The following is a 111944-nucleotide window of genomic DNA, read 5'->3' as shown; positions in this document are numbered from 1 at the left end:
CACCAGCCAGGCGATCTCCGACAGGCTCTTGCCGGAACTGAGCAGGCGCAGGATCTCCATCTCGCGCGACGTCAGCTTGGACAGCGGATTCTGCGCAAAGCCCGGCCGCGCAAAGGCGACATTACGTGCGATCGCTGGCGGCAAATAGACGCCTCCATTGCCGACCTCGCGCACCGCCTCCACCAGATCGTTGGGATCGCCGGTCTTCGAGACGTAGCCCTTGGCGCCGATATCGATGGCGCGGGCGGCGAACACCGGGTCGTCGTTCATGCTGAACATGATGAGGCGCGCCGACGCATCGTGCGACAGGATGCGGCGCGCCAACTCGAAGCCGGAGACCGTCGGCAGGTTGATGTCGATCACGCAGAGATCGGGCTTTTCAGCGACGAAAGCCCGTTCGCCGCTCTCGGCATCGGCCGCTTCCAGCAGGATGATCTCGGGATCGTCGGCGAACACGGTGCGACAACCCGACGCGACGATGGGATGATCATCAACAATCAGAATGCGCATGGCGTTGTTCCGCGACCTGCCTTGATTCACTCATCATCACATCGGTTTGCACCAGGACACGTCGGTTCCGACCGCTTGTGCACCTCGCGCGAGATTGCGATAGGCTGCGATTAGATAGCCGGGCAAATTTGGCTGTCAACGATCCTCTCGGAGGAGGGATCGCGGGTCGGGGGCAACGTCATGTGGCAAAAGCTATCCTTGCGCGCACGGATCAACCTGCTGTTGGCGCTGATACTGGCGCTTGGACTGGGCATCAATATTGCGCGGCTCGTACTGGAAGCGGGGCCGCGTGTCCAGGCCGAGGACCAGAGCGTGATCCGGCTGGCGCGCGAGTTTGTCGCGACGATCGTGGCTGGTCTCGACGAGGCGCCCGATCCCGATGCGCGGCTCGATCAGATCGTCGAGGATTTGAGCCGGCTGCGCCATGTCAGCATCTCGCGGCAGGATGACGCGACCGCAAAGCCGGCGGAGCGGGCGGAGGAGGCCGGCGACCCGCGCGCCCCGCCCGAGTGGTTCGTGGCGCTGGTGCATCCCGAGCAGACCTCGGTGCGGGTGCCGATCTCGGTTCACGGCAAGCCGCAATCGCTGGTCATCACCTCGCATCCGGACGACGAAATGGCCGAGATCTGGGATGGCATCGTCACCCAGCTCGAGGTCGGCTCTGCGATCGCGGTGGCGCTGCTTCTGGTGACCATGCTGGTGGTCGGCCGCGCATTGGCGCCGCTGGAGGCGCTGTCGCAGGCCATGACCGGCATCGAAGCAGGGGATTACGATGCGCGCGTCGAGCCCGGCGGATCGCCGGAATTGGCCGCAATCTGTGCCAAACTGAACCATTTGGCGGCAACCCTTGGCGACGCCGTGGACAGCAAGCGGCAGCTCGCCGAACGCGCGGTGTCGCTGCAGGATTCCGAGCGCAAGGAGATCGCGCGCGAACTGCACGACGAGTTCGGGCCGTATTTGTTTGCGCTGCGCGCGCATGCCGGCGCGCTGAACCGGCTGTCGGAGGTCGAAAAGCCCGATCCCTCGGCGCTGCGCAAGCACGGCAACGCCATCCTCGAGCAGGTCAATGCGCTTCAGCAGTTCACCCGCCGCATCCTGGAGCGCTTGCGGCCGGTCGGACTGGCCGAGCTCGGGCTTGCGGAAGCGCTTGGAGCGCTGGTGCGGATGTGGGGTGAGTCGCACCCCGAGGTGGAGATCGATAGCCGCATCTCGCCCGATCTCGGCGAGACCGGCGAGATGGCCGAGTTGACGATCTATCGCATTGTCCAGGAGGCGCTCACCAACGTGTTTCGCCACGCCGGCGCAACTGAAGTCGACATCGTGATTGAGCCTGCGGAGCGGCAGGCAGGCCCGCGCGGCAGTCGTGGCTGCGCGCTGGTGCGGGTTCGCGACAACGGCCGCGGAATGCTCGGGGATCACCGGCTTGGGCGCGGTTTATCCGGCATGCGGGAGCGAATCCTCGCGCTTGGAGGCACGCTCAATATCACTTCAGGCGATGACGGCGTGACGGTCGAGGCGCTGGTGCCGAAGGCCGCACGCGCCTAGGGCTTCGGTCCTGATTGAATCAGAACCGAAGCTCGAGATTCTTGTTTTGACTTCGTTTTCTTCACGCGAACCGGCCTCCACTTCGCTCGAAAACGCTCTAGGAGGCGGATCGCGGCCAGTATGCGAAGGTCGCCCAGACAAGCGCCAGTGCGCCGGCGATCCAGAGCACGATGATCGCGATCATGCCGGCCCGGCTGGTCGGACGCTGCAGTATGGTGCTGGCCCTGGCGCGGCATTCCACCATCACCTCGTCGGGAACGAGCGCGATCGCAAGCCAGATGCCGAGCGGCAGCAGGATCAGGTCGTCGAGATAGCCGATGACAGGGATGAAATCGGGAATCAAATCGATCGGCGACAGTGCGTAGGCGGCCACCGCGACCGCAACGGCCTTGGCGTACCAGGGCACGCGCGGATCGCGCGCTGCGAGATACAGCGCGACGCTGTCCCGTTTGAGGTTGCGCGCCCAGGTTTTGAGTGAATGCTTGATCGAGGAAATTTTGGTCGCGGACAGCATGGCGTGACGCCTGCACGCCAGGCGGAAACGCTATTCCAGCACCACGTCGGCCGGCATGCCGCCGTGCAGGCCCTTGTGGACGGAGGAGGGCGCGATGCCAAAATACTTCCGGAACACGCGGCTGAAATGCGAGGAGCTCGAGAAGCCCCAGGAGAACGCAACATCGGTGATGGTCTTGCCGTTCTGTGATTCCAGCTCCTGCCGGCAATTCTGCAACCGGGCCTTCCAGATGTAATCACTGACCGTCATACCGCGATCGCTGAACAGCATGTGCAGATAGCGCTTCGAACAGCCGAGCGCCGCGGAAATGCGGTCGATGCAGAGATCAGGATCGCGCAGATGCTCGCGGATGAAGCCCTGGGCCCGCACATAGGTCGCCTCCGCGCTGCCGCGGTCGAACATGGCGCCGGTCTCGCGCAGCGGCAGCAGCAGCAGGTCGATCAGCGCATCGGCGACGCCGACCGCGTTGACCGGGGTCAGCGTCGGGGCCTCGCCGAACGCGGCATGGACGAAATCATAGGCGATGCGGCCGGTGCCGTTGCGCGCCGACAGCTTGCACGGCGCCATCTTGGAGAGCTGGAAGCCGCGCTCCTTCAGCAGGTCCTTCGGCACGATGACAACCTCGTGACGGGTCAGGGACGGGCTGATGATCGTATGCGGGCAGGACACATCGTAGGCGAAGCAGTCGCCCGGCATGATGTCGAAGTGCAGGCCGTCCTGCTCGAAATGCGAGACGCCGTGGGTCTGGAACACGATCTTGATGTAGGGGTGCTCGCTCAGCTTGATGCGCGAGATGGTGTGCGCGATCCGGTGCTGGCTTGCCTCGATCTGGCACAGCTTCAATCGTGAGACCGTCGTGAAATTGATCCGGCCCTCGAGCGAGGATCCCTCGAGCGCATCGACATCGAACTGACCGCAGAGGTCAGTGAGCGCATCCGACCAGCGCTGGATTTGACGCTTGGGCGTCAAACCGTTCGTGCTGAGTGAATGGACTGTATCGGACATCTTTCCAGCCACCGATTCGATCCCCAACGTGACTGCTCACCGAGCTTAGTTCTGGCCCGGGACGATGCGCCTTCTCCCTGATTCTGAACAGCTTAGGGAGGCGGCGGGATTTCTTCCCGGTTAATGTCGGGTGATCCTCCGACTTAGTTCTGGGCGCGTCAAGCGCAACCTTGGGCCGCTTCCATCTGACGCTGGAACGGCACCGAGGGCGTTTGATGCCCTGCAACATGAGGCGGCCTTTCCTGCCAACTGGGGCCCGACCGCAAAAATCTTACAAAGTTTCGCTTCTGAGCAAACGGCGCTTCGCTGCTGGGCAAGTCAGCGCGGTTCGATCGGACTACGACTGGGACACCAAAATGGAAGAAGTGGGGCCGTTTCGGCGGAAACCCTTGAGCTCTTGAACCCTGGGAGGAAATCCACGATGCGCAAGCTGCTTTACGCGACCAGCCTTGGGGCAATGGCGGTGTTCGCCGCCGGTGCTGCCAATGCCAATGACGAACTCAACAAGATGGCGCAGAACCCGAAGGATTGGGTGATGCCCACTGGAGACTACGCGAATACGCGTTACTCCAAGCTGAATCAGATCAACGCCTCGAACGTCGGAAAGTTGCAGGTCGCCTGGACATTTTCGACTGGCGTGCTGCGCGGCCACGAGGGCGGCCCGCTGATCATCGGCAACATGATGTACGTGCACACCCCGTTCCCGAACAAGGTCTACGCTATTGACCTTTCGCAGGACAACAAGATCGTCTGGAAGTACGAGCCGAAGCAGGATCCGAACGTCATTCCGGTGATGTGCTGCGACACGGTCAACCGCGGCGTTGCCTATGGCGACGGCAAGATCTTCCTGCACCAGGCCGACACCACGCTGGTGGCGCTCGATGCCAAGACCGGCAAGGTGGAATGGTCGGTGAAGAACGGCGATCCCGCCAAGGGTGCGACCGGCACCTCCGCACCGATCGTGGTCAAGGACAAGGTCCTGATCGGCATCTCGGGCGGCGAGTTCGGCGTTCAGGCACACATGACCGCCTACGACATCAAGACTGGCAAGCTGGTCTGGCGCGGCTTCTCGGAAGGTCCGGATGACCAGATCTTGGTCGACGACAAGACCACCGAGCTCGGCAAGCCGGTCGGCAAGGATTCGAGCCTGAAGACCTGGCAGGGCGATCAGTGGAAGATCGGCGGCGGCGCGACCTGGGGCTGGATCTCCTACGATCCCGAACTGAACCTCGTCTATTATGGGTCGGGCAACCCCTCGACCTGGAATCCGAAGCAGCGTCCCGGCGACAACAAGTGGTCGATGACGATCTGGGCACGCAACCCGGATACCGGCGTCGCCAAGTGGGTCTACCAGATGACGCCCCATGACGAATGGGACTATGACGGCATCAACGAGATGATCCTCTCGGATCAATCGATCAACGGCACGCCGCGCAAGCTCTTGACGCATTTCGATCGTAACGGCCTCGGCTACACGCTCGATCGCGCCACCGGCGAACTGCTGGTCGCCGAGAAGTACGATCCGAAGGTGAACTGGACCTCCGGCGTCGACATGAACAAGAGCTCGCCGACCTATGGCCGGCCGAAGGTTCTTGACGCGGCTTCGACCGACAAGGCCGGTGAGGACGTCAACGTCAAGGGCATCTGCCCGGCGGCGCTTGGCACGAAGGACCAGCAGCCGGCAGCCTACTCGCCGGAGACGCAACTGTTCTACGTGCCGACCAACCACGTCTGCATGGACTACGAGCCGTTCAAGGTGAGCTACACCGCGGGTCAGCCCTATGTCGGCGCGACGCTGTCGATGTATCCGCCTCCCGGCGAGACCAACATGGGCAACTTCATCGCCTGGGATGGCAAGGCCGGCAAGATCGTGTGGTCGAACAAGGAGCAGTTCTCGGTCTGGTCGGGAGCGCTCGCAACGGCCGGCAACGTGGTGTTCTACGGCACGCTGGAAGGCTATCTGAAGGCGGTCGACGCCAAGACGGGTAAGGAGCTTTACAAGTTCAAGACTCCGTCCGGCATCATCGGCAACGTCACCACCTACGAGAACGGCGGCAAGCAGTACGTCGCCGTGCTGTCGGGTGTTGGCGGTTGGGCGGGCATCGGCCTTGCGGCTGGTCTGACCGATCCGACGGCCGGTCTCGGCGCAGTCGGCGGCTATGCCGCGCTGAGCAACTACACCGCACTTGGCGGAACGCTCACGGTGTTCGCGCTGCCGCAGCAGTGAGCTGAGCAACGCTCGTTCCGGCGCATGGGGCAATCTCATGCGCCGGACCGTCTTCAATCCGCACGCGAGGATAGGCTTTTGCGTAAGATCTGGTTTGTGACTGCTGCGATCGCTGTCGTGGCAATGGGAGGAGTTGCCTCCGCCGAGGACGCGGGTGATCCGACCGCCGTCAAGTCCGAAGACGGCAAGTATCTCGACAAGGATGGAGACCCGACGTTCAAGGTCGCGCCCGACGGCACGGTGGACTGGTACACCTACTCCGGATACCGCCGCTATCACTCGGAGTGCCACGTCTGCCACGGCCCTGACGGGATGGGATCGACGTATGCGCCGGCGCTGGCGACTTCGCTGAAGACCATGAGTTACGCCGACTTCATGGGCGTGGTCGCGAGCGGCCGCAAGAATGTCTCGACGTCGCAGGAGAACGTGATGCCGGCATTCGGCGATAACCCGAACGTTGCCTGCTACATGGACGACCTCTATGTGTACCTGCGCGCCCGAGCCAATGATGCGGTCGGGCGTGTTCGGCCGGCCAAGCACGAAGACAAATCGGAAGCCTACAACAAGGCGGAAGACGCCTGCATGGGCAACAAGAAGTGAGCGTGTCCGGCGCGAACGGCAACCTGTTTAATATTTGTTGGAGACCAAGATGAAGACCCGCGCCGCAGTCGCATTCGAAGCAAAGAAGCCGCTTGAGATCGTCGAGCTCGACCTGGAAGGCCCCAAGGCCGGCGAGGTCCTTGTCGAGATCAAGGCGACGGGTATCTGTCATACCGATGCCTACACGCTCGACGGCTTCGACAGCGAAGGCATCTTCCCGTCGGTCCTCGGGCACGAAGGCGCCGGCATCGTTCGCGAGGTCGGCGCCGGCGTGACATCGGTGAAGCCGGGCGATCACGTGATCCCGCTCTACACGCCGGAATGCCGGCAGTGCAAAAGCTGTCTCAGCCAGAAGACCAATCTCTGCACCGCGATCCGCGCCACCCAGGGCAAGGGCGTGATGCCCGACGGCACCTCGCGCTTCAGCTACAAGGGCAAGCCGGTTTTCCACTACATGGGCTGCTCGACCTTCTCGAACTTCACCGTGCTGCCCGAGATCGCGGTGGCCAAGATTCGCGAGGACGCGCCGTTCGACAAGAGCTGCTACATCGGCTGCGGCGTCACCACCGGCGTCGGTGCGGTGGTCAACACCGCCAAGGTGACGCCAGGCTCCAACGTCGTCGTGTTCGGCCTCGGCGGCATCGGCCTCAACGTGATCCAGGGCGCCAAGATGGTCGGCGCCGACAAGATCATCGGCGTCGACATCAACGACTCCAAGGACAATTGGGGCCGCCAGTTCGGCATGACGCATTTCGTCAACCCGACCAAGGTAAGCGGCGACATCGTCCAGCACCTGGTTGGCCTGACCGACGGCGGCGCCGACTACACCTTCGACTGCACCGGCAACACCAACGTGATGCGCCAGGCGCTGGAAGCCGGCCACCGCGGCTGGGGCGTCTCGGTGGTGATCGGCGTCGCGGAATCCGGCAAGGAAATCGCGACCCGGCCGTTCCAGCTCGTCACCGGACGGGTCTGGAAGGGCACCGCCTTCGGCGGCGCGCGCGGTCGCACCGACGTGCCGAAGATCGTCGACTGGTACATGAACGGAAAGATCCAGATCGATCCGATGATCACCCACGTGCTGAAGCTCGAGGAAATCAACAAGGGCTTCGACTTGATGCACGAGGGCAAGTCGATCCGTTCGGTCGTCGTATTCTGAAATCAAAACACCAAGCACTAGGAGGATAGGTCAATGACTGTTCATATCCACCCGTCAATCGACAACGGCGTCAAGCAAGGCTCCGGCAGTTTCGCCGGCGGCACGCTTGTCTGCAAATGCGCGGACAAGAAGGTCAAGGTCGGGGTCAAGGGCGACGTCGCCCATAACCACGCCTGCGGCTGCACCAAGTGCTGGAAGCCTTCGGGCGCCACCTTCTCGGTGGTCGCGGTGGTGCCGCGAGAGAACGTCACCGTGCTGGAAAACGGCGACAAGCTGAAGATCGTCGATACGGCGGCGGTGATTCAGCGCCACGCCTGCTCGGGCTGCGGCACTCACATGTACGGCCGGATCGAGAACAAGGGCCATCCGTTCTTTGGCCTCGACTTCATCCATCCCGAGCTGTTCCAGGAGTCCGGCTCGGCGGCTCCGGGATTTGCCGCTTTCGTGTCGTCGGTGATCGAGTCAGGCGTCAAGCCGGCCGACATGGCCGGGATCCGGTCGCGGCTGAAGGAGCTTGGGCTCGAGCCCTATGACTGCCTGTCGCCGCCACTGATGGACGCAATCGCCACCCACGTGGCGAACTCCAAGGCAGCCTGATAGAGGCGGCTTAAGGCAGCCTCATAGAGGCGGCCTGACGGGGGCGGCCGAACGGTCGGGCCTGACGAGATTCTGCGCCGGCAGAGGGCTGCCGGTGTCGGATATGCTGGTAGTACCCGTGACCTTGAACCTTGCATGCCCTGCGGGCGACCACAGGGCATGCATTTTATTTTCCGCCTTGCCCTCGCGCTTTCCCCGATCCTGGTCCTTTCGCACGCCCACGCGGCGTCGCCGGAAGACCGCTACATTGCCGCGCGTGACGCGGCGATCGCCAAATTCGCCAAGCAGGCGAACGACGGCAAGACCGGCGAGGCCGTCGACAAGGCCGAGGCGGCGGCGCGCGATGAGCTGAAGACGCAGCTCGCCGCCATCCTGTCCGAGCCCGCCCGGCCGGGCTTTGCACCCGCCCAGCTCAACCTCGACACTCTCTATAAGGGCGATATGGGGTTTGGCATGCTGGACGGCCTGCGCTTTGATGCCGACAAGGGCAGGGACGGCGGCAAGATCGGCGAGCAGCGCCCAGACGGGAGCTTCGTCGAGCCGAAGGCCCATATCATCGTCACCACCGAAGCCCTGTTCACCCGCTGGCTGCACGAGCACAAGGCCTGGTGGGACAAGGGCAGCAAGAACGTGCCGCAGCAGATCGAAGCGGCCCTGAAGTTCGAAGGCCTCTACACCCAGGCGATCTCGACCGATGCCGCAGTGATCAATTTCGACGAGCTCCCGGTCGCCAAGCCGGCCTCGGCCACCCTGACTTACGGCTTCCTGGCCGGCCGCACCCAGGATTCGACCCCCGAGGCCGGCGATGAGGTGTTCGTCGCGGCGCTTGCTGGCGGCAGAATGTATATCGCCTATGGCGAGATCGAGCCCGCCGTGAAAGTGCCAGCCTGCGCCACCATCCGCGCCGACTACAACAAGAAGGCCGACGCGGCGGCCGAGAAGCTCGATCGCAAAGAGATCACGAAGAAGGCCTATGACAAGCTCGGCGACCTGCGGCAGCAGGGCGAGGACGCCTTCAAGCGCTGCTTCACCGAGCGGGCGCCGCAACAGCCGGCATTCGCAGAGGCCACCAAACAGGCCCAGGCGCTGCTTGAGACGGCAATCGGCAGGTAATTTGACCGATCTATTCCCACTCGCCAAACAGAAGACACATCCACACGACCTGGAAGATCGGCCAGGCGGCGAATGCGCTACATAGCAGTCCATTGCCGAGCGGTGCTCTCCGTCGGCGTACGCGCACGAGGGAGATGATTGCGAATGGAAGCAGCAGAAGAAATGTCGGTGCGAAAATCGCGCCGTATAAAATGACGAGCTCCGCGTGAGCGGCAATGCCTTCCTGCATGACGGATTGCAGCAGCAAGAAGTACATGACGAGGAGTACAGGGGCAAACAGGGCCGACGACGCTGCCGGCGAAAAGCCTGACGAATCGATGCCAGACCTGCTCACCCATGTCCTGATGATGATCCACCCCGACAAGAACATGATGACAAGCGGCACGCCCAGCTTCAACAGAACGTCCTGGGCGTTCATGATGCTCGTCAAATAGAGTGCCACATCAGCTCCATGCGCTGCGCCACGCGTGCTTCGATCGTCCGCGATTGATGTCGATCGATCGCAGCCCCCGTCTTAACAACACGGCGACGCCGATGATGGATTTTGTCGTGCAGAATTCGCGGTTTGTCGTGCAGGGTTCATGCAGAGGACGGCTAGGGTCGCGGCAATTGGCGCGGCGCGGGTTTGATCGGCGGCCCGCGCGCGCCTATCTTCCCCGGAAAGCTGCATCCCGGGGAGACGCCATGACGACCGCCATCAGCCCGTTTCGCATTGCCGTCACTGACGACGTCCTCGAGGATCTGCACACCCGGCTGCGGCGGACCCGCTGGCCGGAGGCCGAGCTGGTCGACGACTGGAGCCAGGGCGCGCCGCTGCAATGGATCAGGGATGTCTGCCACTATTGGGCGGAGACCTATGATTGGCGGCAGCGCGAGGCGCGGCTCAATCGATTCAGCCAGTTCACGACCGAAATCGACGGGCTCGACATCCACTTCATCCATGTCCGCTCGAAGCATCCGGAGGCCCGGCCGCTGATCATCACCCATGGCTGGCCGGGTTCGGTGGTCGAATTCCACAAGGTGATCGAGCCGCTGACCGATCCGACCGCGCATGGTGGTGTCGCGGCCGATGCCTTCCATGTGGTGTGCCCGTCATTGCCGGGCTTCGGCTTCTCCGCCAAGCCGGCCACGACAGGCTGGGGCGTCGACCGGATCGCCAGGGCCTGGGCCGTCCTGATGGAACAGCTCGGCTACACCAGCTATTTCGCGCAAGGCGGCGATTGGGGCTCCGCGGTCACGACCGCGATCGGCGGTCAGGACGCGGCGCACTGCGCCGGCATCCACATCACGCTCGCGATGTCGACCCGGCCCAATGTCGAGGGCCAGCCGACGCCGGAGGAGACCCGCGCGCTCAACGGCATCAAATACTATGCCGACTGGGATTCCGGTTATTCCAAACAGCAGTCCACCCGGCCGCAGACGCTTGGCTATGGCCTGACGGATTCGCCGAGCGGGCAGGCGGCCTGGATCCTGGAGAAGTTCTGGGCCTGGACCGACTGCGACGGGCATCCGGAAAACATCCTCAGCCGCGACGAGCTGCTCGACAACGTTATGCTGTACTGGGTCACCGCGACGGCCGCGTCGTCGGCGCGGCTCTACTGGGAAAGCTTTGGGCCGGGCAAGCGAACCGTGCACAGAGTGAGCGTGCCGACCGGCGTTGCGGTGTTCCCCAAGGAGATCGTCACGCCGGTCCGCAAATGGATGGAGACGAGCTTCGCCAACATCCAGCACTGGAGCGAGATGCCGAAGGGTGGCCATTTCTCGGCGTTCGAGCAGCCTGAACTGTTTGTCGGTGAGGTCCGGGAGTTTTTCGGCAAGCTGCGCCGACGATAGGCTAGCCGTGCACGATGGGTGGAACGCAGCGATACCCATCGTTCGCGCCGCGAATCTGAGTTGATGGGTATCGCTGCGCTCCACCCATCCCACGGAGGGACGTCAGCGTGCTGCTTGACCCCCGCGACGGTGACTTCGAGGACGATGCCGCCAGCCCCGAACAGCGTTCGTTGTTCGCGATCGTGGGCAGCCTTCTGGTTGAGATCAGTCCGGCGAAGCTGTTATTCGCCTGGACGGTTTCGCTTCTGCTTCCGGGCGTGCTGCTCGGCCTTGCGCCGCTGGTCGCGTCCGCCTGGATTTCGGGCCTTTCCCAACACGTTCTTGCACTGTCCGAAGCGGGCGCCGTGTTGGCGCTCATTGTGATCGCGGCGTTAGGATGGCTCGGCGGGCGACCGCTATTTCAAATCGTGGAAACCAGCTTCTGGTCACTTAACGCGCTCGCGGTCCAGCCGAGTTACGCGTTCGCGCGCGAGGCGCTGGGCCATCTGGCCGAGTTGTTCTGGCGCACCGGCGCAACTCCTGCCTCTCGCATGCGGCTGCGCCGCAGTTGCTCCGTCGGCGCCGGCCTGCTGCTCTCGGCAGGTGCCGCATTGATCGCGGTTATGGTCTGGCCTGCCTCGCAATGGAAAGCGACCATCAATGACCTTGTTCTGATCCATCATCTTGTGGTGCCGACATTCGCGAACGCCGTGGTGCTGGTGTCCTGCTATCTCGCAGTCGCATCACTGGCCTGGAGTGTGGCCGACGCCAGCATGGATCAACCGGCCGACCTTGCCGCGTTTGACGCGACGCCGTCAGGAGGCCGTGTCTGGCGCGTTGCACATCTGTCTGATCTTCACGTGGTCAGCGAGCGATACGGCTTCCGCATCGAAAGCGGGACGGCCGGTCCGCGGGGAAACGAACGCTTCAATCGCGTGCTGGCTCGGCTTGCCGAAATTCACGCCGTTGATCCGCTCGACCATGTGTTGATCAGCGGCGATATGACCGATGCCGGCCGGCCGGGCGAATGGGCGGAATTTCTCGATGCATTGGCAGGTCATCCGGACCTTGCTGCACGCATCATCATGCTTCCGGGGAATCATGACGTTAACGTCGTGGATCGCGCCAACCCCGCGCGCCTCGACCTGCCGTTCAGCCCAGGCAAGCGGCTGCGGCAGATGCGTACCCTATCGGCGATCGCGGCCGTCCAGGGCGATCGCGTGCGCGTCATCGATGGTTCCGGCAAACCATCGGCGACGCTGAACCAGGCGCTGGCGCCCTCCCATGATCGGATAACGCAATTTGCGCAGCACGGGGGCGTGCGCCGCGCAGCGGCGCTCCGCGGCCTGTTCGATGATCAGTTTCCGATGATCGTGCCGCCGGACGGGGACGGCGGCCTCGGGATCGCCGTTCTCAACTCCAACGCCGAAACCCACTTCTCCTTCACCAACGCGCTCGGTTTGGTTTCGGAGGCGCAAACGCGGCGATTGGAGGCTGCGATCCGTCATTTCCCGACGGCGTACTGGACCATCGCCCTACACCATCACCTGATGGAATATCCCATGCCGGTGAAGACGTTCGCCGAGCGCATCGGGACGGCGTTGATCAACGGCAGTTGGTTTGTACGCAGGTTGCAGAGGTTTTCCGATCGCTCGGTTGTGATGCACGGTCACCGTCATATCGATTGGATCGGTACATGTGGTGCGTCGAAGATCGTCTCGGCCCCGTCGCCGGTGATGGGGGCCGATGATGCAGTCAGCTATTTCTACATCCACAGAATGATGGTCGGGCCGGACCGGAAGCTCTGCCTCGCCGAGCCCGAGCGGGTGGAGATTGCCAAAAGCTAGAGCGTTTTCGAGCGAAGTGGATACCGGTTCGCGTGAAGAAAACGCGTCAAAACAAGAATCTAGAGCCGTTCCGGTTCCGTCGGAACGGCTCTAGGCCGTTTTCGGCTTGTCTTCGTGTGATCCGCCGAAGAGATCGGCGATCCAGGCGGCCGGGGGATACTCGGCGCAGAAGGTCAGAATAGCGAGTGTGATCGGCACGCCGATGAAGGTCCCGAACAGGCCCCAAAGCGAGCTCCAGAAGAAGATCGCAAACAGCACCAGGAAGGGCGAGATCGACAACGTCGAGCCGGCCACCCGCGGTTCGATGTAGCTGCCGACCACGAACTGGATGACGTTGAGACAGGCGAACACACCAAACACCGCGGGCCAACTGTCGAACTGCGTCATGGCCAGCAGGGTGGGGAACAGCGTCGCGATGAAAGGGCCGATGAAAGGAATGTAGTTGAGAACAAAGGCGATCACGCCCCATTCGAACGCGAACGGCAATCCGGTCGCGGCAGCGAACAGGCCGACCAGCAGACCCGTGACCGCGCTCATTTGCGTCCGCACCAGCATATATTTGCGGAACTTCGCGGCCGTGGCTTTGCTGCCCTTGAGCAAGACGCGCGCAGCTGTGCGATTCTCCAGCCGCCCAATTCGTCGACCAGCGTCCTCGACCTCGAGAAGTCCCAGCACGACATAGACCAGCGCGATGAGCCAGAAACTCAACGTGGTGTTGATGCGGCCCGTGACATATTGCATGGTGCGCAGCAGCCAGCCGACATTGAAATGCTCGGCCCAAAGGCCGGCGAACGAGACGCCGTGGCCGTCCAGCCACATCACTGCGGCGTCGTAGAAGGCCTGATACCGCGCCGCGTCCGCCATCAAATTGCGCCCGACGCGGCCGAATCCCCACGCCGCCAGCGAGGCAAACGCGGCGCAGGTTGCAGCCGTAACAACGACGGTAATGGCGAGCGCGAGGAGTTTCGGCAGCCACGACTGAAGCCGCTCCTGAATGGGCCAGACGATCGCAATGATGAACAGCGCGGCCGCAAGCGGGGCGAGCACACTGCGCGCCTGGGCCACCGCCGCTGTGACCAGCACCGCGGCGATGATGCCGGTCGTGATCTTCAACCCGCCACCCATCCTTGGATTCTCCCAGAACACAAAGATTGTCAGTCTGTCTCGCAGTGCGACGAGACCGGCGCCTCCGTCAAGCTGACAGAGACCTCGCGAAAGGTACGATCCATCGCAAGTGTGCCATGTTCCAACGTACGTTGCCAGATGCGCAGGACCGCAGTGATCGCCAGGCGTGTGCAATTGAAATCAGAAGGGAAGATCAAACATTCAACGGTCGGCGCGCGGTGCGGATCGTCGGTCAGTGCTGCGGCTGCCCTGACAACACTACTCCGCGAGGTCGCCGACGAACTGCCTGACGTTGTCAAGCACCGCTTGCCCATCGCCGGCGAAAGCCCAGTGATCGGCGCCGTCGAGCTCGACGAATCGCGCGTGTGGGATGTTGTCGGCGAGATGTCTCCCGGCACCGATGCGGACGGCTCGGTCGGCGCGGCGGTGCAGCACCAGGGTCGGAACGGCAACCCGCCCCAGAAGATGTCGCACATCCGTGTCGCGCAGCGTCTCCAGCACGCCCCTGATGGCGCCAGGACTTGAGGCCGCACGAAGCAGGCCGGCCCACCAGGCCCTCGCCTTGGCATCGCCGGCCAGACTCGGCGCAAAAGTTTCGATACCGGCAGGGCCGCCCCAGGCCGAAACGAGCTGCTGCAGCCACGCATCATACTGCTCGGCGTGCAACGCATGCGGATAGTCGGGCGCGGCACTTCCCTTCGCGAGCGAAGCGAACAGGATCAGTCCGGCGACGCGGTCGGGATGATCGGCGGCGAACCTGATGCAGGCCGGTCCGCCTTCGGATGCACCGAACAGCACGACCCGGCGCGAGCCTGTGGCATCAAGCACGGTGCGGATATCCTGCGCAGTTGCCTCGGCGTTGGGGGTGAACCCGACCCGGTCAGACAGGCCGACGCCACGGCGATCAAGCAGGACGAGACGGCCCATCGCCGCAAGCGAGGAAAGGAAGGCCCGGCACCTTGCGTCCTCCCAGACCCGTTCGACATGAGACACGAAGCCGGTCAACATCAGAACGTCGGTAGGCCCTTTGCCATAGGTCTGGAATGCGAGATGCACGTTGCCTCCGCTGACATATTGCGTCGTCGGTGGCTCCGCGGCGCCGGCCTCGAGCAGCGCGCTGGTCTCGGCTTCGGGCGCCACGTCGAGTTCGTTGCGCAGACGCTGCGTCAGCGCCTTGAGCTGGCGCTCGGCCGCGGCCCGGTCGCCTCCCAGCAGGAGATTGCGGATGAAGTGGCGGGAATAGATTTCGCTGAGCGGATCGAGTGCCACCAGACGGCCGGCATGCGCGGCGGCGGAGGCGTAGTCGCCCGCCGCGTGCTTCTCCTGCACAACCCGCTCGAGCGCCTGGATCGCGCGGCCACGCAAGGCCTCCCTTCGAAAGAACGCCCATTCGTCGAATTGCGGACAATCGCCGGGTGAGAAGCCGTCGAGGAAATCGGCTTGATAGAGACCGCAGGCGCGCTCGAACTCGCCGCGATCACAAGCCTGTTCAAACAGGCGTGAATCGACATCCAGTTTGATCCCCGCCGATAATCGAACTGTGGATCTGTCGGATGCGATGACATCGCCGAGCGCGAGCTGCAGGCGATGCAACAGCCGACGCAGCCGGGCTCTTACCACCTCGGCGGGGCTTTCCGGCCACAACATCGTCGCAATCGCATCGCGTCCGGCCGGGCCCTTCGCCTCAGCCAGATAGACCAGCAGTGCAAGTCCCTTGCGCAGCGCCAACGGGCGCAGGCGGTCATCACAACGAACCTCCGGAAATCCGAGCGTCCGGACGCTGAACGAAGCCATACCGATGCGATCTTCGATGAAGGCGTCCGGGGACGCTCAAGGGACGCCGCGATGCTAGCACCGGGGGCATTGCGCCGCCACCTTCTGGAGAAACGTCATGACCGGACGCGCCGCCGCCCTGATCTATGGTCTCGCGAGTTACCTCGTCTTCTCGGTTTCATTTGCCTATGCGTCGGCCTTTATCGGCAATTTTGTTGTCCCGAAGACGATCGATGTCGGACCGGACAGCGGGTTAGCGCAAGCGCTCGCGATCGACGCGATTTTGCTCGGGATATTCGCGATCCAGCACAGCGTCATGGCGCGTCAGGGCTTCAAGCGCTGGTGGACGCGCATCGTCCCGGCTTCCTGTGAGCGCAGCACCTATGTGCTGATATCGAGCCTTCTGTTGATCCTGATCTTCTGGCAGTGGCGTCCGATCGTCGCGACAGTCTGGCGCGTCGAGGGTTGGCCGGAAGTGATGCTGACATCAATCTTCTGGATGGGCTGGCTGATCGCGCTGATGTCGACATTCCAGATCGATCATTTCGAGCTGTTTGGATTACGCCAGGTCGTCGACGTGCTACGCGGAGCAGCCGATAGCATGCCAGCGTTCAAGACGCCGCTATTGTACCGGCTGGTCCGTCACCCGCTGATGCTGGGTCTGCTGATCGCCTTTTGGGCGACGCCGCACATGACCGCCGGGCATCTGTTGTTTGCCGCCGCGACCACCGGCTACATCCTTATCGGCGTCAGGCTCGAGGAACGGGACCTGGTTGCAGCATTCGGCGCCAGCTACGAGCAGTATCGCCAACGCGTTCCGATGCTGCTGCCGCGTCTTCCTGGCGGTGCCCCGATCGCTCCAGAAACCCGCCACGGAGGCTGATATGCGCGCCATTGTTTGCAACGCCTTCAAAGGTATCGAAGACCTGAGCTTCACCGAGATCGCCGAACCGCGCCCGGCAGCAAACGAGGTTCTCGTCGATGTCCATGCCGCGTCCGTCAGCTACATGGATTATCTGATGAGTTGCGGCGGCTATCAGATGCGGCCGGCGCTTCCCTACGTACCGGGAACGGACGCTGCCGGAATCGTGCTGGCTTGTGGTGACCGGGTCACGCGCTTCCGGCCCGGCGACCGTGTCAGTTGCGGAAATTGGTTCGGTGCATTTGCGGAGCGGATGGTTGCCAGGGAGAGCAGCGTCGCATTGCTGCCGGCCAACGTTGATTTCACCGTGGGGTCAACAGTGCTGCACACCTATCTCACGGCCTGGTACACCCTGATCGAGCGGGCGCGTCTGCAGGCGGGCGAGACGGTGCTCGTGACGGGCGCTGCCGGCGGAGTCGGCCTCGCCTGCGTCGAGATGGCGCATTTGATGGGCGCGCGGGTCATTGCCGTCGTGGGCAGTGCTGCGAAGGCGGCCATGGTGCGCGCGCATGGCGCTGCCGAGATCGTCGACCATTCGCGCGAAGATGTGCGTGAACGTGTGAAGGCTCTTGCGGGGGACAAGGGCCTCGACATTTGCGTCGACAATGTCGGCGGTGCGCTGTTCGCCACCCTTGCAAGGTTTATGGGCTGGAACGGTCGGCTGCTCCCAATCGGATTCACCAGCGGCGAAATCCCGTCGCTCGCGATGAATCTGCCTCTGCTCAAGAACTATTCGGTCGTCGGCGTCTTTGTCGGCGCCTGGATGGAGCGTTGTCCGGAACAAGCGGCCCGTGCGGCGGAAGCCGTCATGGCATGGGTCGGCGAGGGCAAACTGCGCCCGCAGGTTGACCGGGTGCTTCCGCTCCAATGTGCCGGTGAGGCGATGAGCCTGGTTGCGAACCGGCGCGCGATGGGGCGAATTGTGCTGCAGGTCAGACAAGACCTTTGACCGATCTCAGCGCGAACTTCGTAGAATGGGTGGCGCGCAGCGCTACCCACCAGGCCGCATCGGAGGCGGGAACGACGGGTATCGCTTCGCTCCCCATCCGGGCTGCGCGGCGCGTGGTGCTGATCGCCGGTCACCGCTGCGATTTCCGCTGTTGCTTGTTCGAGGTCCTGGCTTCACGCGCAATCGCCCAAAAATACCCGCCGCAGAACGCAACGATCGCGACGATCACACTAGCGGCGATAATCTCTTGCATGTCTGCGGTTCTCCAAGTACACGTAACACGTCTACGTGGGAAATATACCCACGTAAGGCCGAAATCGGTTTCGAGATGTATCGTGCTGGAGCGAATGCATGGTGAGAGTAAGTGCAGCGGGCGGGCGTCTTCGGGCGATCGTCGCTCTCGTCGTCCTTGCCGGCATCGGTTCGGCACAAGCCGCCCGGACTGCCGATAAATCGGATGCCAGCGGGGGCACCGTCTCCATTCCGACCGAGACGCGGAGCCAGACCTCCGCGGCGGATGGCGTGGTCCGCCCCGTCCAGCTTCCCAAGGGTGCTTCCGCAATCAGCGAGACCTATGGAGACTGGATCGTCAAATGCCAAGCTCGATGGCGCTGCAAAGCTGTGCCCCCTGGGTCAGACACAGCTCTCCAAGGAGACCAATCAGCAAATCTTCGCCATCGAACTGATTCACAGGGACGGGAAAGCCGAAGGCAACATATTGATGCCGTTTGGGCTGAGGCTCGACACCGGGGCCGTCGTCAAGCTTGACGGCAGGGATCTGGAGCAGACGCGCTTCTCCACATGCACGGCGCAAGGCTGTTTGCTTCCGGTATCATTTCCAACAGTGGTTACCGACACCATCAGCAAGGCCAAGGCGCTCACAATTGCCGCGCAGAACATCAATGGCGGGCAGGCTGTCGTCTTCAATGTCCCCCTCAACGGCTTCGCCGCGGCGCTGGAGCGCACCATTCAACTTGGAAGCTGATCGACGCGCGCGCTGCGCGCAGGCGCAGCTACAGCAGTCCCCGATAGATTCCCGGCGCGGAGCCTTCGATGGCCACCGCGCCGACGGCCTTCGCATAGAATTCCGCCGGGCCGACGCCGCCGATGATGGCGTAGCCAAAGCCCTGGTGTTTCATGTCCTCGAGACACGCGAACAGCAGCGCCTTGCCGATTCCGCTGTGCTGCGCCTTCGGCGCGACACCGGTCGGACCGAAGAAGTTGCGACAGGCCGCGTCGTGGCAGGCGAATCCCACGATCTTCTTTTGCTGGATCGCGATGAAGCAGGAGACCGGTTGGCAGCTGAACGCGACCTCGGTTTCGCTGGCCCATGCCTCGCTGAATGTCTCCCGCACCCAGGCCACGACCTGGTGCTTTTCGGGGGCAAGCGCACGGCGCATCACAATTCCGGCCTTAAGCAATCGATCGTAGGCGGGCCGGGAATCGGGCAGGGCATAGAGCTTGACGAGCATGTCCATCCGGCGACCTTAGTTGAAAACGCGCCCCGCAGGCAAATCACGCGAGGACGTCGGGCGGGTTGGCGATGGCGTAACCGGTCCTGCGACAAATCAACCCGACGGGCAAATCGGCGCTTCCGTCGTCGGGCAACTCAGTGGTCCAATTCCGCCCGTCTCACCCGATCGAGGGGCGCTTCGCGGTCGTCACGAACGCGGTGTGAGATGCGGTGGACGCCGAGTGCGCAGTCGACGAATGCGCATGAAGCGGACGGCGAAGTCGTGTGGTCCTGACGCCCTAGCGGCCGGTGTCCTCTCGTAGAACGCGCAGCGTTCTTACGAAGGCGGTGACAAAAAAGCCCAGTCTCGCCGGGGAGAGCACGAAGTAAGCCGTAACCCATCGCGCAGGGAAAGCCGGATTGTTCGGTTACACCTGTGGTCCTACCCCCGAGCTTTCTACCCATCGCTCGGGGCCCATGGGTGCAATCGGCACCCGACTTTCCCTGCGCCCTCTGTTCAAGGAGAGGGCGGAACGAGATGAAAAACTCGGACGATTCATGTCGCGAGAACGCGAAGTTGCGTCCCCACCCTCACTGTCATCGCCCGGCTCGCCGCCTTCGCTAAAGCTTCGGCGTGCCAGGGATTCGTGGCCTCGTCGAAGCCTTGGCGTAGACGGGACCGGGCGATCCAGTACGCCGCGGCCTCTCGGCTCACGCACAGGCGTCTCTGGAATACTGGATCACCCGCATGCGCGGGTGATGACACCGAACAAGCTGTTTGACAGTAGAATCAAAAAGCCAATTCCGTCATCCTGAGGTGCGAGCTCTTGCGAGCCTCGAAGGATGCACGGCCACCGGCCGGGCCGCGCATCCTTCGAGGCTCGCTACGCGAGCACCTCAGGATGACGGTGAGGAGCTGTGTCCGCGCGGCGGACGATCCTTCCAACCCCTAAAGATACCAGGCCAGCACGGCCTTGAGCCGGGCGCTCTCGATCACCGGCAGCGCCACCACCTGGTTCATGCCGGAGGTGCGCGCCAGTGCGGCCGCAATCGATGGATCCTGCTTCAGATGTTCGGTGAGCGCGGGCATGCCGGTTGCCCATACGCCGCCGATAGAGCCTTCGCCGCGGCCGATCGTCTTTGCCGCATAGAGCGCGGCGAGGTCGGACTGCTCGCTGCAATCGCCGGAGTGGAACACCAGCGCCGACCGCGCTTCGTTCGGCACCCAGATCTCGAACCGGCGTGCGATCGGCGTCGCCTGGGCCGACAGGAATGTCACCACCCAGGTCTGGTCGCCGGTCGTGTAGGGGATGCCGACGCCGCAATTGATGCCGATCTCGGATGCGTCCTCCCAGCGCAGGAATCCCTTGGCATTGTGCAGGTCATTGATGATCAGCGGCATGCCGGCCTTCCAGGTCCGGCCAGGCAGGCCGAAGCCGCGCGGGAATTTGGTGTGGCGCGAGTTGAACTCGAACATGTCGGCGGTGCCGTAGTAGCCGTCGACCAGCGCCATCTCGTGGGATCGGTCGGGATCGTTGTGCCAGAGTTCGATCGCGCCGACATGCTTCCTGTCGTCACCGCAGAGCAGCACCATCACCGCCATCAGGAATTCGCCGGCAAACACCGGAAGCGCGACGCCGCAGGTCAGGCCGGCTTCGCGCGCCTCGTCGGTTCGCTTGAAATAGGAGTTGGCGAACTCGGTCAGGATGACCGGATGGCCGCTCGCCCAGGCCTTGCCGGGAAGGCCCTCGTCATAGGCGAACAGCGCGTTCTCGCTGACCTCGTTGAACTCCGTGAACTCGCCGCTGTGGAGGCTGCCGCCGAATTCCAGCCGCGTCCGGGTTTGATCGGGCACCCACAGTTCAACAACGCGAATGAAGGTTTTCATCGCACGCACCTGCCGCCTCGCCGACGGCTAGCATCGGCGATCTCGCGACAAAGCGTGCGCTCAAATAGCGGGCAAGCGACGCCCAAAGTTGATGCGAAGGCGCGATTTCGCCTCAGTCCCGATACGACGGATCGGCGCGGTCGAGCTTGCGCAGCAAAGCGGGCCAGGCGAGCTCACCGTTGCGCGCGGCGCGGCCGGGGTTCGGCTGCATCCGCTCATAGGTGTCTTCGAGGATATTTTGCGGCGGATAGATCAGCTTGGTGTTGCAGGACAGCGCCATCACCTGGGTCTGGCAGGCGCGCTCCAGCCGGAACAGCACGTTGAAGGCGGCGGGCACAGTGCGGCCGACGACCAGCAGGCCATGGTTGCGCAGGATCATCGCCTCGTGGTCGCCGAGGTCGCGGACCAGCCGCTCGCGCTCGTCGACATTGTCCGCGATGCCTTCGAAGTCGTGGTAGGCGATGTGCAGGAAGCGCATCGAGGTCTGCGCGAGCGGCAGCAGGCCGCATTCCATCGCCGAGACGGCCATGCCGGCCGGGGTGTGGGTGTGCGCGACGCAGTCCATGTCGTGCTTGGCCATGTGGATGGCGCTGTGAATGACGAAGCCGGCGACGTTGACGTCATAGTCGGTGGCGTTGAGCAGCGTGTTGCCCTCGACGTCGACCTTGATCAGGCTGGAGGCGTCGATCTCCTCATAGAGCATGCCGTAGGCATTGATCAGGAACTGGTCGGTGGTGCCGGGCACGCGGCAGGAGATGTGGTTCGCGATCATCTCGGTCATCCCGTACATCGCCGTCAGCCGATAGCAGGCGGCGAGATCGACACGGGCCTGCCACTCCTCGGCGCTCACCTGCTCGCGAACCGATTTGACGACCTTGATCGCGGGCGAGCTGACGGGGGGATTCATGGCGTTCTCTCCTTGAGACATCTACGGACCCGCGGCCCGATTGTTGGCGTGGACCATAGCAGAATCGGCGCGGCGGCAAGCTGTGCCGCGTCTGCGTATTTGCAGGGCTGGCGGGCAAAAACCGAATGCGGCATTGGCGCGCCGCGCCTTCGATGTCAGGATACGGAAAAACAGCCGAGGCGCACAAAATGAGCGAACGCAAGATACGTATCGCCGTCCTGCATTTCTCCCACGAAACCGTCTCGTTCCTGCCGAACGAGACCACGCTCGACGACTTCATCTATCCGGGCTCGCCGGCCAGGGGCGAGGCGCTGCTGCAGTTCGATCCCAGGAACTACATGGGCGGCTTCGTGCAGGTGGCGCGCGAGTTCTCCGAGGTCGAGCTGGTCGGCATCGAATCCCCGCTGTGGCCGAAGACCGGGACTGGATCGGGCTGGATCACCGAGGGCGCCTATCGCAGCTTCGTCGGCAAGATGATCGCGGGACTGAAGGATGAGGGGCCGTTCGACGGTGTCTATCTGTGTCTGCACGGCGCCATGGCCGTGCGTGGCGTGCCGCGGCCGGAGGCCGATCTGGCGCGGCAGGTGCGCGAGGTGGTCGGCCGCTCCGCCTTCATCGCGGCAACTTTCGACCTTCACGGCAATGAGGACGAGGCGTTCCTCGAACCGGCGGACATGGCGTTCACCGTCAAATACTTCCCGCACTATGACGCCCATCTGCAGGGTGAACGGGCCGCGCGCATGCTGGTGCGGGCGATCCGCGGTGACTACAAGCCAACGCACCGGACCATCAAGGTTCCCGTGATCTCACCCACCGTGCTGCAATGGACCGGGGCGCGGCCGTGGATGGATCTGGTGCAGCGCGCGCTGGTCTGGGAGGCCCGCGAGGTCGACGTCTATGTCAACATCTTCTTCGGCTTCCCGTTCGCCGATGTTCCCGATGTCGGCATGACCGTGCAGGTGCTGACCAACGACAATCCAAAACTCGCCGAACAGGTCGCGCGGGATCTCGCCGGCACGATCTGGCGGCTGCGCGAGGCGCTGCTGCAATCGACCAAACTCCACAGCATCGCCGAGGGCGTCGCGCTGTCAAAGCAGGCCGTCGCTGATGGCAACACGCCGGTGGTGCTGGCCGATCACAGCGATCGCTCGGGATCGGCGACCTGGCTGCTGCGCGAGATCATCGCGCAGGACCTCGCCAACACGGTGATCGCGACCATAGCGGATGGCAGGGCGACTGCAGCGCTGAAGGCCGCCGGCGCCAAGGCCGGCGATGCCTTCGACATGGAGATCGGTGGTCGTGCCGACGAGTCGGCGGGCGATCCGGTTCGCATTCAGGGCACCATCTCGGCTGCGGGTGAGGCGTACGGGCAGTTCTGGGCCTGCGTGCGCTTCGGCCGCAACAATGCGCTGATCCTCTCCACCTACCTGGTGCAGGTCATGGAGCCGTTCTCGCTGAAGGCACTGGTGCCCGACATCGGCACCTTCGATGTGATGGCGATCAAGTCGCGGGTCCACTTCCGGCGCGGCTTCGACAACGGTTTTGCCAAGACGATCCTGCTGGTCGAGCCTGACGAGCCTTTCCTTGGCACGACGCGTCTCGACAAGCTGCCTTACAAGAATGTTGATCTCACGCGGTTCTATCCGTACGGCAATCCGGCATTTTCGGAGTTGTCGTCATGACCGAGGGGCGCTATCGCCTGATCGGATCGACGGCGTCGCCCTATGCGATCAAGCTGCGCGCGCTGCTGCGCTACCGGCGGATTCCGCACGACTGGGTGATCATGACCAAGGCCCTGCGCGCGGCGACCGCGCATCTGAAGCCGTTGTTGATCCCGGTGCTGCAATATCCCGACGGCAGCTATCGCGGCGAGACCACGACGCTCGCCTATGATCTGGAAGCGCGCCATCAGGGGCGCTCGGTCATCCCCGAGGACAAGGCCGTCGCGTTCGTCTGCGACCTGCTTGAGGACCTCGCCGACGAATGGGCGGTAAAGCCGCTGTTTCTCTATCGCTGGTGGGATCCGGAAGATCAGGCCTATGTGTCGCGCTGGGCCGGCGAGGAATGGTCGACGTCGGACGCTAAGACCGGCAGCCGCGAGGAGATCGAGGAGTTCCGGCAGCGGCAGATTTCACGCATGGTCATTCTCGGCGCGACCGAGGAGAACAGGCCGCTGCTGGAGCAGAGTTATCGCCGGACGCTTGCGGCGTTCGAGCCGCATGTCGGCATGACGAATTATCTGTTCGGCAGCCGGCCGTCGCTGGCGGATTTTGCCTGGTTCGGCCAGCTCAGCGAGATGGCGACCGATCCGACCCCGATGCGGATCATGCGCGAGCGGGCACCGTTCACCGATCACTGGGTGCGGCGGCTCGATGACGCGTCCGGCGTCGAGGGCAAATGGTATCCGCGGGAGCAGGCGCTCGGCGGGTTCGCCGAGGCGCTGCTGCGGATCGCGGGCGAGCTCTATCTGCCGTTCCTTGCCGCCAATGCGGATGCGTTCGCGAAAGGCCTCGAGCGGCTCGAGATCAACGTCTTGGGGCTGCCTTACGCGCTGGCGCCCTTCAAATACCAGGTCAAATGCCTGCAGCAGCTGCGCGAAAAGTTTGCCGCGCTCGATGCCGGCGATCGCACCGCATTGAAGCCCGTGCTGGAACGCACGGGATGTTGGGCCGTCCTGGATGGAGGCTGATCGATCAGGAGACAGATTCGAAGTAGCGGATGCCTAGGTCCGGTGCCTGCTCCCAAGCGCAACCGCGATCGTCTCCGGCCGCTTGATTCTTTCGATCAGCATGTCGATGCGGTCGCCGCCCCAGAACAGCTCGCCGTTGAACACCATGCTGGGCACGCCGAACACGCCGAGCGCTTCCGCCTCGTCGATGATGCGATCGTGCTCCGCACGGGCAGGGCCGCGAACATAGGCCTCGAACGCCTCAGCGGAGCCGCCGACCGCGGCAATCACGCCGGAAATCTCCGACAGCTCGTCGATCTCCAACTCGTGGTTCCAGAACCTCTGGAACACCGTGTCATGATAGGGCCGGAACAGCCCATGGCGCTGCGCGAACAGCATCCCGGCGCTGGCGTAGAACGCGTCGTAGATTCGGCGCGGGCCCTTCATGGTGAGCCCCTGCGCATTGGCGAACCGCCGCGCATCCATGTAGGCGTAGCGCACCTTGCGCCAGAAGTGCGGTGTGCGCGCCTCGACCGTGCCCATGAATTCGGGAATGCGCAGCGTGTAGGGCAGCCATTCCAGTTCGACGCCGCAGCTCTCCTCGAGTTCGAACAGCCGCTTGTTGGCGACATAGGCGTAGGGAGACTTGTAGTCGGTGTAGACTCGCACACGCGGCTTTTCCATCAGCGTTCCTCATCGCGTCACGACAATTGTTCCCGATCCAGGGCCGCGGCGCAATGCGGTGCGACGAAGGGGAGGTGGCGGGCAAACGAATGGGCCCCGGTGCATTCAAGCATCGCGGGGCCCTGCTACTTCGTTTTAGCGAAGGATCTCTGGTGTAGACCAGTGGTGATTCTGGACCTAAAAGCGCTTGGCCTTTGCGCTCTCGTCCTGCGGATATGTTCAGATTGTCGGCGGCACACGCGGCTAGCAGCTGCTGTTCGCCTCACGTGCACCGAGACCTTGCCGAGCAAGGTCGCTGGCTTTCGCCGGTGGCGTCATGCTCCTCTCCAAGGGTGGGCCGACGGACATCTGTCCGCTTCTGCTGCCTGGCGGCCGATCCCGTAATCGTCCGTCAATTCCTGCGACGCGAGGAGCAGGCGCTCCAGCACTCCAACAGGTGCAGTCAGCGAAATGCTGCGGCAGTTATGGCCACATGTCAAGTTAACGAGAGGGGTAATTCAGGTCAGGCGTCCTGTCGCGCCTTGGTCTGGCGATACTGCGTGAAGTCCGGATCGTGCGTCATTTTCCAGTAGTCGACGAACCGCCACGGCATCGCCGAGAACACGCGGCCGCTTCTGTTGCGGTAGTAGGTCGTCATGCCCGGATGTGTCCAGATCAACTGCTCATGCTCGGCATCGACCTCGCGGATGTATTGATCATGGGCTTCGGGATGCACGTCGATCGCAGCGATGTCGTTCTCGATCATCTCGACGAGGCAGGCGGAGATGTAGCGGCTCTGACATTCGGACTGGAAGATCACGCTGCCGCCATGCGCAGGTCCCGAATTGGGCCCGAGCATCAGGAAGAGGTTGGGGAAGTCCGGCACGGTGAGACCGAGATACGCAGTCGGATTGTCGTGGTCCCACGCCTGCCTGAGAGTCTTGCCGTCGCGTCCCGTGATGTTGAGACGCGCCGCCATCTCGGAGACCTTGAAGCCGGTCGAGATCACGATGACGTCGTGCTGCCGCGATTTGCCGTCAGCCGTGACGATTCCTTCTGCAGCGAAATGGTCGATCTTGTCGGTGACCAGCTCGACATTCGGCCTGGTCAGGGTCTTGAACCAGTTGTTGTCGAGCAGGATGCGCTTGCCGTAGGGCGGATAGGTCGGCATGCATTTCTCGATCAAATCAGGGCGATCCTTCAGCTCGGACAGGATGAAGTCGGCCAGCTCCTGGCGATGGCGGTCATTGCCCTTGTTGACAGCGCGGTCCGGATGCGGCCAGGCCGGGTCCTTGCGCAGGAACGGCAGCAACCCGTCGCCGTAGCGCCAGAACATGTTGAAGCGATACCACTGCACATAGAACGGCAGATGCGCGAGCAGCCACTGCGCGCCTTCGGTGATCGGATCGGAATAGCCCTTCACCGGACGTGCCCATTGCGCGGTGCGCTGGTAGACGGTCACCGAGGCGACGCGGTCGGCGATCGACGGCACCAACTGCATCGCGGTTGCGCCGGTGCCGATCACGGCGACATGCTTGCCGTCGAGCTTGATGTCGTCGGACCACAACGCCGAATGAACCTTCAACCCGGTGAAATTCTCGTCTCCCTCAAAGCGGGCGGGCAAGGGATCGTTGAGCTGGCCGATCGCGCTGACCAGCGCGGTGGACTCGAAGGTCTCTTCGCCGTTCGCGGTCTTCAGGGTCGATATCCAGCGACGCCTGGCTTCGTCCCAGTAGGAGGCAACGAGTTCGGTAGAGAGGCGGACGTGCTTGCGGATGTCGTGTTCGCGCACGACCTTGAGCAGGTAGTCGAGCAATTCCTGGCGTTGCGCGAAATAGCGGGTCCACGGATTGCGGGCGCCGAACGAGAACGAATAGGAGTGGTTCGGCGTATCGACGCCGCAACCGGGATAGCGGTTGACGTACCAGGTGCCGCCGATCTCGTCCTGCTTCTCGACGATCGTATAGGGAATGCCGAGCCGGCCGAGCGCAACGCCAAGCGCGATCGCGCACACGCCGGCACCGACGATCAGCACATGCTGCTGCGCCAGCCGCTCGCCGGAGGGGCGCTCGCGCCAGCGCGCATCGCGCGGGGTGAAGGCCATCTCTTCGCGCATCAGCGGGGCGTATTCCGCTGCGACGTTCTCACCGAGCGTCGCGCGCATCATCCGCAGCATCAGCTCGTTGCCGGGATCGGTGATGACGGGCTTCGGCGTGCCGTTCGCGAACAGGTTGAGGACGGCGGCGCGAATCTCGTCCTGGATCTCCTTCGGCACGCCGGCATCCGGATCGGGGATCAGGCGGACGTCGCGCTTCGGCTTGTAGGGCGGCTCCAGCCATTTCTCGTCGCCGGTCAGGTGCACCAGCACCATCAGCAGCACGCGGATGTCGCCCTCGGCGATGGCGGAGGACAGATCGAGGTGTTTGCGCGGAAGCTCGATGTTCATGCGTTGTCCTCAGCTGGCCGGCGCGTCCGGCAGACCGCCATAGGCGGCCCAGGTGGTGCCCACGATGTAGCCAGCATCGACCGGGAGGTTGATGCCGGTGATGCCGCTGCTTTGCGGCGAGAGCAGCCAGGCGATCGCCTGCGCGACCTCCATCGGCTCGACCAGCCGGTTCATCGCGGTCGGGCGCGCCAGCAACTCCCTGTTCAGGGCGCCCGACGCGATGCCGGCCTCGAGCGCCGCTGTGCGGGTGAAGCCGGGCGACACCGCGTTGACGCGCACGCCGGAACGGCCCCATTCGGCGGCGAGCGTCTGCGTGATCTGGATGACGCCGGCCTTCGCCGCGGTGTAGGCGTGGATCGGACCCGACGTCATGCCGGCCACCGAGGCGACATTGACGATCGCGCCATGCCGCCGCTTCGCCATTCCAAGGCCGACGCTGCGCGCGACCAGGAAGGTGCCGCGCAGGTCGATGTTCACCTCGCGGTCCCATTGCTCCATCCGCACCCGCTCGATCGTGTGCATCTTGCCGAACACGCCGGCCGCGTTGACGAGGCCGGAGATCGGGCCGTGCGCCTTCTCGATATCGGCAATGCCCGTGACCACGGCGGCTTCGCTCGCGACGTCGAACGGCACCGGCCAAAGGATGGCGTCGGTTCCAACCAGCGGCTCGGGCGCGATATCGACGATGACGACGCGGTGGCCATGATCGGTAAGCAGCGTTGCGGTCGCCGCGCCGATGCCGCGGCTGCCGCCGGTGACGAGGATGGTGCCGTCGGCGCTCATGACTTTCTTCCCTTGTCGCTCGTGGTGAACAGGCCGCGCGTAACCAGCTTCTGGTAGGCAGTGATGACGTAATCGGGGACGGCGGTGACGCCTTGCTCGGAGTAGGAATAGCGGCGGCTGAGATAGCCGCGGGCGCCCATCAGCACCTGGACGATCGCCTCGAATTCCTCGTCGCTGAATGTGTTGGTAGCTCCCGCGGCGCGCGCGCGCTGCAGGATCCGCACATAGGCGCTCGAGATGTTGTCGAAATGCTTCTGGTAGCCGATCGGTGCGAAGAACTCGGCCTCGTTGAGGATGCGCAGGAATTCCGGTACCTCGCGGATGAAATCGAAGAAGGCGCTGAAGCGTTCGATCTCCTGACGGGCCTCGCTGGCGGTGCCGGTGCGCGCATGGATGAAACGGACCATGTCGAGGCCGATCTTCGGCAATAGCTGGTCGAGCAATTCCTGGCGGTTCTCGAAATGGTTGTAGAAAGTGCCCTGCGCGACGCCGGCAGCCTCGGTGATGCGGGCGACGGAGGCTTCGGCATAGCCGTATTTGCCGACGATCTTGGTCGCGGCATCAAAGATCTTCTGCTTGGTCCAGGCGTTACGCTCGACCCGGTTGAGCTTGGTCACCTTGGCGGAAGTCGCTTGTGTCATGCGATGGCCTCGAGTTCGGCGCGGAGCACGCGTTTGAGCACCTTGCCGGATGGATTGCGCGGCAGGCTGTCGCGGATGATCAACTGCCGCGGCACCTTGAAGCCGGCGAGCCGCGGACGGCAGAAATCGGTGAGATCGGGCAGGTCGAGCTTTGCGTTATCGGCCAGCACCACGATGGCGACCGGTTTTTCGCCCCAGCGCCCGTCCGGCAGGCCGATCACCGCGACCTCGCGCACCTCAGGCATTTCGTAGATGACGCGCTCGACCTCGGAGGAGGCGATGTTCTCGCCGCCGGAGATGATCATGTCCTTCTTGCGGTCGGTCAGATAGAGGAAGCCGTCCTCGTCGAGATAGCCGACGTCGCCTGTGCGAAACCAGTCGCCGAAGAACGCGGATGCGGTCTTCTCCGGGTCCTTCCAGTAGCCTTGCGTGACCTTCGGACCGCGCAGGCAGATCTCGCCGTTCTGGCCGGCGGGCAGGCGCTGGCCGGCATCATCGCGGATCTCGATCTCGACATGGGCGATGGCGCGGCCGGTCGAGCCGATCTTCTCGATCTCGCGGCCTGCCTCCATGAAGGTGTCGCCGCCGCAGCTTTCGGTCAGGCCGTAGGCATCGATGTAGCGCGCATTCCCAAAATAATCCGAGAAGGCGCGGATGCGGAGCTCCGGCGTCTTCTCGCCGCCGCCGATCGCCCATCGCAGGCTGGAGACATCGTAGCGGTCGCGGTTCGGGCAGGTGAGGAGGGCCGTGGTCATCACCGGCGCGAACCACGCGGCGTTCAGCTTCTCCCGCTCGATCGCGGCCAGCGCCGGCTCCGGTTCGAAGATGCGGTGAATGCACAGCATGCCGCCGTGCCAAAGCACCGAGATGCCGGGCAGGTCGAGCCCGCCGACATGATAGAGCGGGCCGACGACGAGCAGCCGCGTGTCGGCGTTGAGCCCGAGCACCAGCGTCTGGTCGGCGGATTTCCAGTAGATGTTCTCGTAGGTGAGCATCACCCCCTTGGGGCGGTCGGTCGTCCCCGAGGTGTACATCAGCCGCATCAGGTCGCGTGGCTGGCGTACATGGATCGGCGCCGGCGCGGTGTCGGGCGCGAGATTGGTGATGCTGGACTGCGCGCCTTCATCGAGCAGCACGATGGGTGCATCGCCGGCTGCGATCGCGGCAAATTCCTCGTCGGCGACGAGCAGGCGCGCGCCGGAATTGCCGACGATGTAGCCGACCTCATCGGCCGACAGGCGATAATTGATCGGCAGGAACACCGCGCCGATATGGCTGGTCGCGAACACCAGCTCGAGAAAAGCCGAGCTGTTCTTCATCAGCACCGCGACGACATCGCCGGGCGCGATCCCGCGGGCCGCGAGCCAGCCGCCGACCTGGCGGATGCGTAGATCAAAGTCGGCATAGGAGACATCTTCGCCGCGATATTTCAGCGCACAGCGGTCCGGAGTCCGCTTGGCGTGAAATGCGATGAAGCTGGAAAGATTGATCATTTGCCGCCTGTCGGGCCGATTTCCGGCGCCGTTTCTCCCTAGATGAATTATGAGTCGTAATTCATCTTTGGCTTGACGTCACCCCCCCTGCTCTGAAAACATTGCGGTCACGGAGACGGAACGATCTCCGACAGGGATTTTGGGAACGCCAACACCCGACAGGGAGGGGAATATGAAGAGGACCCGGAAACCGGGCATCACCCGGCGCTCGACGCTTGCGTTGATGGGTGCCGGCGCGGCGAGCCTTGCCGCACCGTGGGTGGCGCGCGCCCAGGCCAAGACGATCAAGATCGGCATGCCGACCATTCTCTCGGGCCGCGTCGCGCAGCTCGGAACCTCCTCGCGCAATGCGGTGATGCTGGAGGTCGAGAAGGTCAATGCCGCCGGCGGGCTCGCCGGGCGGCAGATCGAGATGGTGATCCGCGATTCCAAGGGACAGCCGCAGGAAGCCGCCCGCATCGCGCGCGAGCTCGTCAACACCGACGGCTGCGAGATGCTGCTCGACGGCGAGGCGTCGTCGGGATCGTTCGCGGTTCACGAGGTGGCGCGCGATCTCGGCGTGCTCTGCATCCACACCTGCTCGGAGGCGTCGTCGCTGACCGCCGATCCCAAGCAACACATCCCGAACGCCTTCCGCTGCGTACGGCAGGGCATTCATGACTCGATCGTCGGCGCCGGCTACGCCGCAGGGATCGCCAAGGCCAAGGGCCTGAAGAAATGGGCGACCTGTTCGCCCGATTATGCCTATGGCCGCGACACCACGGGCGAATTCGTGCTGTATCTGAAGAAGTTCGCGCCCGATGTCGAGATCATCAGCGAGTCCTGGCCGAAGCTGTTCCAGCCCGACTACACCGAGGTGGTGACCAAGATCCTGCAGGCCAAGCCGCAGGCGCTGTATTCCTGCCTGTGGGGCGGCGATCTCACCTCCTACATCGACCAGGCCAACATCTATGCGATGTTCACCCAGATGGAGGTGTTCGCGGTCAACATGGCCGACTACACCGCGCTCACGGTGGTGAAGAACCTGCCCAAGGGCATCCACTCCGGCGACCGCTACATCAAGACGTTCCCGCCGACCCCGGAGAATGCCGCCTGGGGCGACGCCTACAAGGCGAAGTACAACGAATATCCGACCAACTGGTCCTGGCAGAACGCAACGGCGGTGATGTTCCTCAACGAGGCCGTCAAGAAGGCGAACTCGACGGACGGCAAGAAGGTCGCGGAGGCCCTCACCGGGCTCACCATCAAGTGCCCGTTCGGCGCCGACGGCACCGTCACCATGCGGGCCGACGATCACACGCTGGTCGGCTACGCGATCGGCTGGGGCACCACGATCCCGCAGGAGCCCTACGTGCCCGACGTGAAGGCCGGCGACTGGAAGACCATCTTCGAGCTCGAAGCCGAGTGGAAGAAGAGCAAGGGCTACACCTGATCCGCATGCGGGGCGGAGGCAGCAGCGTGCTGTCTCCGCCTTTCATCTGAAGTTTGTCGCGCGCCGGCCCTGCGGCTCGCCGTAATGGATGATTTCCCGTGGACCTCGACGCGCTCGCCAGTTGCCTCGCCAGTCCTGCATGCCTGGTGACGCAGACCACCAGCGGCCTGATCATCGGCATGCTGCTGTTTCTCGTTGCCGTCGGGCTGACGCTGATCTTCGGCGTCCTCAAGGTGGTCAATTTCAGCCACGGCGCCTTCTATATGTTCGGCGCCTATTTCGCGATGACGGCCTATCAGTTCACCGGCAGCTTTGCGCTGGCGATACTGAGCGGCGCCGTCGGCACCGCGATCCTCGGCCTGATCTTCGAGCGCGTCTTCATGAGCCGCGTCTACGGCCGCGACGTGCTGATGCAGCTTCTGGTCTGCTATGCCTTCGTGCTGATCTTCGACGACGTCGTCCGCATGATCTGGGGGCCCGAATTCAGGTCCATGGGCATGCCGGCCGCATTCCAGGTGCCGCCGCTGTTCATCGCCGGCGGCGTGGTGCCGCCATATTACCTGCTGCTGATCGGCGTGGCGCTCGCTGCGGCCGTGGTTCTCGGGCTGGCGCTGGCGCGCTCCAGGATCGGCAAGGTGATCCGTGCGGCTGCGCATAATCCCGGAATGGTGTCGGCGCTCGGCATCAACACCGGGCTGATCTATGGTGGCGTGTTTGCGCTCGGCGGCATGTTGGCGGGGCTGGCAGGAGCGCTAGCCGCGCCGGTGCGCTCGCTGACGCCGGGCATGGGGTTCTCGGTACTGATCGAGTCCTTCATCGTCACCGTGATCGGCGGCATGGGCTCGATCCTGGGTGCGCTGATCGGCGCGCTCCTGATCGGCCTGATCCGCTCGTTCGGATCGCTCGGCTTCCCGCTGTTCACCGAGGGGCTGATGTATCTCTTCATGGTGATCGTGCTGGTGTCGCGCCCGACCGGGCTGTTCGGCAAGGAGGTCGCATGACCGAGTTGCAGGCCGGGCAGAGCGCGCAGCCGCTCGAGGTTCCCCGGATCGATGCCAGACCGCAGCGCTATCGCGATGTGCTGATCGCGTTCGCGGCGTTTGCCGTGCTCGCGCTGCTGCCGATGCTGTTTGGCAGCAAGCAGCTGCTCGACTTCGTGATCCGCTGCGCGGCCTACGGGCTTTTCGCGACGTCGCTCAACCTTCTGGTCGGCTACACCGGGCTGATCTCGTTCGGGCATGGCATGTTCTTCGGCCTCGGCGCCTATGGTTTCGGCCTCATGATGCAGAAGACCGGCGTGCCGATCCCGGTGGCCTTCGTCGGCACGTTGGCGATGACGCTGGTCGTCGCCGTCGTCATCGGAGCGATCTGCGTGCGGCTGAAAGAGATCTACTTCGCCTTCGTCACCCTGGCGTTCCAGATGCTGATCCACTCGACCATCCTGTCGTGGCAGTCGCTGACCGGCGGCGACCAGGGCCTGCGCGGCGGCATTCCACGGCCGCCGTTCCTCGGCATCGACCTCTCGAACCATCTGCATCTCTACATCGCGAGCTGCGCGCTGCTGGTGATCGGGCTGCTGTTGATGCGACAGATCGCACAGTCGCCGTTCGGCTACACGCTGCGCATGATCCGCGACAACGCCACGCGGGCGAGCTTCATCGGAATCGACGTCTGGCGCGCCAAGCTGACAATCTTCGTGCTGGCGGCGCTGTTCGCCGCGACCGGTGGCATGATCATGGCGCTGTTCGTCTCCGGCGCCTATCCGGAATTCGCCTATTGGACGATTTCCGGCGAGGGCATCTTCATCAACATGCTCGGCGGCGTGACAACGTTCCTCGGGCCAATGGTCGGCGCCATGCTGTTCCTGATCCTGAATGATACCGTCACCCGCCTGACCGAGTATCACGGCATCGTGCTCGGCATCGTGATCCTGTTCTTTGCGATCGGCCTGCGAAAGGGCCTGATGGACTTTGTCGTCGAATGGTTCGCGCAGCGTCGCGGAGCTGCCGGGGAGCGCGCGCCATGAGTGCCAAAGGACGGATCAGCGTCGTCACCGGCGGCGCCAGCGGCATCGGCGCGGCCTGCGTCCGCGAGCTGGCGGCGGCGGGCGATCTCGTAGCGGTCGTCGACCGCGACCTCGTCAAGGCGCAGACGGTTGCAGCGGAAGTCGGCGGCAAGGCGTTTGCCGCCGATGTCGCAGACGAGCGCAGCGTTGAGGCCTGCGCCGGGGCGATCGAGCGGGACTGCGGCCCCGTCGATGTGCTCGTCAACAGCGCCGGCATCATCCAGGTGCCGGTCCGGCCGCAAGATCTGCCGATGTCCTCCTGGGACGACGTGGTGCGGGTCGACCAGCGCGGCACCTATGTCGCCTGCGTCGCCTTTGCGCGGCAGATGATCGCGCGCAAGCGCGGCAGCATCGTCAACATCGCCTCGATTGCCGGCATGCGCTCGATGCCGCTACACGCCTATGCGCCTGCCAAGGCCGCGGTGATCGCCATCACTGAGTGCCTGGCGGCGGAGTGGGGACCGTCCGGAATCCGCGTCAACGCCGTGTCGCCCGGCTACACGCTGACGCCGGCGTTGAAGAATGCCATCGATCGCGGCGAGCGGGATGTCTCCGCGCTGGCTGCCAACGCAGCGCTTCGCCGTCTCGTCGATCCCTCGGAGATCGGCCGCGTGGTCGCGTTCCTGGCGTCCGATGCGGCCTCCGCGATGACCGGCGCCAATGTGCCGGTCGATTGCGGATGGCTCGTCGCCACGTCGTGGAACAGCTATGGCGGCCTGCGGGAGGCGAGCGGTTAGCCATGCTGGAGATTCGCGCCCTCTCGAAATCCTTTGGCGGGGTCAAGGCGACCGACAATGTCTCGCTCGACTTTGCCGATGGTTCGCTCACCGCCGTGATCGGTCCCAACGGCGCCGGCAAGAGCACCTTCTTCAATCTGATCACGGGCGCGCTGCGGCCGGACGCAGGCCAAATCCTGCTCAACGGCGTCGACATGGCGGGCAAGACGCCGCCCGAGATCGTCCGTCACGGCATCGGCCGCGCCTTCCAGGTCGCGAGCATCTTCCCGTCGCTGACGGTCGAGGAGACGATGCTGGCAGCGGTCTGCGCCGACCAGCGCCGCGCCGGCGTGATGCATCGCCGTTTTCCACTGGCCGAGACGCGCGACCGCGCCGAGCACGCGATGGAGCTGCTCGGCCTCGCCAGCAAGCGCAACAGGACCGCGGCGACGCTGTCGCATGGCGACCAGAAGCTGCTCGATATCGCGCTCGCGCTGGTGCTCGAACCCAAGGTGCTGCTGCTGGACGAGCCGACCGCGGGCATGGGCACCGAGGAGCGCTGGCGCATGATCGACAAGGTGCGCGAGCTTTGGGAAAAGCAGAAGATCACCGTCGTATTCATCGAGCACGACATGGATATCGTGTTCAAGATCGCGCCGCAGATCGTCGTGCTGTGCTACGGCCGGATCCTTGCGACCGGGACGCCGGACGCGATCCGGCGAAACGATGCCGTGATCGAAGCCTATCTCGGCAGCGACGACCACGCGGGAGCGGTGGCATGAGCGCGCAGCCCGTGGTGCAGGTCGAGGACCTCGACGTCTACTACGGCACCAGCCAGATCCTGTTCGGTGTCGGCCTTTCGGTGCGGCAGGGCGAGACCATGGCGCTGCTCGGCCGCAACGGTGCCGGCAAGTCGACCACCATGAAGGCGATCATGGGGCTGGCGCCGGCGCGCCGCGGCAAGGTGACCTTGCGCGGCCGCGTGGTGTCCGGGATGAGGCCGCATCACATCGCGCGGGCCGGGCTCGGCTTCGTGCCCGAGGACCGCCAGATTTTTCCCGAGCATTCCGTCGAGGACAATCTCGTCATCGGCCAGAAGAAGGGGCCTGATGGCGAGGATGAGTGGTCGATCCGTCGCGTCTATGACGTGTTCCCGCTGCTGGAGCCGCTGCGGCACCGGATCGCCGGAAGGCTCTCCGGCGGTGAGCAGCAGATGCTGGCGATCGCCCGCACGCTGATGGGCAATCCGGTGCTGCTGCTACTGGATGAGCCGAGCGAGGGGCTGGCGCCGATCATCGTGCAGCGCATCGGCGAGCTGCTGAGGCAGCTCCGCGGCACCGGTGCCACAGTGTTGATCGCCGAGCAGAACATGCATTTTTGCCTTGGCCTTGCGAGCCACGCGACGGTTATCGACAAGGGACGGATCGTCTACACATCCTCCATCGAAGAGCTGAAGGCCAACGACAACATCCGGCAGCGCTATCTGGCGCTCTAGGGCCCTTCGAAAGTCATGGGAGGACTAATGACGGGCGAACGCAGGCTGACGCCGACGCACGAGGCGCCGTATCGCGGGCTGAAAGTGCTCGATTTCGGGCAGGGGATCGCCTCGCCCTATTGCGCGATGCTGCTCGGGGTCTATGGCGCCGACGTCATCAAGGTCGAGCCGCCGGAAGGCGACTGGTCGCGCTATCTCGGCACCACCTACGGCAATCACACGACGTTGTCGGCGGTCTACAACCGCGGTAAGCGCAGCCTGTGCCTCGACATGAAGCACAAGGATGGGATTGCGATCGCGCAGCTTCTGGCGCGCGAGGCCGACGTGCTGATCGAAGGATTTCGCCCTGGTGTCGCCGAGCGGCTCGGGCTCGGCTATGAGAGCCTGTCGCGGGACAATCCCGGCCTGGTCTATCTGTCGGTCAGCGGCTTTGGGCAGAGCGGGCCATACTCGAAGCGGCCCGGCTCGGATTCGGTCGCGCAGGCGTTCTCTGGCCTGGTCTCGGTCAATGTCGGGACCGATGGTGTGCCGCATCGGGTCGGCACCACCATCTCCGACGTCGTCACCGGCGTGTATGCGTTCCAGGCGATCGCGACGACGCTGTTCGCGCGCGCGACGGTCGGCACCGGCCGCTGGATCGACGTCAATCTCTGCCAGTCGACGTCGGCGCTGCTCGGCCACAAGGTCGCGGAGTTCATCCTCGAGGGCGGTGCGCCGCGCGCGCTCAACGTGCCGGCTGGCACCTACCAGACCCAGGACGGCTGGATGATGGTGACCTTGGTGAACGAGCCGCAGTACAAGCGGCTGTGCACCGTGATCGGCCGCGAGGATCTCGCCAGCGATCCGCGCTTCGCCGATTTCGCCCGGCGCGCCGATGCGGCCGACACGCTGATCCCGCAGCTGTGCGAGGTGTTCCTGACCCAGCCGGCTGACGCCTGGCTGACGCGACTGCACGCCGGCGATATCATCGCCGAGCGGATCCTCAGTCCCGGCGAATGGCTGCGCAACGCCCATGTCGAGGCGACCAGGGCGTCGGTGCGACACGATACGCCGGGTGTCGGTGCGGTCTACACCCCACGCACGCCGGGGATCGCGACCCTCTCCGAGGATCACCTCTGTCCCGCGCCTGATGTTGGACAGGACAGCCGCGCCGTGCTGATAGAGGCTGGTTTCGGTTCCGCAGAGATCGACGGCCTGCTGCTGTCAGGCGCGGTGCGGCAAGCCAAGCGATAATTGGAGGCAATACATCATGAGCACGGACCTCGTTCGTTACTCGGTCGCTGATCAGATCGCGGAGATCGTTCTGGATCGCGCGCCGGTCAATGCGCTCAGCATCCCCCTGATCGACGCGCTGCTGGCGGCGCTGGCAAAAGCGCGCGATGATCAGGGCGTGCGCGCCGTCATCATCAGCAGCGCCCACAAGGTGTTTTGCGCCGGCCTCGACCTCGACATCGTCAGGGGCAAGCCCGCCATCGAGACCAAGACATTCCTCGAGCGGCTGTATTTCGCACTGAACGATACCCAATATCGCATGGGCAAGCCGACGATTGCGGCGATCGATGGCGCGGTGCGGGCCGGCGGCATGACGATCGCGATTTCCTGTGACATGATCATTGCGGGCGACGGTTCGACCTTCGGCTATCCCGAGATCGATGTCGGCCTGATCCCGGCGATCCACTTCGTGCAGCTGCCGCGGCTGGTCGGAAAACACCAGGCGTTCGGCCCGTTGTTCCTCGGCGAGCCCTTCGATGCGGCGACCGCCCATCGCATGGGGCTGCTCAGCGAAGTGGTGCCGAAGGGCACTGCGCTGGAGCGAGCGCGCGAGATCGCGCGGAAGTTTGCGGCGAAGTCGCCGATCGTGATGAAGATCGGCCGCGACGCCTTCATGCGCGCAGTCGATGCTGATTTCCGACGTTCGGTCGAGAATACGGCGGAGAGCTTTGTGGTGGTGGCGTCGACGGAAGACTGCCAGGAAGGGCTGAATGCGTTCGTCGAGAAGCGGACGCCCAACTACAAGGGACGGTAAATGGCTGGATTGTATTTCGAAGAGTTCGAGGTCGGGCAGGAATTCCATCACGAGTTCAGCCGGACCGTGACGGAGATGGACAACACCCTATTCAGCCTCCTGACCATGAACCCGCAGCCGCTGCATCTCGATGCGCATTTTGCCGAGAAGACCGAGTTCGGCCAGCGGCTGTTCAACAGCCTCTATACGCTCGGCATCATGATCGGCATGAGCGTGTACGACACGACGCTGGGGACCACGGTCGGCAATCTCGGCATGACCGACGTCAAGTTTCCAAAGCCGGTGTTCCATGGCGACACCCTGAAGGCGCACACCAGGATCATCGGCAAGCGCGCCAGCAAGTCGCGGCCGACCCAGGGCATCGTCGAATTCGAGCACACCATGACCAATCAGCGCGGCGAGGTGGTGGCGAGCTGCCGCCGCACCGGCCTGATGCACTGCAAGCCGAAGGCATAGACAATGCGATCGTTCCTGTTCGTTCCCGGCGACAGCACCCGTAAATATGAGAGCGCGAAGAAGACCGCGGCCGATGCGCTGATCCTCGATCTCGAGGATTCCATCGCACCGGACCAGAAGGTCGTCGCGCGGGGCATCACGCGCGAGATGCTCGATGCGCGCAATCCGGACCAGAAGCTCTATGTCCGCGTCAATGCGCTGGACACCGATTTGACGCTCGGCGATCTCGCCGCCGTGATGCCCGGCAAGCCCGACGGCATCGTGCTGCCGAAATGCGCCGGCGCCGCCGATGTCAACAAGCTCGCGCTGTATCTCGACGCGTTCGAGGCCGCTTCTGATATCGCGCAGGGGTCTACGCGGATCGTCACGGTCGCGACCGAGACGGCGCGGGCGGTGTTGAAAATCCTCGACTTCGAGAATATGAGCCCGCGTCTCTGGGGCATGATGTGGGGCGCCGAGGATCTCGCGGCCTCGCTCGGGGCAACGCGCAACCGGACCGACGGCCGCTATCATTCCCCCTTCATCCTGGCCCGCGATCTCTGCCTGATCGGCGCGGCCGCCGCCGGGGTGGTCGCGATCGATACCATTGCCACCGACATCAACGATCTCGATGCGTTGAAGGCGGAGGCCATTGCCGCGCGGCAGGACGGCTTCCTGGCCAAAGCCGTGATCCATCCCAAGCATGTCGACGTCGTCAACGCGGCCTTCATGCCGACGGATGAGGAGATCGCGTGGTCGGAGCGGGTGGTTGCCGCGTTCGCCGGCAATCCGTCCGGGGTCGCCAAAATGGACGGCAAGATGCTAGACAAGCCGCACCTTCGCGCCGCCGAGAAGATTTTGGCGTCGCGCAGGAAATAGTCGGGAAGTTGGCTCGATCGGCGCGCCCTCGGCGATGAGGGCGGCGATCATCATCAAGCGGTTCTGACCGGTCAGACGGCGGGAAACTGCAACTCGAAGGCTGCACCCCGGCTCGAGGGCAGGAGACGGATCGAACCGCCATGGCTCACCATGACGGCTTGCGCGATCGCCAGCCCCATGCCGGTGCCGCCGCTGTCGCGGCGCGTGGTGAAGAAAGCGTCGAAGATCTTGTCGCGGTTGGCGTCGGAGATTGGGGCGCCATCATTGCTCATCGTCACTCTGACGCTGGAGGCGTCACCGGTCGCTTCGATCTCCACCGACTTGGCATTGTGACGGAACGCGTTGTCGGCCAGATGCGCCAGCACGATCAGCGCCTTCTCGCCGGACATGCCGATTGAACGGTCGAGGCAGCCGCTGGCCGCAATGGTACGGCCTGCAAAGCGGCCCTTCAGGTTTTCGATGACGGGAGAGAGCGGGGTCTGCTCGTTCTGTGGGGCGCCCTCCGCACGGGCCAGTTCGCGCAGCCGCTGGCTCATCGCATCGAGCCGCTCGACGTCGCCAAGGATGTTCGAGATGAAGCTTTGTTGCTCGGAGCGGGTCAGCGTACCCGATTTGCTCTGAAGCGAATCCTGCAGCAGCTCGGCTGCGCCCCTGATCGATGTCAGCGGCGATTTCAACTCGTGCGTCAGGTGTGCCGAGAAGGTGGCGATATAGTCGGACCGCCGCGACAGTTGCTGGGCCATGTCGAGGAAACTGTCTGAGAGCTGGGCGAGCTCACGGGTGCCATAGTGCTGCAGCGGTTGGAACGCGTTGCGGTCGCCACGGCCGATCCGCACGGCTCGATCGACGAGCTCGCGCATGGGGCGCGTGACGGTGCGTGAGAACATCAACCCGATCGCAATCGTCGCCAGCAGCACGGCCAATGTGGCGAGCAGGAACTTGCCACGCTCCTGATAGAGATGGTCGAAGATGTTGCTCGGCGTCCGCGACGTGTAGATCACGCCGGCAACGTGGTCGTTGACGATCACGGGCATCGCGGAGAAGACGTGAACACCGACGCCGCGGCTGATCGAATAGATCGGTGGTGGGGGCTTGTCGGGCATGCGGATGCGCAATGCGGCGCTATACTGGCCGTGCAACGCCGCGGCCACCTCCTCGATATGGGAAAGCGACTGTCCGACCTCCTGGCGTCCGGCGATCACCACGCCCTGCGGATCGAGAATCCGGAAGCCCGCAAGCGTCACCTTCTGGGTCTCCAGGATGATGGGCATCAGCCTGCTGCCGATCTCGACATAGGCCGGATCCGCGGGCCTGGCCGCCGGCAGCGCGTCGGGCCGTCGCCGCAGCAGGTCGTTGCCGGCGAGGTCGAGCGCGGGCCGGATCGGCGTCACCTGGTCGCCGGGATCAGGCAGCGCCTCCGGGGGGACCGCGGCGCCGAGCGGGATGCCATTGCCCAATCGTGCCTTCACTTCTTCGGCGTAGATCGCGGCAAGGACGCGGCTTTGCGCGATCAGCTCGGCCTGGGTCTGGTGAATCAGCTGGTTGTCGTAGAGGCGGAAGAAGAACAGACCCACCAGCGGCAGCAGCGCGACCAGGGCAAGCACTGTGAAGATGACCAGACCAAGCGACGGTCGCCACTTCTGGCGGGCGCGGAACGATGTCATGCCTGCAGCTCGCAGCGACCGAGCTTGAAGCCGACGCCGTGAACGGTCTCGATAACGTTGTCGCAGTTCACGGCTGCGAGCTTGGCTCTGATGTTGCGGATGTGGCTGTCGATGGTGCGGTCGGAGACCTGGATGTTGAGCTGGTAGGCCGCGCTCATGATCTGTTCGCGGTTGAACACCACCGTCGGTCGCGTCAGGAAGGCGCGCAGAATTCCGAACTCGATTGCGGTCAGGCGCAGCGGCACGCCCGCGAACGTCGCGATGTGCTGCTCGGGATCGATCGAGAGCTGCCCCCGCGAGAGCACGGCGGCCTCAGTCCTTGCCGCCGCTATCCGTGGGGTCAGCCGCCGCAGGATGACATTCACCCGCGCGACGAGCTCGCGCGGGCTGAATGGCTTGGTTACGTAGTCGTCACCGCCGATCTCGAGGCCGAGGACGCGGTCGATCTCGTCGTCGCGGGCAGAGAGGAACAGGATCGGCACATCCGATGATTTGCGGATCTCGCGGCAGACATCGAGGCCGTCGAATTCCGGCATGCCGATGTCGAGCACGATCAGGTCCGGCCGCTCGCCGGCAAACCGGGTCAGCGCCTCCTTTCCGTCGCGGGCCTCGGCCACGCTCATGCCGGCTTTCTTGAGGGCGACGCGGATGACCTCGCGGATATGCAGGTCGTCGTCGACGATGAGGATGCGGTGCGTCACGAGTCGTCTCCGAAAACCGGCGCTTCGACTATCCCGGCGCATTGGTCTGCTGCCTGTCCAGGAAACGCTGAAGCCGCCAGCCGCGAAAGCCCCAGCTGCGCCATGAGGCCATCTGCTGGCGTTGCTGTTCTACAAGGCTATTGCGGCGCGAGACAAGGACCGGGTTGGCGTAGCGGAGCTGGATCGCCCGGTCGATGGCCGGAAGGGCTTGGGGGCCGAGCTGGATCAAGTAGTCCATATCCAGATTGACGCCACTGCCCGAGGCTTCGCGACTGTGGCTGACATTGTAGTCGGCGATGACGGCGGCGAAATTAACCAGGGAGCAGACATAGAGCACGATGGTCAGTACCGACAGGTTGGTGCCGACCAGCCATTCATTCGATGCCCGCAGGACGATGCGCACCAGAATCAGGATCAGCCCGACGGCGACGAGCAGCATCCAGACGAATGCCGCGACCCGCCAGTAGGTGAGCAGGTAGGTTTGGACGTAGAGATCAAGCCGGAGCATCGAGGAGATCACCAGCAAGACATTCTGTCCGACCCAGACGTAGACGAGCGGTCGGATCACTCGCGATTGTTCGGCCGGACCGCCCGGCCGCATCGCGAGCAGAACGAAGGCCGCGGCCAGAAGCGCCGTGACGATCAACGGATAGGCGCCACGATGGGCGTAGGACGCGTAGGTGATGGCGGCAGGAAGCGTCGCGTTGCCCCAGAGATAGATCGCATCGAGAATGGTCTGAATCGAAAACAGCAGGTTGAACAGGATCAGGGAGCGCAGGATGGAGCCTGCGCCGAACAAGTCGATGAAATGATCGGGTTCGGCCGGATCCTTCGCGGAAGATCGAGGTCCGTTGGGCACGACGTTGGTGTAGTGCCGCCATTTGACATGGATGAAGGGCCAGAGCAGCGCCAATGCGAGAATCCAGAACAGCGTGCGACCGAGGCTGAGGCTGGCGGCGGGATTGCCCGGGTTCAGCTGGCTGATCCATATTTCCAGCACTGGATTGGCGGCGACGAACAGAGAGACAAACACGGTTCCGAGCAGCAATGGTACGAACCATAGGATGAAACCCCTGGTCAGGCCCGGCAGGCTGAATGCGCTGACGACATCCCGGAACAACCTGAAAGGGCTGACCAGAAAGAGGTCCACCAGCGAGGCAGCTCCCTTGGCCACACTGTCGAGACAGGGATTGGTCGTGAGAGTGAGCGCGGTGCCGAGCGTAAGAACGGCGAAGGCCAGCGAGGCTGCGTTGAACTCCTCCAGGGCAGGGAGCAACCCGGCCACAACGATCGCGCCGGCCATCAGCAGCCTGCGGCGAGCGAGGTGACCAAAGTTGGCGGCCAGTGACACGCCGGCCAGCGCGACTGCGAACAGGACCACCGAGAGTCCGGCATTCTGATCATAGAACAACCAATCGGCCAGCGCGGCGAGAGTAAGCGCGGCGGCGGCCTTGGCCGGCGGCAAGCCGTTGGCAATCGATTGGGTCTCGGTTTCCGGTGACTCAAGGCTTGTCATTGTGACCTCAGGATTGAAGGACGTTTGGACTCCGGCGGTCGCGCTGACGTCATCGACAGGTGTGCGAACGCGATCCCGGCTGCGGCATGGCGAACCTTGGGTTGGCTGCGTGCAGACAGCGGAAAGGCGATCAGCAGGAGTTCAGGATTCTTATGCAGATTGCGTGCAGAGGGGTCTTATCCGCTCGCTGCGGCGAATCCGGTCTGATACGGACGACACGTTCGGTTTGTTCACCCCCTCGTCTCCATGCAAATCATCAAGCGAGTCGGCATTGCCATGGCCTGGATCGTCGGGCTCGCATTCGTCTTTGCCGGCGTCAACCACAACGATCCCTATCTGGTCCCGCTACGCGGGACGGGCAACCTGCTGCTCGTGGTCGCAAGCGTCGCCGTCGTGCTCGTGCTGGTCTGCCGCGGCGCCCGGCGGGCATGGGCCGGGAGGCTTCTGGTCATCCTGTGGTGCCTGCCGCCACTGGCGATGCTGGCCGCGCATGGTGTGTTCGAGGTCCGCATGCACCGCATAATGCAGACTGAGCCGCTTCTTGCGCGGTCCCTTGGGCAGCATTTCATCGTCGGCTACCGGTCGTTCGACGAGGTGGCGCCGCTGGCGGAGAGCGGGTTGATTGCGGGTATCTATGTCACCGGGCGCAATGTCGCCGGCAGGGCGGTCGATGCACTGAAGGCCGAGATCGCTGCGCTCCAGGCGAAGCGGCGCGCGGCCGGGCTGCCGCCGCTGCTAGTCGCGACGGATCAGGAGGGCGGCATCGTTTCGCACCTCGCGCCGCCGCTGACGAGGCTGCCCGCGCTTGCCTCGCTGGCCGAATTGGCGCCGGAGGAGCGAACGGCAAAGGCCGAGGAGTTCGGGCGCATCCATGGACGCGAACTGGCGTCGCTCGGCGTCAACCTCAATCTAGCTCCGGTGCTCGACCTTCGGCCCGAGGCGACGCGCAACCGATTCGATTTCAATACGCTGACCAATCAGCGCGCGATCTCAGACGACCCCGCCAAGGTGAGCGCGATCGCGGGCGCCTACATCCACGGCCTCGAGTCCGCGGGCGTCAACGCCACCGTGAAGCACTTTCCCGGATTGGGCCGCGTGCGCGCCGACACGCATCATTTCAACGCCGATCTCGATACGCCGGTCGGCGAACTGGAGGCGACCGACTGGCGTCCGTTCCGCGATGTGCTGTCGACCACCGGTGCGCGCCTGATGGTCGGGCATGTGGCGGTCAGCGCTCTCGACCCGGCGCGGCCTGCCTCGCATTCGAAGGCCGTCATCGATGGGCTGATCCGGAAAAGCTGGAACTACCAGGGCCTCGTCATGACGGACGATCTGGTGATGGGCGCGATCTATCAGCACGATGTCTGCACCGCCGTCGTGGAGGCATTGAACGCGGGCGTCGATCTCTTGCTGGTCGCCTATGATGGCGCCCAATTCTACCGCCTGTTCGCCTGTGCAAGCGATGCAGCCGGTCGGGATGCGCTCGACGCCGCGATGTTGCACGACAGCGAGACGCGGCTTAAGCGGTCGCTGGCGATCGATTAGATCACCGGATTCACGAATGGGCTCCGACAGCCGATTTATGATCCTGCTGCTTCGACCACGAGACGTAGTAGGCGACTGCAATCATCGCCGCGATGCCAGCGATGCTGACCGCAGCTTGCCTCGCCACCGAGTTCGGGCCGGTGATCAGGATAAGGTGCGCGGCAAAGGAGAGGAAAACGCCCGCGCAGAATACCGCGAGCCACTCCTCGCCGCATTTGATGATCGGCTGCAAGGCGTGTGATCGCAGGTATCCCCAGTCGCGCGGCACCAGCAAGGTGAACAGGAACGTCAGGGCCAGGAAATGCAGGATGCGATGGGGTGCAACGTCCTCCTGATCGCTTGGCAGGAGCATATCGCTCAGTCCATCCGGCATCATCTGGGCGAGGGCCGGGATATCGCCAACTGAGACGATCGTCAGCGCGAGCACCAGATACGACAGGGCCGCGGCGCGCAGCGCGGGAGTGGCCTGCAGCGAGCGGATCTCTGAAGCGTACCGCCTGCCGACGAGCGCGAGCCAGCCGCCCATCACAAACAGCAATTGCCAACAGAACGGGTTCAGATACCAGTGTCCTTCCGGGTATGATGACAGATTCCAGTCGAGTACGCGGGCGGTCGCATAAAGCGCAACGGACCCGGCGAGCGTCGCGTTCGGCACATAGAGCAATCCGCACACGATAATGGGCTGGAAGGCCATCAAGGCGATAATGAGTTGCAGCACATCGAGATTGAGCGGCTTGGCTTGCAGGAACAGGCCGTAGATCAGCGTTCGGATACCGTGGTCGATGAAGCCGGTGATGTTGAACTCGCTGATGATCTCGGGCGCCGCGGTCCGGGCTGCGACATAGCTGATCAGCTCGACATAGATCACGAACAGGACGATGTAGGCAGCATAGAGCTGCCACACACGCCTGAAGATGCGGGTGGCCGCCACCAGAATTCCGCGCTCCACCGCCATCCCACTGTAGATCAGCGTCGTTGCGTAGCCGCCGACGAATACAAACAAGTCGGTGGCGCCGCTGAAGCCGAAGTTGCGCATGGTCAGCGTGTTGACGACGTTGTGCGGAATATGATCGAGGAATAGAAACCAGTTCGCGATGCCGAGCAGCAGCGCAATCCTGAGATCGCCATCGCCTGCCGCGATCCCGGCATTTTTTGTCGGAGTCATTTGAAGCAGAAATCTACCGGCCCGAGAAACGAATCGCTAATCTAAAGGGAACCCACGCCCGGTCCGAATAGACTTTGCGTGAACCCTATCTAGTCCGTTTCCGGTTCCGGCCAAGTGGCCGGCTCAAGAAAGATCACGTTTTCGAAATCACCACGTGAGCGATCTCGACGTCAGACCGTCTCGTGCTTGCGCAAGTCGCTGATGTGATCGAGCGTATTGGCTTGCATATCGGCGGCGGTGAGGGGGACCTCCGGCAGGGCCGCCTCGGCGAGGATGTCGTTCGTGACATCCTCGACCGAGCACTCGGCGATCTCGTGGATGAAGCTGATGTTGGTATATTCACCCGACGCGATGCGCGAGACGACCTCCCGCCGGGTCATTTCGGGGTCGACGATCGCTTCCCGGCCGCGGCGGCCATAGTCGATCATCACGACAAAATACTGCATGCCTGATAGTTCGATGCCTTGACTGTCATCGGTCATTATTTCCGATAATCGGAACCATGTCAAGATAAATTGCCGATAACCCGAATTCCGACGCCGCTGGTCCGGCCGATTCGGTCTGGAGGTATCCGAATCGGCCTGGTCGGCCCTGAAGTCGCGCCGCTATTTCTCCGATCGCCCCTGCGTCCGGGCAGATTTGCGGCCCTTCGCCGTCTTGCCGCGCAGCCGCTCGATCTGGCTGCGGGGCAGGGTGACGCAGATTTCCCCGATCCATTCGAGCTTTACGCCGTTAATCGGCTTGGCATTGAAGCTCTTGAGGTTGACCAGGCCGGAAGAGCTGCCGCGTTCGATCGTCTTCAGGTAACGCTCGCCGCTCTTCAGCCGGACCGCAGCTTCCTCTCCGTAGAAGCTCGACAGCGGATGGCGCTGCTCGCGATAGACCACGATGACGTCGCCGTTCTCGTATTTGGGCAGCATCGAATCGCCTGAGACCTCGAAAGCGATGGTCTCCTCGTTCATCGGAAACGGAAGTTCGACCTCGCCGAGACCCTCCGGCGGGACCTGCTCGAGTTCCGGCTCGATCGAGGCGCCGGCGCCGACCCGGCCCATGATCGGCACCGAGTTCAGCTCCAAATATTCGATGATCGGGGCGATCTCCGATGCCTTGATCAACCGTATCCCCGACAGAATCTCGGATACCGCCCCGGCCCGTACCCCCATTGCGCGGGCAAGCCCGCCCTTGCTCTTGCCTGTCTTTTCCAATGCTCGTTCGATCAGTGCCGCGTCCAGCATGTTTCATCCTCTCCAAACCCTGCTGTATCCATACCGTTACGATTATCAGAATTCAAGCTTGACTTTTCCTTCGGAATATCGGAAGTTATGCAAGGCGCCGGCGGAATGACAAAAATGGGAATCTGGAATGGAAATGACGAACTGGCTGCCGGAGCATTCGGCAGCCCTGCAGGACCTGCGCGCCCGCGGCTTGTCCTACTCGGAGATCGCTGACACCATCAACGCAACCTTCAACACGGCCTACACACGCTACGCGGCCCTCAGCCGGGCCCAGCGCATGGGGTTGGTGGGCCTCGAACGGCTAGAGCCGTCGCTGCCGGGGGGCCTCGACCCGCCGAAACCGTCCCTGCCGAAGCTCCCGGGCATCGGGCGCCTGCGGGAGGGGCGGGCCGAGCTGAAGCCCGATCTGCTTCGCTGGCCAAAGATCTTCGCCGAAGCGGTGGAGATGCCCCAACTTCGTTGCGCGGCGGTCGTGCCGCGGCACCTTTCACTGCTCGACCTGAAACGCGGCGACTGCCGCTATCCCTATGGCGGGGATGCCGAGGGCGAGACGGTCACCTTCTGCGGTCATCCGTGCCGGCCGGGTACGAGCTACTGTGCACCGCATTTTCACCTGAGCCGCGATCCGGAGGCCTCGGCGAGGCCGGTATTGAACGACGCCTGGCTTCAGGCCGTCGGAGCCATCTGAGGCGATTCACCTCCCGACCGCCGGACTTCGGTCCGCAACCGCAATCGCGCGGATGACTCCGCGCGCTCATCACCAGACATTTTGGCGACCAGCAATGCCGCGAGCCAAACGACGGAAACCGTACGATCCCGCCGGAGCGCACGATCGACGCTCCCAGGATCTGCCCTTCAATGCCGAGGTGGCGACGGTCGAGATCGACGACCCCCTTGCGCTCGAGCCGGGCGACAAGATCGTTGCGTTCCGCTCGATAAGCAACGATCCGCTCGGCCGGTTGCACGCGCATCGACAGATCGACGATACGCAGTATCGGAGCGGCAGGGCCTTCCAAAACGATTGGGAGAAGGCCGAGCGTGGCCCTCGCGCGGTGGACACGACGCGCGAATACGTCGACGGCGGTCAGCAACGCGAGCCGATCACGGAGGGGCAGCGTCAGGCGACCCTGCGGTTGAATCGTGCCGAGCATGAGCTCGGCGCCGACGGCTCGGCGCTGGTGCACGACGTCCTGATCCTCGGCATGACCATGGAGCAGGTTGGGCAGCGGCGCGGGCTGCGCACGCAGCGCTGGCAGGACTATTTTGCGCGGCGTCTCAAGGAATGCCTGGATCGGCTGGCGCTGATGTACGGGCTTGCCACGCCGAACAGGGTTCCCGTGAAGGACCATCGATGCTGATTTGAAGTGAGGTTGCTTACGTGCCGGTTGCGACGCAGGCGTCCGGCACGGCAGCGCGTCATCACATTGCAGGACTGTGCCTGGCCTCACATTGCGCACCATCCTTCGTGTATGATGGGCGTCGTATTCGGCCAGGCCGTGAAGAAGGTCGACAGCGGCGCGGACTCTCATGTAACTTCGCCCACGCCTATGACCTGCCTGCATTCGAGCGAAGTGTGATGGCCTCGGGTGCCGGCAATGGGTCTGGCGCGTCACCTCAAGGGAGTTCGCAGCGGCTACGCCTCTCCATATCTTCCTCCTGCATCACGAACATCACGAGCAACGCAACGTGGGTCGATGCCGGCGCGGAGCCCCAATCAAATTCACCCAAGGAGAACCGACCGATGAATCACACTGGAAACTGCTTTTGCGGCACCGTCGAACTCAAGGTCACGGGAGAGCCCGAGGCGATGGGCTACTGCCACTGCCGCTCGTGCCGTTCCTGGTCCGGCGGTCCGGTGAATGCGTTCAGCCTCTGGAAACCTGAGGCGGTTGAGGTCACCAAGGGCGCCGACCATATCGGGACATTCGAGAAGACGGCGATGAGCCAACGCAAATATTGCAGCAAGTGCGGCGGTCACCTGATGACCAACCATCCGACGCTTGGGCTCGTCGACGTCTTCACGGCAACGATCCCGACGCTGAAATTCAGCCCTGGCGTGCACGTCAACTATGCCGAGGCGGTGCTGCCGATACGCGATGGTCTGCCGAAGTTGAAGGATTTTCCGGCCGAGTTCGGCGGGTCCGGCGAAATGATTGCCGAATAGCACGATGGTTCTCGATGACGAAAGCGGGTGGCGGCCGGACGCCGCCACCCGCTCATCTACATTCCGTCACTGCCAGGCGCCCTGACAAATCCGGTATCCGGCAGGTTTCCTTGACATTCGAGTCGTCCGACCGTGTCGGCACTGCCGGCACCGCGGCAATCCTCGTGGCCGATGACAGCCATGTCAGGCGAAGGTCCCGCCCTGCAAAATCCGGGTTTGGTTTTGGTGACGGGCTTCCGCTAAAAAGGCGCGCAGCGCCGGTCCTGGGAGGGCCGTCGTATTTCGCCTGACAAAATAACAGAGGAAGCGTCAGATCATGACCGGACCAGAATTGCCAGGGCGCGCGCCGCGCGGGGAGGGAGTTCCGACGGCGCTCGATGGGCTGCTGGTTGTCGATTTCACCCGCGTTGTCGCCGGTCCGGCCTGCACGCAAACGTTGGCAGACTTCGGGGCCGAGGTCATCAAGATCGAGAACCCGGACGGCGGAGACGATACGCGCGCTTACGAGCACGCCGAAATCGGCGGAGAGAGCGCAGCTTATCTGAGCCTCAATCGCAACAAGCGCGGCATTGCGCTCGATTTCAACAATCCGTCCGCGCTCGAAGTCGCACGTGCGTTGATCGCCAAGGCCGACGTCGTGGTGGAGAATTTCTCCGGCGGCGTGATGAAGAAATTCGGGCTCGACTATGCGTCGGTGGCGCCGACCAATGCGCGGCTGATCTATTGCTCGATCTCCGCTTACGGCCGCAAAGGCGATTTCGCGCTACGTCCAGGTTTTGACCCGATCACCCAGGCCGAAAGCGGCTTCATGTCGCTCAACGGCTTTCCGGATGGCGAGCCGGTGCGCACCGGGCCGCCGATCGTGGACATGGCAACGGGCATGTCGGCCTGCAACGCGATCCTGCTGGCGCTGATCGCGCGCGATCGGCTCGGACGCGGTCAGCAGGTCGAGGTTGCGTTGATCGACACCGCGGTCTCAATGACCGGCTTCTACGGCATGGCCTATCTCATCAACGGCAACAACCCCGGCCGTTTCGGCAATTCTCCGAACGGTTCGCCGACCGTCGGCGTCTATCGCGCGTCCGATGGTCCGCTTTACATGGCCTGCGCCAATGACCGGCTCTATCGCCGGTTGGTCACCGACGTGCTGGAGCGTCCGGATCTCGTCACTGACCCCGAATTTGCTCACCGCAAGGCCCGGACGGCCAACAAGGAGAAGCTTCGCGCCATCATTGCCAGCGTGTTCGCGAGCGACACGCTCGAGCATTGGATGGCGAAGATGAAGAAGGCCAACATTCCGGTCGGCTATCTGCGGACGGTCGAGGAAGGGTTCAACGCACCCGAGGTGCGCGATCGGCATCGTCTGAGCAGAATCGCGCATCCGACTGCCGGTTCGGTTCCGAACATCGAGTCGCCGGTCAATATGAGCCTGACGCCGGCGGTTGATCCTGTTGCGGCCCCGCTGCTCGGTCAGCACACGCGGGACGTGTTGAGCAAGACGCTTGGCTATGACGACCGGCGCATGGCCGCCTTAGCCGAGGCGGGCGCGTTCGGCAACGCCGGGAATACCGGCTAGCGTGATTGGCCTGCACCGAAGATCGAACATTCGCAAAGCAACCTGAGCGCAGGCGAGAGGCAAGCCTCTCGCCTCGCAGGACGTCGTTCAGACGTCACAGGCTTCCGGCGCATGCCGGCGGCCTCGGAGCCGGAACCGGTCCGTTTCGCGAGTTCAGTTCGGCTTGCTACGCAAGTTGTTCCTTGGCATACTTTCAACTTCCTCGGGCTCCGCCCGATCAATCTCGAGGCGGGCCATCCGGAGTATGAGGGTTGCCGTGGTCAGGCCGAGGCGTTCAGCCTCTTGCGCTGCGGTGTCGACCTTCTGGGCCAAGCCTTCACGTTTACCTGGGTATGCCATTCGTAATCCTCACTTAAGGTGCGAGATGAAAAATCCCACATATGTTGCAGAGCTGCAGAACAAGCTCGGAGCTCCATCGAGCGAAACACTGGAAAGCCTGCGACTGTTGAAGGCTTTCCTTCGGCTTGCGCCCGACCAGCGTTCCGAGGTCATCGAGCTGGTCGAACGTTTGGCGGTTGAACCGCCGCGCGATCCTTCACTTTCCTGAGGTGTTCGCGTTTTCCCTGGATGTCAGTTGTTCATTGGCTTGGCCGGCGGCTGCGTCGCGATCACGTAGATCGCGCCGCCCTCGAGCGCCTCGGATTGATGTCGGGTGCCGGCAGGCAGCAGGATGGTGTCGCCGGCGCCGACGACCCGTTCGCCGCCATCCCAGATGAAGTTCAGCCGGCCGCTGATAATCATCAGGATTTCATCGACCGGATGGGTATGGAAGTGATGGACCTTGCCGGTCGCATCATGCTGCAGCTCGACGGAGCCCTGCGCCGGGAGCAGGTTCAGGATCTCCGGATCGATGGCAAATTCGGTCTTCGCGCCTGCGATGATCTGGGTCATGCTGCCTGTTCCTTGTTCGCGATCGGTGGCGTCTTGTTCTGTGCGAGCTTGGCGAAGGGGCAGCCGGCGCTCGCATTGTTGTCGTCGTCCAGGAAGTACTGCAGGTACTCGCGGCCGTCGGACGCGCCGTAGCGGCCAAGCAGCGGCGAGGGGCTCGCGCTGTCGTAAGGGATCAGGCGCTTGCGCACTTCGGCGAACGCGGCGTTCGCCGCCTTCTCCGTCCCGAGAATCTTCTCGAACACCCAGCGCGGCTGGAAGGTGAGCATGAAGGCGCTGGACCGGCGGCTCTGGCGCATCACATGCGCGGGCGTCGTGCACACGACGAAGATCGGCTCGCCCGCAAACGAGAACTCCCACATCGGATGGTCGATCTGCTCGGGAATCTCTGATGGCCAGGGGTTCTTGTCCAGCCGCGCAAGCTGGTCGAGCGTCAGCCACATCTTGCGATAATAGGCGTCGATCGTCTGCACCGGGCGGGGCCGCGTGAAGACGATCAATGAGGTGTTGGGGCCGAACGAGCGCGCCTCCGAGACATATTGTCCGAGCTGTTCGCCAAGCACCGCCACATCATACGGATCGAGGAAGAGGTAGCGGAGCTGGTCCTGGCGATGTCCGGTCACCCCGAACACGCAAGGGAACGGCCTCGCCTCGCTGCTCATCTGCGCTTCAAACTCGGAAAACATCACGCTTTGCCAGCTGCTGACCGGAAAGTTTGACGCGACTTCGCCTTTTCTCAAAAACAAGCGCTCCATAACACCCCCTCGACTCCTAACGACACTAACGAGCTATCAACTTGCTTCTCATCAGCAGCGGCCCGGCAATGCCCGGCAGCGACATGAGAAGCAGAATGGCAATCAAGGCGCTGTAGCCGCCATCACCGATCACGGCCGTGTTGTGCACGGCGTCGGTCCCGGAGGCGCTGCTGGCCGCAAGCATCGCGAAGCCGATGATGGGCTGCGCGACGCCGGCGAAGATGCCGGCAGCCGTGGTATTCACGGAGGCGCCGACACCGATCAGGTCCGCCGTGTACAATTTCTTGACGCATTTCAGCACCAGCGGAACCGTGCCGCCGGCGACGAGGCCCAATGCCGTGAACACGACGGTGACGTAGGCAAGACCAAACGTTTGGGCGATCGGCGGCAGCAGCATCGCAATCAGGAGCATGCGCAGCGCGCAAATGCCGATCAGCGCGCGGTCGAGTACCGCGGCGGCACGGTCGGCGGCATGACCGAGGAAGATCGATCCGAGCGCATTGCCGATCATGAAGGCCAGCAGCGGCGTGCCGGCGGCCGTCGGTGAGATATGGAAGAAGTGCGCGACCATCGGAATGCCCCAGACGCCGGACAGCGTCGTCACGACCGCGAAGTGCGAGGCAAACGTCATCGCGCAACCCCAGTTCGCGACATGGGCCAGCGCTTGCCGTGCCGCAATGGCAACGCCCTTCAGCGTCTTGTTGCTGTGCGAGACCGGATCCGGCTTGAGCGCAAGCTTGGCGAAAGCGAGATTGGCAAGTCCGATGCAGGCGATGAACAGGAAGCAGGACCGCCAGCCAAAGCCCGAGACCGCGGCCGCAAGCGGCGTGGTCGCGATCACGCCGCCGACATAGCCGGACACCTGCGAAATGCCGGACATCATGCCGAACCGCTCGTCGGCGAAGCTCTGCGCGACGAGCTTCAGCAGTGCGGTGAAGACCAGCGCGTCGCCGCAGGCGACGATCAGCCGAGCGGCAAAAACGTCGAGCAGGTTCGGTGCGAGCGCGAATGCGGCGCTGCCGAGCGACGAGGCGATCATGCTGGCCAGGACCACGCGCTTGACGCCGAAACGGTCGACCAGAAGGCCGGCCGGAATCTGCATCAAGGTGTAGCCCCAGAAATAGCTCGAGGCGAGCATCGCAACACCGGCCGCGTCGGTGTCGAAGTCGTGCATGAAGCTGAGGCTCATCGATTGCGGCGACACGCGTTGCAGGAAGGCGATGGCATAGGCGATCGCCACCGCCGTCCAGGCGAGATAGGCGCGATCGGTGAAGCGCGACGTCGGGACGTATACCGCCTGTTGTCCGAGCATCGACATCAAACCCTCGCGTAACCGACAGAGAAAAGGGCATCCGCTGAATTCGGAATCTTGCGCGACATCGCGGCGTCGACCAGCGATGCGGTGCCATGGTAGGTCTGCCGATGGTGCTTAATGTGGCCGTAGGCGCCGCGCATGATCATGTCGGGAAGTTCGAGCGGCTTGCCCGGATAGAGCGAGGTGCACATCTCGACACAGGCCGCCTGCAACGCGGGATCCTGTGCATCGTCGAGCAATGATGGAGACACTTTTTCGCAAATCTTAGCGTTCGCTGCCCACACGATCGGATTGCGGGTCCGCCAGCCGTAGAGGACGTTGCCGTCGGCTCTCGCAGCGGCGCCCGAACATTTCAGGACTTCCGACGTGAAGAAGCCGTACAAGCCGCGACCCTGGTGCGCCGGCAGCACTTCCGTGCCGCTGCGGTAGATTCCCAGTCCTGCCGACATCTGCAGGATGCGGTAAACCGAGAAGGCCACGAGGCTCGAGCCGTCATACACGAGGATCAGGCTGTACCTCTTGTCGAAGGGCGAGGAGGTTGCGGTCCAGTGCGGCTCGCGGGCTTGCCAGTTGATGGCAATGATGCCGTTCATGGCGTCCATCAGCGGCTGACGGTCGCAGGCTTCGATCCGCGAGGCGTCGGGTAGATTGTAGATCGCGTAATCCGCCCAAGGCGATTTGATCGCCTCGTATCCGCTGCCCAGATTTCGCGACATGGCAGAACTCCAGAATTCCATCGCGACCTATACAGGGCAGCCTCGAATGGCTTAAAGGACAATATGCCCTCGAAAGCTGCCAAAGCGCCCCGGCCGGAGCCGCGCGACACGAAAGCCACGCGGCGGATCGCAATCGTCGCCTTTCCGGGCGTGACCTTGCTCGACATCTCCGGGCCCGCCCAGGTATTCGCGGAGTTGGAGGCGATCGAGCTGCCCGGGCCGGACTACTCGCTGTCCTACCTGTCGGCGTCCGGTGGGTTGGTGCCGACCGATGTCGGCATGATGATCGACACGGCGCCGATCGACAGTGTTGCGCCCGCCGAGGTCGATACGCTGGTGATCCCTGGTGGGCCGGGCATCTGGAAGCTCCGCAACGACGCCAAGTTGATGAACTGGATTGCGGAGGCGCTGCCGAAGGCGCGCCGTATCGCATCGGTATGCCTCGGCGCGTTTGCGCTGGCCTGGACCGGAATCCTGGACGGCAAGCGTGCTGCAACGCACTGGCGGTATTGCCCGCGCTTGCAGGACAGCTTCCCCAACATCCGTGTCGAGCCCAACGCGATTTTCGTCAAGGATGGGCGGGTCTGGTCATCAGCCGGCGTCAGCGCCGGTATCGACCTCGCGCTCGCCATGATCGAAGAGGATTTCGGCCACACCACCGCGCTCGATGTCGCACGCCGGCTTGTTGTGTTTCTCAAGAGGCCGGGCGGTCAGAGCCAGTTCTCGACTGTGCTCGCGGCCCAGGCGTCGGACGTCGAGGGGCGCTTCAGCGCGCTGCACGCCTGGATCATCGAGAACATCACTGACGACCTCAAGGTCGAGACCCTCGCGGAAAAGGCCGGGATGACGCCACGCACCTTTGCCAGGACCTATGTCAGCCGCACCGGCATGACGCCCGCAAGCGGCGTCGAGGCGCTGCGCGTGGAGACCGCGCGCCTGCTGCTCGAAAGCCGCCAGATCGGCGGCGTGGTCGAAGTCGCCAAGCGCGCGGGATTCGGCGATGACGAACGAATGCGGCGGGCCTTCCTGCGCCACCTCGGCGTGTCACCGACCGAGTACCGAAACCGGTTTTCGGGCAGCTAACTCGCCTCCGACTGGCTCAGTCCGGACGCCGGGCGCTTGGTGTCGAAATTGATCTATCTCACGAGCGAATAGCTGGCCTTCGCTGGCCGGAGTCGATGTTCAAGGTGGTAGCTTTTCCGGTTTGTCTGCGGCTAATGTGCCGGCCAAAATCGGGAGAAGAAACACCATGAATGACGGGACCCCCATTCGACAGACGCGCAATGTCGAGCTCGGCGCCAGCGGCGAGGAATTCCAGAACCTGCACGAATTCGCGCAGAAGGCCCGCGCCAAGCTGAACCAGAACGCCTGGGATTATATCGTCGGCGCCTCGGAGACCGAGACCACGATGCGCCGCAACAGAATGGCCCTCGACGAGATCGCGTTCCGGCCGCGCGTCCTGCGCAACGTCATCGATGTCGATCCTTCGGTTGAGGTATTCGGACGCAAGCTCCGGCTTCCCGTGATGATCGCCCCGGTCGGCGCGCTCGAGATCTTCGATCCCGATGCGGGCGCAGCCGTTGCGCGCGGAGCTGGAACGTTCGGCGCGGCGCATATGCTGAGCTCGGTGTCGGAGCCGGGTCTGGAGAACACGGCCACGGCCGCGCCTGACGCCTTGCGCATCTTCCAGCTCTATGTTCGTGGCGACGACGCATTCGTCGAGGACACGGTCAGCCGTAGCATCGACAACGGTTATGCCGCGTTCTGCCTCACCGTGGACACCGCCCATTACAGCCGGCGCGAGCGCGACATCGCCAAGCGCTACGTCCGTGAAAGCCGCATCCGCGCAACCGGCGGCGATTTCCAGAAGGGTCTGGAATGGCGGACCGTGAAGTTGATCAAGGACAAGTTCAAGATTCCGCTGATCCTCAAGGGCATCGCCACCGCCGAAGATGCAAGGATCGCCCTCGATCACGGGGTCGACTGGATCTACGTCTCAAATCACGGCGGACGGCAGCTCGACCACGGCCGCGGCTCCATGCATGTGCTGCCTGAGATCGTCCAGGCCGTCGCGGGGCGAGCCAAGATCATGGTCGACGGCTCGTTCTGCCGCGGCACCGACATCGTGAAGGCCATCATCTCGGGCGCCGACCTTGTCGGGATCGGTCGCCTGCAGTGCTGGGCGCTCGCCGCGGCCGGCGAGGCGGGCATTGTCCGGATGCTTGAATTGCTGGAGGATGAGGTGATCCGGTGCCTCGGGCTGCTCGGCGTCACCAGCTTTGCCGAACTGGACAAATCCTATCTTCACCCGGCGCTGCCGACCAATCTGCCGAGCGTGTTCAGCGCATTCCCACTGCTTGACATCGATCCCTACCGCTACTGAACCACCGCGAGGGACGTACGAAGCGATAGCGCGATTGGGGCCCACGGGCGCCTCGGTCGCGCCAGGTGTCATCAATCTGTGGTGTCCATGAAGCCGCCGCGGCAAAGACAAAGTCTGATCCAAATGCCGCACTAGTCGAGGCGGATGGCAGATAATCCATTCGCTGAGTTTTCACTTGAACGCGCGATCGGCTTGCGCTGGACCCTGCGGGATATCCAGGCCCGCCGGCTCGGACTGTCCCCGATCAGCGACGAGGATTTGCGTGTCCTGACCGAGCTTGGTCTGGTCGAACTGCATGACGACGAGCCCGTGCTGACGCCGACGGGAGCTGCGGTGTTGAGCGACTGAACGGGTAGCCGCGTAGCGCCTTATCCCTTCCGATGGAATCGGAACGGGGCTCTAGATTCTTATTGTGACGCGGTTTCTTCACGCGAACCGGTATCCACTTCGCGTGAAAACGCTTTATCGCGCGTTCAGGAAGCTTTCCCCGGAATTGCAGGGCGTGCACTGATAGGTCAGCACGTCGTAGACTTGGTCGCGCGGCTCGATCAAGGTCAGCCGCATTTGCGTGCCGCATTTCATGCACGGCATCTCGATACTGGTCTTGAATCGGGTGCAGGTCGGTGTCGGACGAACGGCGCGCAGCATCGGATCCCCTTATTCCCCAAGAGACGCGGACGCGACCAACGAAGAAAGTCGAATCACTATGCCACAGTGCTGACATGATTGGAATCGGCTACGTATGCGTCTGGCCCCGGCTAGGTAAATTTTCCTCGGAGGCTGGAACGAGCGGGCCTGTCATGGCTGGCGATCCGGCGCTGACGCCGTCACAAACTATGCTAACCTTGCCCCACGCTTATTTCAGGGGGCGCGATCATGATTGAGCCGAAGCTTGAAGTTCCCGCCGAGTTGCGCGATCTCGCGGAAAAGACCATCGACCAGGCCGAAAAGGCCTTCAGCCTGTTCTTTGACGCCGCGAGCAAGTCGATGACGGCGATGCCGGGCACCGGTACCGAGATTTCCAAACAGGCGCTGTCGTTCACCGAGCAGAACATGAAGGCGGCGTTCGAGCATGCGCGCAAGCTCGTGCACGCGACCGATCTGCAGGAAGCGATGCGGATCCAGTCGGAGTTCCTGCGCAGCCAGTTTACCAACGCAGGCGAACATATGCGGCAGATCAGCGGAAGCGTCATGTCCGCAACCAAGGACGCCACCAAAGGCAAGTTCTAGGGCGGCTTTCGCGGCGCATCGAGCCTATTGCTTTGACGCGTTTTCTTCACGCGAACCGGCATCCACTTCGCTCGAAAACGCTCTAGCGCCGGCGCGCGACGGCAACGCCGAGCAGAAACGCGACGAACAGGCTGGCGAGCGGCGCTTCGCGCGTGACCGCGCTCACCGTGGCAAGGGCTCCGCCTGGCCGGCGTGAGCTTGCGATCGCATCGCTGAGCCGATCTGCAGCCGCTCGCAGTCCGTCCGACACCTCCGTGATGGTGCGCGAAACGTCCGTCGCGGTGTCGATCGCTCGCTCACCAAGCGTGGGCTGCAGCGGGGACTCGGGTGTCTCGGAGCTCATGTGCGGTGCCGCGATCTCACTAAAGGTCAGGTGGCCGCCACCTCTTCTATCCGCGCGTGCGCATGTTTTGAACAGCGGGTCGATGACCTCGGGCTATCCGCGACAGGCGCCGTTTTGAATTGCGGGTGGCAGCCGCACATCGTGCAAATGCCACAGCCGTGGATTGGTTCCACCGACATGCCGTCCTTTCACGTCAGGGAACCGGAAACTTACGCGCGGGTCGCGGCTTGTCTCCGGGGAGGAGACGATGATGACAATGCAAGCGCACGGCATAATGGAAGGTGGTTCGCTCAGGCATCGCAATCGGCACGGCGGTATGCCGCTGGTGGTTGCAGCCGTGGTTGCGATCCTTGGCGTGTTGGGGATGCTGATCGTCGACCACGGTCCATGGAATAAGCCGAAGGTGCAGCCGGCCGCCTCCGCCAACTACTCGACGACCGGCGAGGCGGCGCGTGCGGCCGGCGCAACGGTCGTGCCGACCGAGCCGAAGGCGCCGATTGAGCCCGTTCCACCTGGCCCCAAGCCAGCGCAACCGGCAAACCCTATCCCGCCGCAATAGAAGCGGCGTTCGTGGATATGCGTCCGATGACGCGGAGCGCAGAAATTGACTCGTCGGGCAACTCAGCGGCACAAGAACACTGTCGGCAGTATCAACCGATGATCAGCGAACGCTGACGAGCATGCCCCACGCCGCGGCGAACCCGGCGCCGACGAGAACCAGCACCGGAGTGTCGCAAAAGAAACCGCCATACTGGCACATGGTGGTACCGAGCGAACCGATCTGATGATGGCCTGCGGCATAGAACAGGCCGGACAGGACCGCGAGCACGGCAGCAACGAAATACATCGACGCTTCCTCCCTGCAATCAACATGCGGCGCGGGCCGGTTCGACCGGCGCGAGCCGAAAACCGCAATTGATGTCGGTCCAAATATGAACCGCTTGTCCCTCTTGACGCGTCGGGCAACTCAGCGGCACACTGACATCATCGCAACAAGCATACGGCCGATCGACGCCAGCTCATGTTGCGATTCCCGATCATGCGCAAACTTTCGATCAAGGCGGTTTCCCACCGTCGAAGCCGACGCGTTGCATTTTACCAATCGCATTCAGCTCGTAAAAAGGTTTGACACGTCGGGCAACTCAGCTGCATAATTCAAAAATTCCGAAATTGTTGAGCCCGCGCGGAGCAATCCGCGGCGGGCTTTTTCTTTGCCGTTTCACCAATCGGACGGCGGCCGCAACGTCACGACGCCACATCCTCCCGCCCATCGCCTGAGCGTCGTCAGCGCGCGCCGCCGTCCGAACCCTTGAAGCGAGCACGAAATTGGCCGGTGCGCGCGAACGCGCCGGTCCTGCGGCGCGGCGCAAGCCGGCGCCGCCCGCGGCCCCATTCGTCAGGGATAAGGTTCGCGCCCCAAACGGTCGCAGCATTTTGCGCGACCTGCCGCATCTTTAATTCGATGGCCGCACCGCGCGCTTCCGGCCGATCAATGAGGTTTGCAATGACCGCCTATCTGATCTCGCTCGCACTCGCGGGCCTGGTTGCCCTCGCTCTGTGGGAGGCCACATGAGCGCCGAGATCATCCAGTTCATTCCGCGACCGCGTCGTGAGTGTGAGCGAACGGATTTTCCCACGATCGCATTTCGCTCGGTGCTGCCCGATCCCGACACGGATCACTCCGACACGGCTCCGAGCGAGTATCTCCCGTCCGATTGGGAGGAGAAATAGGTTTGGCGAAGTCGATCACCCAGATCCGTTCACTCGCGCGGAGTCATACGCGAAGCGCGATCAATTGTTTCTCTGCCAATAACTTTATCCGGCAGGGATATCGGCTCTTCGAACCTGTCTCGCCCTGGGCATGGCAGCACACACTGTATTGGCGAAAGGGGCTCGTCTAGATCCTGCAAGGCGGTTCGGGCGGTTGCCAACAATTCGACGACCTAGAGCGCCGCCCGGTGGCCGAATGGCTACCGGGCTTTTTTGCGTTTCCGCACCGTTGGTGGTGCCTTCGGTAAGCAGCGGTCGCTAGCCGGGAACCAGACCACATCTCGAATCTTGGCGGGAAAATGCTAGAGTGGCCTGGCCCGAGCGGACGGGGCATTGTTGGAAGCGTTCCCTCAATAGGCCCCGCCGCAGTCGTTAGTCCTGGGCGTTGAATTCGCGGGACGTAGGGTTGCGCGGCTTGATCTCTGGTGATCGATCGATAAACTAAGTCGTACGGCTCGATCGCACGTGCAGATGTCTTGGAGATCGAACGAAGGAAGAGACCATGGTTGAGGTTGACCGCGGGCTCGACGCGAAGGTGCCGCCAGGCCCAGATATAGACCGCTATTCGGTCATGGTCGCACGAGCCAGGGCGCTTGTGCCGGCCTTGCGTGAGCGGGCTCAACGGACCGAAGAGCTGCGCCGATTGCCGCCGGAGACCGAACGGGATCTGCACGATCATGGGCTTTTTCGGATCCTGCAGCCCAAGCGCGTCGGGGGAAGCGAACTCGACTATGTTGCACTGGTCGATTGCGCCGATGCCCTGGGGCAGGGCGACGCCTCGGTCTCCTGGAATTTTGCCAATCTTGCCAGTCACCACTGGATGCTCGGCATGTTCGCGCCCGAGGCGCAGAGCGCGGTGTGGGGCAAGGATCCGGATACGCTGATCGCGTCTTCCTTTGTTTTCCCGGCAGGCCGTGCAAGGAAGACAAGTGGCGGATATGTGCTGAATGGTCATTGGCCGTTCTCGTCCGGGGTGGAAGCGTGCGGGTGGAACATGCTCGCGAGCGTGGTTGCCTCTGACGATGAAGCCGATGGCGTCGAATATCGGTTGTTCCTGCTGAACAGGCGGGACTACTGCATCGACGATACTTGGAATGCGGCTGGTTTGCGCGGAACGGGATCAAACGACGTTCGGGTAACTGACGCGTTCGTCCCCGAGCATATGACGGTTGCCGTCAGCGATCTCGCGGGCGGTGCGACGCCGGGCAGTGTTGTCAATCCGAATGCGCTCTACATGCTTCCGGTCTTCTCGTTGTTTCCTTATGTATTGTCAGGGGTCGGCTTGGGGAATGCGCAGGCTTGCCTTGATGATTATGTCGAGATCGCGCGACACCGCGCATCGACATACAACCGGGCCAAGATCGGGGACCTGCAGAGCACACAGATCAAGATCGCTGAGGCGTCGGCGAAGATAGATGCCGCGCGTCTGATCATGCGCACGAACAGTGTTGAAGTGTTAGCGGAAGTTCGGCGTGGCGACATCCCGAGCATTGCCGCGAAGACGAAGCTCCGACGTGACGGCGCGTTTGCGGTCAATCTGTGCACCGAAGCGGTGTCTCTTCTGTTCGCGGCGAGCGGGGCGCGCAGCCTGTTCACCTCGGGCGCGTTGCAGCGCCAATTCCGCGATGCGCATGCGGTGAACTCGCACCTCGCCTTCAATTTCGATGCGGCGGGTACCAATTACGGGCGGGTGGCCCTCGGGCTTCCGTCTGAAAACCTGACGCTTTGAGGCCGATCGGATGTCTGACTTACCCAAACATCCGCCGGATCCGGCCAGTGAGTTCGCAAGCGACAGTTCGACGATCGACCCCCGTGACTTCCGCAACGCGCTCGGCACGTTTGCGACCGGCGTGACGATCGTGACCGCGATGTCTGCCGAAGGGCGGCCGTACGGAATTACCTGCAATTCCTTCGCGTCGGTGTCGCTCAATCCGCCGCTGGTGCTGTGGAGCCTGGGCATGTTTTCGCAGGGGCTGCCGATCTTCCAGAATGCCAGCCATTTCACGGTCAACGTTCTTGATGCGTCGCAGCGGGCGTTGGCGCTGCAGTTCGCCAGGTCATCAGGCGATAAGTTCGCAGGTGTGAGCTGGACGCCAGGTCTCGGTCAAGCTCCCGTGCTTGCCGACGTGGTTGCAAATTTTCAATGCCGTGCTGCCAACCGCTACTACGGCGGAGATCACGTCATTTTTCTAGGGGCGGTGGAAGCCTACGCTTATAACCGGAACAATCCGTTGCTGTTCGCGCGGGGAGGTTTTGGCCGATTCCAGCCTGACGATGGTGACAGGACATCATGAATCGAAAGACGCCCGTCAAGCGAGCTCGTACCAAGCAGAGGCGACTATCAGCTGACGACCGGCGCAGCGAATTCGTCACCAAGGCGACTGAGCTTTTTGCGGAAGAGGGATTCGGCGGCGGTACACGTACCCTCGCGCGCAAGCTCGGCGTAACCCAGCCGCTGCTTTACCGCTACTTTCCGAGCAAGGATGATCTCATCAAGGAGGTCTACCGCAAGGTATATCTCGAACCCCTTGAAATCGGCTGGGAGAAGTTGCTCGCGGATCGCTCGCGTCCGCTTCGCGTGCGCCTGCAGGAGTTTTACGAAGTCTACACGGATGCGATCTTCAACCGCAAATGGCTGCGGATCTATCTCTACTCCGGCCTGAAGGGCCTCGACATCAATCGCTGGTATGTCGGCATGGTCAAGGACAAGATCCTGACCCGAATTCTCAGGGAATGCCGCCACGACGCCGGCCTCGCGACGCAAAGCAGGCCCAGCGCCGCCGAACTGGAATTGGCCTGGGTGTTTCACGGCGGCATCTTCTACTATGGTGTGCGGAAGTACATCTACGAAGCGCCGGTCCTCGAGGACAAGGCACGAATGATCAGCGATGCGCTGGATATCTTTCTCGCAGGATTCGAGAGGATGGCGGAGAGCGCGACCGATCGTCGACGGGTACCGATCAAGGTTGTGGGCTGAACCGCACTACTTTGTCGCCATCTGACCTCGATACCAATCTCCGATCTCACTCGCCGTCATCAAGGCCACGCCGTCATGACCAATGACGTAATCGAGCAGGACCTCGAGGTACTTGATTCGGTGTGGCACCCCCGTGATGTAGGGATGCACCGAGATCGCCATGATCCGCGCATTCTCTGCGCCTTCAAGATAAAGCCGATCGAACTGGTCGGTGCAGCGCGTCAGGAACTGTTCTGACGGAAGGTGCTGCAGCGCGTGGATAACGATGTCGTTGGTCTCGACGGAATAGGGAATTGTTGTCACCGTCCCGTGCGGCGTGGCGATGTCCTGCGGGAGATCGTCGATCACCCAGTCGGCCACGTATTCGATGCCGTTGAGGCGCAGGAGATCGAGCGTCTCCTCGGTCTCGGTCAGGCCCGGGCTTTCCCACGATCGCGGCGGCTTGCCGGTAAATCCAGCAATGGTATCGACCGCGCGTTTGATCGCGTCCGCCTGGTTCTCGACCTTGTGCATCGGTCCCTGGACAAATCCGTGTCCCATGAATTCGAAGCCCGCCTCAAGCGCTGCCGACGCCACCCGCGGATAGGTGTTGCAGACGTTGGCATTCACGGCCAGCGTCACTGGGATATTTCGGTCGGTGAGGGCCTTGAATTGCCGCCAGAAGCCGGCGCGCATGCCGTATTCATGCCACGACCAGTTCGGCACGTCGGGCAGCAGGGGCTGGCCCATCGGTGGGCTCAGCACGGTACGCGGCATCGCGTTCCCGATCCGCCATTCCTCGACATTGAGGATCACCCACACGGCAAGTTTCTTGCCGCCCGGCAATGTCAGCTTCGGGCGATCGACCTGGGCCTGGTACGGAATGCGATCAGTGAAGGCCATGTCGAAACTCCTTGATCACGCCGATGATCCGGCAGCGGTGGCATTGATCCGCGGCAAGACCTTCTCGGCCATCAGGATCATCGATTGCCGGCCAAGCTCGCGATCCTTCCAGTCCTTGCCGGCGTACAGCAAGGTTCCGAAAGTGCCGATCTCCGCCTGGAACGTCAGCAGTTGATCGGCCACGCTTTCGGGCGTGCCGTAGATGATGAGCTTGTCGCAGATCTCTTCCAATGTAACCTCGGCGTCAGGTTGATCCCGCCGCGTCTTGAACAGTTCGAGCCGGCCGCTGCGCTTCAGCTTCGTGAACAGCTGGTGATAGTAGTACACGTAGGGACTGTCGGGGGACGTGGCATAGGCTTTCGCGGTTGCAGCGTCCTTTGCCACGAACACGCTCTTGGCGACACGCCAATTGGCGCTGTCGATCGCCCGGTTTGCGCGCTCGCAGCCCTCGACATATTTGGGCCAATGGCTCTTCACCCAGGCTGGCATCAGGAAGTTTGCCGAGATCGGGTCCCAGCCGCGTGCCGCGGCTTCCGTGACGCCTTTTGAGAACGGCGCGACCGCAGTCACCACGATCGGCGGATGAGGGGTCTGCAAGGGGCGCGCGACGATGCCTTGGCCAATATCCTCAATCAGAGTTCGTTTGACCGAGACATTCCAATATTTGCCCTGCAGATCATAGGGCGGCTTGCCGGCCCAGATGTCGAGAACCTGATTGATCGCTTCCAGGAACATCGCATTGCGGTCGGCATCGAGATTACCGAAGACTTCCGCATCGGACAGCAACCCGCCCGGGCTGATTCCGAATATGAAGCGGCCATCAAGCATGTGGTCGAGCATGGCGACAGATGCGGCGACCGCAGCCGGATGGGTGTTCGGCATGTTGATGGTGCCGGTTCCAAGCCTGATCTGCTTGGTCGCGGCCGCGAGCCAGGCAATGAACGCGATGCTGGAAGTGATGTTCTCGGCCTTGTCGGTGACATGCTCGCCGACATAGGCTTCGGTGAAGCCGAGCTCGTCCGCAAGCAGGAAAGCCTCCCGATCCTCCCGGAGCGATTGCCGCCAATCCTTGTCGAGAGGATGGATCGGCATCGTAAAGAATCCGAGCTTCATGATCCGCCTCCCCTGCGAGTAGAACTTTAGTTGGCGAGGAACCTGCGGCCTTCCTGCGACGAAGACAAGCCCCGCCGCACAAATAATCACTCGATAAACAAGCTTGACCTTTGAAGAGGGCGGCCCTCTAATCGGACAAACCAAAATTGGGCCCGGGAGGCCACGCCCACATGAAAGCTGCGGCTTTCGCCTATGCCCGCGCGACCAGCGTCGTGAATGCGCTGGAATTGCTCGCTGCGCATGGCGATAAGGCGAAGGTTTTGTCGGGTGGTCAAAGCCTGATGCCGGCGATGAACCTGAGGCTCCTATCTCCGGACATCGTGGTCGATATCGGCGGCCTCGCCGAGTTGCGCGGCTTCGCGGTGAAGGGAGATGTGCTGGTCATTGGTGCGTTGACCCGGCATGTCGACCTGCTCGGTTCGCCGGAGGTTGCTCTGCACGCGCCGTTGTTGCGCGATGCCGTTGCCCATGTTGCTCATCCCGCAATTCGCAATCGCGGAACGATTGGCGGTAGCCTCGCCCATGCCGATCCTGCGTCGGAACTGCCCGCCTGCGTCGTAGCACTTGACGCCACGATTATCGTTCGCGGCCCGGCCGGCGAGCGCCGGATTGCTGCGACCAGGTTTTTCAAGGGAATCTACGAAACGGCACTATCTCCAGACGAGTTGCTTGTCGCAGTCGAGGTGCCTGTCGCGGGCCAAGGCTCGACGTTTTTCTTTCAGGAATACGCCCGGCGGCATGGCGACTATGCCATCGTTGGCCTCGCCGCTCGCGCTGTTGTGGCGGGCGGCAGGTTCACGGATTTTCGGCTCGGCTTCTTTGCTGTTGGCGACCGGCCTCTGCTCGCGACTGCCGCCGACAAGCTGATCAATGCATCTGTGACCGCCGTCTTGCTCGCAGAGGCTGCGACCGCGTTGGCCGATGAACTCGATCCACAGGAGGATCAGCAGGCGAGCCCAGCCATGCGCCGACATCTCGCCGCAGTCTTGCTCCGGCGCTGTGTGGCCGCGTTACTCGCGCGACCTGAACTGGAAGCGGGAGCAACCAGGTGAGCGTTCCGGTATCGATCTCGCTTCTGGTCAACGGCGAACCTATCGATGCCTTTGTCTTGCCGCGGCTCAACCTCGCTGATTTCCTTCGAGAGAATCTGAAGCTGACCGGCACTCACGTCGGTTGTGAGCACGGCGTCTGTGGCGCCTGTACTGTCCGGGTCGATGGCGAGATCGTTCGCTCCTGTCTGATGTTGGCGGTCCAGGCGCAGGGCGCGTCGGTCGAGACAATCGAGGGGCTGTCCGACAGCGGAGAAGTCGCCGATCTCCAAGCAGCGTTTCGCGAACGCAATGCATTGCAGTGCGGCTATTGCACGCCTGGGATGCTGATAACGGCGCAGGATCTACTCAAGCAGGTGTCCATGCCCGATCGGCAAGCGATCCGCGAACATCTTTCTGGCAACTATTGCCGCTGCACGGGCTATCAGGCCATCCTGGATGCTGTGGAGGCGACAGCCAAGACGCGCGCGGAGCGCCGCGCATGACAGCGACCCATGCGCCAGCCGACACACTTTCGGTGCTCGATCGCCCGAATTCCTACATCGGCAAATCGGTGCCGCGTCCGAATCTCGACAGGCTGTTGCAGGGGCGCGGACAATATGTCAGCGACCTGGAATTGCCGCGTATGGCGCACGTGGTCTTTCTGCGGTCGCCATATGCGCACGCCAAGATCGTGGCGATCGATGCCGCCGCGGCAAGGCGTATGTCGGGCGTCATTTCCATCGTCACCGGGCGTGAGCTTGAGGACGTGATTACGCCTTGGGTCGGTGTGCTCTCGCATCTGAAGGGATTGAAGTCTGCGCCGCAGCACGCGATCGCGGTCGACCGGGTCTGCTGGCAGGGTGAGGCGGTGGCGGCGGTTGTGGCAACCAGCCGTGCGGCCGCTGAAGATGCCATGGAGCACATTACCGTCGACTACGAGGAGCTCGAGGCGGTCACGGACATGCGCGCGGCACTCGATCCGGCCACTCCCGTCATCCACGCCGCGCTCGGTGACAATCTCGCCTTTGAACGGACCATCAACGCCGGAGATGTCGACCTCGCATTGTCGGAGTCCGAGGTGGTCGAAGCCGACTTCGTGTTCGGGCGCCACACCGGCGTGACGCTTGAACCGCGGGCCGTCGTTGCCGACTGGAACGCAGCCGAGGCGCGGCTCACGATCTATCAGGGCACGCAGGCGCCCCACATGGTGCAGAACATCGCGGCGCTCCATCTCGGGCTGAGGGAAGCGCAGGTCCGGGTGGTCTGCAAGGATGTCGGCGGCTCGTTCGGCATCAAGGTCCACATCTACGCCGACGAAATGGCGACCTATGCGCTGTCCAAGCTGCTGCGGCGGCCGGTCAAGTTCGTGGCTGACCGCGTCGAGAGTTTCAACACGGACATTCACGCCCGCGATCATCGATGCAGGGGACGGATCGGCGTCCTAAAGGACGGCACGATTACGGCATTCGAGATCGATGACCTGACGGGAATCGGCCCCTATTCGATGTATCCGCGCACCAGCGCCATCGAGGCAAATCAGGTGGTCAATCTGGTCGGAGGGCCATATGTCACCCCGAACTATCGGGCGCGGGCGCGGGTCGTGTTCCAGAACAAGAACGTGATGTGCCAGTACCGGGCGGTCGGACACCCGATCGCCTGTTCGGTTACCGAGGGCTTGGTCGATCTGGCCGCGGCGAAGATCGGCATGGACCCCGTCGAAATCCGCCGGCGTAATCTGATCGCCGACGACGCCTATCCCTGCGCATCACCCTCGGGCATGAAGTTTGAGCAGCTTTCGCATCACGCCTCGCTGACCAAGCTGCTTCAGATGATGGACTACGACGCATTGCGTGCTGAGCAAGCCGCCTTGCGTACCAGAAACGTTCACCGAGGCATCGGGATCGCCAGCTTCATAGAAGTGACCAATCCCAGCGCCGCCTTCTACGGCGTCGGCGGCGCGCGGATCTCGTCGCAGGACGGCGTCGCGGTTCGGCTCGACGCCCAGGGCTCGGTGATCTGCCAGACCAGCATCACGGAGCAGGGGCAAGGGTCGGAATCGCTGACGGCGCAGATCGTCGGCAGCGTGCTTGGCGTTTCGATGGAGCGGGTCCGCGTGATCCTGGGGGATACCGACAACACGCCCTATGGCGGCGGTACGTGGGCCTCTCGCGGCGCCGGCATCGGCGGCGAAGCCGCGCTGCAAGCCGCCAAGGCCCTGCGCAAGAATATTCTCGACGTTGCTGCAGCCATCCTGCAATCGACGCCGACCGGGCTCGATATCGTCAACAACAGCATCGTCAATGCCGACGACGGTGCGCCGCGCATCGAGCTGAATGAGCTGGCGCGGATCGTCTATTTTCGACCAGACACCCTCCCGCCAGGCATCCAGCCCGAGTTGATGGCCACCCGGCATTTCGTTCCACGCCAGTATCCCTTTGCGTTCACCAACGGCGTTCAGGCCTCGTGGCTTGAGGTCGATACCGAGACCGGGTTCGTTACGCTGCTCAAGCATTGGGTTGTCGAAGATTGCGGCACCATCATCAACCCGCAACTGGTCGACGAGCAGATCCGGGGCGGCGTCGTGCAGGGGCTCGGCGCGGCGCTGTTCGAGAAGTGCATTTATGATGAACGCGGTCAGCTGACCAACGCCAATATGGCGGACTACCTGGTCCCGATGTCCGGCGAGATGCCCGATATCGAGATCGGCCACGTGGTCTCTCCGACGTTAGAATCGGAGCTGGGCGCCAAGGGGGCGGGCGAGGCGGGGACAGCCGGTGCGGCAGCTGCGGTCGCCAACGCGGTCAATGACGCGCTCCGGCAGTTCGGCGCAATAATTACCGAGATTCCGCTGACGCCTCAGGTTATCCTGACGGCCCTGGGACGAATCTGAGGTGGAGACGTTCCGGGCAAAGACAATACGATAAGCAAAACACAGACAGTTCTTGGGGAGGAATGGTCATGACGAACAAGGTCACCAAAGCTGGATCGATATCGCGGCGTCGTCTGCTGACGACGGCAAGCGCCGGCGCCGCTCTCGCCGTCTCGCCGTTTCGCATCAATCTGCTGCAGGCCGAGGAAGCGCCGATCAAGATCGGCTTCCCGGTTCCCTTGACCGGCCCCTATGGCGCGGAGGCCCAGGACCAGGTGCGGGCGGGGCAGCTGGCCGTCGCCCAATTCAATGATGCCGGCGGCCTCAACGGCCGCAAGGCCGAGCTCGTTGTGCGCGATGACAAGCTCAATCCCGGCGAGGCGGCGACACGGACATTGGAGCTGGTCGAGAAGGAGAAGGTGAATTTCGTCGTCGGAAGTCTCTCGGCGGCGGTTCAGCTCGCGATCAACAACGTCACCAAGGAGCGCGGCGTCATCTTCAATTCGATCAGCCAGTCCGACGCCATCAACGAGGCGGCAGATTTCAGCAAATACACATTCCACGAAGCGCTGAACCCGCACATGACATCAGGTGCGGTCGGCCGCTACGCCTTCACCAAATTCGGCAAGAAGGTTGCGTTTCTCACGGCGGATTATGCCTACGGTCACGAAATGGTTCGCGGCTTCCTCGAGGTCGGCAAGGAGTTCAACATCGAGAACCTCGGCGACATCCGCCATCCGCTGGGAACGACCGATTTCTCGACCCTGCTGCCGCGTCTCCAGTCGCTGAAGCCCGATATTTTGTGCATCAGCAATTTCGGGCGGGACCAGCAAATCGCGCTGAAGCAGGCGACGGACTTTGGCATCAAGAAATCGATCCAGATCATCGCGCCGCTGCTGTCGCATGCCAGTCGCGTCGCGGCGGGCCCGCAGGCATTCGAAGGCGTCGTCGGCGGCTGCTCGTTCTACTGGGGTATCGATGACAAGTTCGCCTCGACCAAGGCGTTCAACGATGCTTTCCGCAAGATGTATGATGGCAAGCTGCCCACCGATTACGGCGCGCTCGGCTATGGCGGTGTTCGGACCGTGCTCGAGGCGGTCAAGGGCGCGGGCAGCGTGGAGACCGACAAGGTCGTCACCGCATTGGAGGCTCTGAAGTACGACTACTACAAGGGACCGCAATATTATCGCAAATGCGATCACCAGTCGGTGCAGTCGGTGCTCGTGATCAAGTCGAAATCCAAGGACATGAAGAACGAGTCCGATGTGTTCGAGGTTCTGTCGACCGAAGAACCCAACGAAAAGAACCTGCGTACCTGCGAAGCGCTCGGTCACAAGAGCTGAGCTCGTGCGATGGCGCGCGGCGTGGAACGGTGCGCGCCACATTGGGGTGATGAGATGGCCGGCCTGAGCTTTGACCTGATTGCGCTGCAACTGTTCGCCGGGCTGGCGCTCGGCGCGATCTACGTGCTGTTTGCGATCGGCCTCTCGCTGATCTTCGGGATGTTGACCGTCGTCAACTTCGCCCATGGCGCCTTCTACATGGTCGGCGCCTATGTCGGCCTTTACCTGATCTCGATCGGCGGCAATTTCTGGATCTGCCTGGTGGCGGTGCCCCTCCTGATCGGACTGTTCGGCCTTGGGGTCGAGCGCGTGCTGATCCGGCCGCTCTACGGTCGCGGCATCGACTATCCGCTGCTGCTCACCTTCGGGCTGAGTTACGTGATGGTCGAATGCGTGCGCATTTTCTTTGGCAAGACCGGTTATCCCTTTGACACGCCCGAGATCCTGCAGGGGGCGGTCAACATCGGTGTCGGCTATTTCCCGCTCTACCGCCTGTTTGTCATCGCAGCGACGGCCGTCGTCCTGCTGGCGCTCTGGTTGTTTCTGGAGAAGACCAGCTTCGGCCTCATTATCCGCGCCGGCGCGCGCGATCCACAGATCGTCCGCGTCCTTGGGGTCGATGTTTCCAGGGTCTGGTTGATCGTGTTCGGGATAGGTACCGCGATTGCGGGCTTGGCCGGGCTGTTGGCGGCCCCGCTGCAGGGCGTCATCCCGGAGATGGGCGGCACGATTCTCGCCGAAGCGTTCGTGGTGACCGTCGTCGGCGGAATGGGGTCGATCGGCGGCGCCATATTGGCAGGCCTGCTGGTCGGTGTGGTGGTCGGCATGACCTCGCTGTTTGCACCAGAGATGGCCAAGGTTTCGATCTTTGCCCTGATGGCGATCGTGCTGATTGTTCGTCCCCAGGGCTTTTTCGGCCGCGCCGGATTGATGAGCTGAGCCAGGCATGACCGACGCCACCGAATCCATCAAACAGCCCGATACCACGACGGCCAGCTGGTACGAGTTTGCAACGAAGCATCGCGCCAGCATCGTGGCCGTGGTGATCCTGGTTTTTCCGCTGGTGATGCCGTTCACGGCGCTCGCCGTGAACATCCTGATCTATGGCCTGTACGCCCTCGGCTTCAACCTTGTGTTTGGCTATCTGGGCCTGCTCTCATTCGGTCATGCTGCGCTGCTTGGAACTGGTGCCTATGTCTGTGGCATCGCCATCGTGCACTTTGGCTGGTCATGGTATGCGGCCATTGCGGCGGGCCTCGCCGGCGGCCTGTTGATGGCGCTGGTGATTGGCGTACTCGCGATCAGGACCCGCGGCATCTACTTCGCCATGGTGACGATGGCGCTGTCGCAATGCGTCTACTACCTTTTCTATCAGGCGGTTGACCTGACCGGCGGCGAAAACGGCCTGCGCGGCATCAACGTCCGCACCATCGATCTGTTCGGCCTGCGGATTGATTTCATCAACCCAATGGTCCGGTACTACGTCATTGCGGCCTTCGTGATCGCTGCATTCTTCGTGATGTCGCGCATTCTCGCGTCGCCATTTGGGGCCGTCATTGAGGCCGTGCGCGAGAATGAGATGCGGGCCCGCGCGTCGGGCTATGACGTGACCCTGACCCGGTTGCTGACCTTCGTTTTGTCGGGCGGCTTCTGCGGCCTCGCGGGTGCCTTGCAGGCCCTGCATCTGTCGATCGTGCCGATCGAGATCTTGCACTACGAGACCTCGGGCCTCGTCGTGATGATTGCTCTGCTGGGCGGTATGGGGACATTCTTCGGGCCGATGATCGGCGCCGCGGTCTTCCTGGTGCTGGAGAACATCGTCTCCGTCTGGACCGTGCACTGGCAACTGATCGTTGGTGCCATCTTCATTGCATGCGTGCTGTTCTTCCCTGCCGGCATCTGGGGCACGCTGATCGCGCGGGGCAGGCGATGACCGCGGCGGCAGACCAGGCGGGAGAAATCATTCTGCGCACCAGGGGCGTCGGCAAGACGTTCGGCAAGTTTGTCGCGCTCAACAACATCTCGGCCGAGTTTGCCAGGGGTGCGATCACCTCCATCATCGGTCCGAACGGCGCCGGAAAGAGCACCTATTTCAATCTGCTGTGCGGCGCCTTTCCGCCTTCGAATGGCAGCGTTGAGTTCGAGGGCAAGGATGTCACCGGTCTGCCGCAGCACCGCTTTGCGCACATGGGTATCGCAAAGTCGTTCCAGATCACCAGCGTGTTTCCGCAGCTCACGACGCGTGAGAACATCCGCGTCGGTCTGCAGGCCTTGGTGTCGAGATACGACATCTGGCGCCCACGCGCGCGGCTGACCGAACTGGTCGAGCGGGCGGACGCGCTGCTTGCCCTGGTCGGGTTGTGGGAGTCCCGCGAACGCGCCGCCAAAACGCTGGCTCATGGCGAGCAGCGGGCGCTGGAAATCGGCATGGCGCTTGCCAGTCAGCCTCGCTTGCTGCTGCTGGACGAGCCGACGGCCGGCATGAGCCCGGAAGAAACCCGGACCATGATGGATCTCATCGTGAAGCTCGCAAAGGAGCGCACGGTCATCCTCGTCGAGCACAAGATGAAGCTCGTGCTCGGGATCAGCGATCGCATCCTCGTGCTGCACCATGGCGAGCTCCTTGCCGAGGGAACACCGCAGGAGGTCCGGCAGAACGAGGCCGTGAAGCGTGTCTATCTCGGCCAGCGGGAGCATTGAGGTGATGCTGCAGATCAGCAAGCTCAATGCCTGGTACGGCGCAAGCCACGCGTTGCAGGACATCAGTCTCGAGGTGAGCAGAGGCGAAATCGTCTGTCTGATCGGCCGCAATGGGGCCGGCAAGACGACGACGCTGAAATCGATCATGGGCTTGATGGGGCGGACGCGCGGCTCGGTCACCTTCAAGGGTGAAGAGCTGCTGCGCCAGCCGGCGCACGTTCGGTTCGCGCTGGGGCTTGCCTATGTTCCCGAAGAGCGGCGGATCGTGCAGGGGCTGTCCGTGCGGGAGAATTTGCGGCTCGGCCTGGTCGCGTCGAAGCAGAAGAAGCGGGAGGCCGAGCTGATCGAAGAGATCGCCGTGATATTCCCACGACTGGCCGAGCGCATGGATCAGGAGGCGGTCACGATGTCCGGCGGCGAGCAGCAGATGCTGGCGATCGCGCGGGCGATGATCGCAAAGCCTGACCTGATCATGCTCGATGAGCCGTCCGAAGGCATCATGCCAGTCCTGGTCGACGAGATGTTCGAGCTATTCCGCAGCATGAAGGCGCAGGGAACGACGGTGCTGCTGGTCGAGCAGAACGTCGAGCTCGCGCTGGGTATCGCGGATCGTGCCTATGTGCTGGATCAAGGATCCGTGGTGCATCAGGCATCTGCGCAGGCACTGCTGGCCGACAATGAGATCAAGGAGCGATATTGTTCGGTGTGAGCAGGCCCCCAAGCCGGCGCAGTTGCAACCGGCGCGGTCGCCATCTTACTCCGCGGCGCTCGCGATCTTTTCGGCTCTACGATTGGTCACGACGACCTTGATCGCGTCGTCGACGCGATCCCGCGCATATCTGAGCGCCGTCGGCAGATCTGCCAGCGGAAAGGTGTGCGTGTGAATCCTGGTCGCGTCGAACCGCTTCGCTGCCATCAGTTCCATGGCGCGGTGGGTGGCGCTGCGGCCCTCGCCGCGGATGCCGTAGGCGTAGATGTTGTTTCGCACGAGATGCGCAATGTCCAGCGTTGCAGCCTCGTGCGGGAAGGCGGCCAGACAAATCCTGCCACCACGGTTGGTCATGTGAATCGCCTGGTTGAGTGTCGCTTCGGTGCCGGCACATTCGACGACATAGTCAGCGTCGATCCCCCCTGTTAGTTGCCGCACAACCTCAACGGCGTCCTCATCGTTGATGTTGATGACCCGATCGGCCCCCAATTCCCCGCCGATCGAGAGCCGCTTGTTGCGTGTTCCGGTCAGGATGACCGGGCTTGCACCAAGCGCTTTGGCCACCGCCACCGCGAGCAGTCCGATCGGCCCGGGGCCGATCACCACGACGCTCTCACCGGCAACCAATCCCCCCAATTCCGTCAGGCCATACATCGACGTACCGGCAGTCACGACAAGCGTCGCTTCCGCGTCGCTCATCGCATCAGGTACGCGCGCCAGCGTGTTGATGTGATTCACCGCGTATTCGGCGAATCCGCCATCGGTCGTAAAGCCGTTGGCGCGGTGGCCCTTCTCGGGTTTTCCATAGTTGAGACAGGACGTGTACATGCCCTGGCGGCAGCGTTTGCATTGGCCGCAACCGGCGTGAATCTCCACGCTGACCCGCTCACCGATCCTGAATTCGTCAACGTCCGGGCCGAGCGCGGCGACCGTGCCCATGTATTCATGGCCGGGCGTAAAGTTCTTGTTGAAGGGCAGGCCGCCCTGAATGTTCGCCGGCGACCCGGCATGGATGATCTCGAGATCCGTGGCGCAGATCGCAATCGCATCGATGCGGACCAGCACCTCGGCACGCGATGGGACAGGCGTCGGCTTCTCGCCCAGCAGGAGCTGATCGGGGTCGCCAAGGACCCAGGCTTTCATGCGGTCGGGGACGGGAAGGTCGGGCGATGTCTTGACGCCGGGCGGCTGGTACATGGTCGCCTCCTCTTTTGGTTGGCAGCCTAGCGCAAAACGGCCGGCGGCCGCGAGCAGCCGATGGTTGGCATCTCGGCTCCGCCATTTGCTGCACAGCAGCGGGCGCGTCGCAAAACCTTCATACGCGGACTATACTTGATCGCCCGGTTGATGTTGAAATCCTCATCGCATCCCGCCAAACCGGAGCCTCCCATGAAGACCGTCCGCCTTGTCCTCGCGTTGCTGGCGCTGACGCTGATCGCGCCGTGGCAATCGGCCAGGGCGGCCGACGTGATCTGCTACAATTGCCCGCCGGAATGGGCGGATTGGGCCTCGATGCTGAAGGCGATCAAGGCCGATCTCAACTACGACATCCCGCACGACAACAAGAATTCCGGCCAGGCGCTGGCTCAGATCCTGGCCGAGAAGGCCAATCCCGTTGGCGATATCGGCTATTTCGGCGTCACCTTCGGCATGAAGGCCAAGGCTCAGGACGCGCTCGAACCCTACAAGCCGGCGCATTGGGATCAGGTCCCCGCCGGCCTCAAGGATCCGGACGGCTATTGGACCACGATCCACTCCGGCACGCTCGGCCTGTTCGTGAACAAGGATGCGCTCGGCGGCAAGCCGGTGCCGGCCTGCTGGAAGGACTTGTTGAAGCCCGACTACAAGGGGATGGTCGGCTACCTCGATCCGTCGTCGGCGGCCGTTGGCTATGTCGGTGCAGTCGCCGTCAATCTGGCGCTGGGCGGCTCGCCCACTAATTTCGATCCGGCGATCGGCTTCTTCAAGGAGCTGCGCAAGAACGATCCGATCGTGCCGAAGCAGACGTCCTATGCCCGCGTCGTCTCCGGTGAGATGCCGATTCTGTTCGACTATGACTTCAACGCCTACCGCGCGAAATATTCGGAAAAGGGCAACTTCGAGTTTGTGATTCCCTGCGAGGGCTCGGTGGTGTTCCCCTATGTCGTCGGTCTCGTGAAGAACGCGCCCGACAAGGAGAAGGCCAAGAAGGTCATGGACTATCTGCTGTCCGACAAGGGCCAGGCGATCTGGACCAATGCCTATCTGCGTCCGGCTCGCCCGATCGAGCTGCCGGCTGCCGTGAAGGGCAAATTCCTCCCCGACAGCGACTACGCGCGCGCCAAAAGCGTCGACTGGGGCGAGATGGAAAACGTGCAAAAAGCTTTCGTCGACCGCTATCTCGCCGAGGTCCGCTGAGGCAATATGGTGCCCTTCGCCAGGGCACCAATCTTCCGATGTCGCAAAAGTCCTTTGTTTGGCTCTGTCTGCTGCCGCTTGCGGTCGTGACGACGGCATTCTTCCTGTTGCCGATGGCACGGCTGGTGATCGCAGGTGCCGAAGGGCCGCACGGGCTCGCCGGATATCTCGCGATCCTTGCGGAAGGCCGCTATCGCGCGACGTTGATCAACACCGTGCTTCTCGCGGCGGCAACCACGGTCGTGACGCTGATCGTGGCGACGATCGCCGGAATGTTTCTGCAGCGGCACCGCTTTCCCGGGCGGGCCGTGCTGATCGCAATGCTGACCTTTCCGCTGGCGTTTCCCGGCGTGGTCGTCGGCTTCATGATCATTCTGTTGGCCGGACGACAGGGGCTGATCGGCGATCTCTCGAACAGGATCTTCGGCGAGAAGATTGTTTTCGCCTATTCGATCTACGGGCTTTTCCTGGGTTATCTCTATTTCTCGATCCCGCGCGTGATCCTCACCATCATGGCGGCCGTACAGAAGCTCGATGTCGGTCTGGAGGAGGCCGCACGGTCGCTCGGCGCCAGCCCATGGGCGGTGCAGCGTGACGTCGTGTTGCCCGCGCTGGCGCCGGCTTTCGTCGCTTCCGGTGCGATCGCCTTTGCCACCGCGATGGGAGCGTTCGGAACCGCTTTCACGCTGGCGACGAACATCGACGTGCTGCCGATGCTGATCTACACCGAGTTCACGCTGGCCGCCAATTTCGCGACTTCGGCAGCGTTGTCGGTGGGGCTTGGCCTGATCACCTGGCTCATCCTTGCGCTCGCCCGCACGTTCAGCGGCAGCGCGGTCGCGGCGGCCGGGTGAACGCATGCGCGACCGCCTGATCTTCGCCGGCCAGTTCATCTTCACGCTGCTCGTTGCGGCATTCCTGGTGGTGCCCGCGGGGCTTTCCATCTCTGCGGGCGTTACCGTCAATTACTTCCGAGGCATCCAATCCGGCGTGACCCTGCAATGGGTGGCGCAGGTCTGGGAGCTCTATGCCGGCACCATCCTGCTCTCCTTTGTGATCGCCTTCGCGACCCTTGCGGTCACGCTGGTCGCCGGCGTCCCCGCCGCCTATGCGCTGCATGCGCGCGGCGGCCGGCTCGCGCGCATCGTCGAGGAGACCATCACGTTGCCGCTGGCGATCCCCGGACTTGCGATCGCGCTTGCACTGCTGCTCTCCTATGGGAGCTTTGGCGGCTTTCGCCGTTCCTGGCTGTTCATCCTGGTCGGCCACGTGATCTTCACCATGCCGTTCATGGTGCGGTCGGTCATGGCGGTGTTTGCCACCGTGGACATCAAGACGCTCGATGAAGGTGCCGCCTCGCTCGGCGCATCGCCATGGCGGCGATTTTGCGATGTCATCGTGCCGAATGCGTTGCCGGGAATTCTGGCCGGCGCATTGATGGTGGTCACGCTGTCGCTCGGCGAATTCAACCTGACCTGGATGCTGCATTACGCCGTTGACGAAGACGTTGCCGATCGGGCTCGCCGACAGCTACGCCTCGATGCGGCTCGAAGTGGCGTCGGCCTACACCCTGATCTTCTTCGTGATGATCATTCCGCTCCTGGTTGCGATGCAGCTGCTGGCCGACAGGGATCACAAGCGATGAATACGGCCGGACACGGCGCAGCGGTGCGGATTGAGGCGTGCGGCAAGACGTTTGCCGACGGTACCCGAGCCCTCGATCCCGCGACGCTCGACATTGCGCGCGGCGAGACGCTGGTGCTGCTCGGGCCATCCGGCTGCGGCAAGACCACGATGCTGCGGATCATTGCGGGCCTCGAGCTGCCCGATGCCGGCGGCAAGGTCCTGTTCGACGGCAAGGATATGACCTCGGTCCCGATCGAGCGGCGCAATGTCGGAATGGTGTTTCAGTCCTACGCCTTGTTCCCCAACATGACGGTGGCGGACAATATCGCCTACGGCCTGAAGGTCCGCGGTGTCGCCAGGAGCGAGCGGACCGCGCGCGTCGCCGAGCTGGTGACGCTGACGAACATCACGGGATTGGAGAACCGCCGCATCGACCAGCTTTCGGGCGGCCAGCGTCAGCGCGTCGCATTGGCGCGCGCGGTTGCGATCCGGCCCGGCATCTTGCTGCTCGACGAGCCCCTGACCGCGCTTGATGCCGCCTTGCGGGACCGCCTGCGTAGCGAACTCAACCGGCTGCTGCGCGCGCTCGGAATCACGACGATCTATGTCACGCATGACCAGGCCGAAGCCATGGAACTGGGTGACCGCATCGTGGTGATGCGGAAGGGTGCGATTGCCCAGATCGGCACGCCGCGCGAGGTCTACTTCGCGCCGAAGGATCGGTTTGTGGCGGAGTTCATCGGCGCGGCGAACATTGTGGAAGCTCCGATCCAGAACGGTGTATTGCTGCTGCCCGGCGGGCGATTGCCGATCGACGGTGGCGCGACGATTGCGAATGCAACTGTGATGATCCGCCCCGAGACCATCCGCGTGACGGAGACCGGCGCGGGCGCGGGGGTGCTCTCGGGCATCGTCGATTCCGTCAGCTTCATCGGCGACCGGCAGCGGATCGTCGTGAGTGGTGCATCGGGCAAGCCGCTCAATGTCGATGCGCCGAACACGATTCAAGCCAAAGCCGGCGACCGGATCGGACTTTCGATCGCGCCCGATGCCCTTCGTGTCCTGCCCTCCGAACCCTGAGCTCCATCGATGCCGTCGAAACCGGTCCTCATCGCCCAGATCTCCGACCTCCACATCAAGCCGCCCGGCGCGCTGGCCTATGGCCGCGTCGATACCGCCAGGGCGCTTGAACGCTGCGTGGCGGCGCTCGGCGCATTCGAGCCGGCGCCGGATTTCGTCGTCATCTCGGGCGACCTTGTGGATACGCCTTCCGTCGAAGAATACGACTATCTCAAGCGATTGCTCGCGCCGCTCCGCCTGCCGCTTGCCGGCATTCCTGGGAATCACGACTCGCGGGAGTGGATGCGCGCAGCATTTCCCGCAGCGCCTTATGCTCACGCAACGGGACCACTCGACCAGAAGATCGAGGTGAACGGCCTCGATCTCCTGCTGCTTGATTCAAGCGTTGCCGGGAAGCCGCATGGCCTGCTCGAAGCGTCGACGCTGCAATGGCTGGATGCGACGCTGGCGACGGCGGCCGACCGGCCGGCGCTGCTTTTCCTGCATCACCCGCCGTTCAAGGGCGGGATCTGGCACATCGACCGCCAGGACCTCTTCAATGCCGAGGAACTGGCCGCAATCGTCAGGCGCCACCCGCGTGCGCAGTTGATCGCGTGCGGGCACGATCACCGGGCCATGCTGACCACCCTTGCCGGCATTCCCGTGACAATATGTCCTGCGCCGAACCATGCGGTCGACCTGGATCTCGGACAGCTCCGAGAACCGTCGTTCAAGGTGGAACCGCCTGCGTTTCATCTGCACGCGTGGTTTCCCGGGCAGGGTTTTGGGCAGTTGGTCACGCATCAGGTCCCAATCGGTCAGTTCGACGGGCCGCATCCGTTCTTTGGGCCTGACGGCAAGCTGCTGTGAGCCGGGCCGGGCGCCGGCCGGCACAGAGGCGTTTCGCCACGCGGGATTTGCGTTGCCGGACCGGGTTTCCGGATCGGGTGCCGCTGTCGGGTACAATTGAGCGTTGCAACTAGGTGTTTATTTATTCCAAATTGTACTTTGAATCCCTTGCACGGACCTTTGTTGCTGTAGGTCCCCGGCGGGGTTATAATCCCCTCCGCTTTCATTGATCGATGGCTTTGTCGGCGTCCGCTCTGGCGGCCGATTAAACGCAACACAATCAGTCTGGATGACAATGACCGGTGCGTCGCCCATAGAACGAATTGCCGGTGCGCCGTCGTTTCCGAACAACAAGCTTTCGGTGCTGCGCAAGCATCCCTATTTCTCCGATCTGGAGCCCGAGGCGTTCGATCAGCTCTGCCGTTACGCCAAGCACACCACGCTGAAGCGTGGGACGACGATCTTTTCCAAGGGCGATCCCGGCACGAGTTTGATTGCGGTGATTTCGGGCACGGTGAAGATCAGTATCTCATCGCCGGATGGTCGTAACGCTATCCTGAACCTGATCGAGGCAGGAGAGATATTCGGGGAGATCGCGCTGCTCGACGGCTTGTCGCGGACGGCCGATGCCACCGCCAACAGCAATTGTGAGCTGTTCGTCATCGACCGGCGCGAGTTCATTCCCTTCGTGCGCAGCCAGCCGACGCTCGCGATGAAGTTCATCGAACTGCTTTGCGAACGATTGCGCCGGACCAGTGACCAGGTCGAGCAGGTGATCCTGCAGGACTTGCCCGGTCGCTTGGCCAGCGCGCTGCTGCGCCTCAGTGACAAGCACAAGCGCGAGCCGCAGGGGCGCACCATCTCAATCACCCAGCAGGAGATCAGCGAGATGGTCGGCATGACGCGCGAGAGCATCAACAAGCAGCTCCGCGCGTGGGCGATACGCGGTTGGGTCAGGCTTGAGCATGGCGCGATCGTCGTGCTGAAGCCCGAGACGCTTCAAGCGTTGGTCGAGGCCGGAGCTGATGACGGCGAGTAGTCGCTGCGGCGGCCGACCAGTCAGGCATGTCACGAAACGGTGAATTTGGTAGGCCCTGTGAAATCAATCACATCGGCCTTGCATGCGTTGCGGTAAGTGACGCTTCGGGGAGCACACTATGGAGGAATCCATGCAGGGCTCTTTCGACAAGCGACGGCAGGACCCGCAGAGCAACTACCGGAGCTTCAGCATCAAGCTGATCGCTCTACCGGTGCTCGTCATCGTTGCCTTGATCGGGATGCTGGTCAGTCGCCCGGCGGCGGTCAAATGGATATCGGACGCGGCGCAAGCCGAGTTCGCTGGAACTAATGCCATCGACGCCGATCCGGTGCCCAGCATCGCGCAGCCGGCGCCAGCGGCCCGGTCGGGCAACGAAATACGGACAGTGAAAGCCTACTGATCGTTGACGCCGTCGTCGCGTGCCAAGCTCGCGTGCTAAGGCGCGCGCCAAGGTTCGCGTGCCAAGGCGCGACGTCGGCAATTCAGATCGTCCAACGCTCCGCAGCCATCCTCACGCGGCAACACCGAGCAGCTTTGCTGCGGTCTGGCCGAGAATATTGGCCTTGTCGTCGTCGCTCAGCGACGCGCACGCGAAGATGTGGTCGACCGGTGCCAGTTGCCAGGGATAGGGATAGTCGCTTCCCAGCACGATCTGACCGGCGCCCACCTGGGCGGCGAGGTGCCGGATGGCCTCAGGCGTGAAGATCAAGGAGTCGAAATAGATCTGCTTGAGATATTCCGTCGGCGCTTTCTGGAGCTTGACGTCCGGGCTGCATCCCTTGGGTCCGACCAGGCAGGGATGGTCCGAGCGGTCGGCATAGGATGGGAGGTAGCCGCCGCCGTGCGCGGCGATGACCTTCAATCCCGGGAAGCGATCGAGCGTACCCTCGAAGATCAGGTGAGAGAGCGCGATTCGTGGTCTCGAGCGGATTGCCGATCGTGTTGCCGAGCCAGCCATTGCCGGAGAGCCGCTTGTTGAGCTCGGGCACGCCCTGCGGATGGATGAACAGGGGGACGCCGAGTTCCTCGGCCTTGGCCCACACCGGATGAAACCTGGAATCGGAGAATTCGACGCCGTTGACGACGCCGCCGATCGCCGCACCCTTCAGGCCCTGCTTCCTGACCGCCGTCTCCAGCTCCTGCACGGCGAGATCAGGCGCCTGCAGCGTCAGCGAGGCGAAGGCCGCAAACCGCTCGGGCTTTGAAGCGCAGAGTTCGGCGAGCTTTTCATTCTGGATTTTCACGATCTGCCCGGCAAGCTCGCGATCGCGGTCGTACCAGTATGGGTTGATCGACAGCACCTCCATATCGACCGCTTGCGCGTCCATCGCAGCCAGGCGCTTGTCGATCTCGACGAAGGCCTCAATGGCGCCGTTGACCGGCGGCACTTGCAGTTTCCCGGCGTCGGCGCCAAGCAGGGCTCCCGCCTCGCGGAAGTGGCAATGCGAATGAATGTCGATCGTCTTGACGCGTTTGCCGTTGACGGAGACCGGCAATTTCTGGCGCGATTGCTGTGCGCTCGCGTTGTGCACGAGCCCGCAGCCGCAGAACACGATGCCGGCCGCCGCCGTTGCTCCCGCCTTCAGGAAATCCCGCCTTGTAGCCATGACGATCGCCTCCCAAGTGTTGTTTTGTTATGGAGGGCCACCGTAAGGATGCACCTTGGCGGTCGCAAGGCCACACGCTGTGCGTGTCGCGCAATGTTGATCTGCTCAGACCGGCTTGATCCCGGCCTTTGCGATGATGTCGCGCCATTTCGGCACTTCGTCCGCAATTCGCCTGCGCATGCCGTCGGGGCCGTTTGCCAGCACTTCGAAACCGTCATTGCGCAGCTGTTCGGAGATATTCGGTGTCTTCAGGATCGCGATCGATTTCGTCGACAGCAGTGCGACGATGGGGGAGGGCGTGTTTGCGGGCGCGAGAAACCCCTGGAAGGTGTCGGAGACGAAATCCTTGTAGCCGAGCTCGATCATGGTCGGCACGTCAGGCAAATCGAACCATCGATGGGTTCCGGTGACAGCCAGCGCCCTTAACGCGCCCGACTCGATGTGCGGGTGGGCTGGTGGCAGTGCCGCAAACGCGACCTGGGTCGTTCCGCTCAGGATCGCCTGGATGGCGGGACCGGCACCCGAGAACGGCACATGAGTGATCTGGATATTGCCTATGATCTTGAACAGCTCTCCGGCGAGATGCGGCGTCGTCCCGAGGCCTGGGCTCGCATAGTTCAGTTCGTCCGGGTTGGCCCTGGCACGCGCGACCAGGTCGGCGACCGAATTGATCCCGAGCTTCGGATTGACCAGGATCACGTTGGGCGAGGTACCAAGCTCGGCAATCGGTGCAAAGTCTTTCGCCGGATCGTACGGGATTTTGGCGTAGAGGCCGGGATTGACGACATAGGCACTCGACGTGATCAGCAGGGTGTAGCCGTCTGCGTCGGCATGTGCCGCTATGCCGATCCCGATATTGCCTCCGCCGCCCGGCCGGTTCTCGACTACGATGGTGCCGCCGAGTGCTTCGCCGAGGTGAGTACCGAGGATGCGGGCCATGATGTCGGTGGGGCCGCCCGGCGCGAACGGCACGATGACCTTGATCGGGCGTTCCGGATAGCCGGCCGCCCTGGCTTCCCCGGCGAGACCCGCGACCGCGAGCACGCCACCGGCCTTCAAGATGGCACGACGCGAGGGCGAGGCTGGCCTGCTGCCCGTCATCGGATATGCCTCACCCGCATCACGACTGCTGCAGGCCGAACACCGCCACCGCGCGGATCGGCGACGCCGTCCCGTCGCGCCATTTCATCGGCAGGCCGATGAAGGTGAACTGCCCCTGGCCAAGCAGGGCCTCGAGATTGCACAGGCTTTCGATGTGGGTGATGTCGAGGTCGAGGCAGGCCTTGTGAACCAGCAGGTTCTCGTCGCTATCGGGACCCGGGCGCATCGAATCGATGCCGAAATGCACGATGCCTTGCTTCGCAAGCCACTCGGTGGCGGCGACATTCACGCCTGAATTGTCGGTCGCATATTCCTTGCGCGGAAAGGTTCGCGCATGGTGCCCGGTGCAGAGCAGGACGGTGCCGCCGTTCGGGATCGGCCGCCCGGCCGCCTTCACGGCGGCGGCGAGGTCGGATGGGGTGATCTCGGCACGCGGCGCAATATGGCGCAGGTCGAGACAGATGCCCGGCACGATGCACTTTTCGAGCGGATATTCGTTGATCGGGATGCCGCTCGGGCCGAAATGCCGGGGCGCATCGATATGGGTTCCGCCATGGTCCGGCATCGAAATGAACATCGATGCCAACCCATAGACATTTCGCGAATCCGCAAGGGCTTCCGCGTGGTTCTTCCACATCCCGTGGATGATTGGCGGATGACCGGGATAGCTCGGCGTGCGGTGATAGAGCTCTCGGCTCAGGTCGACGATCCTCACGACGGGTGCCCTTTCTTGACGGAGCTGGCGCAGGCGCGCTTCTACCCACAATGCTGACGCGTTTGTCGCGCTTGCGCAAGATGCGGCTTGCCCTCAGTGCAGAACCTGACGCAAATCGGGAAAGTGTTACATTCCGGCCTGCGTTGCCGAAGGGAGGGTTCGCGTGACCGACTATCGCAAACTATTTGATCTCACCGGCAAGACGGCCGTGGTGTTGGGGGCCGCCTCAGGGATCGGCAAATCCTCGGCCGAAGCGCTGGCGTCGCTCGGCGCGCGCGTGCTGTGTGCCGATCGCACGGTGGAAGGTGCGGAAGCAACCGCCGCGGCGATCCGGCAACAGGGTGGATCAGCAACGGCTGCCAGCTGCGACGCGGCTGATCGGGCTGATGTCGAGGTGCTGGCGGCGAAGGCGCTCGCGGAATTTCAGCGCATCGATATCGCGGTGACGACGCCGGGGCTGAACATCCGCAAGACCATCCTCGACTACACCGGGGAGGACCTCGACCGGGTCATCAACCTCAACATCAAGGGCACGGTCTGGTTCTTCCAGGCGTTCGGCCGCATCATGGTCAAGCAGCAAGGCGGCAGCCTGATTGCCTGCTCGTCGGTGCGCGCGGTGACCATCGAGCCGGGGCTTGCGGTCTATGGATCGACCAAGGCTGCGATCGGGCTGCTGGTCAAGGGCTTCGCGTCCGAGGTCGGCCGATCTGGCGTCCGGGTCAACGCGATCGCGCCGAGCATCGCGGAGACCGCGCTGACCGGCCCGTTCAAGCAGCGGCCCGACATCTACAATCTCTACGCCGGCCACACCGTGTTCAATCGCTGGAGCAGTGCCGATGAGGTCGCGACCGCCGTCGCTTACCTCGCATCGGATGCGGCGAGCTATGTCAGCGGCAGCACGCTGTTCGTCGACGGTGGCTGGACCGCGGTCGACGGGCCACCGACGGGCCTCACGCAGTTGGCGCGCTAAGGGATCAGACTAAGTCGAATAGCACGGGCGGTGCGCTCCCTCGCCCCGTTCTTACGGGGAGAGGGTTGGGGTGAGGGGTCGCCTCCGCGTAAACGGCGATAGCTGCGTTCGCGGAGACTCCCCCTCACCCGGAACGCATCTGACGATGCGTTCCGACCTCTCCCCGCACGCGGGGCGAGGTGAGGCGGAGGCGCCGCTCGATTCGAAGTAAGGTCATCTCGCGCAAGGTCGAGCCATCTACGACGTCACGTCGGAGACGAAGCCCGCTTTGCTGCGCAGCTCCGATGCATCCGACGACGTCAGCAAGGCGATCAGGCGTAGCGCCTGCGGTGCAGAGGCTGCCTGCGTCGGAACGGCGGCCGTATACATGGTCGCAAGGTCGCATCCCGGCGGCAAGATGCCCGATAGCACGACGCCCTGGGTGCTGATGATCTCGGTCGATTGCGTGCAGCCGAGCGGCCGCCGGTCATTGGTGGCAGCCAGATGCCGCATCGCGGTCGCGCCGTTTGGAAAGATCTTCAGCCGGCCGGCAACATCGTCTGCAATGCCGAGCTCTGCGAGGACCTTGGCGACGTGAATTCCGGCCGTCGAGGCCTTGATATCCGGCACGAAGATCGCGTCCGCAGCGAGCAGCACCGCGCGCAGGCTCGTCGTATCCTTTGCGCTCACCGGCGGATCGCCCGCCCGGACCGCAAGTGCCGTCTCAACGCGGCCGATGTCGGCAATCGAACTGCGCAAGACCAGCCCGTCGTCGGCAAGCTTCGTGATCAGCGCGGCGGTGAGGATGACGATGTCGGCCGGAACGCCGGTGCGCAATTTGTCGGCCATGGCGCCGACCGCGCCAAAATCGCCGGCAATACTGAGACCGGTTTCGGCTTCAAACGCCGGCGCGATGCTGTGCACCAGGCCCTGCGCGGCGCCACCGCTCAGGATGTTCAACGTCTTCATTCGCACTGTTCCTTCGCCGCGGTCTTTTCCGGTACGTGCCTATTGGGTCTTGTCCAGTCTTTTGACGACGTCTGCCCACTTCACGATATCGTCGCGCAGGAATTTGTCGAACCGCTCCGGCGTCATCGTCATCGGTACCGCGCCCTGCGCGGCCCAGAGCTTCTCGACCTCCGGCCGCCTGGTCGCGGCATTCACGGCCGTGTTGAGTTTGTCGATGATCGGCTTCGGCGTACCCGCCGGCGCCATCAGGCCAAGCCAGATCGTCGCCTCATAGCCGGCGACACCGGCCTCGATCACCGTCGGAACGTTGGGCAGCACCGCTGAGCGAATCTTGCCGCTTGTCGCGAGCGCACGCACCTGGTTTTCGGCAACATTTGGCGCCATCGCCGGCACGGCGTCGATCATCATCTGGACCTGGCCGCCGATGACGCCGCTACGGGCTTCGCCACTGTTGCGATAGGGCACGTGCACGACGTCGATCCCGGCCATGGCTTTGAACAACTCGCCCGCCATGTGATAGGGCGTGCCCTGACCCGACGAGGCGTAGTTCAGCTTTCCGGGCTGGGCTTTCGCGAGTGCAATGAACTCCTGCAGCGTCTTCGCTTGCACAGAAGGGTGGACCACGATCACGAGGTCGGAAGTGTTCAGGGACGCGATCGGCACGAGGTCGCGCATCAGCTCATATTTGCGCTGCGGCACCAGCGATTCATTCGCGGTCTGGGTGTTCGACATCATCAGCAGGGTGTAGCCGTCGGCCGTCGCCTTGGCGACCTCGAGCGTGCCGATCACGCCGCCGGCGCCGGTGCGGTTCTCCACCACGAACGGCTGGCCGAGGTTTTCCTGCAAGATGCTGCCGATCTGTCGCGCGACGACGTCGGCCGGGCCGCCGGGACCGAAGGGAACGATGATCCTGACCGGCCGTGCAGGGTAGTCTTCGGCGTTAGCACGTGAGCCCGGCATCGACCCGGTCAGCAGCGCCGCGACAAGCACCAAGGCGTACCGTAAGCCCGCCATTGATCCTCTCCCCCAACTTTAGTCTTGTTTCTTGGTTAGAAGTCTAGCTGCAACCTGAAGCATCTGTCGACGACAGACTCCGTCCTTGCGCATCGGAATATCAGCGGGTGGACGGTGTATCAACTTCGCCATCGCGTGCGGGGAATCATATGAGGAAACATCCTGGGCTATCGCGCCGCGCTATGCTGAAGGGCTCGGGCGCAGTGCTGGCAGGGGCCGCTCTTTCGACGCGCGTGGTGGCCGCCGCGCCACCTGCCGAACCGGTCACGCCGACGCTGATCGAGGCGGCGAGGAAGGAGGGCCAGGTCGTCTACTACACCTCGACCGATCTGCCGGTCGCGGAAAAGCTGGCAAGGGCGTTTGAAGCGAAATATCCGGGGATCACCGTGCGTGTCGAACGCACCGGCGCGGAGCGCGTGTTCCAGCGGGTCGGCCAGGAATATTCCAGCAACATTCATGCGGTCGACGTCGTCAACTCCTCCGACGCCGCACATTTCATCGTATGGAAGCGCGACGGCATTCTGGCGCCCTATGTTCCGGAGGAGGTCGCAAGATACTATCCCGACGAGCATCGCGATCCCGACGGCCAGTTCGCAAGCTTCCGGGTCTGGCTTTCGATCATTGCCTACAACACCAATCTGGTGAAGGCCGAGGAGGCGCCGAAGAGCTTTGCCGATCTGCTCGATCCGAAATGGAAGGGCAAGATCGTCAAGGCGCATCCCGGCTATAGCGGCACCATCATGACCGCGACCTATCAGATGCAGCGCGACCTCGGCTGGAGCTTTTTCGAGCAGCTCGCAAAGCAGAACATCATGCAGGTGCAGTCCTCGACCGATCCGCCGAAGAAGCTCGATCTCGGCGAGCGCGCCGTGATGGCTGACGGCAACGAGTACAACATCTTCCAGATGAAGGAGGCCAGCCGCCCGGTCGAGCCGGTCTACGCCACCGAAGGGTCGCCGCTGATTGTCGGCCCGAACGGGATCTTCAAGGATTGCCCGCATCCGAACGCCGCAAGGCTGTTTCAATCGTTCGCGCTCGGGCGCGAGGGGCAGCAGCTCAACATCGAGATCGGCGGCCTGCGCTCGGTCCACGCGCAGGCCCAGGAGAAGGCGGGCCGCAAGCCGCTGAAGGACATCAAGACGATGAAGGACGATCCTGCGGCGGTGGAGCGGGAAGGGGAATCGATCAAATCGCGCTACACCCGCATCTTTCGCGTTTGACTGACGCCGTGGGCTCGATCGCCGAGCATTTGGGCGCCAGCCGCATGGCATATGCGCGGTTTTCGCCGAGACTGGGTCAATAATGCCCCTCGGCGGAGGGGGCATTTGATGTTACCAATTTGGCCATGAACCAGCATGCCAAGGTCGACATCCGTCATTCCACCTGTCCGCACGACTGCCCCTCGGCATGTGCGCTCGACGTCGAGGTGATCGACGGACGTTCGATCGGCAGGGTACGCGGCTCCAAGCAGCAGACCTATACGGCCGGCGTGGTCTGCGCCAAGGTCGCGCGTTATGCCGAGCGGATTCATCATGCCGAACGGTTGATGTATCCGCTGCGCCGGACCGGTCCGAAAGGCTCCGGCCAATTCGCGCGGATCTCCTGGGATGAGGCGCTGGACGAGATCGCCGCACGTTTCGATGCTGCCGAGCGGGAGTTCGGCGCCCAGTCGGTCTGGCCTTACTATTACGCGGGCACCATGGGGCTCGTGATGCGCGACGGCCTCAACCGTCTGTCGCATGTGAAGAAGTATTCGCGCTTCTACGGCACGATCTGCGCAACCATCGCGCGCATCGGCTTTGCGGCCGGGACCGGCAAGATCGCCGGCGTCGATCCCCGCGAGATGGGCGTCTCCGACCTCGTCGTGATCTGGGGCACCAATCCGGTCAACACCCAGGTCAACGTGATGACGCATGCATCGCGGGCGCGGAAGGAGCGTGGCGCGAAGATTGCGGCGGTCGACGTTTACAACAACGAGACCATGAAGCAGGCCGACATCAAGATTCTGCTGCGGCCGGGAACCGATGGCGCCTTCGCCTGCGCCGTGATGCACGTGCTGTTCCGCGAGGGATTTGCCGATCGCGATTATCTTGCGCGCTATACCGATTGCCCCGACGAGCTGGAAGCGCATCTCAAGACCCGCACGCCGGAATGGGCGTCGGCGATCTCGGGCGTGCCGGTCGAGGAGATCGAGGCATTCGCGCGGCTGGTCGGGACCACCAAGCGCTCCTTCTTCCGTCTTGGCTACGGTTTCACCCGCAGCCGCAATGGCGCTGCGCAGATGCACGCCGCGACGTGCATTCCCGCGGTCACCGGCGCCTGGCAATATGAGGGCGGCGGCGCCTTCTTCAACAATGCCGGCATTTGGCGCTTCGACGAGTCGATCATCGAAGGCCACGACGCGATCGATCCCTCTACGCGCGTGCTCGATCAATCGAAGATCGGCCGTATCCTCACCGGCGATGCCGAGGCGCTGCGCGGCGGCGGGCCGGTCAAGGCGATGCTGATCCAGAACACCAATCCGATGACGGTCGCGCCCGAGCAGGCGCTGGTGCGCCAGGGCTTTGCCCGCGAGGATCTGTTCGTCGCGGTGCACGAGCAGTTCATGACCGAGACCGCCCAGATGGCCGATATCGTGCTGCCGGCGACGATGTTCATGGAGCACGATGATCTCTATTACGGTGGCGGCCATCAGCACATTTCGGTCGGTCCCAAGCTGATCGACCCGCCCGGCGAGTGCCGCTCCAATCACGAGGTGATGCAGGGGCTCGGCCGCCGGCTCAATGCCGTGCATCCCGGCTTCGACATGACGCCGCGCCAGCTGATAGACGCAACTTTGAAGAAGAGCGGGCACGGCGATATCGAGGCGCTGGAAGCCGATTTGTGGCGCGATCTGCAGCCGGATTTCCGCACCTCGCATTATCTCGATGGATTTGCCCATGCCGACAAGAAGTTCCACTTCAAGGTCGATTGGGGCAAGGTCCCGGTCGGGACCGGCGGGCTGATGGGGGCGTGGGACAAGATGCCCTCGCTGCCCGACCATTGGAGGATCATCGAGGAGGCGGACGCGCAGCACCCGTTCCGTCTCGCGACATCACCGTCGCGCAGCTTCCTCAACACCAGCTTCAACGAAACGCCGTCGTCGCAGGCCCGAGAGGGCGCGCCGACCGTGATGATTCACCCCGACGATGCGGCTGCGCTGTCGATCGCCGACGGGGAAGCCGTCACGCTCGGCAACATGCGCGGCGAGACCACGCTGACCGCGAAGCTGTTCGATGGCGTTCGCCGCGGCGTGCTGATTGCCGAATCGATCCACCCGAACAAGTCCCACATCGGTGGCCGCGGCATCAACATGCTGACCGGGGCCGAGGCCGTCGCACCGCTTGGTGGCGCCGCGTTCCACGACAACAAGGTCTGGATCAGGAAGGCGTCGGCCGCCGGCTAAATCCTGCTTGCAGTCGGCGCCGATCCTGCCGCAAATGTGGGCTGACGACAGCACACGGGCAGGAAAGCAGGCAGGAAACATGACCGACAACAGCGTTCTTCTCGAGAAGCGCGGGCAGGCGTTCTGGATCACCATCAATCGCCCGGACAAGCGAAACGCGCTCAATGCCGGGGTGATCGCCGGCATCGCCAAGGGCTACCGCGATGCGCATGACGACAAGGACGTGCGCGTCATCGTGCTGACGGGCGCAGGCGACAAGGCGTTCTGCGCCGGCGCCGATTTGCAGAACAGCGGCGCGGCGTTCTCGATGGATTTTTCGCGCCCCAATGTCGACTATGCCGACCTGTTGCGGCTGTCGCAGAACGCGACCAAGCCTGCGATCGCGCGGGTCGGCGGTGTCTGCATGGCCGGCGGCATGGGGCTGTTGTGCATGACCGACATGGCGGTCGCCGCCGATCAGGTGATCTTCGGCCTGCCCGAGGTGAAGGTCGGGGTGTTTCCGATGCAGGTGCTGAGCCTGCTGCAGTCGATCGCCCCGCCGCGCCTTGTCAACGAATGGGCGCTGACCGGCGAGCCGTTCGACGCGAGGACTGCGCAGGCTGCCGGCCTTCTCAACTATGTCGTGCCCGCGGCCGAGCTCGACGCCAAGGTCGATTGGCTGATCGGCCGCATCGTCGACAAGTCGCCGACCGCGATCCGTCGCGGCAAATACGCCATGCGCGCGATCGCTTCGATGTCGTTCGACGAAAGCATCGCCTACACCGAAAGCCAGATTGCGCTGCTCGCGATGACCGAGGACGCCAAGGAAGGCCTCAAGGCCTTCGGCGAGAAGCGCAAGCCGACATGGACCGGGCGCTAGAGCCGCGCACCGCGCCGCTGACAAAGCGCGCGGTGCGCGATAACTAGCCCGCGTTGGCCTTCAGGCCGGCGGCCTCGATGCCGGCCACGGCGCAGATCTCGTCATTGTCTGACGTGTCGCCGCTGACGCCGACGGCGCCGAGCAGGGTCGAGCCGTCCATGATCAACACGCCGCCGGGGACCGGCACCATGCGGCCTTGCGCCAGCGTGTTCACCGCGTCGACGAAATAGGCCTGCTCCTGCGCGCGCTGAAACAGCGCGCGCGATCCCATTCCCAATGCCAGCGCGCCATGGCCTTGCCATGGGCGATCTCGGCCCGCATCAGGCTGGTGCCGTCCTGCGCGGCTGTCACCTTCACCGCGCCGCGGGCGTCGAGGATGGTGACGACCAGCGGCTTGAATTTCTTCTCGACCCCCTTGGTCAGCGCGGAATCCAGAATCTTGCGGGCAGTGTCGAGAGTGAGATCAGCCATGGGCCTCTTCCTTTATCGATTGAGCTGAACCGGATTTCGCACACTTCAGGCTCATCGCCAATACGCTGGCGACATGCAGCGGCGTCCGCCCGCTGCCGTCCTTGATCTGGTGCCGGCATGAGGTGCCGTCGGCCACGATCAGCGTGTGCTGATCGGCGCTCCTGATCGCCGGCAGCAGCGACAGCTCGGCCATCTCAATCGAGGCCTGATAGGTCTCCGCGCTATAGCCGAACGCGCCGGCCATGCCGCAGCAGCTCGACTCGATGGTCTTGACCTCGAGGCCCGGCACCAGGCGCAGCACCTTCTCCACCGGCTTGAACGCACCGAAGGATTTCTGGTGGCAGTGACCGTGCACGACGGCCTTGCCGGCGACCGTGCCGAGCGGCAAAGCGAGCCGCCCGGCCTCGGCCTCGCGCACCAGAAACTCCTCGAACAGCAAAGCGTGCGCGCTGACGGTCTTTGCGGTGTCATCCGAACGCAGCGACAGCAGCTCGTCACGCAGGGTCAGCAGGCAGCTCGGCTCGAGACCGATGATCGGCACGCCGCGGGCCGCGAACGGCGCGTAGGTCGCAACCAGCCGGTCGAGCTCGGCCCGGGCCTGCTCGACCAGTCCGGCCGACAGGAATGTCCGCCCGCAGCACGGCGGCCGGCCGCCGTCCGACGGCCTTGGCAGATGGACGCGATAGCCGCCCGCGACCAGCACCTCGATCGCCGCGTCGAGATTTTCCCGCTCGTAACCGCGGTTGAACGTGTCAGCGAACAGCACCACTTCGCGGCCGTCAGGCAGACCGAGCACCTCGGCGTCAGGCCGGAAGGTGTCGCGGCGAAACGCCGGCAGCGCGCGCTTGGCGCTGATCCCGGCAAGCTTCTCGAACAGCGCACGCAACAGCGGACTGCGGTTGCGCCAGTTTGCAATCGGCGCAAAGCGCGAGGCGAGATCGACATAGCGCGGCAGATAGCCGACCAGCCGGTCGCGCAGCGACAGGCCGTGCGTCGCGGCGCGCGCGGCCAGTACCTCGATCTTCATTTTGGCCATGTCGACGCCGGTCGGGCATTCATGGCGGCACGCCTTGCAGGATACGCAGAGTTTCAGCGTGTCCATCATCTCGTCGGAGGCCAGCGCGTCCCGACCCAATTGGCCCGAGATCGCCAGCCGCAGCGTGTTGGCGCGGCCGCGGGTGACATCTTTCTCGTTGCGGGTCGCGCGATAGGACGGGCACATCACGCCGCCCTCGAGCTTGCGGCAGGCGCCGTTGTTGTTGCACATCTCGACGGCGCCCTGGAAGCCGCCGCCGGCGCCGGGATAGGCCGACCAGTCCAGCGCCGTCTTCAATTCGCCGACGCGATAATCCGGCGAGAAGCGGAACAGCGAGCGGTCGTCCATGGCAGGCGGATCGACGATCTTGCCGGGGTTGAGCGTGTTGGTGGGATCGAAGCGCTGCTTGACCTCGCGGAAATCGGCAACGATGCGCGCGCCGAACATCGTCTCGTGGAATTCCGAGCGCACCAGGCCGTCGCCGTGCTCGCCGGAATGCGAGCCCTTGTATTCGCGCACCAGCTCGAAGGCTTCCTCGGCAATGGCGCGCATTGCCTTGACGTCCTTCTCGAGCTTGAGATTGAGCACCGGGCGCACATGCAGGCAGCCTTCGGATGCGTGCGCATACATCGTGCCGCGGGTGCCGTGCCTGGCGAAGACGGCGTTGAGCCGTTCGGTGTAGTCGGCGAGATGCGGCAGCGGCACCGCGCAATCTTCGACGAAGGAGACCGGCTTGCCCTCCTGCTTCATCGACATCATGACGTTGAGGCCGGCGGCGCGGAAATCGGCGATCCCGGATTGCAGCGCGGGCTCTGTGATCTCGACCACGCCGCCCCATTTGCGCTGAGGCCTGTCCCAGCCGAAGCCGAGATCGGCCATCAGCTCGCCGAGCTGCTTCAGGCGGGCGAGGTTGTCGGCCTGATCTTCCTCGGCGAACTCGACCACCAGGATGGCGTCCGGATCGCCGCGCACGGCTGCTGCGATGATCGGCTGGAACATCACGATCTCGCGGCCGAGCGCGATCATGGTGCGATCGACCAGCTCGACGGCGATCGGCCGCAGCTTGACCAGGTGCTGGGCCGCGTCCATCGCCTCGTAGAAGCTGCCGAAATGGCAGACGCCGAGCGCCTTGTTGCGGATCACCGGCCACAGCTTCAGCTCGACCTGGGTCGTGAAGGCGAGCGTGCCTTCCGACCCGACCAACAGATGCGCCATGTTGTTCGGCGCGTTGCGCGGCACCAGCGCGTCGAGATTATAGCCGCCGACGCGGCGCTGCACTTTTGGGAATTTGTCCGCGATCTCGGCCGCCTCGCGCTCGCCGAGATCGAGCATGTCGCGGAACAGGCTCGATCCGCTGTCGGGAGAATTGATCCGCGTCAGATCGCGCGGCACCTCGCCGAAATGCAGCAGCGTGCCGTCGGCAAGGGCTGCATCCATCGACAGCGTGTTGTCGCGCATCGTGCCATAGCGCAACGAGCGGCCGCCGCAGGAATTATTGCCGGCCATGCCGCCGATCGTGGCGCGCGACGCGGTCGAGACATCGACCGGAAACCACAGTCCTTGCTTCTTCAGCTGGCGATTGAGGTCGTCGAGCACGATGCCGGGCTCGACCACACAAGTCCGATTGTCGACGTCGAGCGAGAGTATCCGGTTCAGGTGCTTGGAGAGGTCGACCACGATGCCGTCATTGACGGTCTGGCCGCATTGCGATGTGCCGCCGCCGCGCGGGGTGACGATCCACCCGTCGTTGCGCGCGATCGCGAGCGCCCGCAGCGCCTCGTCGATGGTTCGCGGCACCACCACGCCGGCCGGCATGATCTGGTAGAACGAGGCGTCGGTCGCGTAGCGGCCGCGGTTGAAGGCATCGAAAAAGACGTCGCCGGTCATTTCGGACCGCAGGCGCTGTTCGAGCGATGAGGTGTTCTTCATCCCAGATCCGATGTGATCCACGACGCAACCGATACTGTCCGTGAATTATTCATTCTATTACGCTCAGAATTACATTATGAATTCATTATGAGCAAGACTTACGGCCTCAAGGTTAGTCGCCCTGAGGCGTCGCCTCGTCGGCGGCGTCCGGTCCCTCGGCGAGGTGCTCGATGGCGGCGGTCCGCTTGTTGCGCAGGTGCGCGAACAGGATGTCGCTGAGCTCGCTGCCGGCGCGGCGGCGTAGCGCATCGAGGATCGCTTCGTGCTCCCGCATCGCCTCGGCCCAGCGCTGCCGCTTGCGGGCGAAATTGGCGGAATAGCGCACCCGGCGGATACGGCCCGCGAAGTTGGCGTAGGCGGTCTTCAGGGTCTCGTTGCGCGCAGCCGTCACGATGCTCTCGTGAATGCGCTGGTTGACCTGGAAATAGCCGTGCATGTCGCGATGCAGATAGTGGCCGTACATCTCGTAATGCAGCCGCTCGATCGCGGCGATTTCCTCATCGGTGACCGCTTCGCAGGCCAGTCGTCCGGCCAGGCTCTCGAGCCCGGCCATGACGTCGAACAGCTCCTCGAGGTCGCGCGGGCTGAGCCGGCGCACCCGCGCGCCGCGATTGGGCAGGAGCTCGATCAGGCCTTCGGCGGCCAGCACCTTGAGCGCTTCGCGCAGCGGCGTCCTTGATATCCCCAGCATGTCGCAGAGCTGCCGCTCCGGAACGCGCCCGCCTTCGGGGATGTTGCCCTCCACCACGTAGTCGCGAAGCCGCAACAGGATCTCCCCGTGCAGCGAGGCTTCCTGGCGGTCGCCGCCATTGCCGGCGGCTGGTGGGGTGATCGGAACCCCGGTTTCGGGAATCGCAGATTTCATATCCGGGACAATAATTTACCCACAGGGTCGCGTCGACGTCTCCAATCGAATACCAAATATGCGTTGAAAAGACAAAAAATGAATGCAAAATAGTCGACCAGCAGAGCGAAGCAAGGCGATTGGGAGGTTCTCATGCATCAAGGGCGCCATTTTCTCCAGATTCCGGGACCGAGCCCGGTCCCCGATCGCGTTCTTCGCGCGATGGACATGCCGGTCATCGACCACCGCAGCGCCGAGTTCGGCGAACTCGGCCGGGCGGTGCTTGAGGGCAGCCAGAAGGTGTTTCAGACCGCAGGGCCGGTGGTGATCTTCCCGTCGTCCGGGACCGGCGCCTGGGAGGCCGCGATCGTCAACACGCTGTCGCCGGGCGACAAGGTCCTGATGGTCGAGACCGGCCACTTCGCCACGCTGTGGCGCCAGATGGCCGGCCGCTTCGGCATCGAGGTCGACTTCGTTCCCGGCGACTGGCGGCGCGGCGCCGACCCCGCCGAGATCGAGGCGAGACTCGCCGGTGACACCGCCCACAGCATCAAGGCGGTGATGGTCGTCCACAACGAGACCTCGACCGGCGCCACCAGCCGCATCGCGGATATCCGCGCCGCGATCGACCGCACCGCGCATCCGGCGCTGTTGATGGTCGACACCATTTCCTCGCTGGGCTCGGTCGATTACCGGCACGACGAGTGGAAGGTCGACGTCAGCGTCAGCTGCTCGCAGAAGGGTTTCATGCTGCCGCCCGGTCTCGGCTTCAACGCGATCTCCGACAAGGCGCGCGCCGCGTCGCGCAGCAACAGGATGCCGCGCTCCTATTTCGATTGGGAGGAGATGCTCAAGCCCAATGCGAAAGGCTTCTTCCCCTATACGCCGGCGACGAACCTGCTCTATGGGCTGCGCGAGGCTATCGCGATGCTGCTGGAAGAGGGGCTCGACAATGTGTTCGCGCGCCATCGGCGGCTCGCCGCCGCCACGCGGGCTGCCGTCAGTCATTGGGGGCTCGAGAATCTCTGCGAGGAGCCCTCGGAATTCTCGCCGGTGCTGACCGCAGTGATGATGCCGCCCGGCCATGATGCCGATCAGTTCCGCAAGGTCGTGCTCGACAATTTCAACATGTCGCTGGGCGCCGGCCTGTCGAAGGTCGCCGGCAAGGTGTTCCGCATCGGCCACCTCGGCGAGTGCAACGAGCTGACCTTGCTTGGCGCACTCACCGGCGTCGAGATGGGGCTGTCGGTCGCCGGCGTCCCGCATCGCCCGGGCGGCGTCGAGGCCGCGATGCGGCTTCTCGAGCAGCGCGATCAGCGCAACGCGCCATCGCATCTGAAAGTGGTCAGCACCTAAAGCGCGATGAGATTCATCGCGCTTTAGGTTTTCGTTTGAGCATGATCTTTCGGAAAACCGCTTCACACTTTTCCGGATCATGCTCTAGCAGCCACTTACGGCAGCCCGCAGGCCAACGGCTCAGAAAAATCGCGGACGAGGGAAGGGGAGGAGATGAGGCTTCGGTTCAAGGCCACCCATGTCGTGTTGGCCATGCTCTGCGTGATGTACTTCATCACCTATGTCGACCGGGTGAACATCGGCACCGCGGCCAGCGATATCCAGAAGGAGCTCGGCCTGTCCAACACCGAGCTCGGCCTGGTGTTCTCGGCCTTTGCCTATCCGTATCTGCTGTTCCAGGTGATCGGCGGCTGGGTCGGCGATCGCTTCGGGCCGCGCCAGACCTTGTTCTGGTGCGGCATGATCTGGGCTGCGGCGACCATCATGACCGGCTTTGTCCATGGTCTCACGGCGCTGTTCGTTGCCCGCTTCGCGCTCGGATTCGGCGAAGGCGCGACCTTTCCCACCGCGACGCGCGCGATGCAGTACTGGACGCCGGCCAAGCGGCGCGGCTTCGCGCAGGGGCTGACGCATTCGTTTGCGCGGCTGGGCAATGCCATAACCCCGCCGGTGGTCGCGCTGCTGATCCTGTGGCTGACCTGGCGCGGCGCGTTCATCGCGCTCGGTTTTGTCAGTCTGATCTGGGGCGTCGCGTGGGTCTGGTACTTCCGCAACGAGCCGAGCGACCATGGCTCGATTACCGCAGCCGAGCTTGCGACGTTGCCGCCGCGTCCGCAGGGCGAGCGGCCCAAGGTGCCGTGGGGGCCGCTGCTGCAACGCATGTGGCCGGTGACCTTGACCTATTTCTGCTACGGCTGGTGCCTGTGGCTCTACCTCAACTGGCTGCCGCTGTTCTTCAAGAACAACTACAGCCTCGATCTGAAGAACTCGGCGCTGTTCGCGTCCGGCGTCTTCTTTGCCGGCGTCGTCGGCGACAGCATCGGCGGCGTCATCTCCGACCGCATCCTGGAGCGTACCGGCAATGTGCGTCTGGCGCGGCTCAGCGTAACGATCGTGGGATTCGCCGGCGCGCTGCTGTCGCTGATGCCGATCCTGTTCGTTCACGACATCACGGTGGTCGCGCTTTGCCTGTCGGCCGGCTTCTTCTGCGCCGAGCTCGTGATCGGCCCGATGTGGTCGATCCCGATGGACATCGCGGCGAAATATTCCGGCACCGCCGCGGGGATCATGAACTCCGGCTCGGCGTTTGCGGCCATCGTCTCGCCGCTGGTCGCCGGCTTCGTCATCGACGCGACCGGCAATTGGTACCTGCCGTTCCTGATGTCGATGGGGCTCTTGCTCGTCGGTGGCTTCTCGGCATTCCTGATGCACCCGGAGCGGCCGTTCGAAGAGACCAGCGAACTGGTGGCACCGGGAAAGGTGGTGGCCGCCGAATGAGGGGCGCCGGCCCCGGTGGAGCGCCGTCAGATATGCATGACGGCCCCTCGCCGGGCCTAGGACAAACCCGGCGAATAGTGATATGCGAGCGGCTCACCACGACCAAGACAAGACCGGGAAGACGCTCATGACCGTGCATACTGGAAGGCATTTTCTGCAGATTCCGGGACCGACCAACGTGCCGGACCGGGTGCTGCGGGCCATGGACATGCCGACCATGGACCATCGCGGTGCCGAATTCGCCGAGATCGGTTTTGCCGTGCTTTCGGCAATGCAGCGGGTGTTCCGCACCAAGCAGCCCGTGATCATCTACCCCTCGTCCGGGACCGGCGCCTGGGAGGCCGCGATCGTCAACACGCTGCAGCCCGGCGACAAGGTTTTGATGTGCGAGACCGGGCAATTCGCGGTGCTGTGGCACGGCATCGCCGACAAATTCAAGCTCGACGTCGATTTCATTGCGGGCGACTGGCGCCACGGCGCCGACCTCGAACAGATCGAGGCCAAGCTTGCCGCCGACAAGGCGCACAAGATCAAGGCCGTCTGCGTGGTCCATAACGAGACCTCGACCGCCTGCGTCACCTATCCGCGCGACGTCCGCAAGATCCTCGACACTTTGAAGCATCCGGCGCTGCTGATGGTCGACACCATCTCCGGCCTCGGCTCGCTCGAATATGAGCATGATGCCTGGGGGATCGACGTCTCGATCGCCGGCTCCCAGAAGGGACTGATGCTGCCGCCCGGCCTCGGCTTCAACGCCGTGTCGGAGAAGGCGCTGGCAGTGGCCAAGGCCAATCCCGCGATGCGCTCCTATTGGGACTGGCAGGAGGTCATCAACATCAACAAGGCCGGCACCTGGCCGTACACGCCCGCGACCAATCTCCTGTTCGGCCTCAGGGAGGCCGTGAAGATGCTGGAGGAGGAGGGGCTCGACAACGTCTTCGCGCGCCACAAGCGCCACAGCGAGGCGACGCGCGCCGCGATCAAGGTCTGGGGCCTCGAGACGCAGTGCCAGGAGCAGGGTGCGCATTCGCCGGCGCTGACCGCGGTGCGGGTGCCTGATGGCCATGACGCCGATCATTTCCGCAAGGTCGTGCTGGAGAATTTCGACATGTCGCTCGGCACCGGCCTCAACAAGGTCAAGGGCAAGGTGTTCCGGATCGGCCATATTGGTCACTTCAACGACCTGATGCTGATGGGCACCCTGTCGGGCGTCGAGATGGGTCTTGATCTCGCCAAGGTGCCGCATCGCAGCGGCGGCGTGCTGGCGGCGATGGAGGTCCTGAAGGGACGTGACCCGTCGCAGGTGTCCAAGGCTGTTGCTTGAAAAAGGCCGTCGCCTGAAATCGAATCGTAAAGAACAGAAAGAGCGAGACATGAACGCGCCCGTCACTTCGACCGAAGACCTGATCTACTCCGTCGAGGACGGGATCGCGCGCATTACGTTCAACCGGCCGCAGGCGCGCAACGCGCTGACCTTTGCGATGTATGAGCAGATGGCTTCGATCTGCGAGAACATCAATCAGGATCACTCCATCAAGGCGCTGATCATGACCGGTGCCGGCGACAAGGCGTTCGCCTCGGGCACCGACATCTCGCAGTTCCGGGCGTTCAAGACGGCCCAGGATGCGCTGGACTACGAGGCGCGGATCGACCGCGTGCTGGGAACGCTCGAACAGTGCCGCGTGCCCGTGATCGCAGCGATCGCCGGCGCGTGCACCGGCGGTGGCGCCGGCATCGCCGCATGCTGCGACATCCGCATCGGCACCGAGGCGACGCGGATCGGCTTTCCGATCGCGCGCACGCTCGGCAACTGCCTCTCGATGTCCAACATCTCGCGGCTGGTCTCGCTGATTGGCCCGGCGCGGACCAAGGATCTGATCTTCAAGGCGCGCCTGGTCGAGGCGCCGGAAGCGCTGGCGCTCGGGCTGTTGAACGAAATCGTCCCCGACGTGGAGACGTTGCAGCGCCGCGCCAACGAGACCGCCAAGCTCGTCGCCGGCCATGCGCCGATCACGTTAGAGGTGACCAAGGAGGCGGTACGCCGCATCCGCCGCACGCTGTCGCGCGAGGAAGGCGAAGACCTGATCCTGCGCGCTTATATGAGCGAGGATTTCCGCGAAGGCATGGACGCTTTCCTCAACAAGCGCGCGCCGAACTTCAAGGGCAAGTAGCGGCTGTCCGAGGGCTCCGGGTGGCTTGTGTATGCTTCGTCATTCCGGGGCATACTGCCGCGCGCCGTCTGAACCACGGTGAGGTGAGCACATATCTCAGGCTCCCTCTCCCCCTTGTGGGAGAGGGTTAGGGAGGGTCCTAACCGGCTACATAGGTAACAGAATAGACCGGCGACATAGGTAACAGGTCAACTGATCGGCAAGGAGGAACTTGCCGATGGGGTGGATGGAGACCTGTGCTGTGGATGAACGGATGCGGTTTGTGGTGGCGGCACAAAAGCACGAGGAGTCGTTTGCGGCGGTGTGCCGGCGGTTCGGAGTGAGCCGTCGGGTGGGCTACAAATGGCTTGCACGGTTCGAGGAAGAAGGCGCGGCCGGACTGTTCGATCGTCCGCGAGCTCCGCTGCATCGTCCACAAAGCGTTGCGGAGAAGATCGCTGAGCGCTGCCTTGAGGTGCGTCGGGCGCATCCTAGCTGGGGGCCGATCAAGGTGCTGGCCTTTCTCGAACGGAAGTCACCTCGGACGGCATGGCCCGCGGCAAGCACGATCGGCGAGCTGTTCGATCGTGAGGGGCTGACGGTGAAGCGCAAGCTGCGCCGGCGCGGGCCGCCCTCGAGCGCGCCCTTTGCCGGTTGCGAGGCGGCCAACGACGTCTGGTGCATCGACTTCAAGGGCTGGTTCCTGACCGGGGACGGCATGCGCTGCGAACCGCTGACGCTCACCGATGCCTATAGCCGCTATCTGCTGCGCTGCCAGGCCTTGGCACGCACCGACACGGATCATGTCTGGCCTGTGCTGGACGCTGCGTTGCGCGAGTTTGGGTTGCCACTCTACATGCGCTCGGACAACGGCTCGCCGTTTGCCTCGCGCGGCGCCGGAGGATTGTCACGACTGTCGGTCAAGCTGATCAAAGCCGGCGTGACGCCGGAGCGCATTGCACCGGGCAAACCTCAGCAGAACGGCCGCCATGAGCGGATGCATCTGACGCTGCTGCAAGACGTTGCCAATCCGCCGGCTCCCACCATGCGCGAGCAGCTCAAGCGCTTGCACAGCTTCCAGCATCTCTACAACGAAGAGCGTCCTCACCAATCGCTCGACAACGCCACGCCAGCCGACCGTTACCAGGCCTCCTCGCGCCGCTTCGACGGTGTCTTGCGCAAGCCGGAATACGCTGACGGTCAGGACGTCCGCTCGGTCCGGCACAACGGAGAGATCAAGTGGTTGGGCAACACGATCTATATCAGCGAAGCGCTGATCGGTGAGCCCGTCGGCTTGGCCGAGGACCCGGACGGCTGGACCGTCAGCTATGGCCCGATCGTGCTCGGCACGATCGCCCATCGCGGTGACCAACTCCGCAGACCCAAACGCAAGGCAAAAGGCTGTGGACTTGAGGACAACGCTACGCGTTGCCCTCAGGGTCCACAGCCCCAACAACAGACCTGAACGAAACGAGAATTGTGTTACCCATGTCGTCGGTCTGAACCGTTACCCATGTCGCCGGTTGCTCAAGAGGATTGGCCCCGGGCGAGATGTCGGTGAGGGTATCGCTCTCGCAAATTGTTTACTGTCGTCGTGACGGATACGGAAAGTGCACGCAGTGTGGCGCCCTCTCCCTAACCCTCTCCCGCAAGAGGAGAGGGAACCCATCCGCCGGTGCCTTCCTTACGCGCGCGTGCCACTGAGTTGCCCGACGGCGCAAGCCCCTCATGCAAAAATATTTCGCTTTATCCGAAATACAACTCGGTATATGGTTCGCCCGTCTCACCCGATCGAGGGGCGGATCGCGATCGTCACGAACGCGGTGTGGGATGCGGTGGACGCCGAGCGTGTGACTGACGAGAGCACGTGAGGCGGACGGCGAAGTCGTGTGGTCCTGACGCCCCAGCGGTAGGTGTCCCCTTGTGAGACGCAATTGCGTCTTGCGAAGGCGGTGACAACAAAGCCCGGTCTCACCGGGGAGAGCACGAAATAAGCCGTAACCCATCGCGCAGGGAAAGCCGGAGTTCCCGGTGACACCTGTGGTCCTACCTCCCGTGCTTCCTGTTGCACGGGACCCATGGGTGCAATCGGCACCCGGCGTTCCCTGCGCCCTCTCATCGAGAGAGGGCGGAACGAGATGCAAGACTCGGACGATTCATGTCGCGAGAATGCGATGCTGTATCCCCATCCTCACCTGTCATCGCCCGGCTTGACCGGGCGATCCAGTACGCCGCGGCCTCTCGGCTCAAGCACTGGCGTCTCTGGAATACTGGATCACCCGCATGCGCGGGTGATGACCATCGAACATATTGTTTGCCATTCGAATCCGAACAGGACCGTCACCCCCGTGCAAAGGCTTCGCCTTTGTCGCTGGAGGTGCGAGCGGCGCGAGCCTCGAAGGATGCACGGCCCGGCTGGTGGCCGTGCATCCTTCGAGACGCGCTACGCGCTCCTCAGGATGACGGGACTGACGATGTGCAAGCCGGTCATTGCGAGCGAAGCGACGCCCCCACCTCATTCCAAAGTCATAGATCATGCGGCAGTTCGCGGCTTGAACTCACCTTCATTCTCGGCACAATGACCGCACCCGCCACCTCGACGGTTTCGCCAAGCCGAACAAATAGATAGGGAAGAAACACGTGGGACAGATTGTGAAAACCACGGCTGCCATCGCGGCCTTGCTGCTGAGCACGCCGGCCTTTGCCGGCTGGGAGCCGAGCAAGCCGGTCGAGATCGTGGTTGCGGCCGGCGCCGGCGGCGCCTCCGACCAGATGGCGCGGATGATGCAGGCGGCGATCCAGAAGAACAATCTGATGAAGCAGCCGATGGTGGTGTCGCTGAAGGGCGGCGCGTCGGGTGCGGAAGCGCTGATGTACATGAAGTCGAGCGAAGGCGATCCCAACAAGGTGCTGATCGCCTATTCGCTGATCTACATGCTGCCGCTATCGGCGAAAATTCCCTTCAACTGGCGCGACCTCACGCCGGTGTCGGTGATCGCGCTCGATCAGTTCGTGCTGTGGGACAATGCAACGGGTCCCAAGACCGTGAAGGAGTTCATCGAGGCCGCCAAGGCGGCGAGCGCGCCGTTCAAGATGGGCGGCACCGGCTCCAAGCGCGAAGATCACGTGCTGACCGTCTTCATGGAGCAGAAGACCGGCGCCAAATTCTCCTATCTGCCGTACAAATCCGGCGGCGAGGCAGCGACCCAGCTGGTCGGCGGCCACACCGAGTCCAACGTCAACAATCCGAGCGAGAATCTGGAAGTCTGGCGGGCCGGACAGGTTCGCGCGCTCTGCGTGTTCGACAAGGAGCGGATCTCCTACAAGACCAAGGTCACCGAGACGCAATCCTGGAACGATATCCCGACCTGCAAGGAGGAGGGGCTGGACGTGCAGTATCTGATGCTGCGCGCGATGTTCCTGCCGGGCAAGGTCACGCAGGAGCAGCAGGCGTTCTATGCCGACCTGTTCCAGAAGGTGACGCAGACAGCGGAATACAAGGACTATATGGAGAAGCAGGCGCTGAAGCCGATCTTCCTCACCGGCAAGGACATGATCGAGTTCCTCGAGGATGACGACAAGGTCAATGCCTCGCTGATGAACGCGGCGGGCTTCGTTGCGAAATGAGCCTCCGCCGCGCTGCCGACACATCGCCCGATTGCGGCGGGTGTCGGCGGCGCAGCCCTTGCTTTACCTCCCGCTCGGAATCGCCTTGCATCGCGCAGCCACCCCATCGATATTGCGCCGCACTATGGCGGAATGTCCGGCGGGACTGTGAGGAGCGATCATGACCAAAGCCGTTCTCGGCATCATCGGCGGATCCGGCATTTATGACCTGCCAGGTCTGGAAAATGTCCGCGAGGAAGCGATCACGAGCCCGTGGGGCGAGCCGTCGGCGCCGCTGCGCCGCGGCGAGATGGCGGGATTGCCGATCGTGTTCCTGCCGCGGCACGGCCAGGGACATCCGCTGTCGCCGTCCGACATCAACTATCGCGCCAATATCGATGTGCTGAAGCGGGCGGGAGTCACCGACCTTGTTGCACTGTCCGCGTGCGGCTCGTTCAAGGAGGAGCTGCCGCCGGGCAGCTTCGTGCTGGTCGACCAGTTCGTCGATCGCACCCACAGGCGCGAGAGCTCGTTCTTCGGCAAGGGTTGCGTCGCGCATGTCTCGATGGCGCATCCGGTGTCGCCGTTGCTGGTCAAGCATCTCGCCGCCGCGGCCGAAGCCGAGCGCATCGCGTTTGCGCGCGGCGGCACCTATCTCTGCATGGAGGGGCCGCAATTCTCCTCGCTCGCCGAAAGCCTGACCTACAAGGCGCAGGGCTATTCGGTGATCGGCATGACCAACATGCCGGAAGCCAAGCTCGCCCGCGAGGCCGAGATCTGCTACGCCAGCGTGGCGATGGTCACTGATTTCGATTGCTGGCATCCGGCTCATGATGCCGTGACGGTGCAGGATATCATCCGCGTGCTGAATTCGAACTCCGAGAAGGCAAAGGCGCTGGTCGCGCGTCTGGCGCGGGATTTCCCGCGCGAGCATGAGCCGTGCCCGATCGGTTCGGACCGCGCACTGGACACCGCGCTGATCACGTCGCCCGCGGCGCGCGATCCGCAGCTGCTTGCCAAGCTCGATGCCGTCGCCGGAAGGGTCTTGAACGCATGAAGGTCGATGGACGGCATTTTCGCAGCATCTGGCTCGAGCCCGACGGCTGGTCGGTCGGTGCGATCGATCAGCGCCGGCTGCCGCATGAATTCGTCGTTGCCAGGCTCACGACGGCGGACGAGGCCGGCGAGGCGATCAGCTCGATGCTTGTCCGCGGCGCGCCGCTGATCGGCGCCACCGCGGCCTATGGCATGGCGCTTGCGATGCGCGCCGATGCGTCCGACGCGGCGCTGGACCGCGCCGGCAAGATGCTGGCTGCGACCCGGCCGACCGCGATCAATCTGAAGTGGGCGATCGACGAGATGCAGCGCGCGCTCGCGCCGCTCGCAGCTTCAGCCCGCGCGGAAGCCGCCTATGCCCGCGCCCGCGAGATCGCCGATGAGGATGTCGAGATCAACCGCGATATCGGCCGCCACGGGCTTGGCCTGATCGAGAAAATCGCCGCAACGAAGCAGCCGGGCGAGCCGGTGAACGTGCTGACGCATTGCAATGCCGGGTGGCTTGCAACCGTGGATTGGGGAACGGCGACATCGCCGATCTACCAGGCGCATGATCGCGGCATTCCGGTCCATGTCTGGGTCGACGAGACGCGGCCGCGCAATCAGGGCGCCTCGCTGACCGCCTGGGAACTCGGGCATCACGGCGTGCCGCACACCGTGATCCCCGACAACACCGGCGGCCATCTGATGCAGCATCGCATGGTCGATCTCGCGATCGTCGGGACCGACCGCGTCGCCGCCAATGGCGACGTCTGCAACAAGATCGGGACTTATCTGAAGGCGCTCGCCGCCCACGACAACAGCGTGCCGTTCTATGTTGCGCTGCCGTCGCCGACCATCGATTTTCGTATCGATGACGGCATCAGGCAGATTCCGATCGAGCAGCGCGCGGCCGCCGAGGTGACGCATCTCACCGGGCGCACGGCGGATGGACGGATCGAGACCGTGTGCGTGGTGCCGGAAGGCTCTTCCGTCGCCAATTTCGGCTTCGACGTGACGCCGGCGAGGCTGGTGACGGGATTGATTACCGAGCGCGGCGTCCTCAACGCTAGCCGTGCTGCACTTGCGAGCGCGTTTCCCGAACGTTCCGGCGTTGGCTGAAGGCTGCATTGACGGTGATTGTGTCAGCGCGCTATCCCAATCGTTGCCCTCGCAACCGAGACCGTCTCGTCCATGTCCAATACCGATATTGAGATCGTCGTCGACGATCCGACCGCGCCTGAAGAGAACTCGCCTGCGGTCGTCAGCACCGGCGTGGTCGACGTCGTCGTCTCGCTGCTGTTGCTTGTGCTCGCTTTGGTGCTCGGCTGGGACAATTGGCGGACCGGCGCCTCGTGGGATTCGACCGGGCCGCAGCCGGGCTATTTTCCGTTCTATCTCTCGGTCATCCTCGGCGGCGCCAGCCTCTATGGCCTCGGCGCCGCCTTCCTCTCGCGCCGGGAGGCCGCCGAGACCTTCGTCACCCGCGCCCAGCTGCGCCGGGTGATGGCGGTGTTCGTGCCGACATTGCTGTTCTGCCTCGCCACCCAGTATCTCGGCCTCTATGTCGCGAGCTTTCTGCTGATCGCGACCTTCATGCGCCTGGTCGGCAAGATCGCGCTGTGGAAGTCGCTGTTGACCGCCTTCGTTTTCACCGCCGCGATGTTCGTGACTTTCGACGTCGCGTTCGACGTCATTATGCCGAAGGGGCCGCTCGAAGCGGCTCTCGGCCGCTAGCCAACCGACAGGATTTCGAGACATGGAAGCCTTCGGTCTGTTGCTGCACGGCTTTGCCGTCCTGCTGACGTGGAAGACGCTGCTGTTGATGATGGTCGGCCTCGTGCTCGGCATCTTCGTCGGCGTGCTGCCCGGGCTCGGCGGTCCCAACGGCGTCGCGATCCTGCTGCCGCTGACCTTCACGATGGATCCGACATCCGCCATCGTGATGCTGTCCTGCATCTACTGGGGCGCGCTGTTCGGCGGCGCCATCACCTCGATTCTGTTCAATATCCCCGGCGAGGCCTGGTCGGTCGCGACCACCTTCGACGGCTATCCGATGGCGCAGCAGGGCAGGGCGGCCGAAGCGCTGACGGCAGCGTTCACCTCGTCCTTCATTGGCTCGCTGGTCGCGGTGCTCCTGATCACCTTCCTGGCGCCGATGATCTCGTCGTTCGCGCTGAAGTTCGGCCCGCCGGAATTCTTCGCCGTCTACCTGCTGACGTTCTGCTCGTTCGTCGGCCTCGGCCGCGAGGCCAAGCACAAGACCGTGATCTCGATGTCGCTTGGGCTGCTGCTCGCCGGCGTCGGCATGGATACGGTGTCCGGGCAGCTGCGCATGACCTTCGGCTCGGCGGAATTACTTCGCGGCATCAACTTCCTCGTCGCGGTGATCGGCCTGTTCGGTATCAGCGAGATCCTGCTCACGATGGAGGAGCGCCTGGCGCTGCGTGGACACGCCGCCGGCATCAGCCTGCGCGTCGTGCTGTCGGTGTGGAAGGACCTGCCGAAATACTGGGTGACGCTGCTGCGCTCGTCGGTGATCGGCTGCTGGCTCGGGATCACGCCGGGCGGCGCGATCGCGGCGTCCTTCATGGGCTACAACCTCGCCAAGCGCTTCGCCAAGGATCCGGAAAGTTTCGGCAAGGGCCGCATCGAGGGCGTGTTCGCGCCGGAGACCGCCGCCCACGCCTCGGGCACCTCGGCGCTGTTGCCGATGCTCGCGCTCGGCATTCCCGGCTCGGGCACTGCTGCGATCCTGCTTGGCGGCCTGATGGTGTGGGGCCTCAACCCGGGCCCGCTGCTGTTCGTCGAGCACAAGGATTTCGTCTGGGGCCTGATCGCCTCGATGTATCTCGGCAACGTCGTCGGCCTGGTGCTGGTGCTGACCACCGTGCCGATCTTCGCCTCGATCCTGCGGGTGCCGTTCGCGGCCGTAGCCCCGATGATCGTGGTGTCCTGCGCGATCGGCGCGTATGCGATCCAGAACGCGATGTTCGACATCTGGCTGATGCTGGGCTTCGGTGTCGTCGGCTACGTCTTCAAGAAGATCGGCATTCCGCTGGCGCCATTCACCCTCGCATTGGTGCTGGGCAACCGCGCCGAGGACGCCTTCCGGCTCTCGATGATTGGTTCCGGCGGCGACATGAAGGTGTTCTGGTCGAACGGCCTCGTCGGCACCATCACGACGCTGGCGATCGTGCTGCTGTTCTGGCCGGTGATCGACAAGGCCTTCGTCGGTCTCGGGCGCCTGTTGCGGCCGGCGCGGGCGTAGTCGCGGCTAGACGACCTTGCGCTGCCGGAGCTCGGCGATCTCGTCCTTGTCGAAGCCGAATTCGGCCAGCAGTTCCTCGGTCTGCTCGCCGAATTCCGGCGGGCGTGCCGCCATCCTGCTCGGCGTCCGCGACAGCGTCACCGGCTGGCTGACCAGCTGGATATGCCGGTTCTCGTCATTGGGCACGTGCTGGGCCATGCCGAGGTGCTTGACCTGGGCATCCTCGAACATCTGGTCGATCGAATAGATCGGCCCGCACGGCACGCCGGCGGCGTTCAGCTCCTGCACCCAGGTCTCGGTCGACTTCTTCTGGGTCAGCGTGTCGATCCGCGCATTGAGCGCGTCGCGATTCTTCGAGCGCGCCGGTGCGGTCGCGTAATCGGGGTCGGTCACCAGGTCGGGCGCGCCGATCGCCTGCGCGCAGCGCTCCCAGATCCGGCCCCCGGTGGTGGCAATGTTGATGTAGCCGTCGGAGGTCTTGAACACGCCGGTCGGGATCGAGGTCGGATGGTTGTTGCCGGCCTGCTTGGCGACTTCCTTTTCCATCAGCCAGCGCGCCGCCTGGAAATCCAGCATGAAGATCTGCGCCTGCAGCAGCGAGGTCTGCACCCATTGGCCTTCGCCGGAAACATCGCGCTCCAGCAGCGCGGTGAGGATGCCGAGCGCACAGAACAGGCCCGCGGTGAGGTCAGCCACGGGAATGCCGACCCGCATCGGCCCCTCGCCGGGCGCGCCGGTCACCGACATCAGGCCGCCCATGCCCTGCGCGATCTGATCGAACCCCGGGCGCTTGTGATAGGGGCCGTCCTGGCCGAAGCCGGAGATGCTGCCATAGACGATCCGCGGATTGATCTTGCGGATGCTCTCATAGTCGATACCGAGCTTGGCCTTGACGTCCGGCCGGAAGTTTTCGACCACGACATCTGCCTGTTCGGCCAGCCGCTTGAACACCTCGAGCCCCCTGGGGTCTTTCAGGTTCAAGGTCATGGCGCGCTTGTTGCGATGCAGGTTCTGGAAGTCGGACCCGCCGCGGGGGCCGCCCGGCTGCTCGCCGCCGCCGTCCTCGAGCAGCGCGTCGATCTTGATGACGTTGGCACCCCAGTCGGCGAGCTGGCGCACGCAGGTCGGCCCAGATCGGACCCGGGTCAAATCCAGCACGGTGAAACGGGACAGGGCTTGGGATGCGCGGGGAAAGGGCATTGAGACACCTCTTGTTTGGCGGGCCGCTCTCGGGCTACTGCCTATCTGCCTTAGACAATTTGGCTGACCTTTCCAACTGTTACCCGGACGCCGGACCGGGCTGGAAACGACCAGCCATGGTTCCGTGGAGATCGGTTCGTCCCTTGGACGGATTTGGGCCGGAGCCGGGCCTGCTCGCCGGCATTACCAGCTGCCAACCCTCGACAATCACCCCGGCGGCTGCTAGCCCGTCGCCGAGCCGAATGGGTTTTGCCCTTATGGAATAGGCACTTGAGGCATATCGAAGCGATGGACCGAAAGCGGGCATGGCGGTGAAGAAAGGTCCATCCCATCTGCTCGGCAACTCGGCATGGAACGCGACTGCCTTTGCGGTCGCGGTGCTGCTCAACCTCGCGATCCTGCCATTCGTGATTTTCCGCCTTGGCCTCGCCGCGTTCGGCGTTGCCGGCCTGGTGACAGCGTGTGTCGCGCCCGCGCTGATGTTCAGCAACGCGCTCGGCCTCTCCACGACGCGCGAGCTCGCGCAACGATTGGAACCGCCCGATCGCGACGAGGCGCGGCGATTTTTTGCGACCGCCCTTGCGCTCGCCCTCGTCGTGGGCGGCCTGATCGCGGTAGTGCTCGGCCTTGTGGGCGCGCCGCTCGCACGATTGGGATTTCACCTAGGTGGTCCGGCTGGCGACGACCTCGGGCTTGCCTTTGCATTGGCTGGCGCCGGCTGGCTGTGCCAGTGCCTGTTTGCGGTCTTCCTCTCGCTGTTCACGGCGCGCCAGGATTATCGGCGGATCGCGTCGATCAGCATCACAGGCACGGTGGTAACGACGATGTCGATGCTGCTGCTGATCCCGCATGCGCCGCGCGCCTCGACCTTCCTCGGCTGTCAGGCATTGGGCTTCGCAACGAATTTCCTGATGGCCGTCGCCTGGTCGCGGCACGCGATCGGTGACTGGCTGGCACGGCCGGCGCTTGATCGCAGCGCGCTGCGTGCACTGGTTAAGCTTGGCGGCTGGCAGGTTGCCGCGCAAAGCGGCGCGCTGTTCGCCGGCCAGGCGGACCGCTATCTGCTCGGCGCGCTGCTGCAGCCGCAATTCGTCGGCTTCTACAGTGTCGCGCAGCGGCTGGAGGAGGCGGTCTATATCGGTGTGCTGAAGGTCGGCGAGATCCTGTTCCCGTTCTTCAGCACGCTGCAGAAGGAGGATGACGATCGCAAGGTCGACCTGCTGCTTCGCTCGTCCTGGATTCTCAATGTGCTTTCCGCGAGCGCGCTCGGCGGCCTGATCCCGGTCGCAGGCGCACTGCTGTATCGATGGACCGGCGCCGAGGTGGCGGCCGAGGCGCAGCTGGTGCTGGTGGTGCTCGCGATCAGCGGGATATTGGGGTCCTGCGCCAACGTGTTTGCGTTCTATCTGCTGTCGCAGGGGCGCTCCAGTTCCAACGCGCTGATCTCGCTCGTCACCGGTGTCTTCACGCTGGCGACCAGCGCCGTCGCATTGCCGTATTTCGGCTGGCAGGCGGCCGGTTGGAGCACCTGCGTCGGGATGGTCGCGCAGATGGTCACCACGGTGCTGCTGTTGCGGCGGACCTTCAGGCTTTCAGCCATGTGGTCGCGGATGCTGCATTTCGTCCTCGTCCCGCTCGGCACCGGGATCGCCGTTGCGCTGGCGCTGCGCTCCCAGCTTGGCCACACCTCATTCGACCACGC

106 protein-coding genes and 4 pseudogenes (2 of these 110 cut by a window edge) are annotated in these 111944 nt (G+C 63.5%); 69 read left to right on the top strand and 41 right to left on the bottom strand.

The window, feature by feature from the left end; genetic code table 11:
• A protein-coding gene (locus HAP48_RS48250) for a response regulator transcription factor (protein WP_029080052.1) crosses the window boundary here: on the bottom strand, positions 1-510 show its 5' portion. 111 nt of this gene lie to the left of the window's left edge; only the first 510 of its 621 coding nucleotides appear in the window; it begins with the start codon at positions 508-510; its stop codon lies off the left edge, out of view.
• Between the two features lie 180 nt (positions 511-690).
• Here HAP48_RS48250 and HAP48_RS48245 point away from each other — a divergent pair, with 180 nt between their 5' ends.
• Positions 691-2055: a histidine kinase gene (locus HAP48_RS48245; RefSeq protein ID WP_166207963.1), complete on the top strand. Its 1365-nt coding sequence runs from the start codon at positions 691-693 to the stop codon at positions 2053-2055.
• Positions 2056-2152: 97 nt separating this feature from the next.
• On the opposite strand, the gene HAP48_RS48240 is transcribed toward HAP48_RS48245, so the two are convergent.
• Both HAP48_RS48240 and HAP48_RS48235 read right to left on the bottom strand, forming a co-directional pair.
• Entirely contained in the window at positions 2153-2569 is a 417-nt protein-coding gene (locus tag HAP48_RS48240; RefSeq protein WP_166207960.1) for a YkvA family protein, read from the bottom strand.
• Positions 2570-2599: 30 nt separating this feature from the next.
• Complete coding sequence (locus HAP48_RS48235) at positions 2600-3574, bottom strand: helix-turn-helix domain-containing protein (protein ID WP_106319942.1); 975 nt, start codon at positions 3572-3574, stop codon at positions 2600-2602.
• Positions 3575-3995: 421 nt separating this feature from the next.
• Between HAP48_RS48235 and xoxF5 the strand changes: the two genes are divergently transcribed.
• From xoxF5 to HAP48_RS48210, 5 genes are all read left to right on the top strand, one after another.
• Complete coding sequence (gene xoxF5, locus HAP48_RS48230; protein WP_166207957.1) at positions 3996-5801, top strand: lanthanide-dependent methanol dehydrogenase XoxF5; 1806 nt, start codon at positions 3996-3998, stop codon at positions 5799-5801.
• Positions 5802-5924: 123 nt separating this feature from the next.
• Positions 5925-6401 carry a c-type cytochrome, methanol metabolism-related gene (locus HAP48_RS48225; RefSeq protein ID WP_166215858.1) on the top strand — a complete coding sequence of 159 codons (477 nt, stop codon included), beginning with the start codon at positions 5925-5927 and terminating at the stop codon, positions 6399-6401.
• 49 nt (positions 6402-6450) lie between these two features.
• Positions 6451-7560: an S-(hydroxymethyl)glutathione dehydrogenase/class III alcohol dehydrogenase gene (locus HAP48_RS48220; RefSeq protein ID WP_166207954.1), complete on the top strand. Its 1110-nt coding sequence runs from the start codon at positions 6451-6453 to the stop codon at positions 7558-7560.
• 33 nt (positions 7561-7593) lie between these two features.
• The gene (gene gfa / locus HAP48_RS48215) at positions 7594-8157 is read left to right on the top strand and encodes an S-(hydroxymethyl)glutathione synthase (RefSeq protein WP_166207951.1); all 564 of its coding nucleotides are present in this window, start codon (positions 7594-7596) and stop codon (positions 8155-8157) included.
• A gap of 159 nt (positions 8158-8316) precedes the next feature.
• Positions 8317-9270: a hypothetical protein gene (locus HAP48_RS48210; RefSeq protein ID WP_166207948.1), complete on the top strand. Its 954-nt coding sequence runs from the start codon at positions 8317-8319 to the stop codon at positions 9268-9270.
• A gap of 10 nt (positions 9271-9280) precedes the next feature.
• Here the strand turns inward: HAP48_RS48210 and HAP48_RS48205 are convergent, their stop codons facing one another.
• Positions 9281-9712, bottom strand: a complete 432-nt coding sequence (locus tag HAP48_RS48205) for a hypothetical protein (RefSeq protein ID WP_166207945.1) — start codon at positions 9710-9712, stop codon at positions 9281-9283.
• A gap of 242 nt (positions 9713-9954) precedes the next feature.
• Between HAP48_RS48205 and HAP48_RS48200 the strand changes: the two genes are divergently transcribed.
• Together HAP48_RS48200 and HAP48_RS48195 are read left to right on the top strand one after the other, a co-directional pair.
• Positions 9955-11103 (top strand): epoxide hydrolase family protein, encoded by a 1149-nt coding sequence (locus HAP48_RS48200; protein WP_166207942.1) that lies wholly within the window; start codon positions 9955-9957, stop codon positions 11101-11103.
• A gap of 107 nt (positions 11104-11210) precedes the next feature.
• Positions 11211-12929, top strand: a complete 1719-nt coding sequence (locus HAP48_RS48195; RefSeq protein WP_224496869.1) for a metallophosphoesterase family protein — start codon at positions 11211-11213, stop codon at positions 12927-12929.
• A gap of 90 nt (positions 12930-13019) precedes the next feature.
• On the opposite strand, the gene HAP48_RS48190 is transcribed toward HAP48_RS48195, so the two are convergent.
• Together HAP48_RS48190 and HAP48_RS48185 are read right to left on the bottom strand one after the other, a co-directional pair.
• Positions 13020-14054 carry an AI-2E family transporter gene (locus HAP48_RS48190; RefSeq protein ID WP_166207939.1) on the bottom strand — a complete coding sequence of 345 codons (1035 nt, stop codon included), beginning with the start codon at positions 14052-14054 and terminating at the stop codon, positions 13020-13022.
• 258 nt (positions 14055-14312) lie between these two features.
• Positions 14313-15848, bottom strand: coding sequence for a bifunctional AfsR/SARP family transcriptional regulator/alpha/beta hydrolase (locus tag HAP48_RS48185; protein WP_175612284.1), 1536 nt, complete (start codon positions 15846-15848; stop codon positions 14313-14315).
• Between the two features lie 97 nt (positions 15849-15945).
• Here HAP48_RS48185 and mddA point away from each other — a divergent pair, with 97 nt between their 5' ends.
• Positions 15946-16710: a methanethiol S-methyltransferase gene (gene mddA, locus HAP48_RS48180; protein ID WP_166207936.1), complete on the top strand. Its 765-nt coding sequence runs from the start codon at positions 15946-15948 to the stop codon at positions 16708-16710.
• 1 nt (position 16711) lies between these two features.
• Positions 16712-17698 carry an NADPH:quinone oxidoreductase family protein gene (locus HAP48_RS48175; RefSeq protein WP_166207934.1) on the top strand — a complete coding sequence of 329 codons (987 nt, stop codon included), beginning with the start codon at positions 16712-16714 and terminating at the stop codon, positions 17696-17698.
• Positions 17699-17828: 130 nt separating this feature from the next.
• Here the strand turns inward: HAP48_RS48175 and HAP48_RS50345 are convergent, their stop codons facing one another.
• Complete coding sequence (locus HAP48_RS50345; protein WP_275949012.1) at positions 17829-17951, bottom strand: hypothetical protein; 123 nt, start codon at positions 17949-17951, stop codon at positions 17829-17831.
• Between the two features lie 321 nt (positions 17952-18272).
• On the opposite strand from HAP48_RS50345, the gene HAP48_RS48170 reads away from it, so the two are divergent.
• The gene (locus HAP48_RS48170) at positions 18273-18683 is read left to right on the top strand and encodes an invasion associated locus B family protein (protein WP_166207931.1); all 411 of its coding nucleotides are present in this window, start codon (positions 18273-18275) and stop codon (positions 18681-18683) included.
• A gap of 28 nt (positions 18684-18711) precedes the next feature.
• Here the strand turns inward: HAP48_RS48170 and HAP48_RS48165 are convergent, their stop codons facing one another.
• From HAP48_RS48165 to HAP48_RS48155, 3 genes are all read right to left on the bottom strand, one after another.
• Positions 18712-19176: a GNAT family N-acetyltransferase gene (locus tag HAP48_RS48165; protein WP_166207928.1), complete on the bottom strand. Its 465-nt coding sequence runs from the start codon at positions 19174-19176 to the stop codon at positions 18712-18714.
• Between the two features lie 924 nt (positions 19177-20100).
• Positions 20101-21039, bottom strand: a complete 939-nt coding sequence (locus HAP48_RS48160) for a GAF domain-containing protein (protein ID WP_166207925.1) — start codon at positions 21037-21039, stop codon at positions 20101-20103.
• A gap of 112 nt (positions 21040-21151) precedes the next feature.
• Positions 21152-21946 carry a class II aldolase/adducin family protein gene (locus HAP48_RS48155; protein ID WP_166207922.1) on the bottom strand — a complete coding sequence of 265 codons (795 nt, stop codon included), beginning with the start codon at positions 21944-21946 and terminating at the stop codon, positions 21152-21154.
• A gap of 188 nt (positions 21947-22134) precedes the next feature.
• Between HAP48_RS48155 and HAP48_RS48150 the strand changes: the two genes are divergently transcribed.
• Both HAP48_RS48150 and HAP48_RS48145 read left to right on the top strand, forming a co-directional pair.
• Positions 22135-23628 (top strand): M81 family metallopeptidase, encoded by a 1494-nt coding sequence (locus HAP48_RS48150; protein WP_166207918.1) that lies wholly within the window; start codon positions 22135-22137, stop codon positions 23626-23628.
• Positions 23625-24635, top strand: a complete 1011-nt coding sequence (locus HAP48_RS48145) for a glutathione S-transferase N-terminal domain-containing protein (RefSeq protein ID WP_166207915.1) — start codon at positions 23625-23627, stop codon at positions 24633-24635. Before HAP48_RS48150 ends, HAP48_RS48145 begins: the two co-directional genes overlap by 4 nt.
• A gap of 33 nt (positions 24636-24668) precedes the next feature.
• Here the strand turns inward: HAP48_RS48145 and HAP48_RS48140 are convergent, their stop codons facing one another.
• The 5 genes from HAP48_RS48140 to HAP48_RS48120 form a co-directional block, all read right to left on the bottom strand.
• Complete coding sequence (locus HAP48_RS48140) at positions 24669-25298, bottom strand: 2-hydroxychromene-2-carboxylate isomerase (protein WP_166207912.1); 630 nt, start codon at positions 25296-25298, stop codon at positions 24669-24671.
• Positions 25299-25800: 502 nt separating this feature from the next.
• Positions 25801-27723, bottom strand: a complete 1923-nt coding sequence (locus HAP48_RS48135) for a flavin-containing monooxygenase (RefSeq protein ID WP_166207909.1) — start codon at positions 27721-27723, stop codon at positions 25801-25803.
• Between the two features lie 9 nt (positions 27724-27732).
• Positions 27733-28506: an SDR family NAD(P)-dependent oxidoreductase gene (locus HAP48_RS48130; RefSeq protein WP_166207906.1), complete on the bottom strand. Its 774-nt coding sequence runs from the start codon at positions 28504-28506 to the stop codon at positions 27733-27735.
• A complete protein-coding gene (locus tag HAP48_RS48125) occupies positions 28503-29147 on the bottom strand; it encodes a TetR/AcrR family transcriptional regulator (RefSeq protein WP_166207903.1) in 645 nt (214 codons plus the stop codon). Before HAP48_RS48125 ends, HAP48_RS48130 begins: the two co-directional genes overlap by 4 nt.
• A complete protein-coding gene (locus tag HAP48_RS48120; protein WP_166207900.1) occupies positions 29144-30640 on the bottom strand; it encodes an AMP-binding protein in 1497 nt (498 codons plus the stop codon). Before HAP48_RS48120 ends, HAP48_RS48125 begins: the two co-directional genes overlap by 4 nt.
• A gap of 172 nt (positions 30641-30812) precedes the next feature.
• Between HAP48_RS48120 and HAP48_RS48115 the strand changes: the two genes are divergently transcribed.
• The 10 genes from HAP48_RS48115 (at position 30813) to HAP48_RS48070 (ending at position 39688) form a co-directional block, all read left to right on the top strand.
• Positions 30813-32072: an ABC transporter substrate-binding protein gene (locus HAP48_RS48115; RefSeq protein WP_166207897.1), complete on the top strand. Its 1260-nt coding sequence runs from the start codon at positions 30813-30815 to the stop codon at positions 32070-32072.
• Positions 32073-32170: 98 nt separating this feature from the next.
• Positions 32171-33073 (top strand): branched-chain amino acid ABC transporter permease, encoded by a 903-nt coding sequence (locus HAP48_RS48110; protein WP_166207894.1) that lies wholly within the window; start codon positions 32171-32173, stop codon positions 33071-33073.
• Positions 33070-34098 (top strand): branched-chain amino acid ABC transporter permease, encoded by a 1029-nt coding sequence (locus HAP48_RS48105; protein ID WP_166207891.1) that lies wholly within the window; start codon positions 33070-33072, stop codon positions 34096-34098. The genes HAP48_RS48110 and HAP48_RS48105 overlap by 4 nt, the downstream gene beginning before the upstream one ends.
• Positions 34095-34874, top strand: a complete 780-nt coding sequence (locus HAP48_RS48100; protein ID WP_166207888.1) for an SDR family NAD(P)-dependent oxidoreductase — start codon at positions 34095-34097, stop codon at positions 34872-34874. Before HAP48_RS48105 ends, HAP48_RS48100 begins: the two co-directional genes overlap by 4 nt.
• Positions 34875-34876: 2 nt before the next feature.
• Positions 34877-35635: an ABC transporter ATP-binding protein gene (locus HAP48_RS48095; protein ID WP_166207885.1), complete on the top strand. Its 759-nt coding sequence runs from the start codon at positions 34877-34879 to the stop codon at positions 35633-35635.
• Positions 35632-36348, top strand: coding sequence for an ABC transporter ATP-binding protein (locus tag HAP48_RS48090; protein ID WP_166207882.1), 717 nt, complete (start codon positions 35632-35634; stop codon positions 36346-36348). The genes HAP48_RS48095 and HAP48_RS48090 overlap by 4 nt, the downstream gene beginning before the upstream one ends.
• 27 nt (positions 36349-36375) lie before the next feature.
• Entirely contained in the window at positions 36376-37581 is a 1206-nt protein-coding gene (locus tag HAP48_RS48085) for a CaiB/BaiF CoA transferase family protein (RefSeq protein WP_166207879.1), read from the top strand.
• A 16-nt stretch (positions 37582-37597) separates the two neighbouring features.
• Positions 37598-38374 (top strand): enoyl-CoA hydratase/isomerase family protein, encoded by a 777-nt coding sequence (locus HAP48_RS48080; RefSeq protein WP_166207876.1) that lies wholly within the window; start codon positions 37598-37600, stop codon positions 38372-38374.
• Entirely contained in the window at positions 38375-38830 is a 456-nt protein-coding gene (locus tag HAP48_RS48075) for a MaoC family dehydratase (RefSeq protein ID WP_166207873.1), read from the top strand.
• Positions 38831-38833: 3 nt separating this feature from the next.
• Positions 38834-39688 carry an HpcH/HpaI aldolase/citrate lyase family protein gene (locus tag HAP48_RS48070; RefSeq protein WP_166207870.1) on the top strand — a complete coding sequence of 285 codons (855 nt, stop codon included), beginning with the start codon at positions 38834-38836 and terminating at the stop codon, positions 39686-39688.
• 71 nt (positions 39689-39759) lie between these two features.
• On the opposite strand, the gene HAP48_RS48065 is transcribed toward HAP48_RS48070, so the two are convergent.
• The 3 genes from HAP48_RS48065 to HAP48_RS48055 are packed head-to-tail and all read right to left on the bottom strand — an operon-like array spanning position 39760 to position 43569.
• Positions 39760-41352 carry an ATP-binding protein gene (locus tag HAP48_RS48065; protein WP_166207867.1) on the bottom strand — a complete coding sequence of 531 codons (1593 nt, stop codon included), beginning with the start codon at positions 41350-41352 and terminating at the stop codon, positions 39760-39762.
• Positions 41349-42053, bottom strand: a complete 705-nt coding sequence (locus HAP48_RS48060; protein ID WP_166207864.1) for a response regulator transcription factor — start codon at positions 42051-42053, stop codon at positions 41349-41351. The genes HAP48_RS48065 and HAP48_RS48060 overlap by 4 nt, the downstream gene beginning before the upstream one ends.
• A 28-nt stretch (positions 42054-42081) precedes the next feature.
• Complete coding sequence (locus tag HAP48_RS48055; RefSeq protein ID WP_166207860.1) at positions 42082-43569, bottom strand: DUF4153 domain-containing protein; 1488 nt, start codon at positions 43567-43569, stop codon at positions 42082-42084.
• 246 nt (positions 43570-43815) lie between these two features.
• On the opposite strand from HAP48_RS48055, the gene HAP48_RS48050 reads away from it, so the two are divergent.
• On the top strand, positions 43816-45114 hold the full coding sequence (locus HAP48_RS48050; RefSeq protein ID WP_166207857.1) for a glycoside hydrolase family 3 N-terminal domain-containing protein: 1299 nt from the start codon (positions 43816-43818) through the stop codon (positions 45112-45114).
• A 10-nt stretch (positions 45115-45124) separates the two neighbouring features.
• Here the strand turns inward: HAP48_RS48050 and HAP48_RS48045 are convergent, their stop codons facing one another.
• The 3 genes from HAP48_RS48045 to HAP48_RS48035 all read right to left on the bottom strand — a co-directional run bounded on the left by HAP48_RS48045 (position 45125) and on the right by HAP48_RS48035 (position 47514).
• A complete protein-coding gene (locus tag HAP48_RS48045) occupies positions 45125-46279 on the bottom strand; it encodes an OpgC domain-containing protein (RefSeq protein WP_166207854.1) in 1155 nt (384 codons plus the stop codon).
• 170 nt (positions 46280-46449) lie between these two features.
• On the bottom strand, positions 46450-46725 hold the full coding sequence (locus HAP48_RS48040; protein WP_166215849.1) for a hypothetical protein: 276 nt from the start codon (positions 46723-46725) through the stop codon (positions 46450-46452).
• 159 nt (positions 46726-46884) lie between these two features.
• Positions 46885-47514, bottom strand: a complete 630-nt coding sequence (locus tag HAP48_RS48035; protein ID WP_166207851.1) for a LexA family transcriptional regulator — start codon at positions 47512-47514, stop codon at positions 46885-46887.
• A 127-nt stretch (positions 47515-47641) separates the two neighbouring features.
• Between HAP48_RS48035 and HAP48_RS48030 the strand changes: the two genes are divergently transcribed.
• The 5 genes from HAP48_RS48030 to HAP48_RS48010 all read left to right on the top strand — a co-directional run bounded on the left by HAP48_RS48030 (position 47642) and on the right by HAP48_RS48010 (position 51801).
• Complete coding sequence (locus HAP48_RS48030) at positions 47642-48202, top strand: GcrA family cell cycle regulator (RefSeq protein ID WP_166207848.1); 561 nt, start codon at positions 47642-47644, stop codon at positions 48200-48202.
• A 94-nt stretch (positions 48203-48296) separates the two neighbouring features.
• A complete protein-coding gene (locus HAP48_RS48025; protein ID WP_166207845.1) occupies positions 48297-48872 on the top strand; it encodes a DUF6456 domain-containing protein in 576 nt (191 codons plus the stop codon).
• Positions 48873-49255: 383 nt separating this feature from the next.
• Positions 49256-49678 carry a GFA family protein gene (locus HAP48_RS48020; RefSeq protein ID WP_166207842.1) on the top strand — a complete coding sequence of 141 codons (423 nt, stop codon included), beginning with the start codon at positions 49256-49258 and terminating at the stop codon, positions 49676-49678.
• 313 nt (positions 49679-49991) lie between these two features.
• Complete coding sequence (locus tag HAP48_RS48015) at positions 49992-51254, top strand: CaiB/BaiF CoA transferase family protein (RefSeq protein ID WP_166215846.1); 1263 nt, start codon at positions 49992-49994, stop codon at positions 51252-51254.
• 364 nt (positions 51255-51618) lie between these two features.
• Positions 51619-51801 (top strand): hypothetical protein, encoded by a 183-nt coding sequence (locus HAP48_RS48010; RefSeq protein ID WP_092115610.1) that lies wholly within the window; start codon positions 51619-51621, stop codon positions 51799-51801.
• Positions 51802-51824: 23 nt separating this feature from the next.
• Here HAP48_RS48010 and HAP48_RS48005 read toward each other — a convergent pair whose 3' ends face one another.
• The 4 genes from HAP48_RS48005 to HAP48_RS47990 all read right to left on the bottom strand — a co-directional run bounded on the left by HAP48_RS48005 (position 51825) and on the right by HAP48_RS47990 (position 54928).
• Positions 51825-52145 carry a cupin domain-containing protein gene (locus tag HAP48_RS48005; RefSeq protein ID WP_166207839.1) on the bottom strand — a complete coding sequence of 107 codons (321 nt, stop codon included), beginning with the start codon at positions 52143-52145 and terminating at the stop codon, positions 51825-51827.
• Positions 52142-52828, bottom strand: coding sequence for a YqcI/YcgG family protein (locus HAP48_RS48000; protein WP_224496868.1), 687 nt, complete (start codon positions 52826-52828; stop codon positions 52142-52144). The genes HAP48_RS48005 and HAP48_RS48000 overlap by 4 nt, the downstream gene beginning before the upstream one ends.
• A 94-nt stretch (positions 52829-52922) precedes the next feature.
• Entirely contained in the window at positions 52923-54215 is a 1293-nt protein-coding gene (locus tag HAP48_RS47995) for an MFS transporter (protein WP_166207833.1), read from the bottom strand.
• Positions 54215-54928, bottom strand: a complete 714-nt coding sequence (locus HAP48_RS47990; protein WP_166207830.1) for a hypothetical protein — start codon at positions 54926-54928, stop codon at positions 54215-54217. The genes HAP48_RS47995 and HAP48_RS47990 overlap by 1 nt, the downstream gene beginning before the upstream one ends.
• 63 nt (positions 54929-54991) lie before the next feature.
• Between HAP48_RS47990 and HAP48_RS47985 the strand changes: the two genes are divergently transcribed.
• The 3 genes from HAP48_RS47985 (at position 54992) to HAP48_RS47975 (ending at position 57659) form a co-directional block, all read left to right on the top strand.
• Entirely contained in the window at positions 54992-56011 is a 1020-nt protein-coding gene (locus tag HAP48_RS47985) for a GlxA family transcriptional regulator (protein WP_166207827.1), read from the top strand.
• A gap of 166 nt (positions 56012-56177) precedes the next feature.
• Positions 56178-57311: an alpha-hydroxy acid oxidase gene (locus HAP48_RS47980; protein ID WP_166207824.1), complete on the top strand. Its 1134-nt coding sequence runs from the start codon at positions 56178-56180 to the stop codon at positions 57309-57311.
• A gap of 144 nt (positions 57312-57455) precedes the next feature.
• Positions 57456-57659 carry a hypothetical protein gene (locus HAP48_RS47975; RefSeq protein ID WP_166207821.1) on the top strand — a complete coding sequence of 68 codons (204 nt, stop codon included), beginning with the start codon at positions 57456-57458 and terminating at the stop codon, positions 57657-57659.
• Positions 57660-57773: 114 nt separating this feature from the next.
• Here the strand turns inward: HAP48_RS47975 and HAP48_RS47970 are convergent, their stop codons facing one another.
• Positions 57774-57959, bottom strand: coding sequence for a hypothetical protein (locus tag HAP48_RS47970; protein WP_029079997.1), 186 nt, complete (start codon positions 57957-57959; stop codon positions 57774-57776).
• Positions 57960-58187: 228 nt separating this feature from the next.
• Here HAP48_RS47970 and HAP48_RS47965 point away from each other — a divergent pair, with 228 nt between their 5' ends.
• Positions 58188-58541 carry a phasin gene (locus tag HAP48_RS47965; RefSeq protein WP_029079996.1) on the top strand — a complete coding sequence of 118 codons (354 nt, stop codon included), beginning with the start codon at positions 58188-58190 and terminating at the stop codon, positions 58539-58541.
• Positions 58542-58623: 82 nt separating this feature from the next.
• On the opposite strand, the gene HAP48_RS47960 is transcribed toward HAP48_RS47965, so the two are convergent.
• Complete coding sequence (locus HAP48_RS47960) at positions 58624-58884, bottom strand: hypothetical protein (protein WP_166207818.1); 261 nt, start codon at positions 58882-58884, stop codon at positions 58624-58626.
• A 256-nt stretch (positions 58885-59140) separates the two neighbouring features.
• On the opposite strand from HAP48_RS47960, the gene HAP48_RS47955 reads away from it, so the two are divergent.
• Complete coding sequence (locus HAP48_RS47955; protein WP_224497125.1) at positions 59141-59443, top strand: hypothetical protein; 303 nt, start codon at positions 59141-59143, stop codon at positions 59441-59443.
• A 102-nt stretch (positions 59444-59545) separates the two neighbouring features.
• On the opposite strand, the gene HAP48_RS47950 is transcribed toward HAP48_RS47955, so the two are convergent.
• Positions 59546-59731: a hypothetical protein gene (locus HAP48_RS47950; RefSeq protein WP_166207815.1), complete on the bottom strand. Its 186-nt coding sequence runs from the start codon at positions 59729-59731 to the stop codon at positions 59546-59548.
• Positions 59732-60453: 722 nt separating this feature from the next.
• Between HAP48_RS47950 and HAP48_RS47945 the strand changes: the two genes are divergently transcribed.
• From HAP48_RS47945 to HAP48_RS47925, 5 genes and pseudogenes are all read left to right on the top strand, one after another.
• Positions 60454-60615, top strand: coding sequence for a hypothetical protein (locus HAP48_RS47945; RefSeq protein WP_166207812.1), 162 nt, complete (start codon positions 60454-60456; stop codon positions 60613-60615).
• Between the two features lie 62 nt (positions 60616-60677).
• A pseudogene (locus HAP48_RS47940) lies at positions 60678-60785 on the top strand (GNAT family N-acetyltransferase); the annotation flags it as partial.
• 440 nt (positions 60786-61225) lie between these two features.
• Positions 61226-62383, top strand: coding sequence for an acyl-CoA dehydrogenase family protein (locus HAP48_RS47935; RefSeq protein WP_420869919.1), 1158 nt, complete (start codon positions 61226-61228; stop codon positions 62381-62383).
• A 10-nt stretch (positions 62384-62393) separates the two neighbouring features.
• The gene (locus HAP48_RS47930; protein ID WP_166207806.1) at positions 62394-62948 is read left to right on the top strand and encodes a flavin reductase family protein; all 555 of its coding nucleotides are present in this window, start codon (positions 62394-62396) and stop codon (positions 62946-62948) included.
• The gene (locus HAP48_RS47925) at positions 62945-63631 is read left to right on the top strand and encodes a TetR/AcrR family transcriptional regulator (RefSeq protein WP_166207801.1); all 687 of its coding nucleotides are present in this window, start codon (positions 62945-62947) and stop codon (positions 63629-63631) included. Before HAP48_RS47930 ends, HAP48_RS47925 begins: the two co-directional genes overlap by 4 nt.
• Before the next feature lie 6 nt (positions 63632-63637).
• Here the strand turns inward: HAP48_RS47925 and HAP48_RS47920 are convergent, their stop codons facing one another.
• Positions 63638-64513: a polysaccharide deacetylase family protein gene (locus HAP48_RS47920; protein WP_166207797.1), complete on the bottom strand. Its 876-nt coding sequence runs from the start codon at positions 64511-64513 to the stop codon at positions 63638-63640.
• A 15-nt stretch (positions 64514-64528) separates the two neighbouring features.
• Positions 64529-65626 (bottom strand): LLM class flavin-dependent oxidoreductase, encoded by a 1098-nt coding sequence (locus HAP48_RS47915; protein WP_166207794.1) that lies wholly within the window; start codon positions 65624-65626, stop codon positions 64529-64531.
• A 170-nt stretch (positions 65627-65796) separates the two neighbouring features.
• On the opposite strand from HAP48_RS47915, the gene HAP48_RS47910 reads away from it, so the two are divergent.
• The 8 genes from HAP48_RS47910 (at position 65797) to HAP48_RS47875 (ending at position 74278) form a co-directional block, all read left to right on the top strand.
• On the top strand, positions 65797-66678 hold the full coding sequence (locus HAP48_RS47910) for an FAD binding domain-containing protein (protein WP_166207791.1): 882 nt from the start codon (positions 65797-65799) through the stop codon (positions 66676-66678).
• Complete coding sequence (locus HAP48_RS47905; protein WP_166207788.1) at positions 66675-67160, top strand: (2Fe-2S)-binding protein; 486 nt, start codon at positions 66675-66677, stop codon at positions 67158-67160. The genes HAP48_RS47910 and HAP48_RS47905 overlap by 4 nt, the downstream gene beginning before the upstream one ends.
• Positions 67157-69547 (top strand): xanthine dehydrogenase family protein molybdopterin-binding subunit, encoded by a 2391-nt coding sequence (locus HAP48_RS47900; RefSeq protein ID WP_166207785.1) that lies wholly within the window; start codon positions 67157-67159, stop codon positions 69545-69547. Before HAP48_RS47905 ends, HAP48_RS47900 begins: the two co-directional genes overlap by 4 nt.
• A 68-nt stretch (positions 69548-69615) precedes the next feature.
• A complete protein-coding gene (locus HAP48_RS47895) occupies positions 69616-70869 on the top strand; it encodes an ABC transporter substrate-binding protein (RefSeq protein ID WP_166207782.1) in 1254 nt (417 codons plus the stop codon).
• Positions 70870-70923: 54 nt separating this feature from the next.
• Positions 70924-71808 (top strand): branched-chain amino acid ABC transporter permease, encoded by an 885-nt coding sequence (locus HAP48_RS47890; RefSeq protein WP_166207779.1) that lies wholly within the window; start codon positions 70924-70926, stop codon positions 71806-71808.
• 7 nt (positions 71809-71815) lie between these two features.
• Positions 71816-72802, top strand: coding sequence for a branched-chain amino acid ABC transporter permease (locus HAP48_RS47885; protein WP_166207776.1), 987 nt, complete (start codon positions 71816-71818; stop codon positions 72800-72802).
• The gene (locus HAP48_RS47880; protein WP_166207774.1) at positions 72799-73569 is read left to right on the top strand and encodes an ABC transporter ATP-binding protein; all 771 of its coding nucleotides are present in this window, start codon (positions 72799-72801) and stop codon (positions 73567-73569) included. The genes HAP48_RS47885 and HAP48_RS47880 overlap by 4 nt, the downstream gene beginning before the upstream one ends.
• Before the next feature lie 4 nt (positions 73570-73573).
• Positions 73574-74278, top strand: coding sequence for an ABC transporter ATP-binding protein (locus tag HAP48_RS47875; protein ID WP_166207771.1), 705 nt, complete (start codon positions 73574-73576; stop codon positions 74276-74278).
• Between the two features lie 45 nt (positions 74279-74323).
• Here the strand turns inward: HAP48_RS47875 and HAP48_RS47870 are convergent, their stop codons facing one another.
• Complete coding sequence (locus tag HAP48_RS47870) at positions 74324-75475, bottom strand: zinc-dependent alcohol dehydrogenase (RefSeq protein ID WP_166207766.1); 1152 nt, start codon at positions 75473-75475, stop codon at positions 74324-74326.
• Positions 75476-75667: 192 nt separating this feature from the next.
• On the opposite strand from HAP48_RS47870, the gene HAP48_RS47865 reads away from it, so the two are divergent.
• The 7 genes and pseudogenes from HAP48_RS47865 to HAP48_RS47835 all read left to right on the top strand — a co-directional run bounded on the left by HAP48_RS47865 (position 75668) and on the right by HAP48_RS47835 (position 81648).
• Positions 75668-76675 (top strand): ABC transporter substrate-binding protein, encoded by a 1008-nt coding sequence (locus HAP48_RS47865; protein ID WP_166207763.1) that lies wholly within the window; start codon positions 75668-75670, stop codon positions 76673-76675.
• A gap of 38 nt (positions 76676-76713) precedes the next feature.
• Positions 76714-77529, top strand: a complete 816-nt coding sequence (locus HAP48_RS47860; protein WP_166207760.1) for an ABC transporter permease — start codon at positions 76714-76716, stop codon at positions 77527-77529.
• 4 nt (positions 77530-77533) lie between these two features.
• A pseudogene (locus HAP48_RS47855) lies at positions 77534-78320 on the top strand (ABC transporter permease).
• Entirely contained in the window at positions 78317-79381 is a 1065-nt protein-coding gene (locus tag HAP48_RS47850; protein WP_166207757.1) for an ABC transporter ATP-binding protein, read from the top strand. The pseudogene HAP48_RS47855 and the gene HAP48_RS47850 overlap by 4 nt, the downstream one beginning before the upstream one ends.
• A gap of 9 nt (positions 79382-79390) precedes the next feature.
• Positions 79391-80230, top strand: a complete 840-nt coding sequence (locus HAP48_RS47845; protein WP_166207755.1) for a phosphodiesterase — start codon at positions 79391-79393, stop codon at positions 80228-80230.
• Positions 80231-80504: 274 nt separating this feature from the next.
• Positions 80505-81248 carry a Crp/Fnr family transcriptional regulator gene (locus tag HAP48_RS47840; protein WP_051346129.1) on the top strand — a complete coding sequence of 248 codons (744 nt, stop codon included), beginning with the start codon at positions 80505-80507 and terminating at the stop codon, positions 81246-81248.
• Between the two features lie 118 nt (positions 81249-81366).
• Complete coding sequence (locus HAP48_RS47835; protein ID WP_166207752.1) at positions 81367-81648, top strand: hypothetical protein; 282 nt, start codon at positions 81367-81369, stop codon at positions 81646-81648.
• A 111-nt stretch (positions 81649-81759) separates the two neighbouring features.
• Here HAP48_RS47835 and HAP48_RS50340 read toward each other — a convergent pair whose 3' ends face one another.
• The 4 genes and pseudogenes from HAP48_RS50340 to HAP48_RS47820 form a co-directional block, all read right to left on the bottom strand.
• Positions 81760-82206, bottom strand: coding sequence for an amidohydrolase family protein (locus tag HAP48_RS50340; protein ID WP_275949197.1), 447 nt, complete (start codon positions 82204-82206; stop codon positions 81760-81762).
• A 22-nt stretch (positions 82207-82228) separates the two neighbouring features.
• Positions 82229-82855 (bottom strand): annotated as a pseudogene (locus HAP48_RS50335) (amidohydrolase family protein); the annotation flags it as partial.
• Positions 82856-82960: 105 nt separating this feature from the next.
• Complete coding sequence (locus HAP48_RS47825) at positions 82961-83956, bottom strand: Bug family tripartite tricarboxylate transporter substrate binding protein (protein WP_166207748.1); 996 nt, start codon at positions 83954-83956, stop codon at positions 82961-82963.
• Between the two features lie 19 nt (positions 83957-83975).
• Positions 83976-84671 carry a cyclase family protein gene (locus HAP48_RS47820; RefSeq protein WP_166207745.1) on the bottom strand — a complete coding sequence of 232 codons (696 nt, stop codon included), beginning with the start codon at positions 84669-84671 and terminating at the stop codon, positions 83976-83978.
• A 163-nt stretch (positions 84672-84834) separates the two neighbouring features.
• On the opposite strand from HAP48_RS47820, the gene HAP48_RS47815 reads away from it, so the two are divergent.
• Positions 84835-85641 (top strand): SDR family NAD(P)-dependent oxidoreductase, encoded by an 807-nt coding sequence (locus tag HAP48_RS47815; RefSeq protein WP_166207742.1) that lies wholly within the window; start codon positions 84835-84837, stop codon positions 85639-85641.
• 237 nt (positions 85642-85878) lie between these two features.
• Here the strand turns inward: HAP48_RS47815 and HAP48_RS47810 are convergent, their stop codons facing one another.
• The gene (locus HAP48_RS47810; protein ID WP_166207739.1) at positions 85879-86589 is read right to left on the bottom strand and encodes a molybdate ABC transporter substrate-binding protein; all 711 of its coding nucleotides are present in this window, start codon (positions 86587-86589) and stop codon (positions 85879-85881) included.
• Positions 86590-86628: 39 nt separating this feature from the next.
• The gene (locus HAP48_RS47805; RefSeq protein ID WP_420869918.1) at positions 86629-87549 is read right to left on the bottom strand and encodes a tripartite tricarboxylate transporter substrate binding protein; all 921 of its coding nucleotides are present in this window, start codon (positions 87547-87549) and stop codon (positions 86629-86631) included.
• Between the two features lie 203 nt (positions 87550-87752).
• Between HAP48_RS47805 and HAP48_RS47800 the strand changes: the two genes are divergently transcribed.
• The 3 genes from HAP48_RS47800 to HAP48_RS47790 all read left to right on the top strand — a co-directional run bounded on the left by HAP48_RS47800 (position 87753) and on the right by HAP48_RS47790 (position 91907).
• Positions 87753-88823 carry an ABC transporter substrate-binding protein gene (locus HAP48_RS47800; protein WP_166207733.1) on the top strand — a complete coding sequence of 357 codons (1071 nt, stop codon included), beginning with the start codon at positions 87753-87755 and terminating at the stop codon, positions 88821-88823.
• 125 nt (positions 88824-88948) lie between these two features.
• Entirely contained in the window at positions 88949-91048 is a 2100-nt protein-coding gene (locus tag HAP48_RS47795; protein WP_166207730.1) for a molybdopterin oxidoreductase family protein, read from the top strand.
• A 79-nt stretch (positions 91049-91127) separates the two neighbouring features.
• On the top strand, positions 91128-91907 hold the full coding sequence (locus tag HAP48_RS47790) for an enoyl-CoA hydratase/isomerase family protein (RefSeq protein ID WP_166207727.1): 780 nt from the start codon (positions 91128-91130) through the stop codon (positions 91905-91907).
• Between the two features lie 43 nt (positions 91908-91950).
• On the opposite strand, the pseudogene HAP48_RS47785 reads toward HAP48_RS47790, so the two are convergent.
• The 3 genes and pseudogenes from HAP48_RS47785 to HAP48_RS47775 form a co-directional block, all read right to left on the bottom strand.
• Positions 91951-92378, bottom strand: a pseudogene (locus HAP48_RS47785) (GlcG/HbpS family heme-binding protein).
• On the bottom strand, positions 92371-95343 hold the full coding sequence (locus HAP48_RS47780; protein ID WP_166207725.1) for an FAD-binding and (Fe-S)-binding domain-containing protein: 2973 nt from the start codon (positions 95341-95343) through the stop codon (positions 92371-92373). The pseudogene HAP48_RS47785 and the gene HAP48_RS47780 overlap by 8 nt, the downstream one beginning before the upstream one ends.
• Before the next feature lie 112 nt (positions 95344-95455).
• Entirely contained in the window at positions 95456-96208 is a 753-nt protein-coding gene (locus HAP48_RS47775; protein WP_166207722.1) for a GntR family transcriptional regulator, read from the bottom strand.
• Between the two features lie 132 nt (positions 96209-96340).
• Here HAP48_RS47775 and HAP48_RS47770 point away from each other — a divergent pair, with 132 nt between their 5' ends.
• From HAP48_RS47770 to HAP48_RS47725, 10 genes are all read left to right on the top strand, one after another.
• Complete coding sequence (locus HAP48_RS47770; RefSeq protein ID WP_166207719.1) at positions 96341-97543, top strand: pyridoxal-phosphate-dependent aminotransferase family protein; 1203 nt, start codon at positions 96341-96343, stop codon at positions 97541-97543.
• Between the two features lie 153 nt (positions 97544-97696).
• The gene (locus HAP48_RS47765; protein ID WP_166207716.1) at positions 97697-98980 is read left to right on the top strand and encodes an MFS transporter; all 1284 of its coding nucleotides are present in this window, start codon (positions 97697-97699) and stop codon (positions 98978-98980) included.
• Positions 98981-99107: 127 nt separating this feature from the next.
• A complete protein-coding gene (locus HAP48_RS47760) occupies positions 99108-100304 on the top strand; it encodes a pyridoxal-phosphate-dependent aminotransferase family protein (protein WP_166207713.1) in 1197 nt (398 codons plus the stop codon).
• 49 nt (positions 100305-100353) lie between these two features.
• On the top strand, positions 100354-101151 hold the full coding sequence (locus tag HAP48_RS47755; protein WP_166207710.1) for an enoyl-CoA hydratase/isomerase family protein: 798 nt from the start codon (positions 100354-100356) through the stop codon (positions 101149-101151).
• A 217-nt stretch (positions 101152-101368) separates the two neighbouring features.
• A complete protein-coding gene (locus HAP48_RS47750) occupies positions 101369-102595 on the top strand; it encodes an integrase core domain-containing protein (RefSeq protein ID WP_420869824.1) in 1227 nt (408 codons plus the stop codon).
• Positions 102596-103779: 1184 nt separating this feature from the next.
• Positions 103780-104757: a Bug family tripartite tricarboxylate transporter substrate binding protein gene (locus tag HAP48_RS47745; protein ID WP_371261156.1), complete on the top strand. Its 978-nt coding sequence runs from the start codon at positions 103780-103782 to the stop codon at positions 104755-104757.
• 160 nt (positions 104758-104917) lie between these two features.
• Complete coding sequence (locus HAP48_RS47740; RefSeq protein ID WP_166207707.1) at positions 104918-105793, top strand: S-methyl-5'-thioadenosine phosphorylase; 876 nt, start codon at positions 104918-104920, stop codon at positions 105791-105793.
• Positions 105790-106893: an S-methyl-5-thioribose-1-phosphate isomerase gene (gene mtnA / locus HAP48_RS47735; RefSeq protein ID WP_166207704.1), complete on the top strand. Its 1104-nt coding sequence runs from the start codon at positions 105790-105792 to the stop codon at positions 106891-106893. Before HAP48_RS47740 ends, mtnA begins: the two co-directional genes overlap by 4 nt.
• A gap of 72 nt (positions 106894-106965) precedes the next feature.
• Positions 106966-107508, top strand: coding sequence for a tripartite tricarboxylate transporter TctB family protein (locus HAP48_RS47730; RefSeq protein WP_166207701.1), 543 nt, complete (start codon positions 106966-106968; stop codon positions 107506-107508).
• 22 nt (positions 107509-107530) lie between these two features.
• Positions 107531-109042, top strand: a complete 1512-nt coding sequence (locus tag HAP48_RS47725; RefSeq protein ID WP_166207698.1) for a tripartite tricarboxylate transporter permease — start codon at positions 107531-107533, stop codon at positions 109040-109042.
• A gap of 6 nt (positions 109043-109048) precedes the next feature.
• Here the strand turns inward: HAP48_RS47725 and HAP48_RS47720 are convergent, their stop codons facing one another.
• Positions 109049-110242, bottom strand: a complete 1194-nt coding sequence (locus HAP48_RS47720; protein WP_166207694.1) for a CaiB/BaiF CoA transferase family protein — start codon at positions 110240-110242, stop codon at positions 109049-109051.
• A gap of 305 nt (positions 110243-110547) precedes the next feature.
• Between HAP48_RS47720 and HAP48_RS47715 the strand changes: the two genes are divergently transcribed.
• Positions 110548-111944: the 5' portion of a lipopolysaccharide biosynthesis protein gene (locus HAP48_RS47715; RefSeq protein ID WP_166207691.1), read on the top strand. The gene runs 157 nt beyond the window's last position; the window shows 1397 of its 1554 coding nt (coding positions 1-1397); the start codon lies at positions 110548-110550; its stop codon lies beyond the right edge, outside the window.

This window comes from Bradyrhizobium septentrionale, assembly GCF_011516645.4.
Lineage (GTDB): Bacteria > Pseudomonadota > Alphaproteobacteria > Rhizobiales > Xanthobacteraceae > Bradyrhizobium > Bradyrhizobium septentrionale.
Note: the sequence above shows the minus strand (reverse complement) of the source record. Positions and strands in the feature narration are given on the sequence as shown.

What these genes read in the sequence shown, in the direction of transcription:
- HAP48_RS48245 (WP_166207963.1), top strand. Translation starts at nt 691, where the DNA reads ATGTGGCAAAAGCTATCCTTGCGCGCACGGATCAACCTGCTGTTGGCG.
- HAP48_RS48240 (WP_166207960.1), bottom strand. Translation starts at nt 2,569, where the DNA reads ATGCTGTCCGCGACCAAAATTTCCTCGATCAAGCATTCACTCAAAACC.
- HAP48_RS48235 (WP_106319942.1), bottom strand. Translation starts at nt 3,574, where the DNA reads ATGTCCGATACAGTCCATTCACTCAGCACGAACGGTTTGACGCCCAAG.
- xoxF5 (WP_166207957.1), top strand. Translation starts at nt 3,996, where the DNA reads ATGCGCAAGCTGCTTTACGCGACCAGCCTTGGGGCAATGGCGGTGTTC.
- HAP48_RS48225 (WP_166215858.1), top strand. Translation starts at nt 5,925, where the DNA reads ATGGGAGGAGTTGCCTCCGCCGAGGACGCGGGTGATCCGACCGCCGTC.
- HAP48_RS48220 (WP_166207954.1), top strand. Translation starts at nt 6,451, where the DNA reads ATGAAGACCCGCGCCGCAGTCGCATTCGAAGCAAAGAAGCCGCTTGAG.
- gfa (WP_166207951.1), top strand. Translation starts at nt 7,594, where the DNA reads ATGACTGTTCATATCCACCCGTCAATCGACAACGGCGTCAAGCAAGGC.
- HAP48_RS48210 (WP_166207948.1), top strand. Translation starts at nt 8,317, where the DNA reads ATGCATTTTATTTTCCGCCTTGCCCTCGCGCTTTCCCCGATCCTGGTC.
- HAP48_RS48200 (WP_166207942.1), top strand. Translation starts at nt 9,955, where the DNA reads ATGACGACCGCCATCAGCCCGTTTCGCATTGCCGTCACTGACGACGTC.
- HAP48_RS48190 (WP_166207939.1), bottom strand. Translation starts at nt 14,054, where the DNA reads ATGGGTGGCGGGTTGAAGATCACGACCGGCATCATCGCCGCGGTGCTG.
- HAP48_RS48185 (WP_175612284.1), bottom strand. Translation starts at nt 15,848, where the DNA reads ATGGCTTCGTTCAGCGTCCGGACGCTCGGATTTCCGGAGGTTCGTTGT.
- mddA (WP_166207936.1), top strand. Translation starts at nt 15,946, where the DNA reads ATGACCGGACGCGCCGCCGCCCTGATCTATGGTCTCGCGAGTTACCTC.
- HAP48_RS48175 (WP_166207934.1), top strand. Translation starts at nt 16,712, where the DNA reads ATGCGCGCCATTGTTTGCAACGCCTTCAAAGGTATCGAAGACCTGAGC.
- HAP48_RS50345 (WP_275949012.1), bottom strand. Translation starts at nt 17,951, where the DNA reads ATGCAAGAGATTATCGCCGCTAGTGTGATCGTCGCGATCGTTGCGTTC.
- HAP48_RS48170 (WP_166207931.1), top strand. Translation starts at nt 18,273, where the DNA reads ATGGAGACTGGATCGTCAAATGCCAAGCTCGATGGCGCTGCAAAGCTG.
- HAP48_RS48165 (WP_166207928.1), bottom strand. Translation starts at nt 19,176, where the DNA reads ATGGACATGCTCGTCAAGCTCTATGCCCTGCCCGATTCCCGGCCCGCC.
- HAP48_RS48160 (WP_166207925.1), bottom strand. Translation starts at nt 21,039, where the DNA reads ATGAAAACCTTCATTCGCGTTGTTGAACTGTGGGTGCCCGATCAAACC.
- HAP48_RS48155 (WP_166207922.1), bottom strand. Translation starts at nt 21,946, where the DNA reads ATGAATCCCCCCGTCAGCTCGCCCGCGATCAAGGTCGTCAAATCGGTT.
- HAP48_RS48150 (WP_166207918.1), top strand. Translation starts at nt 22,135, where the DNA reads ATGAGCGAACGCAAGATACGTATCGCCGTCCTGCATTTCTCCCACGAA.
- HAP48_RS48145 (WP_166207915.1), top strand. Translation starts at nt 23,625, where the DNA reads ATGACCGAGGGGCGCTATCGCCTGATCGGATCGACGGCGTCGCCCTAT.
- HAP48_RS48140 (WP_166207912.1), bottom strand. Translation starts at nt 25,298, where the DNA reads ATGGAAAAGCCGCGTGTGCGAGTCTACACCGACTACAAGTCTCCCTAC.
- HAP48_RS48135 (WP_166207909.1), bottom strand. Translation starts at nt 27,723, where the DNA reads ATGAACATCGAGCTTCCGCGCAAACACCTCGATCTGTCCTCCGCCATC.
- HAP48_RS48130 (WP_166207906.1), bottom strand. Translation starts at nt 28,506, where the DNA reads ATGAGCGCCGACGGCACCATCCTCGTCACCGGCGGCAGCCGCGGCATC.
- HAP48_RS48125 (WP_166207903.1), bottom strand. Translation starts at nt 29,147, where the DNA reads ATGACACAAGCGACTTCCGCCAAGGTGACCAAGCTCAACCGGGTCGAG.
- HAP48_RS48120 (WP_166207900.1), bottom strand. Translation starts at nt 30,640, where the DNA reads ATGATCAATCTTTCCAGCTTCATCGCATTTCACGCCAAGCGGACTCCG.
- HAP48_RS48115 (WP_166207897.1), top strand. Translation starts at nt 30,813, where the DNA reads ATGAAGAGGACCCGGAAACCGGGCATCACCCGGCGCTCGACGCTTGCG.
- HAP48_RS48105 (WP_166207891.1), top strand. Translation starts at nt 33,070, where the DNA reads ATGACCGAGTTGCAGGCCGGGCAGAGCGCGCAGCCGCTCGAGGTTCCC.
- HAP48_RS48100 (WP_166207888.1), top strand. Translation starts at nt 34,095, where the DNA reads ATGAGTGCCAAAGGACGGATCAGCGTCGTCACCGGCGGCGCCAGCGGC.
- HAP48_RS48095 (WP_166207885.1), top strand. Translation starts at nt 34,877, where the DNA reads ATGCTGGAGATTCGCGCCCTCTCGAAATCCTTTGGCGGGGTCAAGGCG.
- HAP48_RS48090 (WP_166207882.1), top strand. Translation starts at nt 35,632, where the DNA reads ATGAGCGCGCAGCCCGTGGTGCAGGTCGAGGACCTCGACGTCTACTAC.
- HAP48_RS48085 (WP_166207879.1), top strand. Translation starts at nt 36,376, where the DNA reads ATGACGGGCGAACGCAGGCTGACGCCGACGCACGAGGCGCCGTATCGC.
- HAP48_RS48080 (WP_166207876.1), top strand. Translation starts at nt 37,598, where the DNA reads ATGAGCACGGACCTCGTTCGTTACTCGGTCGCTGATCAGATCGCGGAG.
- HAP48_RS48075 (WP_166207873.1), top strand. Translation starts at nt 38,375, where the DNA reads ATGGCTGGATTGTATTTCGAAGAGTTCGAGGTCGGGCAGGAATTCCAT.
- HAP48_RS48070 (WP_166207870.1), top strand. Translation starts at nt 38,834, where the DNA reads ATGCGATCGTTCCTGTTCGTTCCCGGCGACAGCACCCGTAAATATGAG.
- HAP48_RS48065 (WP_166207867.1), bottom strand. Translation starts at nt 41,352, where the DNA reads ATGACATCGTTCCGCGCCCGCCAGAAGTGGCGACCGTCGCTTGGTCTG.
- HAP48_RS48055 (WP_166207860.1), bottom strand. Translation starts at nt 43,569, where the DNA reads ATGACAAGCCTTGAGTCACCGGAAACCGAGACCCAATCGATTGCCAAC.
- HAP48_RS48050 (WP_166207857.1), top strand. Translation starts at nt 43,816, where the DNA reads ATGCAAATCATCAAGCGAGTCGGCATTGCCATGGCCTGGATCGTCGGG.
- HAP48_RS48045 (WP_166207854.1), bottom strand. Translation starts at nt 46,279, where the DNA reads ATGACTCCGACAAAAAATGCCGGGATCGCGGCAGGCGATGGCGATCTC.
- HAP48_RS48040 (WP_166215849.1), bottom strand. Translation starts at nt 46,725, where the DNA reads ATGCAGTATTTTGTCGTGATGATCGACTATGGCCGCCGCGGCCGGGAA.
- HAP48_RS48035 (WP_166207851.1), bottom strand. Translation starts at nt 47,514, where the DNA reads ATGCTGGACGCGGCACTGATCGAACGAGCATTGGAAAAGACAGGCAAG.
- HAP48_RS48030 (WP_166207848.1), top strand. Translation starts at nt 47,642, where the DNA reads ATGGAAATGACGAACTGGCTGCCGGAGCATTCGGCAGCCCTGCAGGAC.
- HAP48_RS48025 (WP_166207845.1), top strand. Translation starts at nt 48,297, where the DNA reads ATGCCGCGAGCCAAACGACGGAAACCGTACGATCCCGCCGGAGCGCAC.
- HAP48_RS48020 (WP_166207842.1), top strand. Translation starts at nt 49,256, where the DNA reads ATGAATCACACTGGAAACTGCTTTTGCGGCACCGTCGAACTCAAGGTC.
- HAP48_RS48010 (WP_092115610.1), top strand. Translation starts at nt 51,619, where the DNA reads ATGAAAAATCCCACATATGTTGCAGAGCTGCAGAACAAGCTCGGAGCT.
- HAP48_RS48005 (WP_166207839.1), bottom strand. Translation starts at nt 52,145, where the DNA reads ATGACCCAGATCATCGCAGGCGCGAAGACCGAATTTGCCATCGATCCG.
- HAP48_RS48000 (WP_224496868.1), bottom strand. Translation starts at nt 52,828, where the DNA reads ATGTTTTCCGAGTTTGAAGCGCAGATGAGCAGCGAGGCGAGGCCGTTC.
- HAP48_RS47995 (WP_166207833.1), bottom strand. Translation starts at nt 54,215, where the DNA reads ATGTCGATGCTCGGACAACAGGCGGTATACGTCCCGACGTCGCGCTTC.
- HAP48_RS47990 (WP_166207830.1), bottom strand. Translation starts at nt 54,928, where the DNA reads ATGTCGCGAAATCTGGGCAGCGGATACGAGGCGATCAAATCGCCTTGG.
- HAP48_RS47985 (WP_166207827.1), top strand. Translation starts at nt 54,992, where the DNA reads ATGCCCTCGAAAGCTGCCAAAGCGCCCCGGCCGGAGCCGCGCGACACG.
- HAP48_RS47980 (WP_166207824.1), top strand. Translation starts at nt 56,178, where the DNA reads ATGAATGACGGGACCCCCATTCGACAGACGCGCAATGTCGAGCTCGGC.
- HAP48_RS47975 (WP_166207821.1), top strand. Translation starts at nt 57,456, where the DNA reads ATGGCAGATAATCCATTCGCTGAGTTTTCACTTGAACGCGCGATCGGC.
- HAP48_RS47970 (WP_029079997.1), bottom strand. Translation starts at nt 57,959, where the DNA reads ATGCTGCGCGCCGTTCGTCCGACACCGACCTGCACCCGATTCAAGACC.
- HAP48_RS47965 (WP_029079996.1), top strand. Translation starts at nt 58,188, where the DNA reads ATGATTGAGCCGAAGCTTGAAGTTCCCGCCGAGTTGCGCGATCTCGCG.
- HAP48_RS47960 (WP_166207818.1), bottom strand. Translation starts at nt 58,884, where the DNA reads ATGAGCTCCGAGACACCCGAGTCCCCGCTGCAGCCCACGCTTGGTGAG.
- HAP48_RS47955 (WP_224497125.1), top strand. Translation starts at nt 59,141, where the DNA reads ATGCAAGCGCACGGCATAATGGAAGGTGGTTCGCTCAGGCATCGCAAT.
- HAP48_RS47950 (WP_166207815.1), bottom strand. Translation starts at nt 59,731, where the DNA reads ATGTATTTCGTTGCTGCCGTGCTCGCGGTCCTGTCCGGCCTGTTCTAT.
- HAP48_RS47945 (WP_166207812.1), top strand. Translation starts at nt 60,454, where the DNA reads ATGAGCGCCGAGATCATCCAGTTCATTCCGCGACCGCGTCGTGAGTGT.
- HAP48_RS47935 (WP_420869919.1), top strand. Translation starts at nt 61,226, where the DNA reads ATGGTCGCACGAGCCAGGGCGCTTGTGCCGGCCTTGCGTGAGCGGGCT.
- HAP48_RS47930 (WP_166207806.1), top strand. Translation starts at nt 62,394, where the DNA reads ATGTCTGACTTACCCAAACATCCGCCGGATCCGGCCAGTGAGTTCGCA.
- HAP48_RS47925 (WP_166207801.1), top strand. Translation starts at nt 62,945, where the DNA reads ATGAATCGAAAGACGCCCGTCAAGCGAGCTCGTACCAAGCAGAGGCGA.
- HAP48_RS47920 (WP_166207797.1), bottom strand. Translation starts at nt 64,513, where the DNA reads ATGGCCTTCACTGATCGCATTCCGTACCAGGCCCAGGTCGATCGCCCG.
- HAP48_RS47915 (WP_166207794.1), bottom strand. Translation starts at nt 65,626, where the DNA reads ATGAAGCTCGGATTCTTTACGATGCCGATCCATCCTCTCGACAAGGAT.
- HAP48_RS47910 (WP_166207791.1), top strand. Translation starts at nt 65,797, where the DNA reads ATGAAAGCTGCGGCTTTCGCCTATGCCCGCGCGACCAGCGTCGTGAAT.
- HAP48_RS47900 (WP_166207785.1), top strand. Translation starts at nt 67,157, where the DNA reads ATGACAGCGACCCATGCGCCAGCCGACACACTTTCGGTGCTCGATCGC.
- HAP48_RS47895 (WP_166207782.1), top strand. Translation starts at nt 69,616, where the DNA reads ATGACGAACAAGGTCACCAAAGCTGGATCGATATCGCGGCGTCGTCTG.
- HAP48_RS47890 (WP_166207779.1), top strand. Translation starts at nt 70,924, where the DNA reads ATGGCCGGCCTGAGCTTTGACCTGATTGCGCTGCAACTGTTCGCCGGG.
- HAP48_RS47885 (WP_166207776.1), top strand. Translation starts at nt 71,816, where the DNA reads ATGACCGACGCCACCGAATCCATCAAACAGCCCGATACCACGACGGCC.
- HAP48_RS47880 (WP_166207774.1), top strand. Translation starts at nt 72,799, where the DNA reads ATGACCGCGGCGGCAGACCAGGCGGGAGAAATCATTCTGCGCACCAGG.
- HAP48_RS47875 (WP_166207771.1), top strand. Translation starts at nt 73,574, where the DNA reads ATGCTGCAGATCAGCAAGCTCAATGCCTGGTACGGCGCAAGCCACGCG.
- HAP48_RS47870 (WP_166207766.1), bottom strand. Translation starts at nt 75,475, where the DNA reads ATGTACCAGCCGCCCGGCGTCAAGACATCGCCCGACCTTCCCGTCCCC.
- HAP48_RS47865 (WP_166207763.1), top strand. Translation starts at nt 75,668, where the DNA reads ATGAAGACCGTCCGCCTTGTCCTCGCGTTGCTGGCGCTGACGCTGATC.
- HAP48_RS47860 (WP_166207760.1), top strand. Translation starts at nt 76,714, where the DNA reads ATGTCGCAAAAGTCCTTTGTTTGGCTCTGTCTGCTGCCGCTTGCGGTC.
- HAP48_RS47850 (WP_166207757.1), top strand. Translation starts at nt 78,317, where the DNA reads ATGAATACGGCCGGACACGGCGCAGCGGTGCGGATTGAGGCGTGCGGC.
- HAP48_RS47845 (WP_166207755.1), top strand. Translation starts at nt 79,391, where the DNA reads ATGCCGTCGAAACCGGTCCTCATCGCCCAGATCTCCGACCTCCACATC.
- HAP48_RS47840 (WP_051346129.1), top strand. Translation starts at nt 80,505, where the DNA reads ATGACCGGTGCGTCGCCCATAGAACGAATTGCCGGTGCGCCGTCGTTT.
- HAP48_RS47835 (WP_166207752.1), top strand. Translation starts at nt 81,367, where the DNA reads ATGGAGGAATCCATGCAGGGCTCTTTCGACAAGCGACGGCAGGACCCG.
- HAP48_RS50340 (WP_275949197.1), bottom strand. Translation starts at nt 82,206, where the DNA reads ATGGCTGGCTCGGCAACACGATCGGCAATCCGCTCGAGACCACGAATC.
- HAP48_RS47825 (WP_166207748.1), bottom strand. Translation starts at nt 83,956, where the DNA reads ATGACGGGCAGCAGGCCAGCCTCGCCCTCGCGTCGTGCCATCTTGAAG.
- HAP48_RS47810 (WP_166207739.1), bottom strand. Translation starts at nt 86,589, where the DNA reads ATGAAGACGTTGAACATCCTGAGCGGTGGCGCCGCGCAGGGCCTGGTG.
- HAP48_RS47805 (WP_420869918.1), bottom strand. Translation starts at nt 87,549, where the DNA reads ATGCCGGGCTCACGTGCTAACGCCGAAGACTACCCTGCACGGCCGGTC.
- HAP48_RS47800 (WP_166207733.1), top strand. Translation starts at nt 87,753, where the DNA reads ATGAGGAAACATCCTGGGCTATCGCGCCGCGCTATGCTGAAGGGCTCG.
- HAP48_RS47795 (WP_166207730.1), top strand. Translation starts at nt 88,949, where the DNA reads ATGAACCAGCATGCCAAGGTCGACATCCGTCATTCCACCTGTCCGCAC.
- HAP48_RS47790 (WP_166207727.1), top strand. Translation starts at nt 91,128, where the DNA reads ATGACCGACAACAGCGTTCTTCTCGAGAAGCGCGGGCAGGCGTTCTGG.
- HAP48_RS47780 (WP_166207725.1), bottom strand. Translation starts at nt 95,343, where the DNA reads ATGAAGAACACCTCATCGCTCGAACAGCGCCTGCGGTCCGAAATGACC.
- HAP48_RS47775 (WP_166207722.1), bottom strand. Translation starts at nt 96,208, where the DNA reads ATGAAATCTGCGATTCCCGAAACCGGGGTTCCGATCACCCCACCAGCC.
- HAP48_RS47770 (WP_166207719.1), top strand. Translation starts at nt 96,341, where the DNA reads ATGCATCAAGGGCGCCATTTTCTCCAGATTCCGGGACCGAGCCCGGTC.
- HAP48_RS47765 (WP_166207716.1), top strand. Translation starts at nt 97,697, where the DNA reads ATGAGGCTTCGGTTCAAGGCCACCCATGTCGTGTTGGCCATGCTCTGC.
- HAP48_RS47760 (WP_166207713.1), top strand. Translation starts at nt 99,108, where the DNA reads ATGACCGTGCATACTGGAAGGCATTTTCTGCAGATTCCGGGACCGACC.
- HAP48_RS47755 (WP_166207710.1), top strand. Translation starts at nt 100,354, where the DNA reads ATGAACGCGCCCGTCACTTCGACCGAAGACCTGATCTACTCCGTCGAG.
- HAP48_RS47750 (WP_420869824.1), top strand. Translation starts at nt 101,369, where the DNA reads ATGGGGTGGATGGAGACCTGTGCTGTGGATGAACGGATGCGGTTTGTG.
- HAP48_RS47740 (WP_166207707.1), top strand. Translation starts at nt 104,918, where the DNA reads ATGACCAAAGCCGTTCTCGGCATCATCGGCGGATCCGGCATTTATGAC.
- mtnA (WP_166207704.1), top strand. Translation starts at nt 105,790, where the DNA reads ATGAAGGTCGATGGACGGCATTTTCGCAGCATCTGGCTCGAGCCCGAC.
- HAP48_RS47730 (WP_166207701.1), top strand. Translation starts at nt 106,966, where the DNA reads ATGTCCAATACCGATATTGAGATCGTCGTCGACGATCCGACCGCGCCT.
- HAP48_RS47725 (WP_166207698.1), top strand. Translation starts at nt 107,531, where the DNA reads ATGGAAGCCTTCGGTCTGTTGCTGCACGGCTTTGCCGTCCTGCTGACG.
- HAP48_RS47720 (WP_166207694.1), bottom strand. Translation starts at nt 110,242, where the DNA reads ATGCCCTTTCCCCGCGCATCCCAAGCCCTGTCCCGTTTCACCGTGCTG.